This is a genomic window from Psychrobacter sp. NG25 (genome assembly GCF_015234355.1).
Taxonomy (GTDB): Bacteria; Pseudomonadota; Gammaproteobacteria; order Pseudomonadales; family Moraxellaceae; genus Psychrobacter.
In genome coordinates this window covers 57672-161691 of record NZ_JADGMV010000008.1, presented here as the reverse complement: position 1 = coordinate 161691, position 104020 = coordinate 57672, and the positions used below count along the sequence as shown (strand labels likewise).

The following is a 104020-nucleotide window of genomic DNA, read 5'->3' as shown; positions in this document are numbered from 1 at the left end:
GTCCAGTGTTAGTATTTCAACTAAACAGTCATAGCCAATGTGGCTTATCCTATTTAGCGAGCTGACTATCATATCATGTTTTAATAGTCTGTCAACTTCTTTTTTTATCTCGTTTCAATGAGTTAACCACGTTATTTTAGTGTAATTATACACGTCCTAACTACCAGTTCTCCCTGTTGAGGGGCGTATTATAGACGCTTTAAATCTTGAGTCAAGAAGTAAATTTTATTAGTTTAAAACTAATTTATTTAAAATATTTAATAAGTGATTGTTCACTTCCTAAATACCCTCCCCTTCCGACTGGGTGGCAGTATACTCGGTTTAAAGTGAGGGTCAAGGGTGAACTCATAAATAAGAGTGTTTATTTTGCCTTAATAACAGCAAACCTCTTTAACTGTTTGTTATCACTGATAATTAACTGAAAAGTGACTTTTTCATTTCTTTCTTTTATCGTGCTGAGTACATAAATAGTCAATGCTATATATAAAGCGCATAAAAAAAGGAATTTACTTTGCGGTAAATTCCTTTTATATATACAAAAACTGCAAATAGCGTTAACTATTGGCTTTTGCTTTGACCGTAGTAACGATACCAGACAACGCATAGATAATACCAATCGCTAAAAGGCCGACAGGGATATCATAGAGTATGATACTCATGACCAGCACACCGATGATAAGGACGACGAAAGGTACTTTCTTTTTATCAAATTCTTTGAAGCTATAGTACTTGACGTTGCTTACCATTAGTAGACCACAGGTCACGACCCAAGCCGCAAACAAGAACATGACCGCTGTATCGTACTGACCAATCCACTCATTATGATCGACTGCGACCATGACAGCAGACGTCACTAAAATAGCGGCAAGTGGACTTGCTAGGCCAACGAAGTACTTTTTATCGACAATGCCAACCTGCACATTGAAACGTGCGAGGCGAAAAGCGGCACAAGCAGTAAAGACGAATGCACAGCCAATCCCGATACGGCCTAACGGCTCTAAAGCAAAGCTATAAATCAAAATAGCAGGTGCGACACCAAACGCTAGCATATCTGCCAAAGAGTCGTATTGCTCACCGAATGGGCTCTGCGCATTGAGCATACGTGCCACGCGCCCATCAGCCCCATCAAGAATAGCGGATAAAAATATAGCCAATGAGGCTTTATAAAACTCGCCTTGAGTACTGGCCAAAATCGAATAAAAGCCTGACAGTAGCGATAAAGTTGTAATTAAGTTGGGCGCTAAATACACGCCACGACTGACCACTCGCTGACCTTCGGCTACTTCAGCTTCAATCACTTCAAAGGTCAAACCATCATAACTGTCATTTTCCGCTAGGCGGATATTGAACTCATGCTCATCGATAAATGGTGGCTGGGTTGCTGCACTGTCTTGTAGCAATCCATCATTTAAAGCCGTATCCTTTGAGGAAACGTGGTTTGATTGACCTCTAGATGATGGTGTATTGGTCATCTTAATATCCTTATTTGCCGACATTGCTACTCATTGAACCAGTTATTCACCGACTAACCAGCGCACATTGGTCGCGCTATCAGGTGTCAAGTCTGGAGCATCAGCTACTTTTAGGGCAGGCTGCAAGAAGCGCACGATCTCACGCGCATGATTGTCAAACTGCCAAGGTGGATTGATAACCAGCAGACCCGTACCGTTAAGGCCAACCGCAACATCATTTGGATAAATATTCAACTCACACACCAGCTGACGGCGCATTTCAGTACGCTTAAGCTTTTTATAGAACAGTTCTACAGCTTCGACGTTCTTAATAGGGAACCAAAGCGCATAAGTACCTTGTGGCCATTTATTATAAGAATTAACCAACAAATTGATAAGGCGTGTAAAGTCTTTATGCTCTTGCTCATAAGGAGGATCAAGAAAGATTAGACCACGCTTCTCTTTTGGTGGAATAACTGCAGTGATACCTTCAAAGGCATCACGGTGATGGATACCGATTGGTAATTTATGTAGCTGATAGTTCAACGCATCATATTCGCTGGCTTTGGCTTCAAAAGCCTCGCCACGTACGCCCGCTTCCGGGTTTTTTTCGACATGATGGGCAATCCACCAAGGAGAACCAGGATAGACTTTACTATCATAAGTAAATCTGGCTTGCTTGATGCCTTCCATATAATCTTTGACAGCAGCAGGTGCCTTTTCAGTATCGGCATTCAATAAGGCTTGAATACCACCTTTGGCCTCTCCAGTCTTGCGTGCTTCTTCACTGCTCAGTGAATAAAGTCCGCGACCGCCATAAGCGTCAAGCACATAAAAAGGTTTGTTTTTTTGCCCTAGTTGATTGAGCAGTTGTACCAATAAAATGTGTTTGACCACATCAGCAAAGTTACCAGCGTGGTAGGCGTGTTTATAGTTCATAATCTCAAAAGTTTAAATAAGAAAAATTGCATCTATGGTAGCATAGGCAGAGTAAAAGATAATGTGGTTTTGGTAAGTGCTTTCAATAAAAACGCATTGAATGACGGTATATCGACAGCTGATCGACAATAATGAGATGAAATGACGCAGATTATTAGCAACCTTAACGTGACAGAGTTGATAGCCGATCAGCCAATAGGTCCGGATAATCCTCCATTGCTGTTTCCAGACGGTCATAGTGACACCCCAGATATCCCAACCCAACATGTATTACAAGCCTCTGATTTTGCTGTGAGCTGGGAAGACAATCTGGCTGAAGTACAGCTCGATAAGTTCGTCAACGATGGTTGGATTATTATCGATGATGTCTTTAATAGTACCGCGTTGCTAGCCTTGCAAGCAGAAAGCGGTTTTATTGAATATCGTGATGCACAGCTCACTGCTGGTATTCGGGTAAGCGATATTCGCGGTGATAAAATACGCTGGATCACCGAAAACTTCTTTGCAGGCTTTTTTTACTTAGAGAGTATCAATACTCTTGCTGCCCTATTCAATCGTAGCTTGTTCGCGGGTATTCGTCATAGTGAAGCACATTATGCCTGCTATCCGGTAGGTTTTGGCTATCAATGGCATAGTGACAACCCTGCTGGGCGTGACGAACGTGTTATTTCAGCCGTGTTTTATCTGAATGATGAATGGTCTACAGGCGATGGTGGCGCATTAGAAGTTGTCGATAAACATGGTGTTCATCATAATGTGATGCCTATGGCCAATAGACTGGTGATATTTGACAGCGACTTACGACATCAGGTACAGATCGCTCATCGTCAGCGTTACTCTATCGCTACTTGGTTAAGACGTGATGACGCTGTGGTTTTGTTTGCTGCGCCCTGAATATATTTGTCATTCACTATGGCTTTAAATAAGGTTTGTTAATTAAGGACAATGGTAATGCGTAAAAATTTATTCAGACATTCTATTTTAGTTATTATGTTTCCTTTACTTGCAAGCTGCGAGACGACTAATCATCAAAACTCCGATCAAAAAGTCAGTAAGCCTTTCTTTACCTATCACTTACTAAAATCCACTCCTGAAAAACCTATGATAGTTACACCAACAGCTATAACCACTGAGTTTAAGTATGAAAATGGGTGCGTACTTGCCTTTGATGGAACAAGATGGATGACGCCAGTATTTCCAGAAGGACATGCAACTTTTGATACTACTAACAAAACTCTAAACTTATTAGGCGTAACTTATCAATTGGGTGAAGTTGTTTTTGCTGGCGGCAATGTGACTCCTTACGATAGAGACAACACTCAATTTTATAGTCATATCCCAGCCGAACATTGCATTACAGAGTATTTAGCAAAGTTTTATGGCGATTACGAAAAAATCTACTTAGATAGAAACTAAGATTCTTTTAGCCATAAAACATTCAATCTCTATATGTTTGTAGTACATCGTTAAATGATGATGACTAGAAAAACCTGATAAAAATAAGCTCGATTTTATAGCAAAAAACATTAATTCAACTTAACTAGGACCGTCATGAGTTCAGAAAATCATAGCAAAAACCACCAACAAGAAACCTTAGAGTTAAGCATCGAACTGCTAGAACGTCCTTCAGTGACACCCGATGATGATGGCTGCCAAGATATATTGTCAGAGCGATTGGAAAAAGCGGGCTTTGACTGTGAGTTTATGTATTATGGTGATAGACAGGCGAAAGGCGAACATGCTGAAGTCAAAAATTTATGGGCGCGTCGCGGCACTACCGATCCAGTCATTTGCTTTGCAGGTCATACCGATGTCGTACCAACTGGGGACGAAAAAAACTGGACTTATCCTCCATTCACTCCCACCATCGCTGATGGGTATCTGTGGGCGCGCGGTGCCGCTGATATGAAAACAGGTATTGCCGCCTTTACTGTCGCAGCAGAACGTTTTGTCGCCAATCACCCTGAGCACAATGGTTCGATTGCTTTTTTAATCACTTCAGATGAGGAAGGCCCATCAATCAATGGCACAGTCAAAGTCATCGAGACCTTAGAAGCGCGTCAAGAAAAAATCACCTATTGCTTGGTTGGTGAACCATCAAGTACCGATACGCTAGGTGATATCATTAAAAATGGTCGTCGTGGATCATTAGGTGCAGTGCTCACAGTGACTGGTAAGCAAGGTCATGTCGCCTATCCGCATCTAGCGTGCAATCCTATTCATGCTGCAATATCAGCATTGGCTGAATTGACCTCGACTGCATGGGACAATGGCAATGACTATTTCCCAGCGACATCACTGCAAATCTCAAATATCAATGGTGGCACGGGGGCAACCAATGTCATTCCTGAAACGTTAGAAGTTGTGTTTAATTTCCGCTTTTCAACGGAAACCACTGAAGATGAACTGAAGGCAAAAACGCATGCTATCTTTGACAAATACTTTGCCGATAGCAAGGCGAACTACGATATTCATTGGAAGTTATCTGGTCAGCCGTTTTTGACCCCTGAAGGTAAATTAGTTTCTGCCTGTCAAAAAGCGATCAAAAAGGTGACTGATACTGATACGACATTATCTACTTCAGGCGGTACTTCTGATGGACGCTTTATCGCACCAACAGGCGCGCAAGTAGTCGAGCTAGGTGTGCGTAATGCCACAATTCATCAGGTTGACGAAAAGGTAGAAGTCGATGACTTGGGTAGATTGGCACAGATTTATGAAGGGATCTTAGAGAACTTGCTGCTAGATTAACGTCTTATTAGCATTAAAAAAAGCGCCAAATCTTAATTAGATTTGGCGCTTTTTTATTATTTTGACTGATTTATTCAATACTAATCTTACTCAATACCGATATAGACATCTACTTGACCATACTCTAGATTGCCATCAATATAATGCTCAAAATCAACATCAAAAGTTCGGGTATGCTCACAGCTGCGATCATTAAAATAAGTCCAAGCTTTTTCCCAAGCATTCATCACAGTGTAAGGCATTCTACCCTCTTCAGAGAATACCATGTACTTCCCTGCAGGAATATCTACTGTTACTAGGTTTGTAGACTTAGCAGTCTTTTCAGTGTCTGATGGCTCTTGCTCACTGACTACTTTCCAACTGGCAACCACATCAAAAGCGCCGACCAAATCATCGCTCTCATAGTTATGGTAGACACCATAAATATCTTCACCTTTAGGCAGATCACTGGCATGGTTTTGGTAAAACTTCTGCCATAAACGACCCAGTTTGGCCGTTTCTTCGCTAATCTCAGCGTTGTTAGTAGTACGAACGCTAATGCCACTGCAAGCTATTGCTTCTGGTAGCTCTTTAATTTGTGAAGTCATGATGCGGTATATCCTGTATATTTATACGGTTTTTTATGTGAGATAGTATTGAAATAAGCACGTACTAAAAAAGCCATTAGCGTTGCAAAGTAACTCTAATCTGCTTCATCAATCCAATTCATCTGAATGGCTTCTAAAATGCCCTCATTTGACTTTTGTGGATCATCATCAAAGCCTTCAAGTTCAGTCACCCAACGATGCAAATCGGTAAAGCGTATATATTGTGGATCGGTCTCTGGGAACTTTTCATACAACTCAATAGCGATATCTAAGCTGTTCGTCCATTTTAATTTTTGCGGGATCATAGCGGCTCCTTATCTTTTAAACGATTTTGATAAAATGGTTTTGACGATTTGATAGGCGCTATTTTACCAAAATTCATCAGATGATTATAGACAAGTTAATTTTATATGGCAGCTTATGCTATCTACGCCGACTTGGCAGACTTCAAAGCAGCCTGATGATTGTTCCATGTGGTAATAGTGTCGGTCAAATGCTCCCCCACCATATCCAATACTTCTGGCGTACACTTACCTTTTTTATCTGTAAATATGAACTTTGTCATACCCATACTCATCAGCTGATTTTTTACAAAGAAACGATGCTCAAAATACACATATTTTTGATCCCATCCTGCAACCTTGCTACTGAGCGTCACTTTATCCAAAAACTTGATTGGTTTCAGGTAAACCATCTCTTGCATGGACATTACCCAATTCAATTTCTTAATGCCTTTTTGATGACAGCACGCCATTACCCAGCGAGTGACATTTAATTCAATGAATGACAAATAGCGGTAATTAGGCAAATGGTCACGAAACCCCATGTCATGCGGTAATACTCGATAGTTACGGATAGTCGGTGCAGTCAACGTCTCTATGCTAATGCGCTCGCTCATTGATTGCTGTTTTAGTTGTTGTTTTAGCAAGCTAACCATAATAAAAAAACGGATCAACATGTTCATAAGTAACTCCTTTAACTCTTATTTTGTATAAATATCGATGATATATAAATGCTGCTTACTTTAACGCAAAAAAAGCCACCTCAGTGACTTTCTTTACTTAAAAATTTATAGGCAAAAGCTAACAGTTAAACACATATTTTAATGATTAATGACCTGCGCCATTGATACTGCGAACCATCTCTTCAACCATCTTCTTGGCATCACCAAAGATCATCATGGTTTTGTCCATGTAGAACAAACTGTTATCAAGCCCTGCATAACCCGTATTCATTGAACGCTTGATGACCATGACCGTTTGCGCTTTAGTGACTTCTAGAATCGGCATACCAAAGATTGGTGATGTCGGATCGTCTTTCGCAGAGGGGTTTACCACATCATTTGCACCGATAACCAACACCACATCTGTACTCGCGAAGTCTGAGTTAATCTCATCCATCTCAAGAATGTCGTCATAAGGTACGTCAGCTTCAGCCAATAGTACGTTCATGTGACCTGGCATACGACCAGCAACTGGATGGATAGCAAAGCGAACGTTAACACCTTCTTCTTTTAATAGCTCATATAGCTCTTTTACCGCATTCTGTGCACGGCCCTGTGCCATGCCATAACCCGGTACGATGACCACACTGCTGGCATTGGCCATTAAGAAACCCGCATCTTCTGCTGAACCAGCCTTGTAGTTCTTCGGTGCGCCATCATCGCCGCCCGCTGCTACAGCTCCTGTACCCATACCGCCAAATAAGACGTTGAGTAATGAGCGGTTCATGGCTTTACACATGATATAAGACAAAATCGCACCGGATGAACCAACGAGCGAACCTGCAATAATCAGCATTGAGTTGCCCAGAGTGAAACCAATGCCTGCTGCCGCCCAACCTGAGAATGAATTCAATAGCGATACCACTACTGGCATATCACCGCCACCGATTGGGGCAATCCACATCCAACCAAAGATAACGGCAATCACAGCCATTGCATAAAATGCTGGTAATGAGTCAGTAACGAAATAAACGCCACCAAAACCAATCATCGCAATGAACAATAGCGCTTGGACAGGTTTTACCCAACCGCCAACCAACGTTTTAGCCCAGCTTTTAGCTGCTAATTTACCAAAGGCAAAGACGGATGCTGAGAACGTAATCGCACCGATGAAACAACCGATAAATAGCTCTACACGGGCAACAGCACCATGCTGCTGTTCAGTGTGTAATACCGTCGCCAATGCAATGGCAACTGCTGCTAAACCGACGAATGAATGCATCAAAGCAACGGTTTCTGGCATTTGGGTCATCGCGACTGTTTTTGCCTTCCACATACCCACGAGGGCACCTAAAATCATCGCGCCAATAATTAACCAAAGGACAGGGCCTTCTGCTAAGAAGAACGTCGTAACGACAGCAATTGCCATCGCTACCATGCCAAAGCGGTTACCACGAATAGCCGTCTTTGGGCTGGATAAACCACGTAAGGTTAAAACGAACAGAATCGCGCCGACTAGGTAGAACCAATCTGCATTTGCCGCAATCATTGCTGAGAAATCATTCATGCGTCACCTCCGACATCAGTGGTTGCTACTGATGCTTTTTTTACTTTCGGTTTAAACATCGCAAGCATACGCTCGGTCACGGCAAAACCACCGAAGATATTGATACTGGCTAAAAATACGGCAAAAGCGCCAAGTATACTGGTCGGTGTAAAGATAGAACCATCAATGGTGACGGTCTGTAGCATGGCACCAACGATGACAATACTTGATAGTGCGTTGGTTACCGCCATCAATGGCGTGTGTAGTGCAGGCGTAACGCCCCAAACCACGTAATATCCGACAAAAATAGCGAGTACAAATACGGTAAAAATCGCGACAAATGGCGTACTGGCCATGGCGGCACCGGCGGGTGCTGACGCTAAAATAGTGGCAATCATCTAATCCTCCTAAAATTTATTCATGTCTGGCAAATGTATGGTGACAAAGTATGTCGTAATAGACCGTCAAACTAGCGTTTGGCCAGTCGTACCTGACTGTCATGTGTCACTGCCAGTGCACCCTGAATCTCGTCTTCCATGTCTAAGTTAAGTACCAAGTTAGCTGATGCGTCACTTGCTGAAGTGTCATCACCAGCAGGCGCAATTAAGGTCGTGATAAAGTTAACCAAGTTGTTGGCGTATAAATCTGAAGACTGCGCGGCGAGCTGTGAAGGGATATTGGCAGCACCAACGATACGTACGCCGTTGTCTGTAGTGATGGTTTCGTTCGGCACACTGCCCTCGACGTTACCACCTGTACCAGCAGCCATATCGATCAGTACGGAACCAGCCTTCATTTTGGCAAGGGTTGCGCCGTGTACCAGACGCGGAGCATTACGACCAGGAATCTGTGCTGTGGTAATAACGATATCCGCATTGCTGAGCGCTTTATCCACGACAGCTGCTTGATCTTTGACATATTGCTCGGATGGCGTCCACGCATAGCCGCCTGTAGACTTGGCTGTCTCAGCTTCCTCTGCACTCATCGGCACATCTAGCCATTTACCACCGAGTGACTCCACTTGCTCGCGAGCAGTTGGACGTAAATCACTGGCTTCAACGACGGCACCCAAGCGCTTGGCGGTTGCAATGGCTTGCAGACCTGCCACTCCGACACCTAAGATGACAACTTTGGCTGGCTTAACGGTACCGGCTGACGTCATAAACATAGGGAAAGGACGTGAGTACTCATTGGCTGCTAGCAATACGGCTTTATAACCCGCAAGGTTGGCCTGTGATGACAAGACATCCATATTCTGTGCGCGTGACAAGGTGCGGGGCAATAATTCCATCGCAAAGACTGTCGCACCTTTAGCCGCATAAGTATCAAGCTGAGTGTTACGATACGGATCAAGCATGCCAATGACGATCTGACCAGATGACAAGTCATCAATGGCTGCTGCTGGTAGGTCATTGACGATGGTAATAATCTGAGACTGAGTAATGACCTCGATGCTACTACTGGCAATGTCGGCACCAGCAGCCTGATACAACTCATCAGCGTAGTACGCTGCTTGACCTGCATTTGACTGAATGACAACTTCAAACCCAAGTTTACGCAGTTTTTTTACTGCGTCTGGGGTTATGGCTACACGGCTCTCGCTCGCGCTATCTGCACTGATTACACCGATTTTCATACCGTCTCCTTACTTACGTCTAATGACTATAATTATAGTGACTATAATTATGTCTCACGACTACTTTTAATACCCTCAACGCACATCTAAAAAGCACAGGGGACAAAAAAACCTTTGGTTTTGATTAGTTCAATGTTGTGACCAAAGGTTTATCAATTTAATAAATGATAGCGACTTTGCCATCATGCCTTTTTATTATAGGTATATCGTCCACCAACTTTCATTGTTTAATGATGACCCATAAGTAAATAAAAAGTTAATTATTTGTACCATCTATATAACTTTTATTGTTATATTAAAAAAATTTACTTTTTTAACACCCTTAATGCTTTGCAAAATATAACCTTGTATAACTAGTCCGCCCCCACATCATAGACCATTGCCTCAATAGACAAACAGCATCAAACAGCTGATATGTCCCTCGATATTATCTGTGCTGTTTCTCTTGTTTTGATGGTTATATTTAAAATGAAGGTAAGCTCTAACAGTCACTATTGATATATTCTAGAATCGTGTAAAAAAGCAACGAGCCGATTAAGTTCAAGCGATAGGTATCGTATAATAGGTAAGCTTGACGCGGTAATTGAATCGTCAATGACTCACTATAATAAGGAATAACGATGTATTTTTTACTCTCCCCTGCCAAATCTTTGAACGAAACAGACGCTATACCGTTAAATATAGGTAACTACTATAGTCAGCCTGAGCTGATTGAACATTCACAAGTATTGATGCAAGTAATGAAGTCTAAAGAACCGATTGATTTACAAGAGCTGATGAGCATTTCTAATGATTTGGCACAGCTTAATGCGGCGCGCAATCAGCAATGGCATTGGAGTAAAGAACAACCATTCACTGATAATACTAATGCAGCAAAACCTGCTGGGTATTTGTTCGATGGTGACGTTTATACCGGTCTTGATATGTATCACATGGATAAAGACACGACTATCTACGTCAATGAGCACTTAGGCATTTTGTCAGGGCTCTATGGTGTGTTGAAGCCGCTAGATTTAATCCAACCATATCGCTTAGAGATGGGTACCAAGCTGAAAAATGAGCGCGGTAATAACTTATATGAGTTTTGGGGTGAGGAAGTGACTGAGGTTATCAATACCCGTATGGCTGATAGCGACGATAAAACATTGATTAATCTGGCTTCTAATGAATACTTTAAGTCCGTAAAGAAGAAATCATTGAAGGCTGACATCATCACACCACGATTTGAAGATGAGAAAAATGGTCAATATAAAGTGATTAGCTTTTATGCCAAAAAAGCACGTGGACTAATGGTTAAGTATGCAGCAGATAATAAGCTGACCAATGCAGAGCAGCTAAAGCAGTTTGATCTAGCGGGATATTATTATTGCGCAGCCGCTTCTGATGATAAGACGTGGACGTTTAGACGGGATGAAGTGAATCAGTAAATTTGATTTTATTCTTAGTTGAAAGATACCAAACGTTTATAATAAAACTCCGATAAGCTAAGCCTATTGGGGTTTTTCTATGTGACACCCACTATCCTATTAAACTAGATACAAAAAAGCCCTGCTATCTTGCGATAACAGGACTTCAATGATTAAACAGACTTTATGACGTTGGTAATACTTCTAGCGAAAAGCGATTTGTCGAGGAAGACGAGCGAAAATAGTACCTATTGTACATTGAGCGCGTCTGACAAAGAAAAATCGCTTTGTAGCAGAAGTAAAATTACATCATGCCGCCCATTCCACCCATACCGCCCATTCCACCGCCAGCACCCATGCCAGCCATACCGTCATCACCTTGTGGCAAGTCAGTAATCATAACTTCAGTGGTAAGCATTAGGCCTGCAACAGATGCAGCGTTTTCTAGTGCTGAACGAGCTACTTTAGCTGGGTCAAGAATACCCATCTCGATCATATCGCCATATTCACCAGAAGCAGCATTGTAACCATAGTTACCGCTACCGCTTTTCACTTCGTTTACCACAACTGACGCTTCTTCACCTGCGTTGGTTACGATTTGACGTAGTGGTGCTTCCATCGCACGACGTAAGATATTGATACCTGCGTTTTGATCGTCGTTATCGCCTGTTAGTTCAGACAGTGCGTTCATAGCACGTACTAGCGCAACACCACCACCAGGTACAACACCTTCTTCAACCGCTGCACGAGTAGCATGTAGCGCATCATCAACACGATCTTTCTTCTCTTTCATTTCAGTTTCGGTCGCTGCGCCAACTTTGATAACTGCTACGCCGCCAGCTAGTTTTGCAACACGCTCTTGTAGCTTTTCTTTGTCGTAGTCAGAAGTAGACTCTTCGATTTGACGGTTGATAGACTCAACGCGGTTTTCGATATCAGCTTTGTTACCAGCGCCATCAACGATTACTGTATTTTCTTTACCAACAGTCACTTTCTTAGCAGTACCCAGTTGCTCTAGAGTAGCAGTCTCTAAGCTAAGACCAATCTCTTCAGAGATAACCGTACCGCCAGTTAGCGTTGCGATGTCTTCTAACATTGCTTTACGACGATCACCGAAACCTGGTGCTTTAACCGCACAAGTTTTCAAGCCGCCACGCATGTTGTTAACAACCAAAGTCGCTAGCGCTTCGTTTTCTACGTCTTCAGCGATAATAAGCAATGGTTTGCTTTGCTGCATTACTTGCTCAAGTAATGGTACGATTTCGCGGATATTGCTGATTTTTTTGTCAACTAGTAAGATATATGGGTTTTCAAACTCAGCCGTTAAGCTGTCTTGCTTGTTCGCGAAGTACGGGCTGATATAACCACGATCAAACTGCATACCTTCTACAACTTCTAAGGTGTCTTCGAAGCTTGAACCTTCTTCAACTGTAATAACGCCTTGCTTACCGACTTTTTGCATTGCTTGCGAAATCAATTCACCGATTTTGGTGTCTGAGTTAGCAGAGATAGAGCCTACTTGTGCAATGGCTTTTTCGTCGTCAGCTGGTGTAGATAACAAATGGATTTGCTCAACAGCAGCACGTACCGCTTTATCGATACCGCGTTTAAGATCCATTGGGTTCATGCCAGCAGCCACTGACTTCATGCCTTCTTGCAAGATTGACTGAGCCAATACCGTCGCAGTAGTTGTACCGTCACCAGCGACATCGTTGGTACGGCTAGCAACTTCACGTACTAGCTGTGCACCCATGTTTTCGAATTTGTTTTCTAGCTCGATTTCTTTGGCAACTGAAACACCATCTTTAGTGATGGTAGGTGCGCCAAATGATTTATCGATAACAACGTTACGACCTTTAGGGCCTAGTGTTACTTTTACTGCATTTGCTAGAACGTTTACGCCGTCCATCATTTGTTTACGGGCATCAATGCCGAATTTTACGTCTTTTGCCATGTTAAATTACTCCACTATTATAAGTATGAGAATACGGTTGAATGATTCGATAATATGGTTATAAATGTGCTTCACTAACAACTAACTTAGCCAATAGGCCTCGTGAGCAATTAGCCTTCTAGCACACCCAATACATCAGATTCTTTCATAATAAGCAGTTCTTCGCCGTCAACTTTTACCGTTTGACCAGCATATTGACCGAACAAAACTTTGTCGCCAGCTTTTACGTCTAACGCGCGAGTTTCGCCGTTGTCACGAATCTGACCGTTACCCGTAGCCAGTACTTCACCTTGTGAAGGTTTTTCTTGAGCTGAACCAGGAAGCAAGATGCCACCAGCCGTTTTTGTTTCTTCTTCTATGCGGCGGACGACAATACGGTCATGTAAAGGACGAATGTTCATCGATATGACTCCAAAAGTTGATTATTAAAATTGAGGGTTTATTTGAATTAATAGTCTTAATGCCAGTATCTACAGGGTCTACTACTTAAAAGCAATATTCCGAAGATAAGCATTAAGCTTGTATCAAAAAGTGGGGGCAACGTGTGTTCGCTTCAAGTGTAAAGCCTAAAATTTTACAAGAATTATCTCAGGGAGCCGCTTAGTGCTGTCATGATCTCAAACTGTTGTACTAATCGACTATTATTTCTTCTTATTCAGGGTGTTTTTATAGCAACATTGACTACAAGAGCAACACACCATAGACAGCAAATACTCTTGAAAATGTAACCAAGTATGACCATTATAGTGCTTGTAAATACAATAATAGTGGTAGATAGAATCTGATATACCAACACTATATTACTTAAGGAACATCTATGATTTTTTCATCATCGAATAAAAATTCTAATAACACAAAACGTAGTAAGTCAAAATTTTTGACCGCCTTAACCTCAGGCGCCAGTATTGCTGCTATCGGAGCATTAAGTATGACTGCACCTACCGTCGCCAGTGCAAAGACCATCCAAGCATCAAGCGCTAACTATAGCTTTACGGTCGAAGACAAATATAAAGGCACCGCTACTCGCACATTAAGTAAGTCAGGTGATACTTGGAAATACAATGTCAATGCACGAGTTGCAGGTGTCGCTAGCGCCTCGCAAAATAGTACCTTTACCATCAATGGTAATAACGTCACGCCAACTCAAGCCAGCACGACTTATAAACTCTTGGGCGTTGGTCGCACACACAAACTAGATTTTAATCCAAGTAGCAAAAAAGTCGTGAGTAACTATCGAGGCAAATCAACGACAATGAACATGTCGCAACAAGCCTTTGATGACTTGAGCCTCGAAGTACAGATTCGTCAGGATTTATTGAATGGTAAGTTCTCTGGTAATTACTACATGGCGAAAAAAGATAAAATCGAAAAGACCCCATTTAAGAAATCTGGCAACACCAAAATAACCGTACCAGCAGGCACCTTTGATACGGTACGTGTCGACCGTGTCCATGATGACGATAGCCGCTCTACTAGCTTTTGGTTAGCACCAAGCTTAGACTACCTACCAGTTAAAGTAAGTCAGATTAATGATGGTAAAAAAATGGATTTAGAATTGACCAAGGTTAATTAAACCGTTTGTTAAACTGCTGAAAGAATATTAAAAAAAGCGGCGCTCTAATGTAGAGCGCCGCTTTTTTTTAGTTTTATACTGATAACTGATAAACATTACTTGTTAAGCATGAGGCAAGTTAAGCATTAAACAAACTGGATTATTGACGGGGTTTCTTGACGACATTGTTCATTGAAGGCAGACGTTTCAGTAAAATAAACAACCAAACATTGATAAGCAGCAATAGTAAAAAATCCAGTAGATAGACAACTATCTCTGCCCAACTACTGCCATAAACTCGTGTAAACAACACCACGCCACTCGCACCTAGATATACAAGTATAAACATACTGCTTATTAACAATGCATAAGGCGAGCGTCCACGTAGTATCGATGGTGTCAGGATAAAGGCTGGTACCAACCATAGCATTTGCCATGCGACACCGCCGACGATATCAGGACTACTTGGATTGAATACATTAATAAAGATAGGCAGTCCAAGCAATCTATAGACAAGCCAAATCAACCACGTAACCAGCAAACGCTGACGGATAGGCGCAATAGGTTTATTCACTTTGGCAAGCTTACCAGTTTTCTTTACTGGTGGTGTAGCATTCATCTCACTATCGGAGCGGTTTGTAGCCATTAGATATATTTACTTCCTCATTAATAGCGTTAATAACGCTGTCGCATTTTAGGCTCAATGATTATTGTAGGCTCAACGATACAAAGGCCGCTTAGCGACTCCAGTTAGCTTGAGCCAATGCTATAGCACTGATAGCCAAACGACGACCTTGGGCAATACCTAGCTCACGCTCATCAGATGAGATAGGCTGATCATGTAATGCCCCACTGACATGGCTAGCACCATAAGGTGAGCCGCCACGTTGGGTGCGATTGAGTGCAGGCTCCGCATAAGGCACGCCAACGATAATCATACCGTGATGCATCAATGGCAACATCATCGTCAGCAATGTCGTCTCTTGACCACCATGCATCGAACCCGTTGCTGTAAATACGGAAGCAGGTTTGTTTTGCAAATTACCTGCCAGCCATAGTGTCACCGTACTGTCCCAAAAGTATTTCATGGGAGCCGCCATATTGCCAAAGTGCGTTGGGCTGCCGAGCGCCAGACCGCTGCAGTTTTTGAGATCTTCCATGGTGCAATACAGATCGCCCTCATCAGGTATCGCAGGCTTGCTCGATGTCGTCTCAGGAGCAACCGTTGGTACCGTACGAATACGCGCCGTCAAGCCAGCGTCTTCGATGCCTTGCGCGATAGCGTATGCCAATGTCTTGGTTGTACCATGATTAGAATAATAGAGTACCAATACATAAGGGGCAGTCTGACTCATTAGCAACACTTCCTTAAATCATTCACGTGGTTAATTATATTGTCAGTTCAATATAACTTGAATACAAGGAAGCCGAGTGAAAGCACTACAAGTAGTAGAGTAGACTAAGCACCACTAACACCGTATTCAATTTATAGAGGATTGAGTATAGCAATATGTAGCCAACAGCTGACACTATCAATATATCTGCACATTATGCCCGAGTCATTCACTGACATGCAAACAACCTCGTTGCGCATTGTCGTGAGAACACTCTATCGCGTTTACCAATGTGCATTTTGACACAATTAAAGGGCAGATGATAACCGTCTATATTTGTTACACTATTGTCACTCTAATACCTGCTAGATGGTCGCCATGGAAAAATTATCAAAGAAACTCCCGTTTTTACACCAGCGCTGGTTTCAGTTTTTACGATTTTTGGTTCGGCATTTCTTTGAAGATAATTGCCAGCAAAAATCCGCCTCGCTGACCTACACGACTATGCTATCAATTGTGCCTATGCTGACCGTACTTTTGATGATTTTGTCTTCCGTACCAGCACTATCATCGGTTAGAGCACAAATATATGAAGTCATTTATAACAACTTACTACCGCAATCTAGCATGCAGGTTAGTGAGTACATCAACAACTTCGCTGAAAAATCATCCAACCTGACCATTATTGGTGCCATGGTACTGTTTTTTACAACGATTATGACATTGACGACCATTGAGCGTGCTTTTAACCAAATATGGCGGGTAGAAAACCGGTCTGGCGGTATTAAAAGCATGCTGCGCTACTGGACCATGGTTACTTTAGGGCCATTAGTATTGGGCACGGCTTTTATCGCCTCAAGTGCGATACAAAGCATGAGTTTTTTAAATCGGCAAGTCGCTGGTTACGGTATTGATTGGTCTATCTGGATACAAGCCGTCACGATTGGCATCACGGTCTCAGGCTTCATCGGTATGTACTGGTTCATTCCAAAAGCACGCGTGCCGGCAAAAAATGCAGCCATCGCTGGCGTGTTTGTGGCGGTCGTTTTTGAGCTAATGAAGCACCTATTTGGTACCGTGATGGCAAACTTTACCAGCTATGAAGCTATTTATGGAGCCTTTGCAGCATTACCAATATTTTTGCTATGGATTTATTTATCATGGAATTTGATTCTATTAGGCGTTGAAATTAGCTATACCCTGACCATTTTTGGGACCGAAGAAGTGGAGCCACGCCATCCATTACTGAGCTTGCTAGATATGCTTAACTTAGTATATACGCACCATTTAAAAGGTGAGGCCGTCAGCGAACAAGCGCTTCGTAACATGCTAGGACGCAAAGAGCTGCCGAAATGGTATACCTATATTAACTATTTACAAGACAGCAACCTCATCACCATGACCGATGATGACGACTATGTACTCAAAAGAGATTTGAGCAAAATGACGTTATGGGATTTTTATCGCACCCTACCTTACCCATTGCCCATCAAAGATGAGTTCAATGAAGTAAGAATAGAAGACCAAACATCCTGGATTAGGCTACTGATAGAGCGTTTTGAGCATACCGAAGCTTATGCCAAACAACAACTAAATCTACCATTAAGCGCTATATTTACCAATACTGAGCCACGTAAAAAAGCCACGTCTGATAAAAATGGTAACGATAAAAATAATGATGCCCATTTATTTAGAAGAACCTCGGCGCCAACGATGGAAGCATTGGCAAATGATGACTCACACAAAAAAGAAACACCGCACTTTGAGCCCATGTCTTATGACAAAGACAGCAATATAGAGTTTGATGATCATAATAATGAAATTCTTATCCCTCAAGATATGATCGATGATAAGGAACAAACTCAGGCCTATAGTAAGGGCGATATCATTACTGAAGCGGATAATCCCAAAGTAAATTAACCAAGATAGAAAATACTAAGGTGATACTGCTAACATGATAGTTCTAAGACAACAGTCAAAGCCCTATCTGAAAGTTATAAAGACCCATAACGCTGTAACTTAATATGATGATTTTTGGATACCTCAAAGCTGATGATAGTGAATAAAGATGATAAAAACAGCTTATGGATACGTACACTTGATATAAGCCAAAACAAGTTAAAACAGTTTGCCCAGTTATGGTCGTTGCAGACTCTAACTGATCTGCCCGATCGCCTGCGAAACTTGTGGCAACAGCTGATTGGCTCTTACTGGTTTATCCCAACGGCTTGCGTCATCGTCGGTATATTACTGGCACCTTTATTAGTAACGATTGACCAGCACTTTGACCGTGCCACTGTCAGAGAGATTACCTTTGCCTTTACAGGTGACGATGATGCCGCACGCGCTATTATGACCGCGATAGCAGGGGCTGTCTTAGGGGTCGCGGGCACGACCTTTTCAATTACGATTGCCGTACTGTCAATGGCCTCCTCACAATTTGGCCCACGATTGTTACGCAATTTTTTGACAGACACACCCAATCAACTGGTACTGGGCGCGTTTATTGGTACCTTTAGCTATAGCCTGCTGGTATTAAAGTCTATCCATAAATACGACGTCGCTTTTGGTGTACCCCAGCTGGCTGTTACCTTTGCCATTATTATGGCCATTGTCTGTGCGCTGCTGCTCGTGTACTTCGTACAGCATATGGTACATGCAATCCAAGCTTCACATGTCATTCAGAATGCGAGTAACGATGCCATTCATAATATTCGCTATTGGTATGGCAGTCATTGTGATATCCAACATCAGCGTGATATTGAGCATCATGATGTCGAACAGTTTCACAAATGGTCATCAATGCCCATCTATCCGCCACGCTCAGGTTATATCCAACAGATTTACCTTGAGTCACTTATTACTCTGACACAAGATTATGGTGGCGTGATACAGGTGCATGTCAATCTGGGCGAATATGTGACTGATAGAAACGTCATTGGTTATTTTTACCAGCGTCCAACTGAGCACCCAAACAACCGAAAGAAAACATCAACACCGCAGTTGGCCGTTGTACCACGCACACCTGATGGTGTTTTTTGGCAACGCTTCGCAAACTGTATCCGTATCGAACAGCGGTTGGTGCACTCTAATGATATTGCTTATAGCTTAGGACAAATGACTGAAATCGCTGTGCGTGCATTGTCTCCTGGTATCAATGACCCAAAAACAGCGGTCAACTGTGTGCAGTCACTGACGAGCTGCTTGAGTATTATGATGCGCTGTCAACCACCCAGCCCCTATCACTTTTATACACCAGCACCAAATGATGATGCATCAAACACCGAAGTTAAGCAGCAACGACTGGCTATATTAGCCGTGGTCACTCATACGCCAAAAATTTCTGACTTTATTAATACATCACTTGGCGAAATACGTCGCTATGCAGCCGCTGATTTGATGGTACTAAAAGCACTATGTCAGGCAATCGTCAATCTCAATTATGCGCGAGTCAATAGCGCACAGCAGCAGACACTATTGCATGAACTAACATTAATTGAACGCGCAGGTGAGGAAAACCTAAACTATCAAGAGTTGACTGATGATTTAATCGCTATGTCCAAGCAAGCCAAGCAGTTTATTCTTAGCAATGATGCTCAGCATCGATATTTTGACTACGTGAGTGAATTTGACGCTCATATCCGTGAAGCTTTACAATCAAGATAATCGTATTACAACCTATAAACTTGATATCCATCGCTAGTGTCAAAGCGAGAATATAACTACAATCCAAACCATATAATTCTTATCAGCACTCAGCTTAAGAATATTTTTCATCATTATTTGAGACTTTTTTCATGGCCCCCACAAGCAGCCTGACCGTACTTGAAATCAGCGCGATATTTTTATCTATCACGGCCTTACTGACCTACATTAATCATCGCTTTATTGGTCTGCCGACGACGATTGGCGTGATGGTCATCTCTATCTTATTGTCTATTGCCGCCATATTTTTAGGATTTTTGGGCTTTGATCAGCTTATTGATTACGAAGTGAGCTTATTAGCACAGCTCGATTTTACCGAAGTGTTATTAGATGGCATGCTCTCTATGCTTTTATTCGCAGGGGCTTTACATGTCAATATTAGCGATTTAAGACGCTATAAACTTCCCATTGGTATTCTTGCCTGTATTGGCACTATCGTATCGGCGATGCTTATTGCCACTGCCCTGTACTTTATGTTGCCGCTGCTCGGTTTTGGCTTGCCATTTCTGTGGTGCCTATTATTTGGTGCATTAATATCACCGACTGACCCCATTGCGGTGATGGGTATTCTTTCTTCAGCAGGCGCCCCAAAGAGCATCGAAACGGTCATTGCCGGCGAGTCATTATTTAATGATGGTATCGGCGTAGTTATCTTTGTGCTGCTACTTGGTATTTTATCGAGCGGCGACATTCCGACAGCCAATTATGTGGCGCATACCTTGGCCGTTGAAGCAGGTGGCGGCATTGTCTTTGGTTTGGTACTCGGGGCGATTTTATATTACATGCTCAAAAGCATCGACAGCTACCAAGAAGAAGTGTTGTTAACGCTTGCAGGTGTAATAGGTGGTTATGCGTTGGCCAGTCATTGGCATTTATCAGGACCACTCGCGATGGTAATGATGGGGCTGATGGTTGGTAATCGCGGGCGAGCATTAGCAATGAGCGACAAGACTCGTCATTACATTGATTTATTTTGGGAACTAATCGATGAAATTTTAAACGCCATTTTATTCGTGCTGATTGGTCTAGAAGTCGTCATGATTGCCTATTCAAGCAATCTGTTTATCGCCGCTGGGTTGACGATTGTAATCGCCCTGCTTGCTCGATTTATTGTCGTGGGTATGACCACTAAGACCTTGAGTCGCCAGCTTGATTTACCGACTGGCGCATGGAAAGTACTGACATGGGGTGGATTGCGTGGTGGTATCTCCGTTGCTCTGGTATTGCAACTACCTATGGGCACTGAGCGTGATATCTTATTGGCACTCACTTATGCTGTCGTCATATTCTCTATATTGGTACAAGGCTTGAGCGTTGGCAAGGTGGCGAAAAGCATTCGTACGGATGCCGCAGAAACATAAACGGTAAATGTATTCAGTAATACAAAGGCCAGCATAAGAAGATGTCTTATGCTGGCCTTTTTTATACCTATATATCTTGTCGTACGCTTTTATATCAGACCTTTTCGTTTCATATTACGGTAAACCACAATGACGATGAGAATATTTAAGATCAATATGCTCAGTTTAAACCAGTCAAATGGGCGGACTATTAAGTAGTAAACCTCAATAGGAATAAATATTCCATAGCCAAGCACACCAAACCAATAAGCCCATGTTCTGTCTTGCCATAGGCCATATGCTTCAAGAAAGCGCAGACTGGCATAGGCAAAAATCAATAATAAAAACAATGGCCAGTTCTTGCTAGCTTGCTGAGCAATTCGTATCACACTGTCAAACTGCGGAGCAAACAATTGACCAAAGCTCTGTTGCCAAGAGACTGTTGCCGTCGTCAGCCAACGCGCAAGATTGCTATGCCATGACCATAACGCAACAGCACCGAGCAATGCACCCAACCCTTTTACCATCTCATAGATTGCCACTGCTTTGATAGATTCACTAGAAGTGCTTCGTGGCTTTTGTTTCCGGCCAATTAAGGCCGTAGCATTATCTTTTGCAGATGGTGGCGGACTGTCATTCTGTCGGGGCAAATTAGCCAAAGAATGTCTCCACAACGCGACCTTGCAACTGCTGGTTAAAAAACGGTGTGTTTTTACCGTTTGATAGCATAGATTGCGCTGTCACCTGCCACTCTAGATTAGGATCGACCAATACCGCACCGCCGATGCTTTCATACTGCTCACCAATACCAGCGATTTTTGCAGGATTAAGGCAGATTTTATCGACGAGTTGCTCTAAAGTTAACACGTCATCATGTACTAGCTGACATGCTAGCGCCATAAAGGTATCGAAGTTTGAAATACCTGGGGTACTCTCAGCAAACGGCGCTTTTTTGGCCGTACTGTTTAGCGGTTCATGATGGCTACAAATCGCATCAATCGTACCGTCTTTCAATCCACGACGAATAGCCTGTTGATCAGTATTACTACGCAGTGGCGGTAACACATAGGCTTGGGCATTAAAGCCTTCTAAGTTATCATCGGTTAAGTACAGTTGATGCATCGCTACATCACAAGTCACTGGCAGACCTTTATCTTTTGCCCAGCGCATCAGCTCAATTGACGACTTGCAAGACAACTGGCTGAAGTGAGCCGCGATACCTGTTTCTTCGACCATTAGTAGCTGAGTAGATAAAGCTACCGTCTCAGCAATCCATGGTATGCCTTGCAGCCCATGATAAGAAGCAATATAACCTTCATGCGCTACCCCATCTCCAGACAGACTTGGCTCATCAGGATAAAAGAATACTTTCATACCAAAAGTTGCTGCGTACTCTAATGTACGCAATAAGACCAAATCGTTGCGAAAAGGTCTACGAGCGTTAGATACTGCAATACAGCCACCTTTTTTCAATCCCGCAATGTTTGAAGGACGCTCTCCTTCTAGTCCAGCCGTCAACGCACCCAATACATGTAAGTAGATACCACCATCATCAAGCGCGCGCTCACGCAACCCTTTGAGCAGTGAGCCATTTTCTAGAATAGGATTGGTATCAGGTGGAATCACCACATGCAAAAAACCATTGCCACGAGCAGCGAGTCCTTCTGACTCCAACGTACCATGCTGCTGTTGGCCTGGTTCACGTAGGCGTGCGCATAAGTCAACCAATGGTGGTAGCAGCCACATTTCATGTCCAGCTTCAAGCGAGGCCAGTTTCTCTGTTACTGCGGTTGGCAATGTATTTTTAATGGCTTTAGGAAGATGGTCAAATATCGGTGCATCAGTGTTTATCGTATTAGACATGAGCGTTATTACCGTATCAATAAATGAAATAATGAAGAATAAAACAGCGTGGCGACAGGTTAATTACCAGCCGCTTGATGAGCGCGTTGACCTTCCATCGCAAGAGAGAGTACAGCCATACGAATGGCAATACCGTTATTTACCTGCTTTAAAATGACAGATTGCGCGCCATCAGCCACGCTTGAAGCAATCTCAACACCGCGGTTCATCGGTCCTGGGTGCATAACCAATGCATCGGGCTTTGCAAGTGCCACGCGCTCTGGCGTAATACCATAGTGTTTGTAGTATTCACTCGATGACGCTAGCAATGGCGATCCGATACGCTCGTTTTGAATTCTTAGTCCCATAATGACATCGCAGTCGGTCACACACTCATTCATATTTTCATAAACACTCACACCGTAACGCTCAATGCCTTTAGGTAGTAGAGTGCGTGGCGCACAGACACGGATGTCTTTGACCCCTAGTGTTTGTAGCGCATTGATATCAGAACGTGCCACTCGTGAGTGCTTAATATCACCCACGATAGCCACTGATAACTCTTCAAAAGGACGAGGCGCTTCCCGATGAATGGTCAACATGTCGAGCATACCTTGGGTTGGATGTGCATGCCAGCCATCACCGCCATTGATAATGGCAATATTAGGCGTGACTTCCGTTGCCATAAAATGAGCAGCGCCTGATGCTGAATGACGCACCACAAAGATATCTGCTGTCATGGCTTGCAGATTCCACAGTGTATCGCGTAGACTTTCGCCCTTTTTAGCACTAGAGCGCTCGATATCGATATTCAATACATTGGCACCCAGGCGTTTTTCGGCCACCTCAAATGTCGTACGTGTACGCGTTGATGGCTCAAAAAACAAGTTCATCACCGTATAGCCTTCAAGCTCAGGCCGATTGATTAATTGTCCATTGTTATCAAAGAACGTTTCTGCTTTTGCGATAATCGCCTGTAATTGCTGTTTATTAAGGCCTTCTACACCCAAAAAGTGACGGATACTACCATCGGTATTAAGCTGTGGACGACTCAATGATGTGTTGAGCCTTTGATGAATGGTACTGGGATCGAATTTTGCGTAGTCAGTCGGCGAGATCGTATGTAGTGAGCTGCTATCGAGAGAATTTGACATAATGGCAAGTCTTCATTGTGGGTTGGTATGTGTCTATATTAATCATTTATTCATCTTTGTTCGAGCATTTATCGTAGATATACATAGATACAGGGACATTTTGGCGCTTATTTGATACAATTTACCCTAATGACACCAGTCCTATAAACACACTCAGCCACCTGCTAGGCAATGTTGGCGTAGCGACTGCGCAATATCAGTGTAGCGATCATGAGCGAAAACAAGCTTACCAAAGATATCAACGAATAATAATACATATAGTGTAGCTGATTTTACGGTCAGGACAAAGACGCGGTCTCGCTATTTAAAGATTTGCCTCTCTAGAATGCGCTTATCACTGCTTATTCTTTTACTCTCAACACCATTTATCAATATCACTTATCAATACCATCTATTAGGAAGCTTTATGACGACTCTAACCAGTTATCTAGACCAACATTCAACCAGCACTGAACTGAATGACGTGATTACTACTGTTACTAACGTGGGCAAAACCATTTCACAGCTACTTAGAAAGGGGGCTTTAGCCGACATCCTAGGCGAAGCTGGTAATCAAAATGTACAAGGTGAAGATCAGAAAAAATTAGACGTACTGGCTAATGACTTATTGTTAGATGCGTTGGCAAAAAACACGCATTGTGCAGGTGTTGCGTCAGAAGAATTAGACAATGCCACCCCTGCCAACGCTGATGGCAGTCTACTGGTATTGTTTGATCCACTAGATGGGTCATCAAACATCGATATCAATATGGCCGTCGGTACTATTTTTTCTATTTTACCGTACCAACGCCAAGGTCAAACAAGCGAAAACAGTGACTTCTTGCAAGCAGGTAATCAACAGTTGGCAGCAGGTTATTTGTTATATGGTACCTCTACCGTACTCGCTCTAACCATAACTGAAAATGTTGTGATGTTCAGCCTAGATCCAGATACGGGTGATTATGTACTCATAGAAGACAATGTGCAAATTGACGCTGATACCAGTGAATATGCTATCAACAGCTCAAACTATCGCTACTGGCGCGCACCGATGCAACAATATATCGACGAGCTGATTGCTGGCGAAGCCGGTGTGCGTGGTCGCGATTTTAATACACGTTGGGTCGCTGCCATGGTTGGTGATGTGCATCGTATCCTATGCCGCGGCGGTCTATTTACCTATCCGTTTGATACCAAATATGCTCACAAAGCGGGCAAGTTACGCTTGATGTATGAAGCCAACCCAATGAGCTTATTGATTGAGCGTGCTGGCGGTGGGGCTACGGATGCTGTTAACCGTATCTTAGATATCGAACCGACTGACATTCATCAACGTGTTCCTGTCGTACTGGGTAGCAAAAATGAAGTCGATTATGTTAAAGACTTGCACGTAAATTATTCTGAAAAATAATTGATTTGAGTACATATTAAAGACAATCAGTAGAATGCTAAATCAATCATAAGCATTCTGCTGGCTGTTCAAACGATTCCTTCAGTCTATTCTAAGCGATCCACTATGGTAACAAATCCCACCGAGCTGATTACTTCAGATAAAAATACAACGGTCAAGTTGGTGAAAGCCCTGTTGACACAGTCTCGCCAGCGTAACAAGCATGGACAGACGGTCATTGAAGGCATACATCTCATCGATGCTGCCCTACGTAGTGACTATCCGTTCGCCCAAATGTTACTAGCAGAGTCAGCACACAATAATCCTGAGGTTCAGCAAGTATTGTCTCGCTTGCCAACCTATACACCTATTATGACGCTTTCAGATTCGCTCTATGAGAGCATTCGAAGTTTAGGTACAGGCATCGATATTATGGCGGTTATTAAAGTGCCAATGCCGGGGCTATCGATGATCAATGAAGACTGCCTAATTCTCAATGACGTACAAGATAGCGGTAATGTTGGTACGTTACTACGTACGGCAGCAGCAGTCGGTATTAATAATATTCTATGCACCAACGCGACTGCGCAAGCTTGGTCTCCAAAGACGCTACGAGCAGGTATGGGTGCACAGTTTGCACTCACTATTTATGAGGGTTTGAGCACACAAGATATCTTGGATTATGTACAAGTGCCACTCTTAGCCACCAGCTCACATACCGACACTTTAATTTATGATCACAATCTAACCACTCCAACGGCTTGGATTATGGGTCATGAAGGCCAAGGTGTCAGCGATGAGTTAATGCAATGTGCCACGCCTATAGCCTTACCACAGCCGAACGGTCAAGAAAGTCTAAACGTAGCGATTGCAGGCTCATTATGTCTATATGAGACTTTGCGTCAAAGAAATTACGCTTAGCTTTGGTTTATAACTGCAAACAAAAATCTTTCTATAAAGCATAAAAAACCCACTATCATTTAATAGTGGGTTTTTTATTACTGACTATAATCATATGTCCAAGAAATCTAAAACGGATACAAGGCAGCCGACTGCAGATTGTACAAGTCGTACATCTAAGGAGGGTGACGCCGTAGCCGTTTAGTAGTTCTGTGACTATATATTAAACCTTGCTAGTTAACTCAGGTAGCGCTTCAAACAAATCCGCTTCTAGGAAGTAATCAGCAACACTAGCGATAGGTGCTTCTGGGTCATTGTTGATAGCAACGATAACTTTAGAATCTTTCATACCTGCTAGATGCTGAATCGCGCCTGAAATACCTGCGGCGATATATAAGTCTGGTGCAACAATTTTACCTGTTTGACCAACTTGCATATCGTTTGGTACATAGCCTGCATCTACTGCAGCACGTGATGCACCAACAGCAGCGCCCAATTTGTCAGCCAATGGTTCGATATATTTAGTGAAGTTTTCACCGTTTGCTAACGCACGACCACCAGATACAACGATACTTGCTGACGTTAACTCTGGACGATCAGACTTAGCCATCTCTTCATTAACGAAGCTTGCTTTACCAGTCTCTTGTACATTGTCGATAGTCTCAACAGCGGCTGATCCACCTTCACTCGCTACTGGATCAAATGCAGTAGTACGTACAGTCAACACTACTTTATCTTCTGAAGTTTTAACCGTTGCCGTCGCGTTACCTGCATAGATAGGACGTTCAAACGTTTGAGCATCTACTACCGCAGAAATCTCTGACAACATACTAACGTCAAGTAATGCTGCAACACGTGGCATAAAGTTCTTACCAGTCGTTGTCGCTGGTGCGATGATATGACTATAATCTTTAGCAACATCAGCAACCAATAACGCAACGTTACCCGCTAGTTGATGCTCATAAGCTGCATTGTCTGCTAATAGTACTTTAGAAACGCCTTCAGCTTTAGCAGCTTCATCAGCAACTGCTTGTGCACCACTACCAGCGACCAATACATGGATATCATCGCCCATTTGCTTAGCAGCAGCGATAGTATTCAAAGTTGCCTTTTTTAGACTGGCATTGTCATGTTCTGCATATACCAAAATTGCCATGGTTCTAATCCTTTATTTATTCGTATCGTCTATTCATGTCATGAAGTTGTCTGTGTACAAAGTTACTGAGGTGGCAAATACTGAATCAGCCAAAGCAAACGTGTAACTTTGTACATGATATGCCGTAGCGAAGTCTTAGATTACTTTAGCTTCGTTCTTTAGCTTATCAACCAACTCATCCACTGAACCTACTGTAATACCAGCTTTGCGTTCAGCAGGTGGCACAACTTTAATAATCTCTTGCTTAGATGCCATATCAACACCGAAATCAGCTGGTGTCTTTTCATCAAGCGGTTTTTTCTTCGCTTTCATGATGTTAGGCAGTTTTGCATAACGTGGCTCATTCAAACGCAAATCAGTCGTGATGACTGCTGGCAAATCAAGCGCAACTGTTTGTAAGCCGCCATCGATTTCACGAGTTACGTTTACTTTATCGCCTTCAACTTTTACTTCTGATGCAAACGTACCCTGACCGATACCCATCAATGCTGCTAGCATCTGACCAGTTTGGTTGTTGTCATCATCAATCGCTTGCTTACCCAATAAGATAATATCTGTAGCTTCAGACTCAGCGATACTTTTTAGTATCTTAGCGATTTGTAGTGGATATGGCTTCTCGTCAGTCAAAACTAACACACCACGATCAGCACCCAATGCTAGAGCGGCACGAATCTGCTCTTGCGATTCTTTTGGGCCAATTGATGCAACAATAATTTCATCAATCACACCAGCTTCTTTTAGACGAACGGCTTCTTCTACTGCGATTTCATCAAAAGGGTTGATTGACATTTTGGTGTTTGATAGATCAACGCCAGAGTTATCGGCTTTTACACGAACTTTTACGTTATAATCAATGACACGCTTGACCGCTACTAATGCTTTCATACGTTCCTCGTTTATTAATGTTATGAATTAAAAATTATCAATTAAGAACCAAAGGTTCATTGTTGTTCAAATTGTCGTTCAAAATACTGCTTGAGGTTATTACTATATCAACAGAGTATTGTTCACTAAAAAGATGAGCCAATATCTAACAGCATATTAGCATTGTATTCCTTACTAATGAAACCTGCTAAAGCTAAGCCAACCGTTATTATCAGACCTATGTATCTTGCGTCAGCATGCCGATAAGGTCAAGACAACGCCGTGAATAACGCGTCATAAATTTGTCAACATTCTATAATAAATAGTCTATAAGCACATTTTTCTATATTAACAGTATTAAATGCTCTACCTTTATAGCACTCTCATTGCTATGTTTATTTAATATTTTGTTATTATTTATCTCTTTAAATTAATAAGTAAAAATACTAGGGCCTGTCTTTAATTCATTTTACAATGAACGATAGTACACGCCAGATAGAGCATTGACTTAAAATTACGAGCCAACTTCTCATATCTAGTAGCGATACTACGAAAGTGCTTGAGTCTTGCAAACATATTTTCAACAAGATGACGCAGTTTGTACAAATAGCTATCAAACTCTGGATTAGGCTGTTTGGCGTTTTTTCTTTTGGGAATGATGGGTATCATATCGTGACTTTGAGCTTTATCCCTGATCGCTTGTGAGTCATAGCCTTTATCAGCGATGAAGTAATCAGCTTGTCCAATCATTTCAATCAATTCACCTGCAACTTGACTGTCGTGGACTTCACCCCCAGTGATTTTAAAATTGAGCGGATATCCATCGGCATCACAGGATAAGTGTATTTTTGTAGTTGCGCCGCCACGACTTTGTCCAATTGCTCTATCTTCACCAAGCCTAGCTCCACTTGCATGCTGATGACAGCGAACATAGCTTCCGTCTGTGAATACCCATTCCGTATCAATTTCTTTTCGTAAGCTAAAAAAAAATTTGCCCATAAGCCAGTTTTCGACCAGCGGTTGAAACGACTATAGGCTGTTTTCCACGAACATAATTCTTCAGGTATGTCACGCCAAGGCGCGCCTGTACGGAGTTTCCACAGTATGGCTTCCATAATCTCTCGGCTGTTTTGAGTTTGATAGCAGCCGTACTTTATCATCGTCGATTGCAATTGATCCCAAAGCGTATCTGTTAATGCTTTTCTTGCCATAGCTTGTATTTCTCGCATCGACTCAATAGATGCGGTATTGTAACTATTATTTATGGCTTATCCAATTGAAGACACGCCCTAGTAGTTCAAAAACTATAATATCTTATTTTTTAATAGAGCCAAGCAACAGTTCACTATCACGTATATCATCAAATAAAGCATGATCAGGTTCTACATCATTACTTTTAATAACACTCATATCCCCTGTTGTTTCCATAATAACGGCAAATACCTCAGTTCTAGCCTTGATACCATTCTTGCGCAGAACTTCTTGAACATCGCTGGTACTGAGCTTGGCTTCTTTCAAATTATCTTCTAGATACTCACCATGTGCCATCAGGATAATGGCTTGATTGTCTATCAATGACTTTAATGGTTTTATTTTTCGCCTAACAACTGATATAACACCCTGAATCAAGAATAATATCGCGACAGCAAATAATCCTTGCAGTAAAGAAGGTTCATCTGACAATACAGTCGACGCCAATATACTACCAATACCAACGGTCATCGCAAAATCATGGCTCGATAACTTGGAAAAGCTGCGCAGCCCCATCAATCGAGTAAATAACATTAATCCTGCATAAAAACCGATTGCAGATAAAGAAATCCCAAGTACTTGTTGCCAGTCTATTGAAAACCAATTCTCCCACTTCATGATACAACCTCATTTATTGTGTTTTTATTGAGTCAGTGTTGATTATTACCTGATGATGTTAGCCAATAAAATCAATAGTACCTGATATTAATAACACCTTGTCATACCAAAAAAATCCCATAAAAAAAGCAACCTGATAAGAGGTTGCTTTTTTTTAAAGTTGAAACAGTATTTTTATTGTTTTAACAAACAAAGTAATCAATGCATATTGATAATTTCATTGCAATCAAGCTTACTAAAAATCAGTCTACTCAATCACTATAGAAATTAGATAGCTTCGATTTGCTCAGCTTGTGGGCCTTTTTTGCCATCACCTAAGATGAAAGACACTTTTTGGCCTTCAGCTAGGGTCTTGAAACCGCCACCTTGGATAGCGCTGTAGTGAGCGAATACGTCTTGTCCGCCATTGTCTTGAGCGATAAAACCAAAACCTTTAGCTTCATTAAACCACTTTACAGTGCCTTCAACTTTATCTGACATAAATTTTCCTAACTCTTTAACTGTTGGCGAGACGTGTGTCGTCACCGATTAATTGATATATACCCAAATATTTTTTTGCAGAATGCGGCAGTAAAATCCACTGAATCATCCTTGGATGACTTGAAGTTTTTACCTAAAATATTGTAAGTACAGCTTGATTATAGCAGCTTTTCATAATGACAACAGGTTAAATTGATGATTTTTGTAAATAATTAAAAGCAATTTTTTGAAGCTAACTCAAGCACTCATTAATCACATAACACCTTGATATAAAGACTATTTTTTATTCATCTCTATCTGCAACTAAAATAAATAACCCCAATAGATTAATAAATCGCAAGGCCAAGAATTGTTAGCAAGCCCTAATTTAAACAGGTCTTTACGGAGCTATTGGTAACCACTGTGCGCTTAATACCAGTAGGCATAGTGCAAAAAATACTAGGGAAAATGACTGGCTGTAAGCGATATATTTAGCTGGTATTACTAAGTCTTTTGGAGAGTCAGGAATACCCTTACGTTTCAGCAGACGCGTTCCATATACCCAACCAAAAGTAGTATAGAGACCATAGGCAGCAGGTACCGCAACCGCTAATGGGGTCAGATCAATCACATACAACATGACCACGGAAATAAAGAACCATGAGGTATCCAAAAGCGAACTGATTTTAAAGAATTTAGATTGAGGCAGTTTGCCATCTGTTGTTTTGAGCATCTCCCCTTCTATCCAAATTAAAACAGCTACCACAGCACTAAGAAGAACATATATGAATTGTGGCGTTAGCCAGTCAGAATAAGATATTTGCACAACATACAACCTGTAATCTATAGAAAAAGAAGAACGGAAATTATTTGCTTTGTTTCATAGCTCAAAAACGAACAGAAATTATAATAATTGTCTAACCAAACAAACCATTCGTTAGTGTGATAATGCTTGTCTATATTGGGGGCTACCATTGGTTTTCAACCCATAGATAGCCTACCATAAAAGCATTAAGCAAATAGAGTGCATTAAAAAACCCATGCTATCAGTTGATAACATGGGTTTCTTTAAAACTAAGCAGTCTTTTTATAAATTAATACTGTCTTAGTTCTTTTCTTTATCGATGATTTTATTACCACCAATCCATGGCATCATACCACGTAGCTTAGCACCAGTAATTTCGATTGGATGCTCTGCATTGTTACGACGACGGGCAGTCATTGATGGATAGTTGGTAGCGCCTTCAGAGATGAACATCTTCGCGTATTCACCAGACTGGATGCGTTTTAGTGCATTACGCATCGCTTCACGTGATTGCTCATTGATAACTTCACTACCAGTCACATATTCGCCATACTCAGCGTTGTTACTGATTGAGTAGTTCATGTCAGCGATACCGCCTTCATACATCAAATCAACGATAAGCTTAAGCTCATGCAAACACTCAAAGTAAGCCATCTCTGGTGCATAGCCCGCTTCTGTTAGCGTCTCAAAGCCCATTTTAACTAGCTCTACTGCGCCGCCACAAAGTACTGCTTGCTCGCCGAATAGATCGGTTTCAGTTTCATCTTTAAACGTTGTTTCGATGATACCTGAACGACCACCACCAACACCAGCAGCATAAGATAGTGCTAACTGTTTGGCTTGACCTGAAGCATCTTGATAGATAGCGATCAAATCTGGGATACCGCCGCCTTTTGCAAACTCTGAACGAACGGTATGACCTGGTGCTTTTGGTGCAATCATAATCACATCAAGATCACCACGTGGCACAACTTGGTTATAATGAATCGCAAAACCATGAGCAAAGGCCAATGTAGCGCCTTCTTTGATGTTTGGCTCGATCACGTCGTTGTAAAGCTCTTTTTGGAACTCATCAGGCGTCAAAATCATAACAACGTCAGCAGCTTTTACCGCTTCTTCTACTTCAGAAACTTTAAGTCCAGCATTTTCAGCTTTTTTCCACGAGCCTGAGTTTGCACGTAAACCGACAGTCACATCGACGTCTGATTCTTGTAGGTTAAGCGCATGCGCATGGCCTTGTGAACCGTAACCAATAATAGCAACTTTTTTGCCTTGGATAATTGATAAATCACAATCTTTGTCATAATAAACGTTCATAAATACAGTCCTTTTTCTCAATCATGGTTTGCCATGGATAGTAAACGCTTATGCAATAGCCACTATCGTAAAATGGTCACTAAGATAAGCGTTTTGTTGATTTTAAATCAATATGATTTAACTAAAGCATTCTGTTATTAGACACTCAACCGATTAAAGGCTAAGCGTCTTTTCACCGCGTGAAATACCGATGACGCCCGAGCGTACCACTTCCATGATACGTTCGCGACCAATCACATCAATAAAGCCATCAAGTTTGGCTTTGTCACCGACGATTTGAATCGTATATAAGTTAGAGTTGACGTCAACGATTTGTGCACGGAAAATATCTGCACTGCGTTTAATCTCTTCACGTACACTACCAGACGCTCGAACTTTTACTAGCATTAATTCGCGTTCAACGTGTACGTTTTCTGATAGGTTCAGCACTTTAACCACTTCAATCAATTTATGCAATTGCTTGGTGATCTGCTCAATTCTTTCAGGTGAAGTAATAGTCGTCACAGTCAGACGTGAGATACTTGGGTCATCAGTTGGCGCGACGTTTAGTGTTTCGATATTATAACCACGTTGTGAGAACAAACCGACTAAACGCGACAACGAACCCGCTTCGTTTTCCATTAATACCGAAATCAGATGTTGTTGTTGCATTAGGTACGCTCCCCTTTTGTTAACCACATATCACGCATTGTCTGTCCAGCAATTTGCATCGGATATACATGCTCATTACGATCGACATAAACGTCAATAAATACCAGCTTGTCTTTCATTGCCATCGCTTCTGCTATCTGTGCTTCCATAGTGGCAGGGTCAGTAATTTTGATACCGACATGACCGTAACTTTCGGCCAATTTAACGAAGTCTGGCAGTGAATTCATATATGACTGTGCGTGACGACCTTCATATAGCATGTCTTGCCACTGCTTAACCATACCCAACTGGGCATTGTTTATATTCAGAATTTTGACTGGTAAGTTATATTGTAAGCAGGTCGATAGCTCTTGGATATTCATCTGAATAGAGCCTTCGCCAGTAATACAAACCACATCACGCTCAGGATTGGCAAGTTTGGCAGCCATCGCATATGGCAGACCAACACCCATGGTACCAAGACCACCTGAGTTCAGCCATTGACGTGGCTCATTATAGGTATAGTAAAGCGCCGCAAACATCTGATGCTGACCGACGTCACTCGTGATAATAGCATTACTGTTAGTCACTTTATCCAAGGCTTGTACGACACTTTGTGGCTTAATACCATTATCTGTATTGGTGTCATAACGCAAACCATGACGCTTACGCCACTCATTAATCTGTGACCACCAGTCAAGCAATGCATGTTGCTCAAGTTGTTTGTCTTTACCGATGATATCCAGCATATCAGTCAATACTGACTTCACATCACCAACGATTGGAATGTGAGCAAGAATCGTTTTTGAAATCGACGCAGGATCGATATCAATATGAATAATGGTCGCATTAGGACAGAATTTTTTGACATTATTGGTCACGCGATCATCAAAACGCGCACCCACTGCCAAAATCACATCAGCATGATGCATACTCATGTTGGCTTCGTACGTGCCATGCATGCCAAGCATGCCTAAGAACTGACTATCAGAACCAGGGAACGTACCAAGACCCATCAATGTGTTGGTCACTGGTAGGTTTAGACGATGCGCAAGCTCAGTTAACTCTTCGTGAGCCTTGCTCCAAATCACACCACCACCAGCATAGATGATAGGACGCTGTGCGGCTAGTAGCGTCTCTACGGCTTTCTTAATTTGACCACTATGGCCTTTTAGTGACGGCTGATATGAGCGTATAAATACTTCTTTTGGATATTCATAAGCGAATTTTTCGCTAGGCGCCGTCATGTCTTTTGGCACATCAATTACGACAGGGCCTGGACGACCAGACTGTGCAATATAAAAGGCCTTTTTAACAATCATTGGGATTTCGCTAGCATGGCGTACTTGGAAGCTATGCTTAACGATAGGACGTGATACGCCTACCATATCTGTTTCTTGGAAAGCATCTTCACCAATGAGGCTGCTTGGCACCTGACCTGCGATTACAACCATTGGTACAGAGTCCATGAAGGCAGTCGCAATAGCTGTCACAGTATTGGTCGCACCAGGACCTGATGTTGCCAGCACGACGCCAGTATTACCAGTCACTCGCGAATAAGCATCTGCCATGTGACCCGCTGCTTGCTCATGACGCACCAAGATATGCTCGACATTTTCTTGTTGGAACAAGGCATCATAGATATGAAGAACCGCACCGCCTGGATAGCCAAAGATATATTTGACACCTTCATCCGTCAGCGATTGTACTAGCATCTCAGCGCCAGACAGCATTACAGGCTGTGCACTACCTTCAGCAAGACGTTGTTGCTTTTCTTCAAAATTTTTGGCGGCATTACCCGTTTGGGTATGTCCAGTCATGTTTGGACTTTGCGTGGTTTGCGTCACTGTCATCACCTTTTTTTTTGGTAAGCAGTAGCATTAATTTATAAAAGAAAACAACGACGTTTGCACATGGTTATTGAGCTCGTAAAAATGAGTGCTAATACTTATCCATATCAAGAATGTGTGCCCGCTATATTTCAGTCATGCTGTTTTATAAGACAACATAGTACTTAAACACAGCAATATATGTAGGGTCAGCTCTGTGATAGGAGTTTATCGATATACAGTGACAAGATGCGAGTGCATCTATAAAAGAGGCTTATTATTTATGATTAATACGAACCAGTATTAATACTCGATTGATATATACATAGGCATTGAAGTAGACAGAAAAATAACGTTCATAGTCAGTAATACATCGTAATACCATTAGATATTACAATAGGCTGAATGAAGATATCTCGTCCCTAAATCTTGAGCCGTGTTTAATACAATCGCTAAAATGATACTTAGCGCATTTCAAATAATAAGTTTATCTTAGTCATTGTAGACAGATAAGTCCGGAGACAATATATAAAGCTCTCAATAGATATCGTTCTGAACGACTACTATCGTTGCTATATCATTATCACAAAGAAAAAAGAACTGTATAAGTTACTGATAAGTAACCCGTAGTCCTCGTTTTCAAGTGCCACGGCAATATCATAAAAGCCGCTCACTGACCAATCAACTGCTATTATATTCGACGGTTTGCGACCCATTGTCAAGAAAAACTTCTAAAGCCTATCCCTAACTATTAGTTATTAAATAATATACATTCATAAGAATTATTTGCTAAAATCAAACGCTGGTACATTTTTAGTACCATTCAAACACTAAAATGTTATATTGACACATATATAAACATCTGTTTTTTACCAAATAAGAGGATTGCTACAATGGCATATGCATCTAAGATAAATACTGCTGCCAAACTGCTTGTGAGTATGAGTACGGCGTGTATGCTAATGCTGTCCATGAATGCCAGTCACGCTATTCAGGTTTATAAATCTATTGGTGCGCATGGCGAAGTAAAATATAGCCAACATTCTCCGCAGAATGGCAAAAACATTGAACTGATTGAGTTCCGTAGTGACGGCAGACAAAATAACGCAGGACAGCTAGCGGGCAAAACAGATCCTAGTCAGAACAATACTCCAAGTGCAGAAGAACAAAGAGTTGCAGCGCTTGAGACACGTATTAAAGAGCAAGATGCACAAGCCAACGCACAGCGTTGCCAGTCATTACGCAACAACTTGACCAATCTAAACGTCGGCGGACGTATTTATGAAATGGATGCCAGTGGTAAACGTGAATATCTAGATGGTCGCGAGATTGAGCTGAAGCGTGAGCGCGTACAGCAAGCAATTGACCAGTACTGTGGCAACCCTACTACCTAGCCTCAACGCTAGTTATAGGTATTCATCATCAACTGCATAACATGACGAATGGCTACTGGCATATCTTGAGCCTGTAGCCCTCGTTGCCCTATCAAAAGATTGCCATGATCACTATTATATTGATTCGTCTGACTAACCAATATATCCCCTGCTAATGCGTGTATGACAACCGCTTGATGCAAGCTACGCATCTCCGATGCTAGATCTTGTTGTGCTAACAAGCCAGCAATGACACCAGACAATACATCACCCATACCAGCCGTTGCCATGCCAGCATTGCCCACACCACAAACATAGACCTGCTCTTGATCTATATCAGACTCTAAAACCAAAGACCCTGCACCTTTGAGCACCCAATTGCCACCATACGTCTGCGCACATAGTTTGATGGCTGATAATCTATCTGACTCTATCTCCTGTATTTTTTTATCTAGTAACTTAGCAGCTTCACCACTGTGCGGCGTCAAAAAAACCTCATTATTAATACTATACTCTCGTAGTTGAGCGATTAACGTATGGCTTTGCCTCTGTAACGATGCCAAGTGATAAAGCCCGTCAGCATCTACAACTATTGGCTTTTCCGCTGTCATAGCAGTCTGTATATAATTTACAAATAACGCTTGTGCTTTGTTATCACGGCCCAACCCCATACCAATAGCTACCACACTGGCTGCCTTGATTAAATGCTGCACACCTTGGGTATCATGCAAATTGATAGTCATTGCATCTGGTAATGACGTCAATAGTGCGTTATGAAAGGCTTCGTGGCAGGCAACAGTGATTTTACCCGCTCCTGCCGCCATCGAACTTGACGCAGACAATATCGCTGCCCCGCCCATACCTTGTGAGCCATCAACACGATTACCACCGATAACCAATACGTGGCCGTAGCTCCCTTTATAGCTATTTTGGCGCCGTGGACGGAGATCTTGTCCAGCAGTAATCAATTTGGCTACTGGCTCAAACTCTACATTGCCTACCTGATAAGGTATCAGCGGTATATCGGTTACCTGCCCGCTATAATCTACCCCGTCTTTGGTATGCAATCCAAATTTCCGCGCAATCAAGCACAAAGTTTCATCCGCTTGTATCGCTATACGGTCGAACACTTCACCAGTCGAAGCTACCACACCACTTGGAATATCAACGGCAATGGCCAGCCCATTATTTTGATCAACTAATTCATTAAAAGCCCCAATTGCCTGCTTATAAATACCATAAGGTGTACGATCTAATCCTATCCCAAATAGTGCATCGATATACACATCAGCCTGTAGCGCTGTTGATCTCAAATCATTTTGGCTATCTTCAAAGCGCTCATAATTGCAATTAGCAGATCGTGCTATCTGTAAAGCCTTTTGGGCATCCTTTATTGAGCTTTTACTATTAGAAATTGCTGTTGTATCACTTTTATCAGAATTAACCTGATCAGAGTCACTATAGTTAAAGTCACTATCCTCAAAACCCACTGTGACTATCTGTACCTGCCAGCCAGCTTGCTTGAGATAGTAGGAAATCAGCCAACCATCACCGCCATTATTACCTTTGCCTACCCATATACTCACTCGATACTGGTGGTTGTGACGATGAGAGAAATTAACCGACGTTAATGACTGACGGTTTAAGTACTTTTTCTCATAAAGCTGCTCAATATGCTTCGCCATTTGCCAAGCCGCTTGTTGCATTAGTCCAAAACTATCATGACCTTCATCAAACCATGCTTGCTCCATTGCATAGAGTTGTTTACTGCTATATAGCGATATAGGATGTTTTTTATTTATGGATAAATGATTATGTATTTGCATGATTTGCCCTCAACTGTTTTTATTAGATTGTTTGATATTATTCTGAAGCCTGATGATTCCTCATTGATATGAGGACACATCCTAGCTTAGCAAAAGCCAACTTTGACTTGTGTATCAATATGAATGCGAATTTATTTTCTTTTATGCTTGCGCTATTGGCTCACTCGCTTATCATAACGGTATTCACATTAACGCTTACTATTACACATGAACAACTCATCTACACCAAGCCTACCAATATCTTCTATTAAACAAGTAGCTGGCCAACAGCGAGCCGCTGCAATTGATGATGCAGTCGCAAACAAGATTGCACTCAATAACACATCAACATTTTCTACCACAACAGACGTCAAACAATGGATCAAGACTCAAGCACAGGCGCTAGGGTTTGCTGACTGCGGCTTTCTATCCGTGCACCATCCTTTGTTTGCTAAACAAATTGTACAACTGCAGCAATGGCTAGAGAAAGGTTACGAGGGACAGCTACAGTTTATGCACAGCAATCATGAGCTACGGGCGAACCCTGAGCAATTGGTCGATGGTGCAAGGACTATCATCAGCGTTCGCATGGATTACCTGACTCAAGCACCGAAATCTCGTGCTGTCACTGACAATGACATCCCCAACCAAGGTATCATTGCGCGTTATGCCAGAGGGCGTGATTATCACAAGACAATGCGTAGTCGTTTAAAGCAATTGGCATTAAAAATAGAAACAATGCTTCCTGAATGGCAACATCTCAATATTGGGTCAGAGCGAGATTTTATCTTTCGGCCATTTAGCGACTCTGCCCCTATCTTTGAGCGCCCTATCGCTGATGCTGCTGGCCTTGGCTGGACAGGTAAGCACACGCTACTTATTAATAAACAAGCAGGCTCATTTTTTGTGTTGGGCGAGCTATTTATTAGCCTTGAGTTGCCAGATGACAAACCTATCAAAGAACATTGTGGCAGCTGTAGCGCTTGCATTGATATTTGTCCTACTCAAGCGATTGTTGCACCCTATGAGCTCAACGCTTCGGCCTGCATCTCCTACCTCACTATCGAGCATAAAGGTAGCATTGATACCAAGTACCGCCGGGCGATTGGTAATCGCGTCTTTGGTTGTGATGACTGTCAGCTTATCTGTCCTTGGAATCGATACGCCAATATCACTCCTGTAGAAGATTTCGCACCACGGCATAAACTTGATAGTAGTAGCCTACTTGAACTATGGCATTGGCAAGAAGCCGACTTTATGAAAAAGACGGAAGGCAGCCCACTCAGACGCACAGGTTATGTTAGCTTTTTACGCAATATCGCTATTGGACTTGGAAATGCCAATGCAAGTACAGATACTATTACTCAATTACAGTCAAAACTGGGTGTACACAATGAGATATTAGATGAGCATATCCTTTGGGCAATAACTGAGCAGCAAGGTAAATTAAAGGCTATTAAGTCTTAGGCTTATATTTGTCTAAACAAAAAAATGCCTCTTATTTATAAGAGGCATTTTTGTTAGCGCATATTTTTGTACTATTCATTGCTAATATTATGGCTTAGGTATACGTAATACTTGGCCTGGATAAATTTTATCAGGGTCAGAAAGCATTGGTTTGTTCGCTTCAAAAATCTTCATGTAGTCACTTGCTGAACCATAAACATCTTTGGCAATCTTAGATAAGTTATCGCCAGACTTAACCGTATACATGGTTGACTCAGGAGCATCTTCTTCGATATCAATATTATCGATGACTTTTGCAACGTTCTGTACGTTACCAATTGCGATGATTGCTTTTTCGCGATCTGCTTGTGTTTTGGCTTTACCACTGATCTCAGCAGTATCCGTTGAGCCATTATATTTAATCTTTAGATCGCTGATATTTAGATTTTGCTGCTGAACACGACGAAGCAAGATATTAGCGACTGACTGTGCTGAAGTCTCACTACTCTGTACTGGCGTATTAGCATCTGCTTTGGTTTCTGATTTAGCATCATGCTCGGCTTCATCACGATTGAATATCTTATCACCGATGTCTTTTGCAAAACTGAACATACCCATATAATTGCTCCTTAAAATATTATTATTAATCATTATTTTCGATGACGCATAAAATCAGATAGTGAGGTAAACACCTGAATTTCGTCATACTTTATTACTGCTTACCAAGATGAGTATAGACAAAGGTAGTTGAACTGGCTAGTAATAGTATGTTGAATAATGTTGAATTGACGTAGCTTATGTTAATAAATACGATTCACTCATATGGAAAGCTCATTTTGCAAGACATAAAAAAACCGCTTATCAATTAAGATAAACGGCAATACAAAACTTGCTAAGCTAATATAGAATTATAGCTGTGCTTGTACGTAATCAATTGCTTTTTGAACAGTCGTTAGCTCTGCTGAATCTTCATCAGGAATAGTGATGCCAAAATCGCTTTCGAATGACATAACCAATTCAACTAGATCCAATGAATCTGCACCTAAGTCTTCCATAAATGAAGCGTCGTTGCTGATTTCTTCAACGTTCATACCCAATTGCTCAGCTACTGCAGCTTTAACTCTTAGCTCGGTATCATTACTCATGTAGATTTCTCCTTTTTGATCTATTATTTTGACAAACTACTATAGTTCTATTATTAGATTCTACAGCATTGTATATAAGTGAGACTTTCAGATTAGTATCGCTATCTGAATGCTTTATAACGGATTATACGTTTTGACTAATGTCTGGTAAAGCTCTGCTATCATACAGTGCTTTGGCCTAAAAGTGTCCGTCATTATAGCACTCTTTATTATAGTTTACACTCGTTCACACAGTTTTTTATTATCACTATGTAACACTTGTGCGTCACTTACATATACATGCCGCCATTGACAGGAATAACAGCGCCTGTGATATAGCTGGCCTCATCGCTGGCCAAGAAATGCACTGCTGCTGCAATGTCTTCTGGCTGACCTAAACGGCTAATAGGGACAGCATCTAACATCGAGTTTAGCAGACGCTCATCAAGCTCATCCGTCATGTCTGTTTCAATCAAACCCGGAGCGACACAGTTGATAGTTACTTGGCGTGAGCCAATTTCACGTGCTAGGGTACGGCTAAACCCTTCTACGCCTGCTTTGGTTGCAGCGTAGTTAGATTGGCCTGCATTGCCCATTTGCGCGACTACAGAGGTAATATTGATGATGCGGCCACGGCGTGCTTTCATCATACCGCGTACAGCGCGTTTGCTCATGCGATATACTGACGTTAGATTGGTGTCAATGACATTACTCCAGTCATCATCTTTCATGCGCATTAGCAAACCATCTTGAGTGATACCGGCATTATTGACTAGCACCTGTACCGCACCATAAACGCTTTCAATCTCTTCAAACAGCTTATCAACTTGCGCCGTATCACGTACATCTAAAACTCGGCCTATACCACCACTATCATGAAGATAGTCATCGATAAGCTCAGCGCCTTTTTCAGTCGTCGCTGTACCAATGACAAAATGCCCTTCTTTGGCAAAACGTTTAGCAACGGCTTTACCAATGCCACGGCTCGCTCCTGTTACTAATGTAATCGTACGGCTCATGATAATAACTCCATTAATTTCTCAAGGCGGGCAGGTTTGTCAGTAGGATAGCTGGTAATTGGCTGGGCTTGACGCTTCGCCAAATTACTCAATACATTACCACTGCCACATTCGATTAAAATATTAATTTGTTTGTCAGCCAGCTCTTGCATGGTTTTTGACCATAATACAGGTTGGCTTAACTGTTCAGTCAATGCTTGCTTGATACCCAACGCACTGGTTTCGACACGTGCATGACGATTTTGAATAACAGGAATCGTGGCTTGCTCAAATTTGATGTCTGCCAATATTTCAGCCAAAGCACTACTCGCTGGTTCCATCAGCGCACAATGTGAAGGTACGCTCACCTTTAGCGGAACAGATTTCTTACCGGTATTTTTTACTTTATCAATAACAGCATTAACGCCATCGGCATTGCCTGAGATAACGACTTGGCCTGGGCTATTAAAATTGGCTGCACCAACAATCGCGCCATCAACATGTTCAGTCGCTTGCTCACATAAATTTTCGACCCGATTGTCTTCAAGACCTAATACTGCTGCCATCGCTGTATCAATGCCTACAACAGCCTCTTGCATCAACTGACCACGTTTATGAACCAGTCTTACTGCATCAGCAAGCGATATCACATCAGCTGCACAGAGCGCGCTATACTCACCTAGAGAGTGCCCTGCTAAGTAACAAGGTGCTGTGACTACTTTCTGTTTCAAGATTCGCCAGATAGCTATGCTAGCAGTCAGTAATGCTGGCTGAGTATAGTGGGTTTGATTGAGTTTTTCTTCATCCTGACAGATTGCCCATAAGTCTTCACCAAGTGCGTCACTTGCTTCAGCGAAAGTATCACGAATCTCTGGATAGGTTTCAGCAAGCTCACTCGTCATACCAACGACTTGTGATCCTTGACCAGGAAAAATTACCGCGATCCGCGAAGGCTGCTTTTTTGCCATATCGGGTACAGAGGCCATAACCAATATTCCTTATTCAATTGGAAACATCCCTAAAAATAATGGGATTTGTTATATTATTAGGTACGACACAGAGCCGTTGCGTTCGTTATTTTGTGAAAAACTAACTGTTAGTGAACTATACACTGACAGGCTCTATTATCATAGCGAGTGCCACCTAAACCGGTGCAGCAGAAAATATCGCTAAGATTGTAATGATAGATTGTATCAGTTCACTTTCATATTTGCTAAAGGCTAAAAATAAAATGTTTATTTTAAAAAACCATAGCAAAAAGCCAAGTTATCTAGCCACATAATATATGATAGCGAAATAACTTGGCTTTCTTTAGCTCAAAACTCATTGCTTGATACGGCTATGCAAAAGCAATCATAGTCACCAGTACTATCACTACTCTTGCATTAGCTAACAAACAACTTAGGCGTCTTGACTTACCTTGAACAACTGGCGACCACGGTAAAAACCATCTTTAGTCATGTGATGACGACGATGTTTTTCACCAGTAGTAGCATCGATGCTCAGCTCAGCCACTTCCATACGATGGTGTGAACGGCGCATGTCACGACGAGAACGGCTTTTACGACTTTTTTGAACAGCCATGATATAGCTCCTATACTTAAAAGGGATAAGCTTGAAATTCAGCTTTAATCGATACTGACAGAGGCCATATAATCACAACAACCTAAGTCTTACGCATCATTAGTTAAATAGATTGCCACTCACATAAAATGCTAACTACGTCTAAAATCTATAGTAAATTTGCATAGTCAGCTTCTATCAGCAAGCAACTTGTTGCTAGAATGCAATAAACCGGACATTATACGCATGTTTAATGGATTAATAAAGCCCTGCATCTCACTCTTCTGTAGAAAGCTGATGAAAGGTATCACAAATTCATTAAGTAGTACATTTATATGTGAATTGCTTTTAATGAAACTACAACTTGCCTTTTAGCGAGGCTAAAGCGGCAAAAGGATTTTCTGCTTCTTCTTCTTCTGGAATCTCACCAAATTGCTCTACCGTCATCTCACAGTCATCATGCTTTGGTGACATTGGCGTCTTGAGTAATATCTCGTCTTCAACCAATTTTTTGAATGGCAATAGCTTCTCTGGTGATTGCTCTGTAATGATTTCTTCAAGCAACAAATAATCTTGCTCTTCATTCACTAAGCGCACTTGGCTCTCTTTTTCGAGCAAAGCAATATTAAAGTCATCAGACAAATCGATAGCCACTGGCTGCAAACAGCGCTGACAAGTTAGCCAAACCTGACCAGTCAATGTAAATGCCAAATGTAAGACATTATTACGGCGATATAAGCTAGCACTCAGCTGTATTTCTTCTTGCTCATGTTCGGTAGCTAAGATAAGCGCCAGACGTTTAAAAGCACTTGGCTCTACTTCTCCTGACCATTCATAGCCAGTGTCTGCCCACTTATCTAAGGAAATAGACTCGGGCATGCTGGTAGATAGTGGCACTTTTTTATTATCAGTATGCATTGCTGACGGTTTACTTTCTGGAGTGCTTGACATGCGCGGCCTCATTCATCAAAACGGTGTATAATATTGCCTGCCATACTAACGGAAAGCATTGAATGACGCTAGCGCTAGTATGTTAATATTTTTGATATTGGCACGATTTAACATGACCTGTTCTTCGCCTTTGTACTAAGGTGATAGTTTTCATTTTTACCACTTATCTGACCAGTATTTCACTTATGAATTCGTTTAACAATAAAATTGACTTTGCTAACTTACTCTCATCCTCTAAAGCAAAAATACTACTGAAATGTCTTACTGAGTTGGCCAGTGATATGAACTCTACTTCTACCGATTCATCAAATTTTGAGAAGAATAGAGTGTTAGAGCACCTGAGAAATGAATGGCAAGGCCTAGCTACTACCGAAACTGACGATAACGACCAACAATTAGCTGATAATAATGAGCGAGTAGCTACCGACTGGCTCATTCAATTATTCAATGCTTTATTTGCTGATCAAAAGGTCATATTGGTACGTAGTGAAGGTGAACCCGAATACTTTCCTGCCCAAAACAATGAACCCGCAAGAATTGAATTTGCTCATGGTTTTTTTGCTAGTGCATTGCATGAAGTCCACACATCTCTTTATAGGTTGACATGCTAGAAACCTCTTATTCTAATAGTGTACATCGCTATATTATCTGTAGGCATCTAGAGTAAAACTATCACTTCGGTGATTATTACCACCTATCAGAATAAATCACTTTTACTTATCCAAAAGATAATGATCGTTCTATCAATTAGGTATCATAATAATTAAGTTTTTCAGATATCTTTCACATCTTTAGAAATATCCTTTCTAATGTCATCCTATCCAAGCTCTAAATGCGGACATGGTGCGCTTCGCTACGTCTATCTATTGATGGTTACTTTTGATCAATCGTACCATCCGCTAACCCAGTAGATTCTATTTATGTCGGATAGATAGAAGTAAAAGCAGTTTTCTGCTATTCATGTTTATCATTAATGCCTTTGCACATAGTATTGTCAGTTGCAAGATATCGAATCATATGAACACGGATATGATGATGGTAGTGTTAAGGCAAGCGAGTGTAGATAGAAGCAGACCCAAGGATGTAGTTCATCACAGTAATATCAGGTTTTAATGCTTATCTATTCACTAAGCGAATAAGCTGACTAGCTATAGAGTTATTATGTTTGTGGGCAGGATAATTATTCTTTATTTCGGAGATAGCTGGACGAGAGTTAGTAATGCTGGTCTGGTAATCTTTACATAGGTGAAATGATTTAACAAATATGATTGAATAGCACAATTAATTATGTGTCATCTTTCGATACTGGCTTTGAAAAGCGATACTATAATAGTTTAACCACGTCAGGTAGCAACGTCGGGCTCAAGCTACAAGAGCTAACTATCTTCAAGCGCTATCTTAGTATAATGAGCGTGTAGTAGCGCTTTTACTTCCTTACTAGTTGCAATTTTACCTTCTTCAAAATCTTTAAAAATATGCTGAGTATCTGGGTTAACAGGAATGTTATCGACTGCGAAACTGGCCAAAGTGGACGCAGTTATACTACGTCTCTTTTCTATCTCTTTCTGACTTACAAGAATAGGACGATCGTCAATAATCGGTGTTTTAGATTTAGAATCCACCATGCTAGCTCCTATCAGTAGCAATAAACTTGTTCAAAAAGCCGTATAATCTTCTATCTAGATAACTTTTCTCTCACTAATATGGCTTATTCGGCTGATTTAATGGTATTAACTATTTAGATATCGGTAAATCATGATTGTTTGATATCAAGAGCTATTGTGACTGAATAATTAGTGCTTCTAGCATTTCCTAGAGCTGCATAACTGACTTGCTCTAAAGCTCTCTGGGACCTATATGGACTAAATAACTCATCAATAGTGTAGTGAAAACCACCATCATCTACTACAAATACATAATCAAAAAATATTTTGGCCATCGCAGACTGAGGATGACTAAAGTCGCGATAAGAGCTATTGTGACTCCAACTACCACTATATATTTTACCAAATACTCTTTCTATATTACCAGAGATAGAGTTTGAAGCGTGTTTTCGAGTAATACCTGGTTTTTGCAAGTATGCAGCAGCATTTTCAACAGCTTTCCAAATTATATAATGCATGGTCGATACAGAGCATTTAGCTAAACATGCTCTGAGAATGCTAATTAGCTTGTCGCCAATAGGTGGTGCTAGATCGTTCAGTCTTGACCTAGTCATTAGATAGCTTAAACACTCTCCTAGCTGTACCTTTTCACACCAGCTCTTAAATTGACTATCCGCTACTAGAGCACTGGTATTTTTTTTAGATTTAGCGTTTATCAATATTTCAGTAAGATTCTCAATACTATAAGCAAACTCAAAGATCGCTTGATAGAAATCTATCTCTAGCTCTTTTTCTTCGTTGATAGTTACGTATTCGTAGCTATTTTCAGGAGTTAGTATAAGCAGATTTCGCTTAAAGAGGTGATGTAGTATTTCTTCATCTAATTTAGAGAACGGTGATAAAGGTAATGATAAATTGTCACGTAGAGATACTGTATTCCTTAAATTGTCTGCTCCTATACTCTCTACAGTCGCTGCAAGTAACAGCTTATCCACATCGCTAAGCTCAGTGAATGAAGGAATAATGCTCAATTGAATGCTTCTGCACTGATTGATGTGCTCTAGAGCAGTCTGTCTTCTCTCTTCTGCTAAAAGGTCTTGTTTAAGACGATACTCTAAGAACTCTTGATCCCTTCTTTTTTGAAGCGCTTCCCAACAATTATCACACCGCCATCTAATAAGATCCAATCGAATTAGCTGTGAACGGGTATAGCAAATCTTAGTTGTACCGCAGTCTATGCATTGACAATCTAGTACGACAAGATGAGCATTTATTTTAACGATACTAGGTATATCCTGATGCTTAACATCAAACTCTTGACCTATCTCTCTACAGGTATATATAAAACCACTTCGTTTGTCGCTCTCACGTAGCCAGTACCTCTCACAGATCAGCTTATTAGTTTCTGTTATATCTGGCTGATACTCTAGTTTAGTTTTCACGCTTACCTCTCAATACCGACTATATCCCGTGGATATTGTAGCTTACCACTGTGAGTATTGCTATCTTTAGCAGTGGTTAATGAAATGACAACAGATGAGCGTATGATTGCCTTTGGAAAGCGTGTCCGTGAGATGCGTAAAAGTAAAGGAATATCCCAAGAAAGATTAGCAGAGATGGCAGGTATTGATCGTAGCTATATGGGTAATATAGAACGTGGTGAGAAGAATATTACGTTGAAAAAAGCATATGAGATATGTGATGCATTAGAGGTAACTATACAGGATTTGACTTGATACTCTTAAACTCTAAAAAACCCTTGTGGTTAGAAAATTTTTTAATAGTAATAAACTTACCTGTATTGATTGTATAATCTTGATAGCTCAATCTAAAATTTAACATGGAGTCACTAGTGGATATATGGGAAGCTGATAAGCTAATTTTATTCATTGCATTTGTAATCCCTGGTTTTGTTAGTATAAAGGCCTATCAATTAATCTGTCCAGGAAATGAGCGGTCGACTTCAGATCAACTAGTTGATGCAATAGCATATAGCTCTATAAACTATGCTTTGTTAATTTTTCCTATAATTTCAGTAGAGTCAGGAATACTAAAAGAAGTACATACTTCACTCTATTACCTTTTCTATATTTTTGTTTTATTCATAGCTCCAATTATTTGGGTACTCGTATGGCGATATTTAAGAACCAGAGAGTTCTTCCTACGTAATGCACCTCATCCTATCGAAAAACCATGGGATTACCTGTTTTCTCAGCGGAAACCATATTGGGTCGAAGTTTTTCTAAAGAATGGTAATGTAATAGCAGGATTATATTCCAGTAAATCGTGTGCTTCTAGCGCTCCAGCACCCGAACAAATATATCTTGAAGAGACATGGGTATTAAATGAGAATGGTGGATTTGTAAGAGCGATAAACAATACAGCAGGTGTTTTAATTTTATCTAGTGAAATCTCACACATTGAATTTAGAAATATTTCACCCCTAAACTAAGGAAAGCTTATGTCTGATCAAAGAAAATCGCTAAATGAAAGTTACATTCCTCGCTCAACAGAGAAAAGCTATCAACCAACGACCAAACCTAAACCTGAAACTAGTTATGTTCCTATAACTGATAATGGCAATAACCCAGCTAATAGACCTACACCTCCAGGTGATAAATAAATTTATACCAAAGCCTCTATCTATATAGAGGCTTAACATTTTCAATTATGGAAAATAGTAAGTTTTTAATCGGATAGTTCTAGCACTCTTTTTGCTTTAACTATTGTTAGTCTTTATTCTAATAATCGTTATTCTGAATACATAGCATTCTAATTAATTTCTTTGTAAAAGTGTCATCTTAATAATTTTAGAAACAAAGTATCAAAGTATCAAAGTATCAAAGTATCAAAGTATCAAATATCAATGAGGCTTAACTAAGACGTCTAATAAGTAACAATATAAAATACTTTAGCTAAAATAAAGGTGGTCTGAGAAGTCATTTTTGACTTCTTGTAATAAACTATCTTTGCTTATATGCACACCACCACCCCCTTGTTGCAGTATTCGAAGAGCAGAAAACCATTGAGCACGCCCTGTCCCTCTCAGTTTCAGACGTGACGTATCCCCTCCTGCTCGTTGCCATATCTCCTGATCTAAAGGACCTTCTGGATATAGTTCAGGAAGCATATCTTCCAAATTTCTATCACGAGTGGTATCGATTGAGTTTTTACTAAGTTGATTACCGCTCTCTTCAACACAAGCTACTGTCTTTATACCTCCACATCGTAGTGCAACAGGAAAATTACTCTCCGTATTACATTTAAAAACGGGATGTTGCTCATGATTTATAGTCGTAGCCTCTGCAGGAACTTTTTCCGATATATATTCAAATATATTAAAGACTTTAACAACCTTTTCATTGAAAGGGCCTGCTGCTCCTTTCAAAGCAGACAAAAAATGCTTAGTGAATAAGCTATTTTGATCGCCGGGCATAATTATAGACTGCTCCGAATATTTTGAGGAAGCTAGAAGCGCATTTCCACGCCCTTTCGCTAGCTTCTCTAAAGACTTCTCAGTAAAACCCGGCTTATAAATTTGATTCTGTTCGAGTGATTTAAATCTGACAGCTCCAGCGGAGTGACAAGCATCTATAACAAACAACAGTCTTTCCGATTTAATTTCAGATAGTAATAATGATAATTCCGCTTCAGGTAAAATACCTCCATCAGGACTATTAATATCTACTGGTGCTAAAAAGCAATCGGGATTTAATTCATCACCTCGATTACCACCATGCCCAGAGAAATAGATGAACACCGTATCATTTTCCTGAACTTTGGTTGCCAACTTATTTATTTCACTGCGTATGTTGGAGAGCGTTGCTTCATAATCTAGCAGTAACGTCACATTTGACTCTTTATAACCACATAACTCTGGAGTCTTAAGTACAAGGGCAATATCATTAGCATCTTTCGTCACTGTCTCAGGAAGTTCATTTTTTCCTTCATACTTAGAGATCGCAATTACAAGAGCGTGGGCTTGAGAAAAAGGTTGCATAAGTTCATTCATATTCAATTCTCAAACAATTTATATAGAATATTGACGTTTTCGTTATTAGAAAAATCTCTTTTAGCTTTATCTAACAATTTTATTGGGTATGGCTTGCTACCACTTTTGATATGTCGCATAGCGTGTGCCCATTTTTCTAGTCCTGTTCCAGTAGTTAGCATTGCTTCTGGCTTGCCACCCGATCTTACCCATATCTCATTCTCTTCAGGTCCATATGGATATAGTTCGTGCATGAGTTCTGTAAGCGCCTGCCATTTCTGGCTACCATTAGAAAAACCCATACTAAGCTTGTCCCACAATGGCAACAACTCCTTACAACACATCAAAATTTTTTTCATATTTTGTAGTGATTTATGGCGATTATCAAAAATTAATTTGGCAGAATCTTCCCAGCGTTTATCCTGAATCAGTTGCCCGACGACCATCATGTTATTGATATTTTGATGATTGATATTATCGATATAGCCTTCTAACCATATTAAGAAGTCAGACTCGGTAAGAGATTTAACTTGACTAAATATATTGATTGTTATTCTGATATTAGCCAAATCAGCTTGATGAATTCTTTCAAGCAAAGCAGGTGTTTGAGAAACAGCCTTATCTAACTTGCTATCTAATTCTAAAAACTCTTGCTGCAATGCGCGTTTGTACCATCCTACTGCGGTCATATTCAAATAGTTACTACGACTATTACCTTCAAGTAAATCCCAAACTATTGAACGTTGTGGAAAATCACATAAGTCTGAAATAGGAGTTGTAGAGAGCAGTTTCAAAAGCGACATATTCGTGGAGACGCCTGAAGTTATAAGTGTATGTAACAATGAGAATAGTATACCTTGTGGATCTTGTGGTGCATTCCATACATTCAAATTTCTAGCCATTACTTTGGCCCAAATAAACAAAGAATCTTTTGCATCAGAACTGACATCTTTGAGTATAGAAGGGTTTGCTACAGCCTGTTCAATGGTAAGTTCGGTAATAAGTGTATTGTTAAGGGAAAGACATGCTGCTAACAACTCATCGGGGCGGCTTTGATTTACAATGAAAGCCAAGCCTTGTGTAGAAGAACTATTTCTATCAGCTTTCAATTGCCTTAACAATGCTTCATTTACTGGATAAATTTGCGCTAAGACCAGTGCATGAAGCAGAAAAAACTTCTTTTTAGCAAAAAATGACAAAGCAATTGCCGCTGTCTCCTCAGATATTTGGTTTGGCGCATTACTCTTAAGCCTATCTTCAAGAAAATCTACCGAAAAAGCATGCAGCTCTAGAAGCTGCTCGGTTACCTCGAAATTAAAAGGTAGCCATCTCCAAATAGCTGAGTAAATTGTTGAGTTTTGGGTTGAAATTATTTCAGGAAAAGCTGCATGAACTGAGTGTCTCCAAGCGTCTACAGATTTCTCCTCATCAAAGGACTTGTTAATAATTTCAATCATTATAGAGTCATCTTGACTAGAAAATTGGAACAACATTAAACGCGAACTAACTGCATTCCAAAGATTTTCAAGCGACGGGAACTCTTGTTCAGACATATTCCTAAGTTTTAATATTTTGCTGATATGAGCATCAGGAACTGAGTTTGCTAATTGCGATATTAGTATGTTTTTTTGATCAACACCTTTTGTTCGATCAGGTGAAAGAATTTCAATAAGCCTTACTAAACTTAGGTAAATATCAAAATTCAACTGTTGCTCATTATACGAATGTATATCGAAAGCTTGGGCCATAAGACCTAGCATTGAAGGCGTGTCTAATTTTATCCCAAAAATTCTACAAAAATCGCTATATTGCTCATACCCAGTAAGAATTGCTTGGGCTCCTAATGAAGGTGGTTCAGATAGTGCTACTTGGTCAATCACCTTATAGTCTCCGTGCCAACGAGAAGCCAGCGAGGCTGGTATACAAACCAGACTTGGCACATTAGGTTCAATACAGTCTTTAGGACTCAAGCTTAAGCGAAAAGAAAATTTACTACGCATACTTGGCCATAATTTAACCCATATTGATGCGACTTGCTCGTCAAAGTCTACTAAACCAATATTAATAATAGGACCGCTTTTTTTGCTAACTAGTAACTCCGCAACACTATCATTCAGAGTTATGATAGGTTGGAACGAGCCATTGGTTAGCTCTATAGTACTATGCTCATTACAAAACTCACGGTCAATAACTGGTCTATCCGGGAGAAGATTTAATAATAGTTTAATATTATCAAGGTGTTGTATATCATCAATAGACACTGCTATAGCATATGAAATTACCATACCAGGTCGAGAAGCAGTTTCGTCTAAAAAAGTTTTAGCAACAACATAATTTCCTTGTGATGCAAAACCTGAAACATAAGAAGAGAAACCTGTACCAGAAGGAAAAGCATCAGGTAAATCTAAAGATTGGGATATATTTTTGAAAAATTCACTATTTGAACTAGAACATCGTAAACCGTGGCCTCGATCACCTTCTCCAAATATCGCTTTATCAACTTTCATAATAATGTCTTTATAATATCAAGCAAACAAATATTGAATAGGTAAAGTAACGTCTGAACTTATTGTTCCGTCAGACTTCACAACATAACCATTCTGCTCTGGACCAGTGCGACTATATTCATGATCCTTTTGTGCTTTTTCTAATGCTTTTCCAAGTGCAGACAACCCTAATATCAAAGGATTAATCCAGTGTGAATGAATAAATTCAGATAACATAGGAAGCCGATCATATAGCAAATCAGCAGGAGTAGCCTCTGTTTCCAGTTCATCCCAGCAACTGATTAAAAAGCATACTTTTGGGCTCTGACCAGTATATGAAGTCGCACTTTTATGCAAATAGAGTAATATTTGTAATAGCTCTATTAGACGTGGTTGATCAGCAACTTCTGGATTATCCTCACTACTATTAGCATGTTCAGGTTCCGTACCAGATGGTTTGGAAAGTATGTCCTCAGATAACCTATATTGACTCGGGCGAATCATAAAAATCCAAGATGAGCTTTCAGTCACACGTTTACACCATTGATCTGGAATTTTTCGAGAAGTAACCATGTTTAATATTTGTTCACCACCATAGTCAGGCCAAACTAAATTTTTTCTGAAGCCAAAAGAATCTATAATAGGCCATATACTTTCAACGTAAACATTGGCTGGTGTATGACTTGCAGAAAGTCCATCGTTCAATGAACCTATCGTTTCCGAAAACGGTTCAACGTTAGCAGGCATACCTTCCATAGAGAGCCCATTTGAGCTTTCCAACAGGCTCATGAAAACTTTTGCACCATAATGTGTCTTACCTACACCAGACTCACCAATAATCAATATTGAATCATTGTCGTTTTTCATGTTACATCCTTATGTTGGATCATAAAGAAAGGGTCTGGGCCTACATAATCATATTCTGGCAAACTAACTTTGAGAGAATTTTGTTTTAGAATCCATTTCAACAATATTAAAAGACCGTTTTCTGCAATGTTATCGGTATCGCTTTCAGAATTTATTTGTACCTGAATGTGGAACTCATTTATTTGTGGCAGAATCGAGAGAACAAAATCTCTAATACCATCAATTACGGTTTCATCTTCTACTATATCTGCTTTGGTCCAAACCAATGCTATAGGCCTACCCTTAGACTCTACGTTGAGCCTGCGAGTCAACAGTTTGAAATCTGATCTGGCTCGTCCACTTTTAGAAATTGCATCTCTATCAGCGATAAGAAGTAATACATTAGCATTATTAACTAACCAGCTAGCACCTTCAGCTTCTGGAGACTCAGTATTTACAGCCCACTTTCCGAACCATTCACCAGGAGAGTCTGCAAATAAATAATGTTGAATTATATCTTCAGCCTGACTATAAATCGCTGTATGTAGTAATCCAGGCGATCGTCGAAAGCTACTAGGAGTATGTGGAGGAAAGCAAAGAGGCCGTCCTGGCTCCCACCTAAGATTATTAGCAATGGCTTCCCAACCGATTAGAGAATAAGATCCTGCAAATCGTTTTTCTATTTGACTGAGCCCACCTTTTGACATCAGTAAATACCAAGCTGCTAACATTGAGGTTTTTCCTGCATTTTCAGCACCAATGACTCCGATAATTTTGGGTTTAGAGCAGCCGCTAATAAATTCAACGTCAGTCAACCCCAAGGCCATACTTGTCCACGGAAGAAGAACTTCAGACTCATCATCAATAACTATATTTTCTTCTGAATTACTATCTGAAGGCCAGTACTTACAGTCCGATAAATGTGTTTCTCCAAAAGAACATTTAGTATCTGGTGCATTACATCCAGGTTCTTTACATTTAGTCACCAGTATCACCTCCTTGTAAGACTGCTCTAGTAGCCTGTAACTCTCTAAATATCCAAGAAGCCCAATCTGAAATAGATTTCTCAGTATTTGACCCAAGACCTTTTAAGTTATTGAATCCTTCTTGATTAGGCTTCGAAGTACGGGAATTGTGTTTTAATAGTGGTAACAAAAGCCCCTCTCCTTGAAAATCACTAAAGATATCATCAAGATACATACAAAAGGAATTAGTATATTCTGAACTCTGTACTTCTGAAATCAAATCGGCTAATTCTATACTTTCTGTAATTGTATCGACTGAAAGGGATGACACTATTTCATTTAGAAAAGCCGTAACACTGGCTGGCGAACAAGTTGGAACCTGACTAAAAAGGTCAAATGCCATTACTGTGGCAGCAATATTCAAAGGCATTTCTCGATAACTACAATAGGCACTCGGAGAATAAAAAGACTCTTTCCACCAGATCAGACTGGTTCTTCTTTGCAGCCCTAAAATAGCGCTGCTCACTGAATTCAAAGCTGAATCAATATGATTACCTACCGCAACTGATAAATGTTTCAACGGTTTTGATACATCCATTTCAATTTCGGCAAAGGCATTTTCTATATCAGTAGCAATGGCTGTGGTTAATAAAGGTGCAAACTCATTTACCCATGTGGCTCCTTGAGTTGGCAAATGAGGATTAGCGCCTGTCGCCTCACCATTAGCTCGATTAGGTCCACTAGCCTCTTCTATTCCACTTTGAAGAAACTCACGGTCTAGCGTCACTTTTGGAAAAATCAGCTTAGTTGATTTTGAAGAAGAATAAGAAAAGTCTTCAACAATAATTTTTGGAGGCGTAGCCCATTCTTCTTCAGCTTGATTGTTCAGTTTCAATTCAATAGTTTTGATTAAATTATTCCATATTTCGCTTTCTCTACCAACCTCTATATGAGGTAGAATATTGCGTGTGATTAGTGCAAAAGCAATTGCTATTTGCTGATTTTCTTCAGCTCCATTAGCTAAGGCTTGTAGTAATAGTGCACGAACCACCTGAATAGGTTTATCGAAAAACGTATTAGCATAGGTAGCCCAATTACCCTCAAGAATAGAAAGAACCTCCTGAACAACTGGTTGTTCTACACTCTCTTCTGGATCAAGCACAACCAAAATATATGACAAAGCTTTGGATGGTATTTTCTTTAAAGTATTACTCAATTCATTTGATGTAGATACTAGCTTTGAGAGCTTTTCATCACTACTATTAAGATCAATAAGTTGTTTACTTAAGAACTGTATTAAAACCCTGTTTTCCACCGGAAATTCCTTTTGTAGTTGGTTGCATGTTAACTTGACTGTAAGTCATTATGTAAATAAATCTAGTCAGAAAAACTCTTTTTATTTTGCATTGGTCATTTGAAGAGTCATAACCACTACAACCGCCAAATTTTCCTGTTTGTAACTTTATCGTACGACCATACTTTGAACTGATCCAACTACGTCAGAGGTCGCTTGATTACGATTTACCCGATCTAATGATGGCTAGTTGAGCCAGTATTATACAAATATTTACGCTAATCAAAGTGATGTTGAACTTAGTATGGCATACTTATTTTATCTCAAATTACTTTATAGATATTTTAGATAAAATCTCATGTTCACTAATATAAAGTTCATTAGACATGCACATCTCACTCCATCCCTTCCAGTAACTATTAGCTTTCTTTGAATACATTGACCTATCCCAAATATCTTCAATCCAAGGATTGTGACGATACTTATCAATTACTTTGATCGGATTTTGTCTGGCCCAAATTAATTCGTTAAAGTCTGGTTCTGAAACTATTGCTCCTCTGATCTTTGAGATATGGTACTTACAAAGATACTTTAATGTTAAGGATAGGAGCGCTCTGTCTTCAGAGCCACCTATACCTACCTTGGCACTGACATGCACACGAGAGTCTAGAATCGAACCATGCCAACTATCGTAATGCTTGATAATAACTAGTTCACCGTTTTCAGTATTGTTCCGAGCAAACCAGACCAACTTAACCTCATCTTCATTATTACCTTTTAATAAGCTTCTAGCATTCTCTTCAATGTCATAGCCAAACTCAAATGTTTCTTTTGCGAAAGGCCTTCCTTCATCATGAGCGAGCCAATTCTTTTGGCACCCAAAGTATATGGCTAATTTTTCTAATTCGTTGAACGATGGCTCTTTTCGCCCTTCAAACCAATCCTCAGTAACGCCCACACTATTGTATCCAAGCGCCTCAGCAACTCTAGAAATACTTGGGGTATGAAAACTATCAGCTGCCTTAGCTTCACTTAAGAGAAAATTTAGTTTACCAGATAGTAGATTTAAGCGATCGCTACGTAAATGAGCATCAAAAAAACTCTTTAAATCGTCGATAGCTTCGATATAACTTCCTTCTTGACCTTCAAAAGATTTTTCTAGTCGATACTGTGCCTCGGCATTAATTGAACGTCCACTAACTTTTGAGGCGTCGGAGATCAGGGCTTTCAATTCAGTAGGAATTCTTAAATTAAACTGTACATTTTTTGACATTTTAAAGCCCAAATAGAATATTGAATTTGAAACAAATAATATTACCATAAGGAACTTGCGGTGATGATAGCATAATGCTATCATCTTATGTAACAAAAACTGAAGGGGTGAATACATGTCAAATCAGAAGGTTCAGATGAACGTCCGGGTACCTAAAGAACTTAAGAGGTTTGCCATGAATGATGCCAAGAACCAGTTCCATTCGTTATCTCAATATATAGAAAAGCTTATGTTTAAAGCCAAAGAACGCAGCGAACTAGAAAAGAGATGAAACCTTCTCTTAAAGACCTTTTTGACTCTAATGCAAAAGTAATTTATCTAAAACGGTTTAGATTGCAGAATGCAAATTGGTCAAAGACTGCTCAGGCTAATGATTACGATTACATTTTTAGCTCTTTAGCTAACTCAGATTATCATTTCAGAATGCCTGTTATCATTCAGTCAGATGGTTTACCTTGGAAAATAGGCAACCTATATCTCATGGGACAACTAGACACTCCAGCTCTTTCAAATATGAAGACCTTATCCGCAAGAGCTATCCACCTAAAATACTATCTACAGTACCTAGAGCATAGTAACCAACACTTTTTAGACTTACCTACCCAGTATCAGCAAAGGGTTCCTCGCAAATTCAAAGCTTTTTTACAGGTTGTAATAGAACAGCACGACTTTAGCTCTCAATACATTAATAACATTCTGTCCTCTATTGCTCATTTCTATAATTATATACAGCATCAATCACTCGTATCTCAGTCTGATATAGAGAATAAGCCCTTTAGAGAAAGAAAGGTTTCTATACCTATTCATAATAATGTAGGAATAATGAGAAATATTAGTGTTATTACAAATGATCTCAAGCTAAGAAGCAGCAGAAAACCTTTACCATCATTAGGTAAATTGAGAGATGGAGGCAGTCTGCGTCCTTTAAGCTCTGAAGAACAAGAAATTATTTTCAGGGCATTTGATAAAGACTATGCGTCAATAGAGTTAGAACTAATGATAAGAATAGCTCTCGGAACAGGAGCTAGACAACAAAGCATATGCACTCTCTCTATTGCTTGTATTAGAACTGCTCTTGATTATCTAGAAAGACATTCTGTCTCAGGTCATGCTGTAATAAACGCGGGATACAGATACAAGACAGACTCAAAGGGCGGACGATTAAACCGCTTAATATTTTCACGTAACCTAATCGATCATTTAGCAACATATATAGATTGCGAAAGGGCGGAATATAGAAGAAAAAATATAAACAGCTTTTATGCAAATACTGACGACAACTATGTGTTTTTAACTCGAACTGGAAACCCCTATTTAACTGCTGAGAGAGAAATTATAGATCGCAATAATCCTAAACCAATTTGGAACACTGAAGCGCCCGTCATGATGCCTAAAAATGGCCAGTCTCTGAGAAATGAATTAAAAAAATTCATTTCCAAGGTTCAAAAATTTGAACCGTGTCTTCAAAATTTTTCATTCCATGATTTACGTGCTACCTATGGGATGAATATCGTAAGAAGCCTTAGAGCTAAGGACTACCCTGATACTAAAATATTCGATCATGTCAGACAGAGATTAAATCATAGAAGCTTAATAACCACTGAAGCATATCTAAAATTCGACTCGGAAGTAAAAGAATTCAACGATATACAAGATACTTTCGGCGTAACATTTGATAAGGACAAATATAATGTCTAATTCTTTCAGTGACAGGCAGCTTATTGAGATAAGCACTAAGCAAATAGAAGATATCGTTGATCCTCAATACACAGTAATTGTAGGTTCAAGATCTGATGGTGCGTCCTTTAAAGTCGATATTGGTAGAGTCTGCTATATCAATAGAGAGAACGATTCTGGTCATTTCCGAAATAAGACTAAAAGCTATATTACGGGTCTAGTTGACAAATCAACGTTGTCTATAGAACGTGTAGAATGGTTGAGAAGGTACCTTAGGGAAATCCTTCAAAAAGGGTTGAGAGATGAAACGGTGCGAGGTCACCTTCATAATGTAAGATATTTTTTTGATTTTTGTGATTTTGAAGGCTCTAAGCCTCTTACTTTAGATGATTTAGCATCTAATTATAAATATTATCAAGTTAATCTCTATCAAAAGGCGCGCTTAAGTGGTGCAAAATCTATAAGCGCTACAACTCTTTACAGCAAACTCAATACTGCAAGAGATTTCATAAAAATTGCTTATAACTTATCTGATATCGATATACTTAGTATTATTCCCAAGCATCGTCACATGGGATATAACAGTAAAGAGAGAGACTCCTCATTAGAAGACTTCAAAAACTTCTTACAAATCTGCATTACATACTTTAATGAATTCTCATACGCCATATTAAATAAAATCTACCCCATACCTATTACTTTAGCAAAATCATCAGGTAACGATTATTATTGGGATTCAACTAGAAGCTCTGGCATAAAGAAACTACCTAGTTGTTTCTACAATAGTGGAGAACCCTTACCCTTTGAGAAGGTAAAAAATATTTTATCGAATTATTCCAATTGTGAATATGCTAAGAAAAAATTTTATCAAAACACATTAATAAATAACAGAAATATATGGATAAATGAAAATTTAGACTCTAGAAAAATTTATGCTTATAACCTATGTACATACTGCTTTTATTACATTTACCTTGCTTTTACAGCTGCTAATATACAACCCACACTTGATTTAAAAATATCTGACTTGAATTTGGAAAATCTTGGCTTATCAACTTTTGCTAGAAAACATAAATATCGAGCAGGTAGACAGATTGAATTTTCCGCTCCTTCCCATTTAAAGCGTTATCTCATACAGTATTTGAAACTTAGAGAATGGGTCGACAGCCTCCATCTTCTTGGAGACTGTGAAGAATACTTGTTTGTACGTATTGGAGAATATCGTCAATTAAAGCGTTTTGCACGTGGCTCTGTCAGTTCTATTGACAACAGTCCACTTTTTAAAGGGATAAAAAGGGTTACTGCTAGGGACATTAGAAACCTATGTGCGGAATACTACATAAAACATTCTAAAGGAAATTTGTCATTAGTGGCTAGGAAGTTGAATAACTCTTTAACTACAGTAGCTAAATCTTATACTTCGATCGATATTGAGTCTCAAGCAATAGAGATGAATCATTATCACGAAAAAATGATTACTGCAATTTTTCGGTCTAATCGAAACAATAAACAAACTATATCCATCAGGACTTCAACTCACTACGATACGGAAAAAATACCAGCAGGGTCTTGCTCTAACCTATCAGATAACGACCCTGTTAAGGCAGTAGGCTTCAACAACGAGGCTCCCAATCCTTCTTGTGCTACATTTGAAAGTTGTTTATTTTGTGAATTTTTTGCAATCCATATAGATTTCGAAGATATACATAAACTATTAAGTTTGAAAGAAGCTTTACTGAAGTCTTCAATGATTCGTAATGACCCTGAACACTATCTCCTATCTATAGAACCATCGCTATTTAGAATTGACGAGATTATCAATATTCTTAAAGGAAAAGATAATAGAGTAATTGAACTCGTTGATGATGCTGAACAAAAAATAAAAATGCGAATTTATAATGAGTATTGGGATGAGCATATAAACTTTCTCACTGTAGCCTCAGAATTTAATAGAAAAAGCTTAATTTTATGACCAAGACAATGACGCGTGAACCCCTTGTTAAAGAGATACAACCAATATCTAAAGACCTAATCAAAAACCCATCATCTGGTTTGATTGTAACGCTTTCCAAGAGTGGAGATGCTTTATCATTATTCTCTGACGATATTTGGGACTATAGTGCTACTAGCAATTCACATAAAACTATTAATTTTAGAACTAAAATTCGGAAGCTATCCTCATCTATTAATACCGACAGCAAAGAATTCAAATCAGCAATTAATTTTTTGAAGGTATTTACTCTCAATTGGAATTGTGAGATGAATGGATGTTCTATGTCAAAATTGAATAGTGATATAGTCGCTATATCTTTCCTAATTAGTTACTGTGTAAACAATAATATTGACTTTAATAATATATTTACTGCCAGTAGTGCAATCGATTTCCTAGTAACTAATAGTTCGACGGAGAAACAAATAGGTTTGTATTTAGGCAAGATACAAAGGTTTATTGATACAGCATCTGTTTTAAATCAAAGTAGTTTTTGGTGCAACATGCAACCTTCAAAGGAATTCTCAGACAAGCTAGAAAAGGCTAGAAAGGTTTTCCCTGAAACTTCTCAATCCTTACAAACCATGATTATTCCTTCACGCATCTATCAAAACCTTCTAAAAGATACTATTGAAAGTTTGCAGATTTTTAATAAACATGTTGATAAGATAGCATATGTTTTTTCTGCACGTACTAGAGTAAGAGACGATACATTAAGACTAGATGAGTCTGTGCCTGTAAGCAGGTGTAACAAGTCACAAACAACTTTAGTTAGCGCTTACTGGAAAACTGCTTTAGAGAAAGATACGAAGCTAACCAGTATTTTAATAGAATTAAAGGATTTAAGCATTATCAAGGATGCTAGTTGGTTAGGCTTAATAACAACCTTGAGTCAGATACAAATGAAAAGCGCTATAATAATAGCAGCGTTCACAGGTATGCGAAAAAATGAATTAATATCTATTCCCTTTAACGGATTAAGTTATATTCATTCTGATACTGGTGATATACCCGTAGTATGGTCCACCACAACAAAGCTTGAAAGCAATGGAGTACCAAAATTTACAAAATGGGTTACAGGCTCTATCGTTGAAGAAGCTTTCAAAGCAGCTAAGTTTATCACTCAAGGGGCTTTAAAATGGTCTGGGAATAAGAGCCAGTTAGAAGCAGATGATAGTAAATTACCATTATTTCTTTCAATTGAGAATGGAAAATTTGGCTGGCCTCATCCACGTTTTGATTATGCAACTACTTCCTTAAATACAAGAGTTTTACAACAAATGTTGTCGTCAGAACATCTATTAATATCAGAACAAGACTTAAAAGAGATTAGCAATTTTTTATATGGTGGTGAAATATCTAGTAAAGTTAAATTAGGTAAACCTTGGCCTTTAAGTCTCCATCAGTTCAGACGCTCTCTAGCCGTATATTCTGCCGCTAGTGGCTATGTTTCATACCCTACTCTCAAATCTCAGCTAAAACATATTAGTATGATGATGACAGTCTATTACGCGGACTCGAGCTCCAGAGCCCTAAATATTTTAGGAGATGGCTCTGAAGTAAAGGCCATGCGAAAAGAATGGCAAGATGCTAAAGCGAGAGTGGAATCAGATAGCTTACATGAATTATTAGATAGTGGTGTAGCTCTAGCTGGTGCCGCTGGCAAAAGTTTACAAACAAAAAGATCAGAGAATAAGCTCCCGAATTTTCTAAAAGATAGAAAAAATACTAAGAAAGCGGTTAAAAATGGCAAGATTCGTTATAGGTCTACTTTAGTTGGCGGATGTATGTCCCTTAAATCTTGTGATAAAGGTGCTGGTGTCTTAGCATCTGCTTGTATTAGCTGCGAAAATGCCGTTTTTCTACCAGAATCTAGAAGTAGTTTGCTACAAACCAAAGATTTTTATGAATCACAACTCACTCTAGACATTCCAAAACGTGTCCATCACGAATACAAAACGAGCATTAAAAAAATCGACAGCCTTCTTTCAGTATTAGTATTAAAGTAAGGAAAAACAACATGAAAACCAGTCAAGCAGAACGGGTTTATTGGAATGCCTTGGAGCGTCTCATAACTAATACAGCTAAAATTGTCGATACGAAATCGTCTCGATTCAAGATCACTAAGGACGCTGTAGGTAAAGAAGCAGGCAAAGGGAAAGGGTATGTTCGCAATGAGAGGTATCCAGAACTATGTGAAGCTATAAAAAAAGCGGAAGAGGAACGCAAAAGTCTTGCTAAAGGAGTGCCTAATAATACTGCTAAGCTACAGCACGAAAAAGAGCTTAAATTAAAAGCAAAGTTGAAGTATGATACGCTTAAAAAAGAATATGATCTTCTAGTGCAGAATTATCTTAATATTCTAAGACAGAACTTTGAACTTCAAAGAGAGCTAGCAGAATCTCCACATATAAGTTTAGTGAAAAGATCTAATAAATAGCTTAATATTGTTCCTGTTTAGCTCAAATACAATTTATGAATATAGCTTATCTAAAGCTTTCTTTCTCATGTTACGGCTATTAAGATGCCTTAAAAGTATTCCTATGAATGACGATCATTTGTGTAACAAACTAAAAATTTTATTTGAACACCTATTTCGAACGCTAACCATAATTGGTGGAGTAGATGAACCCTACTATGAAGCGCCAAAAGCAAATACAAATGCGAAGATATTTTTTAAAGAAAACTACCCAAGAAGCCTATTACATGAAATTGCTCATTACTGTTTGGCAGGGCAGAAACGACGCAAATTAGATGACTATGGTTACTGGTATACTGAATGTGGTAGAACAAGTGAAGAGCAAGAGCTATTTCAATTGGTTGAAGCAAGACCCCAAGGCTTAGAAAAAGCTATGTGTGAAGCTATAGGTATACATTTTTCACCTAGCTTTGATGATTTTTCAGGTCGACCAATATCAGAGGTGTTTCTAAAAAACTTAGAAGTCAATTATCAAGAGATGATTACGAATCCTCCTCCCACGGCTAGAATAGCTTTAGAAGCACTAATGCATACAGATTTTTCTACGTTGACGGATAATTAATTTACTAACTACATCTTGCAAATTTATACTTACCTAATCTTAAAATTTCAAAGCAATCATATGAAGTATATTCATCAGGCTACTATTCAGCCGATGATAACTATAGTAAATATTCTAGCCTTCCCAATTTTATTGATAAAACAAAAAATATCTATTAATAGAAAGATCAATAAAAATCCAGATCAATCCATCAAAAATTAAATATTGATATGTCTCAATTATATATACACGGCTAATATAAGCTTCTTAGTGCCTTGAAAAGTAGTAATTCCAATGATTCACTTAATGTACAATATCTCCTTTTATCAGGAATATTGTACATTTTTCTATCAAAAATCTGATTTTACGTCATTACGACTACTTCTTTATCAATCAATATCTTAACAATGTACATTTATGAATAAGAGTTTACTAGGGTTCAGCCATTGGTGTGTGGCCGGAGAAGCTCGTAGAAGGTTGTCTGACTTTGGCTACTGGTATGCACCAGATGGACGATCAGCAGCTCAGCAGCAGTCTTTTGAGCGCGTCGAAATTAAGCCGCAAGCATTGGAATGTCTATTTACTTTAGCTTGCGGGCGACCTTTCCAAGTATCGCAGGATAATTTATTTGCAGAGTTTGATACGAGTGATAGCACCTTCGAACATGATGTTTATCGACAAGCAGAACAGTATATTACTGAGCCTCAGACACTACCACGTGATGCTAAAAAATTATTACTTACTTTACTTAAGGTTTCCACACCCAATTAGACTAAACCAATGGCAATATAACTCTCAATGATATGATTTTTATAACGTGAATGGTTAAGGATCTTATACGAACAATAACGCCTTGCCACTAAAGTTACATGTGCTATGCGCTATACTAATAATCAAATCCATATTTTAAACCAATAAACTTTATTAACGTTTAAAATATACTTTATGAATTATCCTCTGTAGTAAACAAACTTAACACAGCCACCGAAACACTTATTTAAATGAAGAAAAACCTCATAATTATAAGATAAGGAAGCACTATGCAAGTATTCTATATTCACCCAGACAATCCACAGCCTCGATTGATTGAGCAAGTGGCTGACCTGCTACGTAAAGACCAACTGATCATCTACCCTACCGATACCAGCTATGCCTTTGGTTGTCGTCTGGGTGCCAAAGATGCGTTAGAAAAACTTAAACAAATTCGTGAGCTTGATGATAAACACCAATTTACCTTATTATGCCGTGACTTAAGTGAGATTGCCAATTACGCTACAGTAGATAATGTGCAGTTTAAACAGCTAAAAGCACATACCCCAGCACCTATTACATTCATCCTAAACGCAACAAAAGATGTACCAAAAAAACTGTCTCATGCCAAGAAAAAAACAATCGGTATTCGAGTACCGAGTAACGCTATTGCTCAAGCACTTTTAGAAGCTATGGATGAACCCATTTTAACCAGCTCATTAATTCTACCTAACCGTGATGACATACTTGACGATCCATTCGAGATTGAAGATATCTTAGGCAATCAAATTGATGGTCTGATCAATGCAGGTATAAAAACAACCAAGCTAACCACCATTGTAGATATGACCAGCAGTCAACCTGAGATTATCAGGCAAGGTGCTGCTGATGTTGATTCACTACTGCTCTAATAAAATGAATAATGTGATCAACCAAATTCAAGACATAAAAAAAAGCTCCAATCAATTGGAGCTTTTTTATGAATCATATATTCAGTATAAAACTAGTCACGATCAACTAATTCTACATATGCCATTGGCGCATTGTCACCATCACGATGACCGCATTTTACGATACGCAAATAACCACCTGGACGAGTCTGGTAACGAGGACCTAACGTGCCAAATAATTTGCCTACCATAGCTTTGCTACGCATACGGCTGAATGCTAAACGACGGTTAGCAACGCTGTCTTCTTTAGCCATAGTGATTAATGGCTCGGCAACGCGACGTAGTTCTTTAGCTTTTGGTAAAGTTGTTTTAATCAGTTCATGCTCAAATAATGAGTTAGTCATGTTCTGAAACATTGCCTTACGATGACTGCCGGTACGACCCAGCTTGACTCCACTCTTACGATGGCGCATAGTCAAAAATCCTTAAAGTTTAACGGCTACGATAAGAAAAGCGATCATCAACACGTAAATCAGCTGGTGGCCAGTTATCTAGGCGCATACCGAGCTCTAAATCTTTAGACGCTAAAACGTCTTTGATTTCAGTTAATGATTTCTTACCAAGATTTGGGGTTTTTAGAAGTTCAGTCTCTGAACGTTGTACCAAATCACCGATATAGTAAATGTTTTCAGCTTTCAAGCAGTTGGCTGAGCGAACCGTTAGTTCAAGATCGTCCACAGGGCGTAATAGCACCGGATCAACCTCTTCTTTCTCTTTCACAGGCTCAGGCGCTTCTTCAGCTTCTAGGTCAACAAAGATAGAAATCTGTTGTTGTAAAATAGTGGCTGCTTTACGAATTGCTTCTTCTGGATCTATAGTGCCATTAGTTTCAAGCTCAATGATAAGACGATCAAGATCAGTACGCTGCTCTACACGAGCGTTCTCAACCTGATAAGCAACACGAAGCACAGGACTAAAACTTGCATCAAGCTTTAAGCGTCCAATTGCTTTAGTATCACCATCTTCACGGCGCTGGTTTGCTGGCTCATATCCACGACCCATTACTACGCGCAAACGCATCTTAAGATGACCACGATCACTCAATGTACCCAATACCAATTCTGGATTGATGATGTCAACATTGTGCGGTAACGTGATATCTGCAGCAGTAATAGTGCCTGGACCTTGTTTATCCAAGGTCAAAAATACTTCATTTTGGTCATGAAGTGTAATTGCCAAGCCTTTTAAGTTCAAAAGCAAGTCAAGTACATCTTCTTGTAGCCCTTCAAGCGTAGAGTATTCATGGTCAACACCATCAATCTCGGCTTCAATGACTGCAGCACCAGGTAATGAAGATAACAAGATACGACGTAAGGCATTACCTAGGGTATGCCCAAAGCCGCGTTCTAACGGTTCGAGCGTGACTTTCGCAATCGTTTCGTTAACCGTATCCACGTTAATGGCATTCGGCGTTAGAAACTCAGTTGCATTTAGCATCATGATGTCACCTCGATTTATTAAACTGGTTTAATTAACGTTAATTGCTCAATGCCATTTTCATGACATCGAGCAGTACGTCATTTACTTAGAGTATAGCTCAACGATCAAGCTTTCGTTGATTTCAGCAGGTAGATCAATACGATCAGGCGCATGTTTAAACGTGCCTTGTAGTTTGCTGTGATCAACATCTAGCCATTCTGGAATACCACGTTGTGTCGCTAGTTCAATAGCGTTTTTAATACGTAGTTGTTCGCGAGACTTCTCTTGGATAGCGATGACATCACCATCTTGAAGCTGAATTGATGGAATGTTCACACGAACAAACTCATCACGGCCAGCTTTCTTTACCATAATAGTACGATGACTAACTAGCTGACGTGCTTCTGCGCGAGTTGAGCCAAAGCCCATGCGATATACAACGTTATCTAGACGGCTCTCAAGCATGGCTAGTAGGTTTTCACCTGTAGCACCGCGCTTACGAGCAGATTCTTTATAGTAATTAGCGAATTGACGCTCTAGTACACCATAAATACGCTTAACTTTCTGCTTTTCACGCAGCTGTAGAGCATATTCAGAGGTCTTGTTACGGCTTACGCCATGTTGACCTGGTGGACGACCAGCTTTTTTCGTTTTTACGTCGTATGGTTTAACGCCAGACTTAAGGCCTAAATCCGTACCTTCACGACGTGATAATTTGAGTTTTGGTCCAATATAGCGGGCCATTGTTATGTCTCCTATAAGCTTTCAATATAAAAAGCTTCGTCTTTAATATTAGACGCGGCGCTTTTTCGGCGCACGGCAACCATTGTGTGGGATTGGGGTTACATCAGAGATGCTGTTGACTTTATAACCCAATGCACCTAGTGCTCTTACCGCAGACTCACGACCCGGTCCTGGTCCTTTGACCAAAACGTCGATATTCTTAACACCATATTCTTGGGCCGCTTTACCAGCGACTTCAGCTGCAACCTGAGCTGCAAATGGTGTAGATTTACGTGAACCACGGAAGCCTTGTCCACCTGAAGTGGCCCAAGCCAATGCATTACCCTGACGATCGGTAATCGTAACAATGGTGTTATTAAAAGACGCATGGATATGGGCTACGCCCTCCGATACTGAACGGCGAGTCACCTTTTTGCGACTGCGAGTGTCTTTTGCCATCTTTTAGCTTCCTAAGTTAATTATCTTTTGAGAGGGCGTGTCGGACCCTTACGAGTACGAGCGTTGTTCTTGGTGTTCTGACCTCTAACTGGTAGGTTACGACGATGGCGGATGCCACGGTAACAACCAAGATCAACTAAACGCTTAATATTCATTGAAACTTCACGACGAAGGTCACCTTCAGTCATGTAATTTGCAATTTGTGCACGGATAGCATCTAACTGTGTATCATCTAACTGACTGACTTTAGTAGTAGGGGCAATGCCAACTGCTTCTAAGATTTTCTGAGCAGTGGTACGACCTACACCAAAGATGTAAGTTAGTGAAATAACAGCATGCTTATTATCCGGAATGTTTACGCCGGCAATACGAGCCATTGATTTCTCTCCATTAAAGAAAAATAAGCGTTATCTAACGATAAGGCATTACTTTTCAGATTTGTTGCTGTCAATACTAAAGCCTTTGTAATCTCAATCTCTGCTTTGGTCTGATAACAGACTTATTCTTCGATAGTATTATAAAAGTTTTTGCATAAACTACGGCAAGTGGCGGATGATATCGCATCCGCCGTTATTTTTCAAGTATTAATTTAAATAGTAACAAAAACCTAAGGCTTTGTGATACTAAGTATTAACCCTGACGTTGCTTGTGGCGAGGTTCTGCTGTACAAATGATATGTACACGGCCTTTACGGCGCACAACTTTACAGCTACCACAAATCTTTTTAACTGATGCTTGAACTTTCATAGCATGCTCCTTGAAATATCGTACCGCTCATTTAAGATTGAGTGGGCGATTGAATTAACGTCTGATCATGATATTGATGGGTCATCAAATGCGCCTGAATCTGCGAGATGAAGTCCATTACCACAACCACCATAATCAGTAAAGACGTACCACCGAGTTGAAACGGCACACCAAACGATGACTGGACGACCATTGGCATTAAACAAATAACCGTCATATACATCGCGCCAATAAAGGTCAATCGGTTTAATACATGATCGAGGTAACGCTGAGTTTGTTGTCCTGGGCGAATACCTGGGATATACGCACCACTACGTTTAAGGTTTTCAGCTACTTCACGTGGGCTAAATACTAGCGCCGTATAAAAATAGCAGAAGAAAATAATCATTGCACCAAACAATACTAAATATAGCGGCTGCCCTGGAGACAATACTAACGCCATATTCTGCAATATTTTTTGTGTAAAGGTAGGATCGGTTGATTGACCAACCCACTGCCCTAAACTTGCTGGAAACAACAACAGAGAACTCGCAAAGATAGCAGGAATAACCCCTGCCATGTTTAGCTTCAACGGCAGATGAGACTGCTGCTGAGCATAAATTTTACGACCCTGTTGCTGCTTTTGTGCGTAGTTTACGGGAACACGGCGTTGAGCACGTTCAATATAAACAATGCCAGCAGTAACCGCTATACCTAGTAACACAAAAATAAATAGTACAATCAAGTTCATCTGACCTTGATTGACCTGTTCGATAGATTGCGAAATCATACCTGGCGTACCAGCCACAATGCTTGCAAAAATGAGCATTGAAATACCGTTACCTACACCACGCTCTGTAATCTGCTCACCAAGCCACATCAAGAACATAGCGCCTGCTACTAAAGAAGTAACAGCTGGAATATAAAAAGTAAGACCAGAAGATAAGGTAAGGTTTTGACTGATTAAGCCAGCACACATCCCTAATGACTGTACTAGGGCTAAAGCAAGCGTTCCCTGACGGGTATACTTGTTTAGCTTGCGTCGTCCCGCTTCACCTTCTTTTTTGAGGGCTTCAAGCGATGGCAATACCGCAGACATCATCTGGACAATAATCGATGCTGAGATATATGGCATAATACCAAGTGCCATAATAGACATACGCTCTAGTGCACCACCTGAGAACATATTAAACATGCTCAGGATGGTGTTTTCGTTGCGCGAAAACAGATCAGCCAAGTTAACCGGATTGATACCCGGTACTGGAATATGTGACCCTAAACGATAAACAATCAATGCGCCGATTAAGAATAATAAACGCGTCCATAATTCGTCATACTTGCGTATAAATGCAAATGGATTGAGCGGTATACCAGTCGATGACATTGATTGTTTTGACACGTTATTACTCCTCGATGCTACCACCAGCAGCTTCGATTGCTAGCTTAGCGCCTTTAGTCACTTTGATACCTTTAAAAGTATAAGCTTTAGTGACTTCGCCTGATAACATAACACGGGCACGCTTCATATCATGACGGATAAGGTTAGCAGCTTTAAGTGTTTCAATGCTAACAACATCGCCTTCAATTTGGTTTAGTTCAGACAGACGTACTTCAGCTGTCTTCATTGCCATTTTACTGGTAAAACCAAATTTAGGTAGACGACGATATAAAGGCATTTGACCACCTTCAAATCCTGAGCGTACGCTAGAACCTGAACGAGATTTCTGACCTTTTACACCACGACCACCAGTCTTACCAAGACCTGAACCGATACCACGACCACGACGTTGTGCAGTTTTCTTTGCACCAACACCTGGTGATAATTCATTTAATCTAAGACCCATTACGCTTCCTCCACTTTTACCATGTAGTTAACGCGATTTACCATACCACGAGTTGAAGGAGTATCTTCTACTTCAACAGTATGGTTAATACGGCGTAAACCCAATCCTTTCAAGCTCGCTTTGTGGCTCTTTAGGCGATGGGCACCCGATTTAAATTGAGTGACTTTCATTTTTTTCATCGTAACTCACCTAGTCTAAGTTAACCCAAGATTTCGTCTACAGATTTACCACGTTTAGCTGCCATCTTCTCTGGAGTTGACATATCACGTAAACCGTTAAACGTTGCGCGAACAACGTTAGCAGTATTGGTAGAACCATAACATTTAGTCAAAACATCTTTGACACCAGCAACTTCTAACACAGCACGCATTGCGCCACCAGCGATTACGCCGGTACCTTCAGATGCAGGCTGCATATAAACTTTACTAGCACCATGACGTGCTTTGATCGGATGATACAAAGTTGCATCATTTAGCTCAACAGTAATCATATTACGTTTGGCAGCTTCTAGTGCTTTTTGGATAGCAGCTGGCACTTCACGTGCTTTACCGCGACCAAAACCTACACGACCGTTGCCATCACCCACTACAGTTAGTGCAGTGAAAGAGAAAATACGACCACCTTTAACAACTTTTGCAACACGATCAACGGTAACTAAGCGTTCTACTAGACCGTCAGTCTGTTCATTTTTATCATTTTTATCATTTCTAGCCATGATTAAAACTCCAATCCGTTCTCGCGAGCTGCTTCTGCTAAAGCTTTAACTCGACCATGATATTTGAAACCACTACGGTCAAAGGCAACTTTAGTGATACCAGCTGCTTTTGCGCGTTCTGCGATCAATTGGCCTACAGACGTTGCTGCATCAGCATTACCAGTAGCGCCTGAGCGCAAGCTGACGTCTAAGGTAGATGCCTGAGCAATCACTTCACCACCGTTCGGAGAGATAATCTGGGCATACATATGTTTTGGCGTGCGGTTAACCGTTAAGCGATTAACGCCTAAAAAACGGATATGCGCGCGGGTTTTCTTAGCTCGACGCAGACGAGCTGCTTTTTTATCAAACATTTCAACTCACCTTATTTTTTCTTGGCTTCTTTGCGAATCACATGCTCGTCACTATAACGAATACCTTTACCTTTATAAGGCTCAGGTGGGCGGAAACCACGGATATTAGCCGCTGCTTGACCAAGCTGCTGCTTATTGTTTGATTTCAAAACAATTTCAGTTTGCGTTGGGGTTTCAGCTGACACACCTTCAGGTAACGTATATTCTACCGGATGAGAGTAACCGACGTTCAAAGTTACTTTGTTGCCAGTAACTTGTGCGCGGTAACCAACACCAATTAACTGAAGACGTTTTACAAAGCCTTCATTCACGCCTGTAACATAGTTGTTAAGCAGAGCGCGCATGGTGCCAGTGTGCATCATAGCTTCTTTTGAATCGACTGTAGGTGAGAAAATGATAACATCATCTTCCTGTTTCAGCTCGACCAATGCATGCAGGCGTAAAGACAAATTGCCGTTCTTGCCTTTAACTTCGACCTGCCGATCGTTCAAAGTAACGCTTACGCCATTTGGCAGCGTCACTGGGGCTTTAGCCACACGAGACATAGGAATATTCCTTAAAAAATTAACTTCTTTATATTAGCGAAAAAACTAACAGGCTAAAAAGCGTGTTAGTTTAGCATAGTTGACCGCGTTAGACACCTAACAATGTTAAATAATTCATCATTACTACATTGATAGAAGCCCAACAGCGTCAAATAGACTTTATCGTCGTGTAACTTACGCTACAAATGCGACGATTTCACCACCGATACCAGCAGCGCGTGCAGCACGATCGCTCATGATACCTTGGCTAGTTGATACGATAGCAACACCCATACCTTGCTTAACAGTAGGGATAGCGTCTTTACCGCGGAACTGGCGTAAACCAGGACGGCTAAAACGTTGAATAGTTTCGATGACAGCACGGCCTTCGAAATATTTCAGTTCAATAGTAAGGCTTGCTTTGTTGTTTGCTTCTTCAGTAACAACGGCACTAGCCACATAACCTTCGCTAACTAGCAAATCAGCAATTGATTTACGTAATTTAGAGCTCGGCATTGCTACCGATACTTTGTTAGCCATTTGTGCGTTACGAATACGGGTTAGCATATCCCCAACGGTATCTTGCATACTCATATAGTTACCCCTTACCAGCTTGCTTTACGAACACCAGGCACATCGCCTTGCATGACACGCTCACGCAGCATATTGCGTGATAAGCCAAACTTGCGGAAGTAACCGTGAGGACGACCGGTGATAGCACAACGATTGCGCAGACGTACTGGTGATGAGTTACGTGGAAGAGCTTGTAGCTCTAACATCGCTTCCATACGAGTTTCGTCACTTGCAGTCATATCACTGATAGTTTCTTTTAGCTTGATACGCTTATCAGCGTATTTAGCAACCATTTTTTCGCGCTTCAATTCGCGGTTAATCATGCTCTTCTTTGCCATAACGTCTTTACCTTATTTAAATGGGAAGCCGAATGCTTTAAGCAACGCACGACCTTCTTCATCAGATTGAGCTGACGTGGTGATTGTCACATCCATACCGCGGATACGATCAATCTTGTCAAAATCTACTTCTGGGAATACAATTTGTTCTTTGATACCCAATGAGTAGTTACCACGTCCGTCAAAGGCTTTAGGTGAAAAACCGCGGAAATCACGAATACGAGGAATTGCAATGGCAACGAGACGATCTAAAAATTCGTACATTTGCTCACCGCGTAGCGTTACTTTACAGCCAATTGGCCATTCTTCACGAATCTTAAAGCCAGCAACTGATTTACGCGCTTTGGTGACAACAGGTTTTTGACCAGCAATTGCAGTCATATCAGCTACAGCACCTTCAAGTAATTTCTTATCTTGAGACGCACCGCCTACACCCATGTTAAGTGTGATTTTAGTGATTTTAGGCACTTGCATCACATTCGCCAAACCAAGCTCTTCTTGGATTTGCTGCTTTAATTTATCGTTATATAAAGATTTTAATCTTGCCATTACCATTACACCCTTAGTGTCTTACGCAGTCGCCACTACTTCACCGTTCGAACGATAGACGCGTTGTTTCTGGCCGTCTTCGCTGAACTGATAAGTAATACGATCAGCTTTTTGGGTTTGCGCATTTAATATTGCGACATTTGAAATATGTAGGAAAGCTTCTTGCTTAAGAATGCCGCCTTCAACGCCAGCTGCCTGATTTGGCTTCTGATGTTTAGTGACAATGTTAATGCCTTCTACTTTAATACGATCATTTTTTACAGCTTGTACAGTACCTTGCTTGCCTTTATCTTTACCAGCAATCACGATAACTGTATCGCCTTTACGTAATTTTGACATGGATTACCTCACAATACTTCTGGTGCTAGTGATACAATTTTCATAAACTGATCACCACGTAGTTCACGAGTTACCGGTCCAAAAATACGAGTTGCAATCGGTGCTTTGTTTTGGTTCAACAATACCGCAGCATTGTCGTCAAAACGTAACACAGAACCATCAGGACGACGAACGCCTTTTTTGGTACGTACAACTACAGCATTCATCACGTCGCCTTTTTTAACACGACCACGCGGAATGGCTTCTTTAACCGTTACTTTAATAATGTCGCCAACTGATGCATAACGACGATGAGAACCACCCAGTACTTTAATGCACTGAACTCGTCTTGCACCGCTATTGTCTGCAACTTCCAGCATTGACTCAACCTGAATCATAGCGTTACTCCACACGTATGAGCAATAAAAACCAGTTGCTGCCGCTAGCACAGTATGAGTAGACGGCATTGTAATATAAATAACCGCGACTTACTCTTAATGTGAGTGATATACGCTCGGCGCAATCAGCATCCTTAAAAAGGCGGATATTTTAACAGCTTCTGGCTTTTAATGCAATTTACTTAGATTTTTTCTACTTTTTCAACCACATCAACCAAAGTCCAAGACTTGGTTTTTGAGATTGGACGCGTTTCTTTGATACGGACAAGGTCGCCTTGTTGGCAAACGTTGTTCTCATCGTGTGCTTTGATTTTCGTAGAACGACGAAGCTGTTTGCCATATAGAGGATGACGAACCAGACGCTCAATCAAAACTGTGATGGACTTGTCCATCTTGTCGCTGACAACTCGTCCTGTCAATACGCTAGCATTGGTAGCTGTTTGATTGTTATCGCTCATGAGTCGCCTCGTTGTTTCTCGTTAATCAAAGTCTGAAGCTGTGCAATCGTACGACGATTGCCACGTACTTCATGGGTATTACCCAACTGACCAGTTGCTTTAGCCATACGAATACGGAAAGCATCAAGTTGCTTTTCATCAAGTAACTGGGTCAGTTCTTCTAATGATTTATCACGTAATTCACTGATCTTCATTACATTATCGTCCGCTTAACAATGGTAGTTTTAAAGGGCAATTTTGCTGCAGCAAGCGTGAAAGCTTCACGTGCAAGCTCTTCTGGTACCCCTTCAATTTCATATAGCACTTTACCAGGTTTGATTTCGCATACCCAATATTCGACTGGACCTTTACCTTTACCCATACGTACTTCTAATGGCTTGTTGGTAATTGGTTTGTCAGGGAATACACGAATCCAAATCTTACCGCCACGCTTGATTTTACGAGTGATGGTACGACGTGCTGCTTCAATTTGACGGGCAGTCATACGACCACGAGTCAAAGATTTTAGACCAATTTGTCCGAATGCAACGGTGCTTCCACGATGAGCTAGCCCAGTGTTACGACCTTTGTGCATTTTACGAAACTTGGTACGTTTTGGCTGTAACATAGTTTAACCTCTGTCTGAGTTTCGACGATTTCCGTTTCCACGACCACGGCGTTTTGGCGCACGAGCCTGCTCTTCTTTAACGGGATTATATACACTGTTCATACCGTCAAGGATTTCGCCACGGAAAATCCAAACTTTAACACCGATAGTGCCGTAAGTTGTCTCTGCACGTACTGACGAATAGTCAATATCAGCGCGGAGTGTATGCAGTGGCACACGACCTTCACGGTACCATTCAGTACGAGCAATCTCAGCACCGCCAAGACGGCCAGACAACTCAACTTTAATACCTTTAGCACCAGAACGCATGCTGTTCTGTACAGCGCGTTTCATCGCACGACGGAACATAACACGACGCTCAAGCTGGCTACTGATACCGTCTGCTACCAAACGTGCATCAAGATCAGGTGACGTGATTTCTTCAATGTTGACCTGAGCAGGTACGCCCATAATTTTGGTCAATTCTTTTTGAAGTCTTTCAATATCTTCGCCTTTTTTACCGATAACAATACCAGGACGCGCAGTGGCGATGGTAATCTTAGCAGCGCCAGTGGGACGCTCGATCATGATGTTGCTGATCATAGCGTTGTCTAGCTTTTTGCGTAGGTATTCACGAACTCTAATGTCGTTGATTAGGTATTCTGAGTATTGTTTAGGGCTAGCATACCAGTTTGCGTTATGCTTTTTTACAACACCAAGACGAATTCCGATTGGATGTACTTTTTGACCCATAACTTATTCCCCTACCTTAATAGTGATGTGACAGGTACGCTTACTGATACGATCAGCGCGGCCTTTGGCACGTGGTAGGATACGTTTTAGCGTAATGCCTTCATCAACGTAGATAGTTGATACTTTAAGAGTATCGATATCTAAACCGTTGTTGTTTTCGGCATTGGCGATGGCTGAGTTAAGACATTTCTTAACAAACACAGCGCCTTTTTTATTACTATACGTTAGGATATCCAAAGCACGCTCGATAGATTTGCCACGAACTTCATCAGCAACGAGTCTAACTTTTTGTGCCGATATGGCGGCACCGCGTAATTTTGCAGTTACTTCCATGATAAGCACCTTATTTCTTAGCTTTTCTGTCAATGCCATGACCACGATACGTACGAGTCGGGGCAAATTCACCTAGTTTATGACCAACCATCTGTTCGCTCACGATAACCGGTACATGAGTACGGCCGTTGTGAACAGATAAAGTTAGGCCAACCATTTGTGGCAAAATCATCGAGCGGCGCGACCAAGTCTTAATTGGCTTGCGTGAGTTGGTGTCTAATGCATTCTCAACTTTAGCAAACAAATGCGCGTCTATGAATGGACCTTTTTTCAATGAACGAGGCATGAAATTCTTCCTTTATTTCTTCTTGGCGCGACGGCGGATGATCATGTTGTCAGTACGCTTATTGCTACGCGTTTTAAGTCCTTTAGACTTCTGACCCCAAGGGCTAGTTGGATGGCGACCTTTGTTACGACCTTCACCACCACCATGTGGGTGATCAACCGGGTTCATAGCGACACCACGAACTGAAGGACGAACACCACGCCAACGTGAAGCACCGGCTTTACCAAGTGATTTCAAGTTGTTTTCAGTGTTAGAAACTTCACCGATAACAGCACGGCAATTCACGTGTACGCGGCGAGTTTCGCCAGAACGCATACGTAGAATAGCATAAATACCGTCACGACCTAATAACTGAACACTAGCGCCCGCTGCGCGAGCCATCTGTGCACCTTTACCGATTTTAAGTTCGATATTGTGAATCACAGTACCCAATGGGATGTTTTTCAGTGGTAAACAGTTACCTGGACGGATTGGTGAAGTTTCACCTGACATTACTGTATCACCAACTGCCTGTTTTTTAGCAGCGATGATGTAACGGCGTTCGCCATCAGCGTACTTAAGTAGTGCAATATGCGCAGTACGGTTAGGATCGTATTCAATACGCTCTACCGTGGCTGGGATATTGTCTTTAGTACGTTTGAAATCGATAATACGATAATGCTGCTTATGACCACCGCCAATGTGACGAGTAGTAATGCGGCCATTATTGTTACGACCACCGGTCTTGCTTTTTGATTCTAGAAGCGCTGCAAACGGACGACCTTTATAAAGGTGTGGATGCACTACTTTTTCAACAAAACGACGGCCTGGTGATGTTGGCTTTGCTCTTACGATAGGCATGAGTGTAATCCTTATTCGTTATTCGCTGTTTCACTAGTAGAAGCAGTAGTGTTAGCTACGTCTTCACCAGCATCAGCCATTTGTACATCTTGACCAGCTTTTAAGGTAACATAGGCTTTTTTGTAGTCATTACGACGGCCAATGCTTTTACCAAAACGCTTTGTCTTACCTTTAACATTCAAAGTGTTTACTTTTAAAACTTCAACACCTTCAAACATCATCTCAACTGCTTTTTTAACTTCAAGCTTAGTAGCCTTAGAGTCAATTTTAAATACCTGCACACCAAGTGAGTCGCCAAGCATTTGAGATTTCTCTGAGAATACAGGTCCTCTTAGGATCTGATAAAGTCTTGCGTTATTCATGCTAGTGCTTCCTCAAATTGTTTCGCAGCTTCAACTGACATGATTACTTTATCAAAAGCAATCAAGCTCACTGGGTCAACTTCACTTGTATCAAGTACGTTGACATGTGGAATGTTGCGAGCGGCTAAGTATAAGTTTTCGTCAACTTCTTTAGTGACGATCAATGCACGAGGTGCACCAAGCTCATTTAACTTTGCGATCAGCTCTTTGGTCTTAGGACCAGAAACGCTCAACTCTTCTACCAAAATCAAACGCTCTTGGCGAATCAATTCGGCTAGGATGCACTGCATCGCACCGCGATACATCTTACGGTTTACTTTCTGTGACCAATCTTGTGGTTTGGCCGCAAATGCACGTCCGCCCCCACGCCAGATTGGGCTACGAATAGAACCCGCACGAGCACGACCAGTACCTTTTTGGCGCCATGGCTTAATACCACCGCCAGAAACTTCGGCACGGGTTTTTTGTGCGCGTGTACCTTGGCGAGCACCAGCTAAATAAGCGGTGACGACTTGATGCACTAGTGCTTCGTTGAATTCACGACCAAATGCCGTATCAGAAAGCTCAACCGCCGCACCTGTAACTGTTTTTAAATCCACGTTAATCCCCTTGCTTAGGCTTTGACTGACGGACGTACGATAACATCGCCACCGGTGGCACCTGGGATAGCACCCTTGATGACAAGTAACCCTTTTTCGGCATCAACCGAAATCACTTCTAGGCCCTGAACGGTAACACGTTTGTTACCCATCTGACCCGCCATCTTTTTGCCTTTGAATACTTTACCTGGTGACTGGTTCTGACCAGTTGAACCATGTGCACGATGAGATACTGAGTTACCATGAGTCGCATCTTGCATACTAAAGTTGTGACGCTTTACAGGACCCTGGAAACCTTTACCTTTACTGTTTCCTGTAACATCAACCATCTGACCTTGTTCGAACAAGTCAGCTAGAATCTCGCCACCAATCTCACGACCTTCAAGATCGCTTTCGTTAGCACGAAATTCCCAAACACCACGACCAGCGGCAACGCCAGCTTTAGCGAAGTGACCTTTCTGTGCAGCTGTTACGCGGCTGTCACGACGGGTACCTGTGGTAATTTGGATGGCTTGATAACCATCTACATCAGTATTTTTTACTTGAGTAATGCGGTTTGCATCGACCTCAACCACTGTTACAGGGATAGATACACCTGCTTCAGTGAAGACACGGGTCATGCCGCATTTTTTACCGACTAAACCGATCGCCATTTTAGACCTCTTTATATCTTATATTAATGGGTTGGGTGTGTAATGTGCATTAACCCAAAGCAATTTGAACGTCAACACCCGCCGCTAAATCTAATTTCATTAGCGCATCCACAGTTTTATCAGTAGGCTGAACGATATCAACCATACGCTTGTGAGTACGGATTTCGTACTGGTCACGTGCGTCTTTGTTAACGTGTGGTGAGGTTAGAACGTTGAAGCGCTCAATGCGAGTCGGCAACGGTACAGGACCACAAACTTGCGCACCGGTGCGCTTTGCAGTATCAACAATCTCTTGTGCAGATTGATCGATCAGACGATGATCAAAAGACTTAAGACGGATACGGATTCTCTGGTTAGCCATGCCAGCAAGCTCCTAATATGTGCTTTTGTCATTCTTGCTTTGCAAAGATATGATCAAAAGCCGTTTGGTTAAATATTCACTTAAAGCGGCATTCTGTTCTTAACCAGAATATGTTCTTTATCAGAACCAATAGCGTGCTAAAAGCGAAATAGTTTAAAGCCCCACCAACCCTTCCATTATCGGATGTTAGTAGAGGCATAATGAAATAGTGCTAGAAACGATGCTCTAGCTGTCATAGCGCCAGCTGTTTGATTGGCTGCGCATATATAATTCAGTGGTGTATATTATACATAGTATTTCGTTCATTGCAAGAGCTATATCTATAGCGAATCCAGATATTACGCTTTATAAACAAAGCTATCTATTTCTAATAATTACCTTTATCTCTGTCAGTAGTAGCAAGGGTATCAATCCAAAACGATGTCGTATTGCTCTTGAGTGTAAAGATTTTCTACATCAAAAGTGATCACTCTACCTAGCAAATACTCTAAATCTGCGACTGTGTCCGACTCTGAAGTTAGTAACAAGTCAATAACAGCGGCATGCGCCACTACGGTGAACTTTTTGGGAGAGTTATAAGTACGAGCACAACGCATAATCTCACGGAATATCTCAAAACAGACCGTCTCGGCAGTTTTTACAAACCCACGACCCTGACAGGTCGAACATGGCTCACAGAGCTGCTGCCCCAATGACTCTCGTGTACGTTTACGAGTCATCTCTACCAAGCCAAGCTCACTGACTTGCGTAATCTTAGTTTTAGCATAATCTTGCGTGAGCTGTGATTGTAAGCTCTCGAGTACATCATCTTTATGCTGCTGTTCAAGCATATCGATAAAGTCCAAGATGATAATGCCGCCTAGATTCCGTAAACGTAATTGACGGGCAATAGCATGAGTAGCCTCTAGATTAGTTTTATAAACCGTGTCTTCTAAAGAGCGACCACCAACGAAAGACCCTGTATTGACATCTATCGTCGTCATCGCTTCGGTCTGGTCGATAATAAGATAACCACCCGACTTTAGGTCGACACGGCGCTTCAAAGCATCTTTTAAGTCATCTTCAACACGGTGTACATCAAAGAGTGATTGCTCAGCGGTATAGTGTACGATTCGGTCATACACGAAAGGAACAAACTCTTTGGCAAAGTATCTGACTTGCTCATAGATTTGCTCATTATCGATGATAACTTTTTCGGTGTCGGCATGTACCAAGTCACGGATTGAGCGTAATGGTAATGCTAACTCTTGATAAATCAGCTCTGAACTTTGATGATGATTGATTTCTTGGCGACGGGCACAGATAGTACGCCAAAGCTGTAATAGGTAGTAAATGTCTTCTTCGAGCTTATCAACAGGGACACGTTCAGCAGCAGTACGAGCAATCAATCCGCCTTTTAGGTTGACCGTCTGCATCAAGCTAGTCAGTTCAGTCTTTAGGCGAGTACGCTCTTCTTCGCCATCGATGCGCTGAGATATACCGATATGTTCACTCGATGGCAGATAAACCAAGTAGCGTGACGGTAATGATACATTGGTGGTTAGACGAGCGCCTTTACTGCCTAACTGGTCTTTCGTCACTTGTACTAAGATGCGTTGGCTTTCGTGTAGACGATGCTGAATGAGTGTTTTAGAAGTCGGTATGACTTCCATGCTATGAGTATTGACTACAGGTGGTGTAACGTCCAAATCATCAGTAGCACTTTCTATCGCGCCATTGGTTTGATTTTTGGCAGTATCAGTCGCTTTCTTTGCTGCACGAGGCTCACGCTGCATATCATTGACATGTAAGAATGCGGTGCGCGACTGACCGATATCAACAAATGCTGCCTGCATTCCAGGTAAGACACGTACGACTGTACCCAGGTAAATATTACCCACCAAACCCAGTTTATGATGACGTTCAATATAAATCTCGCCCAAAATGCCATTGTCTAATACTGCGACACGGGACTCCATTGGACTAATATTAATCAGCAGCTCTTCGGACATAATGTTTTCTCTTATCTCTCAGCTTTCTTGTTAGACGTTCATCGCCTATTATCTTTATAGTGTAACAAATGCGACTTGCTCTCGCCCATTACTCTCACGTGTCATTATGTGCAGAGAGTTGACGACTGATTTCTCGCTAATAAATCCTCTCTACAAATTTTGTCTTATCTATTTAATCGAGATTCGCATCGGTAAGCGTTTTAATTAATGCCAGTGTTTGCGAAAGTGGTAAACCAACAACATTGGTATAGCTGCCATTGATACGGCTGACCCATGCCGCACCCAAGCCTTGAATACCATAACCACCTGCTTTATCAGCAGGCTCACCACTATCCCAATAGTTACTCATCATCTTTGGTGTCAGTGGGATAAAGTTTACTTCTGTACGTTCAGTGATTTGCTGCTGCTTGATAATTTGGAAAGCTGGCTTTTGCATTGATATATTATGCGTTGATGTATCGTGCTCTGATGTTGTGGGCAACAGCTGTACGTGAGTTGCTTGAACCGCTGTCCATACTTCATGGACACTATCAGACATTTGCTGCCACATACTATAAGCGTGCTCGCGATCGACTGGTTTGACCAGTACCGTTTTACCATCTGGCAGTACGCCAATGGTGTCAGAAGTTAAAATGATAAGCTGCTCAGCAAGATTATCTTTATTTGCATGACTCGCCTCATTTAGCTTTTGTATCGCAGCCTCGGCTTTGGTGACGACCATACGCTCGATATAGTTTTTCGGCGATTCGTTATCGTATTGCGTTTCATCAATATCCACGCTCAAGATACTAAAATCCAGTTGCGCTCTTTCTAATAGCTCACGACGACGCGGCGAACCAGATGCTAAAACGATATCCATCGCAACTCTCTTTATATAAGTTCATGTGTATTGAATACTAAAAATTTTTATTAATAGGCGTGTCAGAATCGGCCTGAACAATCGCTATCGCTCTATGAGTTGTGAACGAGCATTATTATTCATAAGCACTGTTGTTCATAAACGTAGTGATTAACGCGCAAACTTACGTAGAGCGAATAGAACCAGCGGCCAGCTCAGGATGCTCATTAATAATGATAGGGTGGATTGAGCGACAAAAACATTTTGGATGAACATCTGTAGCACCCACAAGTTCAATTGAAAAATAATCAATCCAAAACTGGCTACTAGCCATGCGCTAGCGGTGTTCATTTGTCTGATATATACACTGGTAATCTTGATAAAGAGGGCGACGACCACTGCGGCAAAGGCCTGCTCTCCCAAGTGGGTATCCATCAGTAGATCAGCAATAATACCGATGGTAAATGCCGTAAAGATGCCAACATAGCGCGGTTGAAACAACAACCAAAAAATCAGTACCATAATCATGACCATAGGACGCAGCGTGGCCATACTAGGGCTCAAAGGATAGACATTAAGTGACGAAGCCACGATAAAGCTGAGAATAATCGTAATAATGAGTACTACCGTTGCATTCTCAGAATCAGGATACGACATGAGTACTTACCTTAGCGGGTGTGTTAGCGGCGGCTATTAAAGATAGCTAGGCATTAATGGGATGAATACTGTGATTGAGTAGGTACAGAAAATAGGCTGTTCGATAATTATCAATGAGTGGTTAACTGAATCGCACTTACTTAGCGCTCATCGAGAACAATATCATTGCTGTTGGCTCGCTTGTCTTGCAGAATGAGAACATACGCATTGTCAATAAAGTTGGCTGCTGGCGTGACTTCTATGCTTCTAAAGTTGTCCGCTTGTCCATCTTTGACATGAGCGACACGGCCGACACGGTAGCCCGCTGGAATACGACCACCTAGCCCTGACGAAACCAACTCATCCCCCACACGCACGTCTGAGGTTTTGAATACGTAATCGAGGCTCAATGACGTTGGTATCCCTTTTCCTGTAACGATAGCGCGTTGACCTGTGCGCTTGACAGTAACGGCAACTGATTGCTGTTCGTCAGTAATCAATAGCAAACGACTGGTATTAGGATAAACGTTAATAATTTGCCCTAAGATGCCTTTTTCATCAATGACTGTTTGTCCTACTTGCACACCATCTTGTGCGCCTTTATTGAGCATCACAATTTGTCTGAGCAAATTGGTATCTGTGCCGATAACTTGTGCGAGAGTAAGATCAAACTGCTCAGGCTCGGTGGTCGACAGAATACCTTGCAGCCGCGCGTTTTGTGCCAGAATATAGTCTTGCTGCTGGAGCTTGGCTTGCGCGTGTATCAATTGAGATTTCAGCTGTATGTTTTCGCGGCGTAGAGCTTCTTTAGATTGTAAGCTTCCACTCGCCCAATGCTTAGCATAGCTCGGTAATAACGACAACTCATAGATAGGCTGCATAGCAGCATGGCTAGTATTACGTATTGGCTTAAACCATTCTGAGTTTTTGCTATCGAACCACATCAACACCAAGGCTACTATCAATACGATGGCAGTCTTGCGAAGTGCTAATGGCTGGCGCGCAAAAATACTTGGAATCATAAGTTATCTAACTCAGGGGTTATAAAATAAGCGGTAGCCAGTACGGAATTCTAGCATTGAATAATGTAATTAAAGGTAGCGCAGCGGGCTACCTTTAATTTTATATCTTTATAACCTGTTGCTTCATTTTAGTTTAAATAATTTAAACAAAAATCATGTTTAAGCTTTTGTTGTTGATAAAGTCAAGAGCAATACCACCACCACGGCTGACACAAGTCAGTGGATCTTCGGCAACCGTCACAGGCAGACCTGTCTCTCTTGAAATCAACTTGTCTAAATCACGTAATAAAGCGCCGCCACCTGTCAATACAATACCGCGCTCTGCGATATCCGATGACAGCTCAGGTGGAGTTTGCTCAAGTGCTGCTTTCACTGCGCTAACGATACCACTTAATGGATCACTCAGTGCTTTTTGTACTTCTTCTGAATTGACTGTGAACGTTTTTGGCACGCCTTCTGCCATGCTACGACCACGCACTTCTACTTCTAACTGGCCTTCTTCGTTCAGTGCAGAGCCAACTTCTTTTTTGATGCGTTCAGCGGTCGTCTCACCGATGACACAACCGTGAGTACGGCGTACATGAGTAATGATCGCTTCATCAAACATATCACCACCGATACGGATAGACTCAGCATAGACGCAACCAGATAGCGCAATAACGGCAATCTCAGTCGTGCCACCACCAATATCAACAACCATAGAACCACTGGCTTCGTGAACTGGCATACCAGCACCAATTGCTGCCGCCATCGGCTCCTCTAGCAATAATACTTTGCTAGCGCCTGCTGATGATACTGCCTCACGAATCGCTTTACGCTCAACTAGGGTAGACTTACAAGGCACGCAAACGACCACGTTAGGCTGCGCCATAAAACGCTTAGCTTTTACCTTCATGATAAAATGCTTCAGCATCTTTTGGGTCACTTCAAAGTCAGCAATCACACCGTCTTTTAGTGGGCGAATCGCCGTGATATTGGAAGGTGTACGACCAAGCATCTGCTTGGCATCGATACCAACAGCAGCAACAGTAGGGTTTTGCGTACGATTACTTCGTAGCGCCACTACCGTAGGCTCGTCAAGTACGACACCTTTATTAGGAATAAAAATGAGGGTGTTCGCAGTACCGAGGTCGATAGCGATATTATTTGATAAAAATCCAAACAGGTTCATGACTAATATATCCAGCGTCTTACGAATGAGGCGAATGAGATTGACTGAGGTGTTACTCGTCAGTGTTGAGCAGGTCGTCATTAGACATTACCTGAAGCGAAATCTGAACATCGCAACAAGCCAAACCTAAGCAATAATGATGAAATGAAAAAATCGAGCTAAATTATACCTATTTAGCTCAAAAAAAACACAGGTATTTGCATCAATAAGTAAGGATTTTAGTCTTAAACGCTAAAAGTTGTTTCAAAGTTTGAAATAGCAGACTCTATCGCTCAATCTAATGAAACACCATTTAATTCAATAACTAACAAGGGTTCTACAGGCAGATGAGGTTTTGCTTAATAGCACAAGTGCATACTGTAACGTATTTCAGAACATAATGGTGAAGCAATTGAAAATCAACCATGAATTATTCAGTCAATTTTGCAAATCGTTTGATCTTAGTTGATATTGTGCATCAATCAAGCGTCATGCTCTGTAAACTTAGGTCAGATGCTTTATAATAACGTAACTCTATATCAGATTTTATCTTATTACCTGCCCAATACCCAAATTAGTACCTAAATCTAACAAAAACTGTCCTTCACTGGAGAAACTATGTCACAGCAGCCAACAACGTCTGACAGCAACGTCAGTCGTGAAGAAATCCTAGAAGTTGCCAGCCTTGCGCGTTTAGGTGTCGATGAGACTACGGCCGATAACTATGCCGACGACATCAGTAAAGTACTAAAGCTTATGCATACGCTTGCTAACGTGGATACCACTGATATCAAACCATTATCGAACATCCATGAAGCTTGCCAAGAGTTACGCGCTGATGTTGCCAAACACGATATCAACCGTGAACGCAATCAATCGGTCGCGCCAGCCGTTGAAGATGGTTTATATCTGGTACCACAAGTGATTGAATAAGCGGTCGGTTACCTCTCTTCCTTTATTTCATTCGATTTTATGTTATTAACATTTTGACGGACGACACCTTATGTCTGAACTTCATTTATTAAGTACTCAGCAGCTGATTACGGGCTTACAAGACAAACAATTTAGCAGTCTTGAGCTGACTGAACATTATATCAAGCGTATCGATGCGCTAGACAGCAAGATTAACAGCTTTATCACTCATACCTCTGAGACTGCACGCGCGCAAGCAAAAGCGGCAGATGAGATGCGTGCGCAGGGCGATCAACGTCCCCTACTCGGCGTACCGATGGCGCACAAAGACATCTTTTGTACCCAAGGCGTGCTAACGACTTGTGGCTCAAAGATGCTGCATAACTTTGTATCACCTTATGACGCGACTATCGTCTCTAACATCGACAAAGCTGGCATGATTAGCTTGGGTAAGCTCAACATGGATGAGTTTGCGATGGGCTCAGACAATAGTAGCTCATATTACGGCACAGTACAGAACCCTTGGAACCTAGAGCGCGTCCCTGGTGGCTCGTCAGGTGGTAGTGCTGCCGCCGTTGCCGCTGGTTTCGTCCCAGTTGCTACCGGTAGTGATACGGGTGGCTCTATTCGTCAGCCTGCCTCTTTCTGCGGCTTAACGGGTATCAAGCCTACTTATGGCCGCGTGTCACGCTTTGGTATGATTGCCTACGCTTCAAGTTTGGATCAAGCTGGCAGCATGGGACGTAGCGCTAAAGATTGCGCTTATTTGCTACAGCCAATGATTGGTCACGATCCACGCGATGCGACTTCTATCAAATATGACATGCCTGACTACGTACAAGACATTAATGAAGCTGAAGCTGCCGCTGGTGACAAACCATTTGCCGGCTTGCGTATTGGCGTGGCTAAAGAATACTTTAGTACAGGGCTTGATAGCGAAGTTGAACAAGCAGCACGTGTGGCTCTGAAGAAGTACGAAGAGCTGGGCGCAACGATTGTAGAAGTGAACATCACTGATCCTGAGATCACGCTTGCTACTTACTATATGCTAGCGCCTGCCGAAGCATCATCGAACCTATCACGCTTCGATGGTGTACGTTTCGGCTATCGCTGTGAGAACCCAACTGATCTGATTGATCTATACACACGCTCACGCTCTGAAGGCTTTGGCTCTGAAGTACAGCGCCGTATCCTGACCGGCACTTATGCGCTCTCGGCAGGCTACTTTGATGCTTACTATACTAAAGCACAGAAAATCCGCCGCTTAATCGTCAAAGACTTCGATGAAGCATTTGCGAGCTGTGATGTGATTGCCAGTCCAACCGCACCAACTGCTGCCTATAAATTAAGCGACAATCTTGACCCTGCGACCATGTACTTAGGTGATATTTATACCATCGCAGTCAACTTAGCGGGTCTGCCTGCGCTTAGCCAACCGGTTGGTTTGACTACAGAAGGTCTACCAATTGGCTTGCAATTAATCGGTAAGCACTGGCAAGAGAGTCAATTGCTCACGACCGCGCATCTGTTCCAGCAGCATACGGATCATCATCTACAACACTCTGCCATCGCAAAGGAGACGGTATAATGAGTACAGCTACTACTGATAACAATGCCGTCCGCGAGCATGCCGTGCGTAAAGAGCTATTCGTCGATGGCTATGAAATCGTCATCGGCATCGAGATTCACTGCCAGCTCAATACGGAGAGCAAGATATTCTCAAGTGCGCCGACTGACTTTGGTCACGAACCAAACAGCCAAGCGAGTATCGTAGACTTGGGTCTACCTGGCGTATTGCCAGTACTGAATGCTGGCGTGGTCGATCGCGCGCTAAAATTCGGTATCGGCGTCAATGCTGAACTGGGTCTGTTTAATACGTTTGATCGCAAAAACTACTTTTACCCTGACCTGCCTAAAGGCTATCAAATCACCCAGATGGCCAATCCTATCGTGGGTGAAGGCTACATCGATGTCGTAGTCAATGAAGGTGAAAAGAACGAATATCCGAAACGTATGGGTATCACCCGCGCGCATTTAGAAGAAGATGCTGGTAAATCTGTGCATGATGCCGTCGATGGTATGACGGGTGTCGATCTCAACCGTGCAGGTACGCCGCTGATCGAAATCGTCTCTGAGCCTGACATGCGCTCTGCTCATGAAGCACTTGCCTACATCAAAGCGATTCATCAGTTGGTCACTTGGCTGGGTATCTCTGACGCTATCATGGCAGAAGGCTCGTTCCGCTGCGATTGTAACGTCTCTGTGCGCAGACCAGGTGATGATCTCGGTACGCGTACCGAGCTAAAGAACTTGAACTCGTTCCGCTTTATCGAACGTGCCATCAATCGTGAAATCGAGCGTCAAATCGACATCATCGAGGAAGGTGGTAAAGTCGTTCAAGCAACTATGCTGTATGATCCAGAGCGCGATGAAACTCGTGTGATGCGTACCAAAGAAGATGCCAACGACTATCGCTATTTCCCTGATCCTGACCTGCTGCCTGTCCGTATCGAGCAGCATACGGTTGATGCGATTAAAGCAGCCATGCCTGAGCTACCTGTAGCACGTCGTGCGCGCTTCGAAGAAGCACTTGGTCTATCAGAATATGATGCTCGTATCCTCACTGGTAGTCGTCAAATTGCCGATTACTTCGAAGATGTGGTCGCAGAAGTGGGTCAGTCAGATGCCAAAATGGCTGGCAACTGGGTCATGGGCGATTTGCTGGGTGCGCTGAATAAAGACGACAAAGAAATCACTGACTCCCCTATCAGCGCCAAGCAATTGGCTGGTATGCTAAAACGTATCAAAGATGACACGCTATCTGGCAAACTGGCCAAGAAAGTCTTTAGTGCTCTATACGAGCGTGAAGGCGGCGATGCTGATGACGCAGCCGATAAGATCATCGAAGAAAAAGGCCTCAAGCAAGAAACCGACACTGGCGCTATCAAAGCCATCGTTGAAGAAGTCATTGCGAAAAACCAAGCGATGGTAGATGAGTATCGCGGCGGCAAAGAAAAAGCCTTTAACGGTCTGGTCGGTCAAGTCATGAAAGCCAGTCGCGGTAGTGCCAATCCGCAACAAGTGAACCAAATCCTAAAAGAGCTTTTGGGTTAAGGTAAACGACTAAATGGCTATGCTGATGGCTATACGCAAAATTGCGCGATAGAGTTTGAGCAAAATAAATAGCTCTTGCAATATGTGCAATTTTGCGTAAAATAGTCAGTCATTCGGGGCGTAGCGCAGTCTGGTAGCGCACTACACTGGGGGTGTAGTGGTCGCAGGTTCAAATCCTGCCGTTCCGACCAAGAAATACTAAATAACTCAACGGCTTAAGTCGTTGAGTTATTTTTTTGGCACAAATTTGGCACAGATCAGCAACTCATACCCCAATTCATTACTAGCTGCTGAAGAAAGCTGTTATTACACGCTGTCTCTAAGAAGTTCAGCGCAATAAACCCCATCATAATTAGAAATGCTGTCACTATTACTATCATCAATGGCCAATTGGTCAAATTCTGATTATCACAATCTCCGCAATACCAGTAGTAATGCTTCAACCTTGCCCCGCAGTTTGGGCACTGCTTATGATTAATTAACATCTCACCTACTCCCTGTATTTAATTTAGCAGTCTCACTACATGCTTTCGACACGTCTATCCAACGTGCATATCTAGTCCCAAGCATTCTCACGCTATGGCCAGTTTGTTTGGCTACAAAGTATATATTCAATCCATCAGTTGAACAGTTAGTTATAAAGGTATGTCACGTCGTGTAAGTAGCGCGATGTCGTATACCAGTCTTTTTCATCGCTTCAGTCAATGCGCGTCTTGGCGTCTTATCTGTTTGCCAGGCACTATTTATAAAACGTGGCGACATAAATAGTCGATCACTCCCAGCTGATTTAATACGTTTTAATCGTTTCAGCGCGTCTTCACTTCTCGCATTAAAAAACACATCACGATATTCAGCGGTCTTGGTACGATTAACCATCTCCCCTTCACTCATGACTTTACTACCTTTAGTCAGTCCCGCGTCCCAATCTATATCATCCCAAGTCAGTGCAATTAATTCACCTGTGCGTATCCCTGTCCAGAACGCTAATTCAAAATATAACCAGTATACTGCTTCGTCTTTCCCGTGTTTGTCATGCAACCAAGTAAGCAGACACGCTATCTAAGTCTACGTAACGATAGTTTTCATCTACGATCTCAAACTCTGCAAAATACTTATCCATAGGGTTAAAACCATTTGCATTGGTAGCAGATGTAAAACCCATCAAAACAACCGTGTATAACCATTTTCTCATAATATATAACCTTTAATAATTACTTTTCACTCTAGAAAATAATTAAATAAAAAAACGTAAAGCAGGCATGAAAACTCAAAATTAATTTACATTATGGTATCACTCTACCATTCTCTCTACTTAAAGCAGTAGTTAGCATTCTATTGCCTTACTTGCTATCACCGCCTGATATCAGCATCCATATCCATCACATTAATATCCTGTTTTAAAGCCAAAAAACTGAGCACTACCCTAGCAGATACTCGTGTCCTATAGACTTTTATAGAGCGAGCCGTTAGGGTAAATGCTACACCTTTACACTGGTTCACCTTATGTCAGAGCCTATCGCTCAGCCCACATCTAACCGCCTAATAGATAATGCCCCTTGGGAGCGTTACCGCCGACCTTATGTGCGTGATTTGGCTTATGCATTGGCTTGTCCTAATGTCTTAACACAGTGGATAGATTTCGCACCGCATGAGAATACACATGCTATTTCAGTTCATAGCGCTCACTTTTGGCAGGCGCAGTTTGATGCGTATGAGCAACGGTTAACAGAGTTGGATACCACTAATGACTATCAAGCGCTGACTCGTTATTTAATCAAGCGCCCAAGTCCTAATCGATTAGGATTTCATTTTGAAGGGTTATTATCATTTTGGTTAGAAGACGGGTTTGCACGCAAGCTGCATCCGTACGAGACGCTCGCTAATAACGTACAGTTATTTAACGGTAAGCAAACGACTGGTGAAATAGATTTAATTTTGTATAACCATCAAGACAAGCTGGTTGAGCATTGGGAGCTGGCGATTAAGTTTTTTATGGGATCATCGCCTTTTGAACCTGTGAGCTGGGTTGGCATTAATGCCAATGACAATTTACAGCGCAAGATGACACACATGCAGACCAAGCAGTTTCGGGCGGTGTGGGTAGATACGGACAATCATGGGCAAGTTAAAATTGATAACCGTTATGGCATCATAAAAGGTCGATTCTTTTTGCCCATAGGCATCAATAACTTTAACTACCCTGCTTGGCTAACACCCAACTTTCCGATGCATGAATGGTGCGATAAGAATAATATGGCTAATCTCGTTAGCATCGACATGACACAATTACGAGCCGCGCATTATATAGAATGGTTTACCAAGCGCGGCTTTTATGATGCGTGTCAAACGCAAACGGTTTGGTCAGATAGTGAACCGCCTGCGACAGGGTTATATTTTGTGGAAGATAGACCAATCGTGATTTGTCCCAATCAACCAAACCAAATAGATGAAGCGTCTTAGCTAACCTAGATACTTAAAACAAAGAAGCTTAATAATTTTCAATCACCTGCATTAGCTCATATCTAAGCATATCTGCACTGGGCATACGCTCCGCATGAAAGCGCACCATCGCAATACCTGCACTGGCAAGGGCTTTGTCTTTCTTATCATCCGCCTTTTGCCGCGCTTTACTACTATGCGTCCAGTCATCCAGCTCGATAGCCACCAGCGTGGTCTGTGCATCGACATTTACGATCACGTAGTCAACGCTCTGGCGACAGATACGATTGAACCAAAAGCTACGCTCAGAGGTTTCGCTGCTATTGGCTTCAATGATTCGTGATAGCTGAACTTGGACAAATATATGATATTCAGGCAGCGCTTTTTTTAACTTATTAAAAAATATCACCTCAGTATCCGTCATAATCGGCATCGGCGCAAACGGCCAAATAGCCAACTCATCACCGCGTACTGGCTTTGGATGAGGCTCAACGACGGTGCGTTTTTCTAACAGTTTTGGTACGGTAATTAGCCCTAAAAACCCAACGGCTAAGATTAAAAATATAACACCAAATGACATGGTTTTACCTTATACATGATTAAAGCGGTCAGATAGTTATGGTGACTCTGTGAAGAGTCGACACATAACTGACCACGGCAAGGCAGCCCTTGTAGACTGACAGGTTATAAAAAGAGAGATAGAGAAAAACGGTGCTTATCGTAACCAAGCTGACCTAAATCAGCAAACAATAAAACAAAAAACACGACAATAGATGTCGTGTTTTAATGATAACGGTATGGTCAATTCTATACTTCTATATACTAGAATACAGACTTAGCTATCAAGCTATCAAGCTATCAAGCTATCAAGCTATCAAGCTATCACCAGTATAAGACCCAAGCACCCGTTGTATTCACTTTAGGATCACTATTAATCTTATCTTTTAGCGCCAAGGCTGCGATTTTACCACGCTCGGGACCGACGACGACTCGGACACCGCGACTGGTACGACTGGTTTTAACCTGATAGCCTGCTGCTTGGAACTTTTTTACTAAATCATCAGCTCTATTCTGATCATTCGCCAAGGCCACTTGTACCCCAAAGCTACCTTTGGCATCTGTCTCTTTGACTTCTTTACGAGCTTCGCTGAGTTTCTGCTGTGCTTCACGCTTGGCTTCTGCTGTTTTCTTAGCCAAGTCAGCTTCTTTTTGACGAGCCTGCTCAGCGGCGGCGGCTTCACGTTCTAAGCGCTGCACTTGAGCACGTGACGGAATCGTTATACTTTGACCCAATTGTAACGAGGCCAGCGGCGAGATATTATTGGCTTGAGCCAATACTTCTACAGGCATATTGTATTGCCTTGCTAGCTTAATGAGACCATCACCTCTTTTGACTTCATAATCAGAAGGTGACTTTGGTGGCTCTTTCTTAGCCGCTTCGGTAGCTTCTCGCTTTTGTGCTGCCAGTGCTTGTGCTTCAGCCTGCTTTTTGGCCTCTGCTTGCCTCTTTACTTTCGCTTGCTCGTTTGCTTCAGCTGCTTTTTTACTATCCGCTAATTTTTGAGCAGCGGCTTCTGCTTTAATGGCAGCTTGACGCTGGGCTTCTAGTTGCGCTTGAGCAGCCTTTTGCTTTTCAGCATCACTAGTTTTCTTGGCATCAGCAGCCAACTCACTATCCGTACGAGGCTGAACGGTCAGATCTTGAGCGACATTTTTTGCCGCTTCTGGAGTCTCAGTATCTTCAACAACGGGTGCACTGTTGGCTACATATTGCTGACTTTCAGCACGTGCTTTCGCCAATGCTTCGGCTTCAGCAGCTTCTTGTTCTGTTAAAAATTGCTGCGCACGCTTCTCTTGTTCTGCGACACGAGCAGCACGCTCTTTTTGTTTCTGTGCCAAGATGCGTTTTTCTGTCTCGATATCAGTTGTCAACGGTTGTGCAGCTGCTTGCTCAGTATTTGGCGTATCTACCATCGCTGAGGTTGGTGCAGGCTGCTCATTGCTATCGCCTATCTGTTGCACCATAGCGTATAGCATCACGCTACCGCCTATAATCATCCCAATGCCCAATAAGGCTTGTCTCGAAAAGTTCATCCGTTTACGTCTCTTAGTTGGTAATAAGGTTGATTGAGCGGCGCAGCTGTCGTCTCAAAGTTATATCGTAAAGCTATGATGACTAGCGATTGCCGCGGGTTACATGTATCAGTTTTCAAATGCACTATCGATCTTTTAGTATCAGTGCTCTTAGTTTCAATGCTCTTAGTTTCAATGCTCTGAAGTATTTTGATTATAAAGCATATTTTCTATACTGTCTGCCATCACGCTACCGTTAAGATTAACATTAAATAGCGGCAGTTTTAACTTAAATTATCGGCATCTAATGCAGATAGAGCTTCTCCTATTGTATGGAAAGAGCCACATACTACGATTAAATCTTGCGGCCGACTGGCCTCTCTCACTGCATAGGTTGCTGCTTGCAAACGCTCAAACTCATGTACTTGCGCACCATCGACATGATTTTTCAGTATACCTTGCAAATGCTCAGTGCTGGCTGCTCGCGGATAGTCAATTTCAGCGATAAACCACTCACTAATTGGCAAACCTGCCTCGGTCAAGCGCTGTACAACTTTTTCAATGTCCTTATCAGCTAACATGGAAAACAGCATTTTAATGTTGGCAGGCGCGCTATCAGCATGTTCAGCGGTATTTTGATCTACGACATGCTGCTGCCAAAGCGGTAATAATTGCGCCAATAAAAACGCAACACCTTGTTCGTTATGCGCCACATCAAATAGCCAATGACGATTATCTATCTCGCGATAATCAAAGCGACCTGCCAATTTAACCGTTTGCAATGCTGCTTCGATAGCATGGGTATCGACATTCAATGGACTTGCAAGTACCGCTGATAATGCATTAGCAGTATTGGTCAATGACAATGCTGGGCGTGGCAACTGCATGGTAATAGAGGCATTGCTATATTGCCAAGTCGTTAAATCAATATCACGATGGCTAAAGTCTTGCCCCACTTGATAACAGTTTGCTTGATGCTTATCAATCGCTTGCTGAACGCTGTTGGGTATTTCGATAGCACCATAGATTAGACTAATATTATCACGCAATATACCTGCTTTTTCTGCGCCGATATCTTCCACATTGTCACCTAACCAGTCGACATGATCGATTGCAATATTGGTAATAACGGCCATATCAGGATCAATAATATTGACGACATCTAGACGGCCACCTAGCCCCACCTCTAACACCCACACATCACAATCTGCTTCAGCAAATATAAGTAATGCTGCGAGTGTCGTCATCTCAAAAAACGATAGCGTCAAATCGCACTGTAGACGTGCCGCTTCTACTTTGCTAAAGGCAGCAATCAAGACTTGGTCACTGACCATTTCGCCATTAATGCGCACGCGCTCATTAAAGACACTTAAATGTGGTGATTGATATAGGGCAGTCTTATAACCTGCCGCTTGACACATTTGTGCGATAACAGCGGTCGTCGAGCCTTTGCCATTGGTACCTGCCACCGTAAACACATAAGCATCGTCTTTGGCTGACTGTACCACGCCTAACGCTTCAGCGACTGGCAACACGCGTGACAATCCCATGTCTATCGCTGACACGTGTATCTGCTGCATATAATCCAGCCATTCGGTCAAATTGGCATTGTCATTGGGGCTATTCGGGTTAGAAAGTGAAGTGTCAGACATAGATGAAACCTATATTGAAATATTCGAATAGAAAATTGGTGATTAGAAAGTCATCGATTAGAAGATAAATAGAGGGCATATCTTCATTTCAAAAATGGTGATAAAAATGAGATAAACCGCCGTCAAACAAGGAAGATAGCGCAGATAATATCGAGATATTAACCAGCTATTTGACGATGTTTGGCAAGATTTAGCCATTTTTAGCCCGTTTAGATGACTATCGAGTAAATTTAAAATATGCCCTAGTATATAACTACCTGACCAAAACCAAAAATAGCATTTACCGTTATATGACGATAAATGCTATTCAAGAGTTCTGCATATTTAGAAATAGTAGCACGCTACTAGGCAGTTATACCAACCGCCTGCTCATCTAAGATGAAGCATCCACACTGTATTAAGCATCAACGTTAGGCATGCGGCTTAATTTTGCCAACAAACGATAGATAGTCTCAATCATCTGATGACGATGTACCACTTCATCTACTACGCCATGTTCTAATAAGAACTCTGCACGCTGGAACGGTTCTTCCAATGTCTCACGTACCGTCTGCTCAATCACACGCTTGCCCGCAAAGCCAATCATCGCCTTTGGTTCGGCTAAATGAATGTCACCAAGCATAGCAAGTGAAGCCGTCACGCCACCATAGACAGGATTGGTCAAGACGACAATATACGGAATACCCGCAATTCTCAATCGCTCAATCGCAGCAGCCGTGCGTGCCATTTGCATCAATGACAGTAGGCCTTCTTGCATACGTGCGCCACCAGAAGCGGCGAAACACACTAGAGGTACTTTATCTTCTAGGGCTTTTTCGGCAGCTTGCACAAAACGATCCCCAACAACTGACCCCATAGAGCCACCCATAAAGCGGAAATCAAACGCACAAGTGACCACATCGAGATTGCGCAGCTTGCCATATAACACAATCAGCGCTTCACTCTCACCTGTTTTTTCTTGGGCTTCAGCCATACGTGCAGGATACGGCTTACTATCCACAAAACGCAGCGGATCTTTGGCAATGAATTCTTGTCCGAGTTCACCGTTGACCTGATCAAGTAGCCAGTTTAAGCGCTCACGAGCACTCATTGGTAAATGATGATCGCAATGCGGGCACACATAACTGTTGAAAATCAGCGATGTATTGGTAATCATCGAATGACAGTTACTGCATTTGGTTGATGGTTCAGTCTCTACCGCGCTCAATGGTGCGGTCAATTGCTGCTTAACGCCTGGTATCGGGCGATTAAACCAAGATTGCCCAGCGACGTTGTTATTAGGCTCAGCACTACTAGAAGTAGTCATATCAGGTTTTGTTATCGTATCAGTCATATTATTCGCCATTATCAAAGGCTTATCGACAAGCTGGCTCATTCACTTGTCCCTAAGAGTAAATTTAAAAGTCACATACAGTCATAACATGAGCAGTTATAAGGCACGCCTACGCGAAACTGTAACAATTTATGTGTGAGGTTAGTTTACACACGTAAACTAACTTTAGCAAAGTCATTTGACAGTGTCTTTATAAACATTGTTATTTATAAAGACTACTGTTTATAAATAACGCTATTAGTACTATAACGAAAACTTAAATAACGATAATTTAACGTTGCTTAAATCAGGCACTCAAACTATCAAGCGCACTGCGTAACTCGTCCATTTTTACCATGATTTTTTGCTGAGCAGCTGCAACAGCATCGGCATCATTGGCATATATATCAGCAAAGTTCTGTACCAACGCACTGCCAACAATGACGCCATCCGCATGAGTACCAATTGCTTTGGCAGAGGCACCATCACGGATACCGAAACCAACGCATACCGGCAAATCCGTCTCTGCTTTGATTGCTTGAACTTGAGTCGCAACAGCGTCAGTATCGAGCGTCGCCGAACCTGTCACGCCTTTTAATGACACGTAATAGATATAACCGCCACAATGCGTCAATACTTGCTCACGGCGCTCGGGCAAAGTCGTCGGCGATAATAAGAAAATCTCATTCATTGAATGATCGGTCAAATGCTGCGTAAAGCTACCCGCCTCTGCTGGTGGCAAATCAACCATTAAGATACCGTCAACGCCTGACTGCTCACATAGCGCAACGAAGTTATCATAACCAATGATTTCAACTGGGTTGAGATAACCCATCAGGATAATTGGCGTCTGCGTGTCTGTTTGACGGAACTCTGCAACCATTTTTAGTGCATCACGAGTGCTCGTACCTGCTGCTAATGCCCGCTCACCAGCCAAAGCGACCACAGGGCCGTCAGCCATTGGGTCAGAGAATGGCAGACCAACTTCGATCATATCTGCGCCATGCTTCACTAAATCATGTAGCAAGCCTACTGTCGTCGCTGGATTGGGATCGCCTGCCATTACATAAGGAATAAGGGCTTTTTTATTTTGTGATTTTAAAGTTGCAAAAGTACTTTCAATTCTAGTCATAGTGGTCTCTTAATTGTTATAAACCGACTCATTTAACCCCTTATTAAATAATCTCTATTGAGTAAATTAAGTAATAAGGGGAACTGAGTCATTTTTCTTATAAGATGTAGATTAATAGCATATAAAAGCTACTACAACTCAATCCCTTCCGCCTTCATCACTGAATGCAAATCTTTATCACCGCGACCTGACATATTAACGATGATCGTTTGATCAGGCGTCATTGTCTTAGCTAGCTTTAGTGCATAAGCAACGGCATGAGCAGATTCTAATGCAGGAATGATACCTTCTTTGCGCGTGACTTCATGGAAGCCTTCCAACGACTCTTTGTCAGTACAGCCGACATATTCAACACGCTTCATGTCTTTTAAGAAGCTATGCTCAGGGCCAACACCAGGATAATCCAGTCCGGCTGAGATAGAATGGGTTTCTTGAATCTGACCTTCATCATCTGCCATTAGGTAAGTACGATTGCCATGTAGCACACCGATACGACCAGCAGCTAGTGGCGCTGAATGGCGACCTGTTTCGATGCCATCACCGGTTGCTTCGACGCCATACATTTTCACATCAGTATCATTTAGGAAGTCAAAGAACAGACCAATCGCGTTTGAGCCACCACCGACACAAGCAACCAATGCATCTGGTAATTTACCTGTTTTTTCTATATGTTGAATGCGTGCTTCTTTACCAATAATCGCTTGGAAATCACGAACCAATAGCGGATAAGGATGCGGGCCTGCAACCGTACCGATGATGTAGTACGTGCTATCGACGTTAGTGACCCAGTCGCGCATGGCTTCGTTCATCGCGTCTTTGAGCGTGCGTGAGCCAGAAGTCACCGGCACAACTGTCGCACCAAGCAAGCGCATACGATAGACGTTCATTTTTTGGCGCTCGACATCGTCCGCACCCATGTAAACGATACACTCAAGTCCTAAACGGGCTGCAATCGTCGCCGTCGCTACACCATGCTGTCCTGCGCCAGTCTCAGCGATGATACGTTTCTTACCACACATTTTAGCAAGCAGTGCTTGTCCGATGGTGTTATTAACTTTGTGTGCGCCAGTATGGTTTAAATCTTCACGTTTGAAATAAATCTGCGCACCACCAATCTCATCACTCAAGCGTTTGGCGTGATATAGCGGCGTTGGGCGACCGACATAGTTGACCAAATCATTGTGGTACTCTTCCCAGAATGCAGGATCGGCTTTTACCTTGGTGTATAGCGCCTCTAGCTCTTCTAGTGCTGCCATTAACGTCTCAGAGACAAAGCGACCGCCGTGTACGCCAAAATGTCCACGGGCATCAGGGTATTGGTTAAAATCCTGTACGTCCGCTGGATTGGTAAAGGTATTGATAGCTTGTGCGGTAGCAGATAAATTATTGTTATCGACATGACTCATGGTAATTCCTACTATATTAAGTGGTATTTTTTAGAATAAATAAGGGAGAAATAGTTTAAGTAACGAGCTATTGAGCTGATATAAAACTAGCTACTTGTGTTCGAAGGTTCGCTAGGCGTCGCGTTTTGCCATCGATCGCGTTTTACTGCTTTCATAAAGGCGCGCATTTTTGCAGGATCTTTTTTACCTTTATCTATCTCAATACCGCCGCTGACATCGACTGCATAAATAGGCAACTCTAAAGTAGCCGCGATATTTTCGGGATTTAGTCCACCCGCTAAGATAATTGGTAGCGAGCTGTCTTGCGGTATGAGACTCCAATCGAAGCGCGCACCCGTACCACCGTATTTATGCTGATGGTAGGCATCTAATAAGATACTGCTCGCTCCTGCTTGGGCAAACTCATCAATCTGAGCGCGCACACTAGCAGCACTATCCGTATCGGCATTGACACGTAACGCTTTAATCCAGCGTTTATTGACTGTGCTCGCCAGCTGTTGGCATTGCTCAGCACTCTCATCACCGTGGAATTGTATGATGTCAAAAGGCACAGTATCTGCCAGCTCAACCAACTCATCCTGTGGCATATTGACCACCAACGCCACCACGCTCACAAAAGCAGGTACAGCAGTACTTAATATCTGGGCTTGCGCTAGCGTCACGGCACGAGGACTGGGCGGATAAAACACCAAGCCGACCGCATCAACACCTAACTGTGTCGCAGTCTGTATATCACTAAGCTGAGTAAAACCGCAGAACTTGACGTGCATTTCGTGACCTTGCATTTCATGATACTAAATATGACACCGATTATAACGGCATCAGATAGATTCAAGCTAAAGGTAAATCGTTATATGTGATGAGGTTTTGTTAATCAAACAGCAAAGCCGTTGCATCCAAAAACTTATCCTAGCATACTTTTATTCCCAGTTTTGTTTATGATTGCGATTGATTAATACAGGAATACTCGAATGTCTAAGACTGCATCGGCAACGGCCAATCCAACTGACTGCAACGACAGTGATAGTGGCAAGGTCACTGGCGCAAATCCGCCGCATTACTTGATGTGGTTTCGCCGTGACCTACGAGTTCATGATAATACCGCCTTGGCTGCGATTTGTGAACGGGCAAACGAAGATAATGCACTGGTCAGTGCCGTATTCTTTCTCACGCCTGAGCAGTGGCAAGCGCATGATACGTCGCTTGTGCAAGTCGATCACATCGCCCGTACCTTGCCTATCCTCGCAAAAAAACTGCAAGAACAGTTAAACATCACTTTAACAGTACAGGTTTGCCCAAACTTTTCTGACTCTATTGACGCGCTATTAGCTATCTGCAATGCCAATCATATCAGCGCTATCATGGCCAACCATGAGTACGAAGGTAATGAGATCGATCGTGATGAACAATTAACTGAGCAACTGGCGAAAAGCGATATTGAGTTTGTACGCTGGCATGATCAATGTATCTTGCCACCGCAAACCATTACGACCAACGATGGCGACAGCATGTATCAAGTATTTACGCCGTTTTATAAAAAATGGCGGCATACGTTGGAGGTGAGTGATATACAAATGCATCAAGCACCCGCTATACATTCGAATAATAGCGTGACTTTCGAGCTAGCAAAAAACGCTGCAAACACGGTAAAAGAGATAGAAAGTCTCAGTACAAAAACGGTCAACGCCTATCAAAAACAGTCAAACAGCAATGAAACTGATAATAATACAGATACAAGTGCCCAACTCGAACATGCTCGTGACGCCTATCCTGCTGGTGAAACAGCGGCTTGCCAACGTTTAGAAGACTTTATCGCTGAGGATATCAATAACTATGATGTGAGTCGTGACGTGCCTAGCTTGCATGCGACCAGTCAGTTATCGGCTTACCTCACTATTGGCGCAATCAGCCCCAGACTATGCTATCTACAGGCAAATAAAGCACAAGAAAAACTGCATGGTAATGATAGCGACAACAACGACATCAATCGCTGGATAAGCGAGCTGGCATGGCGCGATTTTTATCGTCATATCTTGGACTATAAGCCAGAGCTGATTCGCCATCAGGCATATAAGCATGAGACTGACATCAAAATTAGTTGGTCGTATGATAATGATGACTTTGATGCATGGTGCAAAGGCATGACAGGCGTACCGTTGGTTGATGCCGCGATTCGCTGTCTAAATGCAACAGGATTTATGCACAATCGCCTGCGAATGGTGACGGCGATGTTTTTGACCAAAGACTTACTGATTGATTGGCGCTGGGGCGAGCGATACTTTATGCAGCAGCTGATAGATGGTGACTTTGCGTCTAACAATGGCGGCTGGCAATGGAGCGCTTCTACGGGCACTGACTCAGCACCCTACTTCCGAATTATGAACCCTTTTAGCCAAGCCAAAACTCATGATGCAAAGGGCGAGTTTATTAAGACTTGGCTGCCTGAGCTAAAAAACATCCCTGCTACTATCCTGCACTCAGAAGAGAAAATGCGTAAAGCACTCAGTAAGAAAGGAGACTTCGCCGATACAGACTACCCTGTACCAATGGTTGAGCATAAAGCAGCACGCCTATTGGCAATCGCTGAGTTTAAGAAAGAAGGCTAATTTGAAGGAAAATAAACAGTGGATTAGCCATTCGTAACCGATGGAAACTGACATGCGCCTGCACCTTGTGTGGTCACCGTAACGACTGCACCAGTCAGCGCAAACAGTTGCTGCAACTGTGTCTGTGAATTTTGTAGAGCCATCGTCATTACATCACCGCGGCACGCACGCTCTAGGACTTCTTTTTTGGCCATGCTCTGCGCTTGGTCAAATATCTTTGGATCGACTTGCATCATACCAAACGCACCAGTCTGCCAATCATAAATCTCAATATCGTCTAAATACACCGAAAATATCTCTGATGGTGGCAAGGTGATATTGATTTGTGGCATGGTCGATGCCGTCGTGTTAGCCTCCGATGTTTGGTCATCATTTACATCAGAAGCAACAGGCTGAACCACTTGTACCATCTCAGGTGTCAAGGCGCTCAGATCTACCCCTGCCTCAACACGTCCATGCGCAATAAATAATCCTTTTTGCTCATCTTGCCACAGCTTTTGCCAACTACCACCACGCTGGCTGGTAATAACGGTATCGACACTAAACGACACCGTTTCTAAACGATTTAGGTTTTGGATTTGAGTAACCACGCCTTCACGAGTAATAGTTTCTATTGGCGCTTCCTTGGTACTGTTTTGAACACTATAAATCGCAAAAACGATAGCTATTAAACCGATAAGCAACACAATCCACGACATCATTGCGATGGGTTTTTTACCTTGTGGATTGGTCTTATTAGCATTAACAGAAGATCGATTATCAGGACTATTCATATAAGCATCCTCAAGGTTTTGTCGTATGAAGCACATGGCAGATTGGTATATAAAATATAAATGCTATGTACACGGAGTAACTTCAAGTAATAGCTACCAATACCCTACATAATTACTGATGCGTTGTTAGTCAAAAAATTCTTCAAGATTTTCTAAAAATAGGCTTAGAACTGGTAAATAATCGAGTTATAACAACCTCATCGCTACCTTTATGCAATGTTCGGTCTTAAAAAACAGAAAGTCATTGCGTCTTAGGCAAACTTTACCTAACATAGTCAGATTGTATGAATAAAATGTCAGTATCAAAGTATTTATCAGGCTTTTGGCCTGAATATTTTGTATTTCAGCATACTGATGCATCAATCAAGATTTCCCCTCTTCTATATTATTAGAGCGGTTTTACTAAGATGCTCTTTATTATGAGCATTTTATTCACTGAATGTTAGTCACTAGGAAATGCCCTAGATTATTGCTAAGTTATAAAGGTAAGCTTGCGGCGGCCATGAAACGATTAGCCATACGCTCAACATCCTACTATTTCTTCTTATTTTTTATCGTTGATAAGGTTACGCTTTATTTATGAAAGCCAGTCAATTTTTATTTGCCACACTAAAAGAAACCCCAAGTGATGCCGACATCGCCTCAAGCCAATTGATGGTGCGTGCAGGTCTTATCCGAAAGATTGCTTCTGGGTTATATATTTGGCTGCCCATGGGGCTACGCATCTTGCAAAAAGTCGAGCGCATTGTTCGTGAAGAGATGCAGAATATCGGTGCACAAGAAGTGCTGATGCCGATGACTCAGCCTGCTGAGCTTTGGCAAACGACCGGACGTTTTGACGATTATGGTCCTGAGCTATTACGCTTCAAAGACCGTCATGATCGTGATTTTGTGCTTGGTCCAACGCATGAAGAAGTCATTACCAATCTTGCCCAAGGTGAGCTACGTAGTTATAAACAACTACCGATTACTTTCTTCCAAATTCAAAACAAATTCCGTGACGAGATTCGTCCACGCTTTGGTGTGATGCGCGCGCGCGAATTTACGATGAAAGATGCTTATTCATTCCACGTTGACCAAGCTTCATTGGCCAAAACTTACCATGATATGTATGACGCTTATACGCGCATCTTTACCCGTTTGGGTTTAGACTTCCGTGCAGTACAAGCGGATACAGGGTCTATCGGTGGTTTTGCTTCTCATGAGTTCCATGTATTGGCAGACAGTGGCGAAGACGATATCGCGTTCTCAGATTCTTCTGATTATGCGGCTAACGTTGAGCTGGCTGAATCGGTAAGCACTGCTGAGCGTCAACCGCCAAAAATGGAACGCGAAGACGTTTTAACGGAA

At 41.5% G+C, this 104020-nt stretch carries 111 protein-coding genes and 1 tRNA gene (1 of these 112 running past the window's edge); 30 read left to right on the top strand and 82 right to left on the bottom strand.

From position 1 onward, the window contains the following. Positions 1-554: 554 nt before the first annotated feature. A complete protein-coding gene (gene pssA, locus IPZ60_RS12580; RefSeq protein WP_227669359.1) occupies positions 555-1472 on the bottom strand; it encodes a CDP-diacylglycerol--serine O-phosphatidyltransferase in 918 nt (305 codons plus the stop codon). A 42-nt stretch (positions 1473-1514) separates the two neighbouring features. Continuing rightward, on the bottom strand, positions 1515-2390 hold the full coding sequence (locus IPZ60_RS12575; protein WP_110923987.1) for a 23S rRNA (adenine(2030)-N(6))-methyltransferase RlmJ: 876 nt from the start codon (positions 2388-2390) through the stop codon (positions 1515-1517). Positions 2391-2531: 141 nt separating this feature from the next. Between IPZ60_RS12575 and IPZ60_RS12570 the strand changes: the two genes are divergently transcribed. From IPZ60_RS12570 to dapE, 3 genes are all read left to right on the top strand, one after another. Further along, positions 2532-3284, top strand: a complete 753-nt coding sequence (locus IPZ60_RS12570; RefSeq protein ID WP_194198086.1) for a 2OG-Fe(II) oxygenase — start codon at positions 2532-2534, stop codon at positions 3282-3284. Between the two features lie 57 nt (positions 3285-3341). Next, the gene (locus IPZ60_RS12565; protein WP_194198085.1) at positions 3342-3806 is read left to right on the top strand and encodes a hypothetical protein; all 465 of its coding nucleotides are present in this window, start codon (positions 3342-3344) and stop codon (positions 3804-3806) included. 135 nt (positions 3807-3941) lie between these two features. Beyond that, complete coding sequence (gene dapE, locus IPZ60_RS12560) at positions 3942-5141, top strand: succinyl-diaminopimelate desuccinylase (protein WP_194198084.1); 1200 nt, start codon at positions 3942-3944, stop codon at positions 5139-5141. Between the two features lie 86 nt (positions 5142-5227). Here dapE and IPZ60_RS12555 read toward each other — a convergent pair whose 3' ends face one another. The 6 genes from IPZ60_RS12555 to IPZ60_RS12530 form a co-directional block, all read right to left on the bottom strand. After that, positions 5228-5728, bottom strand: coding sequence for a GyrI-like domain-containing protein (locus IPZ60_RS12555; protein ID WP_194198083.1), 501 nt, complete (start codon positions 5726-5728; stop codon positions 5228-5230). A gap of 95 nt (positions 5729-5823) precedes the next feature. After that, the gene (gene iscX / locus IPZ60_RS12550) at positions 5824-6033 is read right to left on the bottom strand and encodes a Fe-S cluster assembly protein IscX (RefSeq protein WP_194198082.1); all 210 of its coding nucleotides are present in this window, start codon (positions 6031-6033) and stop codon (positions 5824-5826) included. Positions 6034-6155: 122 nt separating this feature from the next. Beyond that, a complete protein-coding gene (locus tag IPZ60_RS12545) occupies positions 6156-6692 on the bottom strand; it encodes an acyl-CoA thioesterase (RefSeq protein WP_194198081.1) in 537 nt (178 codons plus the stop codon). 145 nt (positions 6693-6837) lie between these two features. After that, positions 6838-8238, bottom strand: a complete 1401-nt coding sequence (locus IPZ60_RS12540) for an NAD(P)(+) transhydrogenase (Re/Si-specific) subunit beta (RefSeq protein WP_370463038.1) — start codon at positions 8236-8238, stop codon at positions 6838-6840. Continuing rightward, positions 8235-8573 (bottom strand): proton-translocating transhydrogenase family protein, encoded by a 339-nt coding sequence (locus IPZ60_RS12535; protein WP_265087465.1) that lies wholly within the window; start codon positions 8571-8573, stop codon positions 8235-8237. Before IPZ60_RS12535 ends, IPZ60_RS12540 begins: the two co-directional genes overlap by 4 nt. A 113-nt stretch (positions 8574-8686) precedes the next feature. Then, entirely contained in the window at positions 8687-9853 is a 1167-nt protein-coding gene (locus IPZ60_RS12530; protein WP_194198079.1) for an NAD(P) transhydrogenase subunit alpha, read from the bottom strand. A gap of 620 nt (positions 9854-10473) precedes the next feature. On the opposite strand from IPZ60_RS12530, the gene yaaA reads away from it, so the two are divergent. Beyond that, a complete protein-coding gene (gene yaaA, locus IPZ60_RS12525; RefSeq protein WP_194198078.1) occupies positions 10474-11280 on the top strand; it encodes a peroxide stress protein YaaA in 807 nt (268 codons plus the stop codon). Between the two features lie 283 nt (positions 11281-11563). Here the strand turns inward: yaaA and groL are convergent, their stop codons facing one another. Both groL and IPZ60_RS12515 read right to left on the bottom strand, forming a co-directional pair. Then, positions 11564-13213 (bottom strand): chaperonin GroEL, encoded by a 1650-nt coding sequence (groL, locus tag IPZ60_RS12520; RefSeq protein WP_110923978.1) that lies wholly within the window; start codon positions 13211-13213, stop codon positions 11564-11566. A 110-nt stretch (positions 13214-13323) separates the two neighbouring features. Next, positions 13324-13614 carry a co-chaperone GroES gene (locus IPZ60_RS12515; RefSeq protein ID WP_010196840.1) on the bottom strand — a complete coding sequence of 97 codons (291 nt, stop codon included), beginning with the start codon at positions 13612-13614 and terminating at the stop codon, positions 13324-13326. A 416-nt stretch (positions 13615-14030) separates the two neighbouring features. Here IPZ60_RS12515 and IPZ60_RS12510 point away from each other — a divergent pair, with 416 nt between their 5' ends. Beyond that, positions 14031-14786: a DUF3108 domain-containing protein gene (locus IPZ60_RS12510; protein WP_194198077.1), complete on the top strand. Its 756-nt coding sequence runs from the start codon at positions 14031-14033 to the stop codon at positions 14784-14786. A gap of 139 nt (positions 14787-14925) precedes the next feature. Here IPZ60_RS12510 and IPZ60_RS12505 read toward each other — a convergent pair whose 3' ends face one another. Continuing rightward, a complete protein-coding gene (locus tag IPZ60_RS12505; RefSeq protein ID WP_194198076.1) occupies positions 14926-15411 on the bottom strand; it encodes a hypothetical protein in 486 nt (161 codons plus the stop codon). Positions 15412-15502: 91 nt separating this feature from the next. Beyond that, positions 15503-16120, bottom strand: coding sequence for an NAD(P)H:quinone oxidoreductase (gene wrbA / locus IPZ60_RS12500; RefSeq protein ID WP_194198075.1), 618 nt, complete (start codon positions 16118-16120; stop codon positions 15503-15505). Between the two features lie 357 nt (positions 16121-16477). Here wrbA and IPZ60_RS12495 point away from each other — a divergent pair, with 357 nt between their 5' ends. The 3 genes from IPZ60_RS12495 (at position 16478) to IPZ60_RS12485 (ending at position 21165) form a co-directional block, all read left to right on the top strand. After that, positions 16478-18019 carry a YihY/virulence factor BrkB family protein gene (locus IPZ60_RS12495; RefSeq protein WP_194198074.1) on the top strand — a complete coding sequence of 514 codons (1542 nt, stop codon included), beginning with the start codon at positions 16478-16480 and terminating at the stop codon, positions 18017-18019. A gap of 114 nt (positions 18020-18133) precedes the next feature. After that, positions 18134-19765, top strand: coding sequence for a DUF2254 domain-containing protein (locus IPZ60_RS12490; RefSeq protein WP_227669358.1), 1632 nt, complete (start codon positions 18134-18136; stop codon positions 19763-19765). A 131-nt stretch (positions 19766-19896) separates the two neighbouring features. Further along, complete coding sequence (locus IPZ60_RS12485) at positions 19897-21165, top strand: sodium:proton antiporter (protein WP_194198073.1); 1269 nt, start codon at positions 19897-19899, stop codon at positions 21163-21165. 89 nt (positions 21166-21254) lie between these two features. On the opposite strand, the gene IPZ60_RS12480 is transcribed toward IPZ60_RS12485, so the two are convergent. The 3 genes from IPZ60_RS12480 to IPZ60_RS12470 form a co-directional block, all read right to left on the bottom strand. Next, positions 21255-21803: a DUF2127 domain-containing protein gene (locus tag IPZ60_RS12480; RefSeq protein ID WP_194198072.1), complete on the bottom strand. Its 549-nt coding sequence runs from the start codon at positions 21801-21803 to the stop codon at positions 21255-21257. Beyond that, positions 21796-22953, bottom strand: a complete 1158-nt coding sequence (locus IPZ60_RS12475) for a dihydroorotase (RefSeq protein WP_194198094.1) — start codon at positions 22951-22953, stop codon at positions 21796-21798. Before IPZ60_RS12475 ends, IPZ60_RS12480 begins: the two co-directional genes overlap by 8 nt. Positions 22954-23066: 113 nt before the next feature. Beyond that, positions 23067-24140 (bottom strand): aspartate carbamoyltransferase catalytic subunit, encoded by a 1074-nt coding sequence (locus IPZ60_RS12470; protein WP_194198071.1) that lies wholly within the window; start codon positions 24138-24140, stop codon positions 23067-23069. Between the two features lie 406 nt (positions 24141-24546). Here IPZ60_RS12470 and IPZ60_RS12465 point away from each other — a divergent pair, with 406 nt between their 5' ends. Beyond that, positions 24547-25530, top strand: a complete 984-nt coding sequence (locus tag IPZ60_RS12465) for a class 1 fructose-bisphosphatase (RefSeq protein ID WP_194198070.1) — start codon at positions 24547-24549, stop codon at positions 25528-25530. A gap of 105 nt (positions 25531-25635) precedes the next feature. Further along, positions 25636-26430 carry an RNA methyltransferase gene (locus IPZ60_RS12460; protein WP_194198069.1) on the top strand — a complete coding sequence of 265 codons (795 nt, stop codon included), beginning with the start codon at positions 25636-25638 and terminating at the stop codon, positions 26428-26430. A 202-nt stretch (positions 26431-26632) separates the two neighbouring features. Here the strand turns inward: IPZ60_RS12460 and IPZ60_RS12455 are convergent, their stop codons facing one another. From IPZ60_RS12455 to IPZ60_RS12415, 9 genes are all read right to left on the bottom strand, one after another. Then, positions 26633-27565 (bottom strand): electron transfer flavoprotein subunit alpha/FixB family protein, encoded by a 933-nt coding sequence (locus tag IPZ60_RS12455; RefSeq protein WP_194198068.1) that lies wholly within the window; start codon positions 27563-27565, stop codon positions 26633-26635. A gap of 135 nt (positions 27566-27700) precedes the next feature. Then, complete coding sequence (locus IPZ60_RS12450) at positions 27701-28450, bottom strand: electron transfer flavoprotein subunit beta/FixA family protein (protein WP_110923967.1); 750 nt, start codon at positions 28448-28450, stop codon at positions 27701-27703. Positions 28451-28888: 438 nt separating this feature from the next. Continuing rightward, positions 28889-29640 (bottom strand): IS5 family transposase gene (locus IPZ60_RS12445; RefSeq protein WP_265087463.1). Its coding sequence is split into 2 segments (ribosomal slippage): positions 28889-29433 and positions 29433-29640, totalling 753 coding nucleotides; the frame shifts between segments, so codons are not numbered across the junction. 103 nt (positions 29641-29743) lie between these two features. Next, complete coding sequence (locus tag IPZ60_RS12440) at positions 29744-30298, bottom strand: DUF421 domain-containing protein (RefSeq protein WP_194198066.1); 555 nt, start codon at positions 30296-30298, stop codon at positions 29744-29746. 267 nt (positions 30299-30565) lie between these two features. Next, entirely contained in the window at positions 30566-30778 is a 213-nt protein-coding gene (locus IPZ60_RS12435; RefSeq protein ID WP_010196799.1) for a cold-shock protein, read from the bottom strand. A gap of 379 nt (positions 30779-31157) precedes the next feature. After that, the gene (locus IPZ60_RS12430) at positions 31158-31490 is read right to left on the bottom strand and encodes a hypothetical protein (protein ID WP_320108738.1); all 333 of its coding nucleotides are present in this window, start codon (positions 31488-31490) and stop codon (positions 31158-31160) included. A gap of 372 nt (positions 31491-31862) precedes the next feature. Continuing rightward, positions 31863-32879 (bottom strand): ketol-acid reductoisomerase, encoded by a 1017-nt coding sequence (gene ilvC / locus IPZ60_RS12425; protein ID WP_194198064.1) that lies wholly within the window; start codon positions 32877-32879, stop codon positions 31863-31865. Positions 32880-33032: 153 nt separating this feature from the next. Further along, complete coding sequence (gene ilvN, locus IPZ60_RS12420) at positions 33033-33530, bottom strand: acetolactate synthase small subunit (protein ID WP_110923965.1); 498 nt, start codon at positions 33528-33530, stop codon at positions 33033-33035. After that, on the bottom strand, positions 33530-35242 hold the full coding sequence (locus IPZ60_RS12415) for an acetolactate synthase 3 large subunit (RefSeq protein WP_265087464.1): 1713 nt from the start codon (positions 35240-35242) through the stop codon (positions 33530-33532). Before IPZ60_RS12415 ends, ilvN begins: the two co-directional genes overlap by 1 nt. Before the next feature lie 989 nt (positions 35243-36231). On the opposite strand from IPZ60_RS12415, the gene IPZ60_RS12410 reads away from it, so the two are divergent. Then, positions 36232-36732: a DUF4124 domain-containing protein gene (locus IPZ60_RS12410; RefSeq protein ID WP_194198062.1), complete on the top strand. Its 501-nt coding sequence runs from the start codon at positions 36232-36234 to the stop codon at positions 36730-36732. An 8-nt stretch (positions 36733-36740) separates the two neighbouring features. Here the strand turns inward: IPZ60_RS12410 and IPZ60_RS12405 are convergent, their stop codons facing one another. Next, positions 36741-38537, bottom strand: a complete 1797-nt coding sequence (locus IPZ60_RS12405) for an NAD(P)H-hydrate dehydratase (RefSeq protein ID WP_194198061.1) — start codon at positions 38535-38537, stop codon at positions 36741-36743. A gap of 207 nt (positions 38538-38744) precedes the next feature. On the opposite strand from IPZ60_RS12405, the gene queG reads away from it, so the two are divergent. Beyond that, a complete protein-coding gene (gene queG, locus IPZ60_RS12400; protein ID WP_194198060.1) occupies positions 38745-39983 on the top strand; it encodes a tRNA epoxyqueuosine(34) reductase QueG in 1239 nt (412 codons plus the stop codon). 87 nt (positions 39984-40070) lie between these two features. Here the strand turns inward: queG and lysM are convergent, their stop codons facing one another. From lysM to IPZ60_RS12370, 6 genes are all read right to left on the bottom strand, one after another. Then, positions 40071-40580: a peptidoglycan-binding protein LysM gene (gene lysM, locus IPZ60_RS12395; RefSeq protein ID WP_194198059.1), complete on the bottom strand. Its 510-nt coding sequence runs from the start codon at positions 40578-40580 to the stop codon at positions 40071-40073. A gap of 290 nt (positions 40581-40870) precedes the next feature. Continuing rightward, positions 40871-41107: an acyl carrier protein gene (gene acpP / locus IPZ60_RS12390; RefSeq protein ID WP_010196746.1), complete on the bottom strand. Its 237-nt coding sequence runs from the start codon at positions 41105-41107 to the stop codon at positions 40871-40873. A gap of 269 nt (positions 41108-41376) precedes the next feature. Beyond that, on the bottom strand, positions 41377-42111 hold the full coding sequence (gene fabG / locus IPZ60_RS12385; protein WP_320108739.1) for a 3-oxoacyl-ACP reductase FabG: 735 nt from the start codon (positions 42109-42111) through the stop codon (positions 41377-41379). Continuing rightward, positions 42102-43070: an ACP S-malonyltransferase gene (gene fabD / locus IPZ60_RS12380; protein ID WP_194198057.1), complete on the bottom strand. Its 969-nt coding sequence runs from the start codon at positions 43068-43070 to the stop codon at positions 42102-42104. Before fabD ends, fabG begins: the two co-directional genes overlap by 10 nt. Before the next feature lie 415 nt (positions 43071-43485). Beyond that, on the bottom strand, positions 43486-43668 hold the full coding sequence (rpmF, locus tag IPZ60_RS12375) for a 50S ribosomal protein L32 (protein WP_068408434.1): 183 nt from the start codon (positions 43666-43668) through the stop codon (positions 43486-43488). Positions 43669-44004: 336 nt separating this feature from the next. Then, on the bottom strand, positions 44005-44598 hold the full coding sequence (locus IPZ60_RS12370) for a DUF177 domain-containing protein (RefSeq protein ID WP_194198056.1): 594 nt from the start codon (positions 44596-44598) through the stop codon (positions 44005-44007). Positions 44599-44783: 185 nt separating this feature from the next. On the opposite strand from IPZ60_RS12370, the gene IPZ60_RS14390 reads away from it, so the two are divergent. Next, a complete protein-coding gene (locus tag IPZ60_RS14390) occupies positions 44784-45209 on the top strand; it encodes an elongation factor P hydroxylase (protein WP_370463036.1) in 426 nt (141 codons plus the stop codon). A gap of 765 nt (positions 45210-45974) precedes the next feature. Here IPZ60_RS14390 and IPZ60_RS12360 read toward each other — a convergent pair. Beyond that, complete coding sequence (locus tag IPZ60_RS12360; protein ID WP_194198055.1) at positions 45975-46223, bottom strand: antitoxin VbhA family protein; 249 nt, start codon at positions 46221-46223, stop codon at positions 45975-45977. A 128-nt stretch (positions 46224-46351) separates the two neighbouring features. After that, positions 46352-47644 (bottom strand): hypothetical protein, encoded by a 1293-nt coding sequence (locus IPZ60_RS12355; RefSeq protein WP_194198054.1) that lies wholly within the window; start codon positions 47642-47644, stop codon positions 46352-46354. An 84-nt stretch (positions 47645-47728) separates the two neighbouring features. Between IPZ60_RS12355 and IPZ60_RS12350 the strand changes: the two genes are divergently transcribed. The 3 genes from IPZ60_RS12350 (at position 47729) to IPZ60_RS12340 (ending at position 48825) form a co-directional block, all read left to right on the top strand. Beyond that, on the top strand, positions 47729-47938 hold the full coding sequence (locus tag IPZ60_RS12350; protein WP_194198053.1) for a helix-turn-helix domain-containing protein: 210 nt from the start codon (positions 47729-47731) through the stop codon (positions 47936-47938). Positions 47939-48054: 116 nt separating this feature from the next. Next, positions 48055-48654, top strand: coding sequence for a DUF6338 family protein (locus tag IPZ60_RS12345; RefSeq protein WP_194198052.1), 600 nt, complete (start codon positions 48055-48057; stop codon positions 48652-48654). A 9-nt stretch (positions 48655-48663) separates the two neighbouring features. Next, positions 48664-48825: a hypothetical protein gene (locus tag IPZ60_RS12340; protein ID WP_194198051.1), complete on the top strand. Its 162-nt coding sequence runs from the start codon at positions 48664-48666 to the stop codon at positions 48823-48825. Between the two features lie 288 nt (positions 48826-49113). On the opposite strand, the gene IPZ60_RS12335 is transcribed toward IPZ60_RS12340, so the two are convergent. From IPZ60_RS12335 to IPZ60_RS12310, 6 genes are all read right to left on the bottom strand, one after another. Then, on the bottom strand, positions 49114-50214 hold the full coding sequence (locus tag IPZ60_RS12335) for a caspase family protein (RefSeq protein ID WP_194198050.1): 1101 nt from the start codon (positions 50212-50214) through the stop codon (positions 49114-49116). Between the two features lie 2 nt (positions 50215-50216). Beyond that, positions 50217-52700, bottom strand: a complete 2484-nt coding sequence (locus tag IPZ60_RS12330) for a hypothetical protein (RefSeq protein ID WP_194198049.1) — start codon at positions 52698-52700, stop codon at positions 50217-50219. Positions 52701-52718: 18 nt separating this feature from the next. Then, the gene (locus IPZ60_RS12325; protein WP_194198048.1) at positions 52719-53546 is read right to left on the bottom strand and encodes a hypothetical protein; all 828 of its coding nucleotides are present in this window, start codon (positions 53544-53546) and stop codon (positions 52719-52721) included. Further along, positions 53543-54511, bottom strand: a complete 969-nt coding sequence (locus IPZ60_RS12320; protein ID WP_194198047.1) for a hypothetical protein — start codon at positions 54509-54511, stop codon at positions 53543-53545. Before IPZ60_RS12320 ends, IPZ60_RS12325 begins: the two co-directional genes overlap by 4 nt. Continuing rightward, positions 54504-55805 carry a GTPase-associated system all-helical protein GASH gene (locus tag IPZ60_RS12315; protein ID WP_194198046.1) on the bottom strand — a complete coding sequence of 434 codons (1302 nt, stop codon included), beginning with the start codon at positions 55803-55805 and terminating at the stop codon, positions 54504-54506. The genes IPZ60_RS12320 and IPZ60_RS12315 overlap by 8 nt, the downstream gene beginning before the upstream one ends. A gap of 307 nt (positions 55806-56112) precedes the next feature. Continuing rightward, positions 56113-57057, bottom strand: coding sequence for an Arc family DNA-binding protein (locus tag IPZ60_RS12310; RefSeq protein ID WP_194198045.1), 945 nt, complete (start codon positions 57055-57057; stop codon positions 56113-56115). A 267-nt stretch (positions 57058-57324) separates the two neighbouring features. On the opposite strand from IPZ60_RS12310, the gene IPZ60_RS12305 reads away from it, so the two are divergent. From IPZ60_RS12305 to IPZ60_RS12275, 7 genes are all read left to right on the top strand, one after another. Continuing rightward, positions 57325-58755, top strand: a complete 1431-nt coding sequence (locus IPZ60_RS12305; protein ID WP_194198044.1) for a site-specific integrase — start codon at positions 57325-57327, stop codon at positions 58753-58755. After that, positions 58748-60706 carry a hypothetical protein gene (locus IPZ60_RS12300; RefSeq protein ID WP_194198043.1) on the top strand — a complete coding sequence of 653 codons (1959 nt, stop codon included), beginning with the start codon at positions 58748-58750 and terminating at the stop codon, positions 60704-60706. The genes IPZ60_RS12305 and IPZ60_RS12300 overlap by 8 nt, the downstream gene beginning before the upstream one ends. Beyond that, positions 60703-62733: a hypothetical protein gene (locus IPZ60_RS12295; RefSeq protein WP_194198042.1), complete on the top strand. Its 2031-nt coding sequence runs from the start codon at positions 60703-60705 to the stop codon at positions 62731-62733. The genes IPZ60_RS12300 and IPZ60_RS12295 overlap by 4 nt, the downstream gene beginning before the upstream one ends. An 11-nt stretch (positions 62734-62744) precedes the next feature. Then, positions 62745-63164, top strand: coding sequence for a hypothetical protein (locus IPZ60_RS12290; protein WP_194198041.1), 420 nt, complete (start codon positions 62745-62747; stop codon positions 63162-63164). A gap of 103 nt (positions 63165-63267) precedes the next feature. Beyond that, a complete protein-coding gene (locus IPZ60_RS12285; protein ID WP_227669354.1) occupies positions 63268-63765 on the top strand; it encodes an elongation factor P hydroxylase in 498 nt (165 codons plus the stop codon). A gap of 396 nt (positions 63766-64161) precedes the next feature. Beyond that, positions 64162-64515 carry an elongation factor P hydroxylase gene (locus IPZ60_RS12280; RefSeq protein ID WP_194198039.1) on the top strand — a complete coding sequence of 118 codons (354 nt, stop codon included), beginning with the start codon at positions 64162-64164 and terminating at the stop codon, positions 64513-64515. Between the two features lie 269 nt (positions 64516-64784). After that, positions 64785-65405 carry an L-threonylcarbamoyladenylate synthase gene (locus IPZ60_RS12275; protein WP_194198038.1) on the top strand — a complete coding sequence of 207 codons (621 nt, stop codon included), beginning with the start codon at positions 64785-64787 and terminating at the stop codon, positions 65403-65405. A gap of 92 nt (positions 65406-65497) precedes the next feature. Here IPZ60_RS12275 and rplQ read toward each other — a convergent pair whose 3' ends face one another. The 33 genes from rplQ to IPZ60_RS12110 all read right to left on the bottom strand — a co-directional run bounded on the left by rplQ (position 65498) and on the right by IPZ60_RS12110 (position 85272). Beyond that, the gene (rplQ, locus tag IPZ60_RS12270; protein WP_010196736.1) at positions 65498-65857 is read right to left on the bottom strand and encodes a 50S ribosomal protein L17; all 360 of its coding nucleotides are present in this window, start codon (positions 65855-65857) and stop codon (positions 65498-65500) included. 19 nt (positions 65858-65876) lie between these two features. Then, positions 65877-66884 (bottom strand): DNA-directed RNA polymerase subunit alpha, encoded by a 1008-nt coding sequence (rpoA, locus tag IPZ60_RS12265; RefSeq protein WP_011279808.1) that lies wholly within the window; start codon positions 66882-66884, stop codon positions 65877-65879. A gap of 81 nt (positions 66885-66965) precedes the next feature. Beyond that, entirely contained in the window at positions 66966-67607 is a 642-nt protein-coding gene (rpsD, locus tag IPZ60_RS12260) for a 30S ribosomal protein S4 (RefSeq protein WP_194198037.1), read from the bottom strand. A 48-nt stretch (positions 67608-67655) separates the two neighbouring features. Further along, on the bottom strand, positions 67656-68045 hold the full coding sequence (gene rpsK, locus IPZ60_RS12255; protein ID WP_058368279.1) for a 30S ribosomal protein S11: 390 nt from the start codon (positions 68043-68045) through the stop codon (positions 67656-67658). Between the two features lie 20 nt (positions 68046-68065). Further along, complete coding sequence (gene rpsM, locus IPZ60_RS12250; protein WP_010196723.1) at positions 68066-68422, bottom strand: 30S ribosomal protein S13; 357 nt, start codon at positions 68420-68422, stop codon at positions 68066-68068. Between the two features lie 253 nt (positions 68423-68675). Beyond that, on the bottom strand, positions 68676-68792 hold the full coding sequence (gene rpmJ, locus IPZ60_RS12245; protein WP_010196721.1) for a 50S ribosomal protein L36: 117 nt from the start codon (positions 68790-68792) through the stop codon (positions 68676-68678). 31 nt (positions 68793-68823) lie between these two features. Continuing rightward, positions 68824-70155, bottom strand: a complete 1332-nt coding sequence (gene secY, locus IPZ60_RS12240; RefSeq protein WP_181416317.1) for a preprotein translocase subunit SecY — start codon at positions 70153-70155, stop codon at positions 68824-68826. 19 nt (positions 70156-70174) lie between these two features. Next, a complete protein-coding gene (gene rplO, locus IPZ60_RS12235; protein WP_110923952.1) occupies positions 70175-70615 on the bottom strand; it encodes a 50S ribosomal protein L15 in 441 nt (146 codons plus the stop codon). After that, positions 70615-70794, bottom strand: a complete 180-nt coding sequence (gene rpmD, locus IPZ60_RS12230) for a 50S ribosomal protein L30 (RefSeq protein WP_010196714.1) — start codon at positions 70792-70794, stop codon at positions 70615-70617. The genes rplO and rpmD overlap by 1 nt, the downstream gene beginning before the upstream one ends. A gap of 20 nt (positions 70795-70814) precedes the next feature. Next, entirely contained in the window at positions 70815-71330 is a 516-nt protein-coding gene (gene rpsE, locus IPZ60_RS12225) for a 30S ribosomal protein S5 (protein ID WP_010196711.1), read from the bottom strand. Positions 71331-71332: 2 nt separating this feature from the next. Beyond that, positions 71333-71683 (bottom strand): 50S ribosomal protein L18, encoded by a 351-nt coding sequence (gene rplR, locus IPZ60_RS12220; protein WP_110923951.1) that lies wholly within the window; start codon positions 71681-71683, stop codon positions 71333-71335. An 11-nt stretch (positions 71684-71694) separates the two neighbouring features. Further along, positions 71695-72228 (bottom strand): 50S ribosomal protein L6, encoded by a 534-nt coding sequence (rplF, locus tag IPZ60_RS12215; protein WP_110923950.1) that lies wholly within the window; start codon positions 72226-72228, stop codon positions 71695-71697. Between the two features lie 174 nt (positions 72229-72402). Next, positions 72403-72801: a 30S ribosomal protein S8 gene (gene rpsH / locus IPZ60_RS12210; protein WP_110923949.1), complete on the bottom strand. Its 399-nt coding sequence runs from the start codon at positions 72799-72801 to the stop codon at positions 72403-72405. An 11-nt stretch (positions 72802-72812) separates the two neighbouring features. Next, positions 72813-73118, bottom strand: coding sequence for a 30S ribosomal protein S14 (gene rpsN, locus IPZ60_RS12205; protein ID WP_021813378.1), 306 nt, complete (start codon positions 73116-73118; stop codon positions 72813-72815). 12 nt (positions 73119-73130) lie between these two features. Then, entirely contained in the window at positions 73131-73667 is a 537-nt protein-coding gene (gene rplE / locus IPZ60_RS12200; RefSeq protein ID WP_110923948.1) for a 50S ribosomal protein L5, read from the bottom strand. 21 nt (positions 73668-73688) lie between these two features. Then, the gene (gene rplX, locus IPZ60_RS12195; protein WP_110923947.1) at positions 73689-74006 is read right to left on the bottom strand and encodes a 50S ribosomal protein L24; all 318 of its coding nucleotides are present in this window, start codon (positions 74004-74006) and stop codon (positions 73689-73691) included. Positions 74007-74014: 8 nt separating this feature from the next. After that, complete coding sequence (rplN, locus tag IPZ60_RS12190) at positions 74015-74383, bottom strand: 50S ribosomal protein L14 (RefSeq protein ID WP_010196702.1); 369 nt, start codon at positions 74381-74383, stop codon at positions 74015-74017. Positions 74384-74565: 182 nt separating this feature from the next. Beyond that, complete coding sequence (rpsQ, locus tag IPZ60_RS12185) at positions 74566-74841, bottom strand: 30S ribosomal protein S17 (protein WP_021813375.1); 276 nt, start codon at positions 74839-74841, stop codon at positions 74566-74568. Then, a complete protein-coding gene (rpmC, locus tag IPZ60_RS12180) occupies positions 74838-75035 on the bottom strand; it encodes a 50S ribosomal protein L29 (protein WP_110923946.1) in 198 nt (65 codons plus the stop codon). The genes rpsQ and rpmC overlap by 4 nt, the downstream gene beginning before the upstream one ends. Beyond that, a complete protein-coding gene (rplP, locus tag IPZ60_RS12175) occupies positions 75035-75448 on the bottom strand; it encodes a 50S ribosomal protein L16 (RefSeq protein ID WP_010196693.1) in 414 nt (137 codons plus the stop codon). The genes rpmC and rplP overlap by 1 nt, the downstream gene beginning before the upstream one ends. 3 nt (positions 75449-75451) lie before the next feature. Then, positions 75452-76180 carry a 30S ribosomal protein S3 gene (gene rpsC / locus IPZ60_RS12170; protein ID WP_110923944.1) on the bottom strand — a complete coding sequence of 243 codons (729 nt, stop codon included), beginning with the start codon at positions 76178-76180 and terminating at the stop codon, positions 75452-75454. A 3-nt stretch (positions 76181-76183) separates the two neighbouring features. After that, positions 76184-76513 (bottom strand): 50S ribosomal protein L22, encoded by a 330-nt coding sequence (gene rplV / locus IPZ60_RS12165; protein WP_010196689.1) that lies wholly within the window; start codon positions 76511-76513, stop codon positions 76184-76186. A 10-nt stretch (positions 76514-76523) separates the two neighbouring features. Next, complete coding sequence (rpsS, locus tag IPZ60_RS12160; protein ID WP_021813372.1) at positions 76524-76799, bottom strand: 30S ribosomal protein S19; 276 nt, start codon at positions 76797-76799, stop codon at positions 76524-76526. Between the two features lie 12 nt (positions 76800-76811). After that, positions 76812-77639, bottom strand: a complete 828-nt coding sequence (rplB, locus tag IPZ60_RS12155) for a 50S ribosomal protein L2 (RefSeq protein WP_194198036.1) — start codon at positions 77637-77639, stop codon at positions 76812-76814. Between the two features lie 11 nt (positions 77640-77650). Beyond that, complete coding sequence (rplW, locus tag IPZ60_RS12150) at positions 77651-78001, bottom strand: 50S ribosomal protein L23 (RefSeq protein ID WP_194198035.1); 351 nt, start codon at positions 77999-78001, stop codon at positions 77651-77653. After that, positions 77998-78600 (bottom strand): 50S ribosomal protein L4, encoded by a 603-nt coding sequence (gene rplD / locus IPZ60_RS12145; RefSeq protein WP_110923942.1) that lies wholly within the window; start codon positions 78598-78600, stop codon positions 77998-78000. The genes rplW and rplD overlap by 4 nt, the downstream gene beginning before the upstream one ends. Before the next feature lie 14 nt (positions 78601-78614). Further along, a complete protein-coding gene (gene rplC, locus IPZ60_RS12140; RefSeq protein WP_194198034.1) occupies positions 78615-79253 on the bottom strand; it encodes a 50S ribosomal protein L3 in 639 nt (212 codons plus the stop codon). Between the two features lie 49 nt (positions 79254-79302). Further along, the gene (rpsJ, locus tag IPZ60_RS12135) at positions 79303-79614 is read right to left on the bottom strand and encodes a 30S ribosomal protein S10 (RefSeq protein ID WP_010196670.1); all 312 of its coding nucleotides are present in this window, start codon (positions 79612-79614) and stop codon (positions 79303-79305) included. Positions 79615-80021: 407 nt separating this feature from the next. Next, positions 80022-81605 (bottom strand): Rne/Rng family ribonuclease, encoded by a 1584-nt coding sequence (locus IPZ60_RS12130; RefSeq protein ID WP_194198033.1) that lies wholly within the window; start codon positions 81603-81605, stop codon positions 80022-80024. 172 nt (positions 81606-81777) lie between these two features. After that, on the bottom strand, positions 81778-82464 hold the full coding sequence (locus tag IPZ60_RS12125) for a nucleoside triphosphate pyrophosphatase (protein WP_194198032.1): 687 nt from the start codon (positions 82462-82464) through the stop codon (positions 81778-81780). Between the two features lie 150 nt (positions 82465-82614). Then, positions 82615-83100 carry a rod shape-determining protein MreD gene (gene mreD, locus IPZ60_RS12120; protein WP_194198031.1) on the bottom strand — a complete coding sequence of 162 codons (486 nt, stop codon included), beginning with the start codon at positions 83098-83100 and terminating at the stop codon, positions 82615-82617. Positions 83101-83240: 140 nt separating this feature from the next. Continuing rightward, positions 83241-84101 carry a rod shape-determining protein MreC gene (mreC, locus tag IPZ60_RS12115; RefSeq protein ID WP_194198030.1) on the bottom strand — a complete coding sequence of 287 codons (861 nt, stop codon included), beginning with the start codon at positions 84099-84101 and terminating at the stop codon, positions 83241-83243. A 142-nt stretch (positions 84102-84243) separates the two neighbouring features. Next, a complete protein-coding gene (locus tag IPZ60_RS12110; protein WP_194198092.1) occupies positions 84244-85272 on the bottom strand; it encodes a rod shape-determining protein in 1029 nt (342 codons plus the stop codon). A 597-nt stretch (positions 85273-85869) separates the two neighbouring features. Between IPZ60_RS12110 and gatC the strand changes: the two genes are divergently transcribed. The 4 genes from gatC (at position 85870) to IPZ60_RS12090 (ending at position 89468) form a co-directional block, all read left to right on the top strand. Beyond that, a complete protein-coding gene (gene gatC / locus IPZ60_RS12105; RefSeq protein ID WP_194198029.1) occupies positions 85870-86184 on the top strand; it encodes an Asp-tRNA(Asn)/Glu-tRNA(Gln) amidotransferase subunit GatC in 315 nt (104 codons plus the stop codon). 70 nt (positions 86185-86254) lie between these two features. Further along, entirely contained in the window at positions 86255-87751 is a 1497-nt protein-coding gene (gene gatA / locus IPZ60_RS12100; RefSeq protein WP_194198028.1) for an Asp-tRNA(Asn)/Glu-tRNA(Gln) amidotransferase subunit GatA, read from the top strand. Beyond that, positions 87751-89277, top strand: coding sequence for an Asp-tRNA(Asn)/Glu-tRNA(Gln) amidotransferase subunit GatB (gene gatB / locus IPZ60_RS12095; RefSeq protein WP_194198027.1), 1527 nt, complete (start codon positions 87751-87753; stop codon positions 89275-89277). Before gatA ends, gatB begins: the two co-directional genes overlap by 1 nt. Before the next feature lie 114 nt (positions 89278-89391). Beyond that, positions 89392-89468: transfer RNA gene (locus IPZ60_RS12090), tRNA-Pro, on the top strand. Positions 89469-89925: 457 nt separating this feature from the next. Here IPZ60_RS12090 and IPZ60_RS12085 read toward each other — a convergent pair. Together IPZ60_RS12085 and IPZ60_RS12080 are read right to left on the bottom strand one after the other, a co-directional pair. Further along, positions 89926-90315 carry a tyrosine-type recombinase/integrase gene (locus tag IPZ60_RS12085; RefSeq protein WP_194198026.1) on the bottom strand — a complete coding sequence of 130 codons (390 nt, stop codon included), beginning with the start codon at positions 90313-90315 and terminating at the stop codon, positions 89926-89928. Continuing rightward, positions 90308-90469 (bottom strand): hypothetical protein, encoded by a 162-nt coding sequence (locus tag IPZ60_RS12080; RefSeq protein WP_194198025.1) that lies wholly within the window; start codon positions 90467-90469, stop codon positions 90308-90310. Before IPZ60_RS12080 ends, IPZ60_RS12085 begins: the two co-directional genes overlap by 8 nt. A 311-nt stretch (positions 90470-90780) precedes the next feature. On the opposite strand from IPZ60_RS12080, the gene IPZ60_RS12075 reads away from it, so the two are divergent. Further along, entirely contained in the window at positions 90781-91737 is a 957-nt protein-coding gene (locus IPZ60_RS12075; RefSeq protein ID WP_194198024.1) for a DUF1853 family protein, read from the top strand. Positions 91738-91765: 28 nt separating this feature from the next. Here IPZ60_RS12075 and IPZ60_RS12070 read toward each other — a convergent pair whose 3' ends face one another. From IPZ60_RS12070 to IPZ60_RS12040, 7 genes are all read right to left on the bottom strand, one after another. Then, complete coding sequence (locus IPZ60_RS12070; protein WP_194198023.1) at positions 91766-92296, bottom strand: DUF2726 domain-containing protein; 531 nt, start codon at positions 92294-92296, stop codon at positions 91766-91768. Between the two features lie 302 nt (positions 92297-92598). Further along, positions 92599-93810: a LysM domain-containing protein gene (locus IPZ60_RS12065; RefSeq protein ID WP_194198022.1), complete on the bottom strand. Its 1212-nt coding sequence runs from the start codon at positions 93808-93810 to the stop codon at positions 92599-92601. Positions 93811-94073: 263 nt separating this feature from the next. Then, positions 94074-95441 (bottom strand): folylpolyglutamate synthase/dihydrofolate synthase family protein, encoded by a 1368-nt coding sequence (locus IPZ60_RS12060; RefSeq protein ID WP_194198021.1) that lies wholly within the window; start codon positions 95439-95441, stop codon positions 94074-94076. 397 nt (positions 95442-95838) lie between these two features. Further along, a complete protein-coding gene (gene accD / locus IPZ60_RS12055; protein WP_194198091.1) occupies positions 95839-96747 on the bottom strand; it encodes an acetyl-CoA carboxylase, carboxyltransferase subunit beta in 909 nt (302 codons plus the stop codon). Positions 96748-97060: 313 nt separating this feature from the next. Further along, entirely contained in the window at positions 97061-97885 is an 825-nt protein-coding gene (gene trpA / locus IPZ60_RS12050) for a tryptophan synthase subunit alpha (protein WP_194198020.1), read from the bottom strand. Positions 97886-98016: 131 nt separating this feature from the next. Further along, on the bottom strand, positions 98017-99291 hold the full coding sequence (gene trpB / locus IPZ60_RS12045) for a tryptophan synthase subunit beta (protein ID WP_227669353.1): 1275 nt from the start codon (positions 99289-99291) through the stop codon (positions 98017-98019). A gap of 86 nt (positions 99292-99377) precedes the next feature. Continuing rightward, positions 99378-100061: a phosphoribosylanthranilate isomerase gene (locus IPZ60_RS12040; protein ID WP_194198089.1), complete on the bottom strand. Its 684-nt coding sequence runs from the start codon at positions 100059-100061 to the stop codon at positions 99378-99380. Between the two features lie 201 nt (positions 100062-100262). Between IPZ60_RS12040 and IPZ60_RS12035 the strand changes: the two genes are divergently transcribed. Beyond that, complete coding sequence (locus IPZ60_RS12035; protein ID WP_194198019.1) at positions 100263-101897, top strand: deoxyribodipyrimidine photo-lyase; 1635 nt, start codon at positions 100263-100265, stop codon at positions 101895-101897. 23 nt (positions 101898-101920) lie between these two features. Here the strand turns inward: IPZ60_RS12035 and IPZ60_RS12030 are convergent, their stop codons facing one another. Then, positions 101921-102670, bottom strand: a complete 750-nt coding sequence (locus IPZ60_RS12030) for a DUF4230 domain-containing protein (protein WP_194198018.1) — start codon at positions 102668-102670, stop codon at positions 101921-101923. Between the two features lie 579 nt (positions 102671-103249). On the opposite strand from IPZ60_RS12030, the gene IPZ60_RS12025 reads away from it, so the two are divergent. Beyond that, positions 103250-104020: the 5' portion of a proline--tRNA ligase gene (locus tag IPZ60_RS12025; RefSeq protein WP_194198017.1), read on the top strand. 948 nt of this gene lie beyond the right edge of the window; only the first 771 of its 1719 coding nucleotides appear in the window; its start codon is at positions 103250-103252; its stop codon lies beyond the right edge, outside the window.

What these genes read in the sequence shown, in the direction of transcription:
- IPZ60_RS12275 (WP_194198038.1), top strand. Translation starts at nt 64,785, where the DNA reads ATGCAAGTATTCTATATTCACCCAGACAATCCACAGCCTCGATTGATT.
- rpoA (WP_011279808.1), bottom strand. Translation starts at nt 66,884, where the DNA reads ATGATGCTAAATGCAACTGAGTTTCTAACGCCGAATGCCATTAACGTG.
- IPZ60_RS12130 (WP_194198033.1), bottom strand. Translation starts at nt 81,605, where the DNA reads ATGTCCGAAGAGCTGCTGATTAATATTAGTCCAATGGAGTCCCGTGTC.
- IPZ60_RS12305 (WP_194198044.1), top strand. Translation starts at nt 57,325, where the DNA reads ATGAAACCTTCTCTTAAAGACCTTTTTGACTCTAATGCAAAAGTAATT.
- rpmC (WP_110923946.1), bottom strand. Translation starts at nt 75,035, where the DNA reads ATGAAGATCAGTGAATTACGTGATAAATCATTAGAAGAACTGACCCAG.
- accD (WP_194198091.1), bottom strand. Translation starts at nt 96,747, where the DNA reads ATGACTACTTCTAGTAGTGCTGAGCCTAATAACAACGTCGCTGGGCAA.
- rpsH (WP_110923949.1), bottom strand. Translation starts at nt 72,801, where the DNA reads ATGAGTATGCAAGATACCGTTGGGGATATGCTAACCCGTATTCGTAAC.
- IPZ60_RS12485 (WP_194198073.1), top strand. Translation starts at nt 19,897, where the DNA reads ATGGCCCCCACAAGCAGCCTGACCGTACTTGAAATCAGCGCGATATTT.
- rplO (WP_110923952.1), bottom strand. Translation starts at nt 70,615, where the DNA reads ATGGGTCTTAGATTAAATGAATTATCACCAGGTGTTGGTGCAAAGAAA.
- IPZ60_RS12080 (WP_194198025.1), bottom strand. Translation starts at nt 90,469, where the DNA reads ATGAGAAAATGGTTATACACGGTTGTTTTGATGGGTTTTACATCTGCT.
- IPZ60_RS12505 (WP_194198076.1), bottom strand. Translation starts at nt 15,411, where the DNA reads ATGGCTACAAACCGCTCCGATAGTGAGATGAATGCTACACCACCAGTA.
- ilvN (WP_110923965.1), bottom strand. Translation starts at nt 33,530, where the DNA reads ATGCAACAACAACATCTGATTTCGGTATTAATGGAAAACGAAGCGGGT.
- IPZ60_RS12030 (WP_194198018.1), bottom strand. Translation starts at nt 102,670, where the DNA reads ATGAATAGTCCTGATAATCGATCTTCTGTTAATGCTAATAAGACCAAT.
- IPZ60_RS12555 (WP_194198083.1), bottom strand. Translation starts at nt 5,728, where the DNA reads ATGACTTCACAAATTAAAGAGCTACCAGAAGCAATAGCTTGCAGTGGC.
- IPZ60_RS12495 (WP_194198074.1), top strand. Translation starts at nt 16,478, where the DNA reads ATGGAAAAATTATCAAAGAAACTCCCGTTTTTACACCAGCGCTGGTTT.
- IPZ60_RS12540 (WP_370463038.1), bottom strand. Translation starts at nt 8,238, where the DNA reads ATGAATGATTTCTCAGCAATGATTGCGGCAAATGCAGATTGGTTCTAC.
- rplN (WP_010196702.1), bottom strand. Translation starts at nt 74,383, where the DNA reads ATGATTCAGGTTGAGTCAATGCTGGAAGTTGCAGACAATAGCGGTGCA.
- rplF (WP_110923950.1), bottom strand. Translation starts at nt 72,228, where the DNA reads ATGTCTCGTGTGGCTAAAGCCCCAGTGACGCTGCCAAATGGCGTAAGC.
- rpsN (WP_021813378.1), bottom strand. Translation starts at nt 73,118, where the DNA reads ATGGCAAAGAAGAGCATGATTAACCGCGAATTGAAGCGCGAAAAAATG.
- IPZ60_RS12450 (WP_110923967.1), bottom strand. Translation starts at nt 28,450, where the DNA reads ATGAAAGCATTAGTAGCGGTCAAGCGTGTCATTGATTATAACGTAAAA.
- rplV (WP_010196689.1), bottom strand. Translation starts at nt 76,513, where the DNA reads ATGGAAGTAACTGCAAAATTACGCGGTGCCGCCATATCGGCACAAAAA.
- IPZ60_RS12515 (WP_010196840.1), bottom strand. Translation starts at nt 13,614, where the DNA reads ATGAACATTCGTCCTTTACATGACCGTATTGTCGTCCGCCGCATAGAA.
- IPZ60_RS12040 (WP_194198089.1), bottom strand. Translation starts at nt 100,061, where the DNA reads ATGCACGTCAAGTTCTGCGGTTTTACTCAGCTTAGTGATATACAGACT.
- IPZ60_RS12415 (WP_265087464.1), bottom strand. Translation starts at nt 35,242, where the DNA reads ATGCTGTCTGGCGCTGAGATGCTAGTACAATCGCTGACGGATGAAGGT.
- rpsD (WP_194198037.1), bottom strand. Translation starts at nt 67,607, where the DNA reads ATGGCCCGCTATATTGGACCAAAACTCAAATTATCACGTCGTGAAGGT.
- IPZ60_RS12295 (WP_194198042.1), top strand. Translation starts at nt 60,703, where the DNA reads ATGACCAAGACAATGACGCGTGAACCCCTTGTTAAAGAGATACAACCA.
- IPZ60_RS12065 (WP_194198022.1), bottom strand. Translation starts at nt 93,810, where the DNA reads ATGAACTTTTCGAGACAAGCCTTATTGGGCATTGGGATGATTATAGGC.
- queG (WP_194198060.1), top strand. Translation starts at nt 38,745, where the DNA reads ATGAACAACTCATCTACACCAAGCCTACCAATATCTTCTATTAAACAA.
- IPZ60_RS12280 (WP_194198039.1), top strand. Translation starts at nt 64,162, where the DNA reads ATGAATAAGAGTTTACTAGGGTTCAGCCATTGGTGTGTGGCCGGAGAA.
- mreD (WP_194198031.1), bottom strand. Translation starts at nt 83,100, where the DNA reads ATGTCGTATCCTGATTCTGAGAATGCAACGGTAGTACTCATTATTACG.
- rplW (WP_194198035.1), bottom strand. Translation starts at nt 78,001, where the DNA reads ATGAATAACGCAAGACTTTATCAGATCCTAAGAGGACCTGTATTCTCA.
- pssA (WP_227669359.1), bottom strand. Translation starts at nt 1,472, where the DNA reads ATGACCAATACACCATCATCTAGAGGTCAATCAAACCACGTTTCCTCA.
- IPZ60_RS12350 (WP_194198053.1), top strand. Translation starts at nt 47,729, where the DNA reads ATGACAACAGATGAGCGTATGATTGCCTTTGGAAAGCGTGTCCGTGAG.
- gatC (WP_194198029.1), top strand. Translation starts at nt 85,870, where the DNA reads ATGTCACAGCAGCCAACAACGTCTGACAGCAACGTCAGTCGTGAAGAA.
- IPZ60_RS12370 (WP_194198056.1), bottom strand. Translation starts at nt 44,598, where the DNA reads ATGTCAAGCACTCCAGAAAGTAAACCGTCAGCAATGCATACTGATAAT.
- rplC (WP_194198034.1), bottom strand. Translation starts at nt 79,253, where the DNA reads ATGGCGATCGGTTTAGTCGGTAAAAAATGCGGCATGACCCGTGTCTTC.
- rpmF (WP_068408434.1), bottom strand. Translation starts at nt 43,668, where the DNA reads ATGGCTGTTCAAAAAAGTCGTAAAAGCCGTTCTCGTCGTGACATGCGC.
- IPZ60_RS12570 (WP_194198086.1), top strand. Translation starts at nt 2,532, where the DNA reads ATGACGCAGATTATTAGCAACCTTAACGTGACAGAGTTGATAGCCGAT.
- yaaA (WP_194198078.1), top strand. Translation starts at nt 10,474, where the DNA reads ATGTATTTTTTACTCTCCCCTGCCAAATCTTTGAACGAAACAGACGCT.
- IPZ60_RS12300 (WP_194198043.1), top strand. Translation starts at nt 58,748, where the DNA reads ATGTCTAATTCTTTCAGTGACAGGCAGCTTATTGAGATAAGCACTAAG.
- trpB (WP_227669353.1), bottom strand. Translation starts at nt 99,291, where the DNA reads ATGAGTCATGTCGATAACAATAATTTATCTGCTACCGCACAAGCTATC.
- rplX (WP_110923947.1), bottom strand. Translation starts at nt 74,006, where the DNA reads ATGTCAAAATTACGTAAAGGCGATACAGTTATCGTGATTGCTGGTAAA.
- IPZ60_RS12430 (WP_320108738.1), bottom strand. Translation starts at nt 31,490, where the DNA reads ATGCTCAAAACAACAGATGGCAAACTGCCTCAATCTAAATTCTTTAAA.
- secY (WP_181416317.1), bottom strand. Translation starts at nt 70,155, where the DNA reads ATGTCATCGACTGGTATACCGCTCAATCCATTTGCATTTATACGCAAG.
- rplQ (WP_010196736.1), bottom strand. Translation starts at nt 65,857, where the DNA reads ATGCGCCATCGTAAGAGTGGAGTCAAGCTGGGTCGTACCGGCAGTCAT.
- IPZ60_RS12405 (WP_194198061.1), bottom strand. Translation starts at nt 38,537, where the DNA reads ATGCAAATACATAATCATTTATCCATAAATAAAAAACATCCTATATCG.
- IPZ60_RS12455 (WP_194198068.1), bottom strand. Translation starts at nt 27,565, where the DNA reads ATGGCAATTTTGGTATATGCAGAACATGACAATGCCAGTCTAAAAAAG.
- IPZ60_RS12335 (WP_194198050.1), bottom strand. Translation starts at nt 50,214, where the DNA reads ATGAATGAACTTATGCAACCTTTTTCTCAAGCCCACGCTCTTGTAATT.
- fabD (WP_194198057.1), bottom strand. Translation starts at nt 43,070, where the DNA reads ATGGCCTCTGTACCCGATATGGCAAAAAAGCAGCCTTCGCGGATCGCG.
- ilvC (WP_194198064.1), bottom strand. Translation starts at nt 32,879, where the DNA reads ATGAACGTTTATTATGACAAAGATTGTGATTTATCAATTATCCAAGGC.
- rpsS (WP_021813372.1), bottom strand. Translation starts at nt 76,799, where the DNA reads ATGCCTCGTTCATTGAAAAAAGGTCCATTCATAGACGCGCATTTGTTT.
- IPZ60_RS12330 (WP_194198049.1), bottom strand. Translation starts at nt 52,700, where the DNA reads ATGAAAGTTGATAAAGCGATATTTGGAGAAGGTGATCGAGGCCACGGT.
- rplB (WP_194198036.1), bottom strand. Translation starts at nt 77,639, where the DNA reads ATGCCTATCGTAAGAGCAAAGCCAACATCACCAGGCCGTCGTTTTGTT.
- IPZ60_RS12510 (WP_194198077.1), top strand. Translation starts at nt 14,031, where the DNA reads ATGATTTTTTCATCATCGAATAAAAATTCTAATAACACAAAACGTAGT.
- IPZ60_RS12440 (WP_194198066.1), bottom strand. Translation starts at nt 30,298, where the DNA reads ATGAAGTGGGAGAATTGGTTTTCAATAGACTGGCAACAAGTACTTGGG.
- IPZ60_RS12435 (WP_010196799.1), bottom strand. Translation starts at nt 30,778, where the DNA reads ATGTCAGATAAAGTTGAAGGCACTGTAAAGTGGTTTAATGAAGCTAAA.
- IPZ60_RS12060 (WP_194198021.1), bottom strand. Translation starts at nt 95,441, where the DNA reads ATGTCTGACACTTCACTTTCTAACCCGAATAGCCCCAATGACAATGCC.
- IPZ60_RS12565 (WP_194198085.1), top strand. Translation starts at nt 3,342, where the DNA reads ATGCGTAAAAATTTATTCAGACATTCTATTTTAGTTATTATGTTTCCT.
- IPZ60_RS12530 (WP_194198079.1), bottom strand. Translation starts at nt 9,853, where the DNA reads ATGAAAATCGGTGTAATCAGTGCAGATAGCGCGAGCGAGAGCCGTGTA.
- IPZ60_RS12035 (WP_194198019.1), top strand. Translation starts at nt 100,263, where the DNA reads ATGTCTAAGACTGCATCGGCAACGGCCAATCCAACTGACTGCAACGAC.
- IPZ60_RS12290 (WP_194198041.1), top strand. Translation starts at nt 62,745, where the DNA reads ATGAAAACCAGTCAAGCAGAACGGGTTTATTGGAATGCCTTGGAGCGT.
- rpmJ (WP_010196721.1), bottom strand. Translation starts at nt 68,792, where the DNA reads ATGAAAGTTCAAGCATCAGTTAAAAAGATTTGTGGTAGCTGTAAAGTT.
- IPZ60_RS12340 (WP_194198051.1), top strand. Translation starts at nt 48,664, where the DNA reads ATGTCTGATCAAAGAAAATCGCTAAATGAAAGTTACATTCCTCGCTCA.
- rpsC (WP_110923944.1), bottom strand. Translation starts at nt 76,180, where the DNA reads ATGGGTCAAAAAGTACATCCAATCGGAATTCGTCTTGGTGTTGTAAAA.
- gatB (WP_194198027.1), top strand. Translation starts at nt 87,751, where the DNA reads ATGAGTACAGCTACTACTGATAACAATGCCGTCCGCGAGCATGCCGTG.
- wrbA (WP_194198075.1), bottom strand. Translation starts at nt 16,120, where the DNA reads ATGAGTCAGACTGCCCCTTATGTATTGGTACTCTATTATTCTAATCAT.
- rpsJ (WP_010196670.1), bottom strand. Translation starts at nt 79,614, where the DNA reads ATGGCTAACCAGAGAATCCGTATCCGTCTTAAGTCTTTTGATCATCGT.
- IPZ60_RS12285 (WP_227669354.1), top strand. Translation starts at nt 63,268, where the DNA reads ATGAATGACGATCATTTGTGTAACAAACTAAAAATTTTATTTGAACAC.
- trpA (WP_194198020.1), bottom strand. Translation starts at nt 97,885, where the DNA reads ATGACTAGAATTGAAAGTACTTTTGCAACTTTAAAATCACAAAATAAA.
- rpsE (WP_010196711.1), bottom strand. Translation starts at nt 71,330, where the DNA reads ATGGCTAGAAATGATAAAAATGATAAAAATGAACAGACTGACGGTCTA.
- rplP (WP_010196693.1), bottom strand. Translation starts at nt 75,448, where the DNA reads ATGTTACAGCCAAAACGTACCAAGTTTCGTAAAATGCACAAAGGTCGT.
- IPZ60_RS12460 (WP_194198069.1), top strand. Translation starts at nt 25,636, where the DNA reads ATGGTAACAAATCCCACCGAGCTGATTACTTCAGATAAAAATACAACG.
- rpsM (WP_010196723.1), bottom strand. Translation starts at nt 68,422, where the DNA reads ATGGCTCGTATTGCCGGCGTAAACATTCCGGATAATAAGCATGCTGTT.
- iscX (WP_194198082.1), bottom strand. Translation starts at nt 6,033, where the DNA reads ATGATCCCGCAAAAATTAAAATGGACGAACAGCTTAGATATCGCTATT.
- IPZ60_RS12465 (WP_194198070.1), top strand. Translation starts at nt 24,547, where the DNA reads ATGACGACTCTAACCAGTTATCTAGACCAACATTCAACCAGCACTGAA.
- IPZ60_RS12325 (WP_194198048.1), bottom strand. Translation starts at nt 53,546, where the DNA reads ATGAAAAACGACAATGATTCAATATTGATTATTGGTGAGTCTGGTGTA.
- acpP (WP_010196746.1), bottom strand. Translation starts at nt 41,107, where the DNA reads ATGAGTAATGATACCGAGCTAAGAGTTAAAGCTGCAGTAGCTGAGCAA.
- IPZ60_RS12545 (WP_194198081.1), bottom strand. Translation starts at nt 6,692, where the DNA reads ATGAACATGTTGATCCGTTTTTTTATTATGGTTAGCTTGCTAAAACAA.
- rplE (WP_110923948.1), bottom strand. Translation starts at nt 73,667, where the DNA reads ATGGCAAGATTAAAATCTTTATATAACGATAAATTAAAGCAGCAAATC.
- IPZ60_RS12470 (WP_194198071.1), bottom strand. Translation starts at nt 24,140, where the DNA reads ATGTCAAATTCTCTCGATAGCAGCTCACTACATACGATCTCGCCGACT.
- mreC (WP_194198030.1), bottom strand. Translation starts at nt 84,101, where the DNA reads ATGATTCCAAGTATTTTTGCGCGCCAGCCATTAGCACTTCGCAAGACT.
- IPZ60_RS12125 (WP_194198032.1), bottom strand. Translation starts at nt 82,464, where the DNA reads ATGGATATCGTTTTAGCATCTGGTTCGCCGCGTCGTCGTGAGCTATTA.
- IPZ60_RS12360 (WP_194198055.1), bottom strand. Translation starts at nt 46,223, where the DNA reads ATGGTGGATTCTAAATCTAAAACACCGATTATTGACGATCGTCCTATT.
- rpsQ (WP_021813375.1), bottom strand. Translation starts at nt 74,841, where the DNA reads ATGAGCGATAACAATCAAACAGCTACCAATGCTAGCGTATTGACAGGA.
- IPZ60_RS12575 (WP_110923987.1), bottom strand. Translation starts at nt 2,390, where the DNA reads ATGAACTATAAACACGCCTACCACGCTGGTAACTTTGCTGATGTGGTC.
- IPZ60_RS12075 (WP_194198024.1), top strand. Translation starts at nt 90,781, where the DNA reads ATGTCAGAGCCTATCGCTCAGCCCACATCTAACCGCCTAATAGATAAT.
- dapE (WP_194198084.1), top strand. Translation starts at nt 3,942, where the DNA reads ATGAGTTCAGAAAATCATAGCAAAAACCACCAACAAGAAACCTTAGAG.
- groL (WP_110923978.1), bottom strand. Translation starts at nt 13,213, where the DNA reads ATGGCAAAAGACGTAAAATTCGGCATTGATGCCCGTAAACAAATGATG.
- IPZ60_RS12070 (WP_194198023.1), bottom strand. Translation starts at nt 92,296, where the DNA reads ATGTCATTTGGTGTTATATTTTTAATCTTAGCCGTTGGGTTTTTAGGG.
- IPZ60_RS12110 (WP_194198092.1), bottom strand. Translation starts at nt 85,272, where the DNA reads ATGAACCTGTTTGGATTTTTATCAAATAATATCGCTATCGACCTCGGT.
- rplR (WP_110923951.1), bottom strand. Translation starts at nt 71,683, where the DNA reads ATGTTTGATAAAAAAGCAGCTCGTCTGCGTCGAGCTAAGAAAACCCGC.
- lysM (WP_194198059.1), bottom strand. Translation starts at nt 40,580, where the DNA reads ATGGGTATGTTCAGTTTTGCAAAAGACATCGGTGATAAGATATTCAAT.
- rpsK (WP_058368279.1), bottom strand. Translation starts at nt 68,045, where the DNA reads ATGGCAAAAGACACTCGCAGTCGCAAAAAGGTGACTCGCCGTTCAGTA.
- rpmD (WP_010196714.1), bottom strand. Translation starts at nt 70,794, where the DNA reads ATGAAAAAAATGAAAGTCACTCAATTTAAATCGGGTGCCCATCGCCTA.
- IPZ60_RS14390 (WP_370463036.1), top strand. Translation starts at nt 44,784, where the DNA reads ATGAATTCGTTTAACAATAAAATTGACTTTGCTAACTTACTCTCATCC.
- IPZ60_RS12535 (WP_265087465.1), bottom strand. Translation starts at nt 8,573, where the DNA reads ATGGCCAGTACGCCATTTGTCGCGATTTTTACCGTATTTGTACTCGCT.
- gatA (WP_194198028.1), top strand. Translation starts at nt 86,255, where the DNA reads ATGTCTGAACTTCATTTATTAAGTACTCAGCAGCTGATTACGGGCTTA.
- IPZ60_RS12410 (WP_194198062.1), top strand. Translation starts at nt 36,232, where the DNA reads ATGGCATATGCATCTAAGATAAATACTGCTGCCAAACTGCTTGTGAGT.
- IPZ60_RS12310 (WP_194198045.1), bottom strand. Translation starts at nt 57,057, where the DNA reads ATGTCAAAAAATGTACAGTTTAATTTAAGAATTCCTACTGAATTGAAA.